We start from the raw sequence: 115,343 nt of genomic DNA on the forward strand, positions 1-115,343 counted from the left end.
TGTCCATGTCGTCGTCGTCAATCAAGAGCGCGCGATGGATGACGGCGCTGGATGGTTCAGACAACTGTTTCATGATAGCAACCGCCAATCTCTGTCCTTTGAAAGGTTCGCTAACAATGATGACACGCAAATAGACGTCGATACGATTCCAATTCTTGGCAACCGAGCCGCATGACTCAAATCCGTCACCGTTGCCGTTAGCTTTGTCTAATATACAGATCGTAGCGCCTCAGTGGAGATTGTTGCTGAATCGCACGCCTGAGCCGATCGGGGCTGGCAAAGTCGGTTCGCGAATCAGCGTGAGACAGCTTTTTGCGTCCTCCTACCGCCGACAGTTAAACGGAAACGATCACACTCGTGATTCAACCAACATCTCGTTTTTCACAGTTCCCGCGCACTGACTGTGCAATCGCCTAACCGCCCCTGTTGCCAGTTCCCTTCGCCAACGCCAAATCGAATTTACACGCGGCAGTCGTGTGCCTTCGTGAGAGTGTGTATCGGCGGCGCGTATTACACGCAGGCCCGTGCCATGAACCGGGGCAAGCCACTTTTGCAAACTGGGTCAACTGTAAGCGGAACGGCGCAAACCGTGCGGTGCGTCAAAGTCCTGATGGCTTGTGCGATTTGAAAAACTGGTTCGCCAGGGCGCACCCGCGTCCCTCATTGTCAAATCGAGCGGGAATCGCGTAATATCAAGGACGATAAACAGTGGCATCGCCATTCACTTCAGCGATTTGCTTTCACCGGCGAGAATTGGATTTCACAGCATGACTCAGACCGACACAAAGAATCTTCGACGGCTCGTTCGCGACATTCCGGACTACCCCAAGCCGGGCATTTTGTTTCGCGACATCACTCCTATGTTGGTCGACCCCGAGGCGCTTCACCAAGCCACCGATGCGCTGGCGGCTCCGTTTCTGGGCCAAAAAATTGACATCATCGCGGCGGCGGAAGCTCGCGGATTCATCTTCGCCGCTCCACTTGCGATGAAGTTGGGTGCTGGGTTTGTGCCGATCCGAAAACCCGGCAAATTGCCGTTTGATTTCCACTCGTTCGCTTACGAATTGGAGTACGGTACCGACGAATTGCAAATGCACGTCGATGGCGTCAAACCGGGACAACGAGTCGTTATCGTCGACGATTTGCTGGCGACGGGCGGAACCATGGAAGCGTGCTGTCGCTTGTTAGAAAAATGCGACGCAGAGATTGTCGGATGTTCGTTCTTGATCCACTTGGTTCCGCTGGGAGGAGAAGAACGATTGAGTCCGCACAAGGTTCATTCCGTCTTGCAATACGAACAAGACGACGATGAAACAGAATTGAGCATTCAGAACTGATCGCGAAACTAGCGGCTGAGCGATGTTACTTCGGCATCGGCCGTGTTGATTGCCCAGCGAAAGGCGTCTTGGATGCGATCCGATGTGCCTAGTCTGTCACCGAGTCCCGGCATCGCCATGGCGCAAAAGAGGAGCAGGACGAATCCGGCAAACGCAATTTGCGCGGTGCCTTCGCTTGTCTTTTGACTAGGACGAAGTGACGGCCACCAAGACGATTTGAGCTGCGGAGGCTTGGTCAAGTCTTTTGTCAAAGCCAGTCCGATATTGCGGTAGCCTTTCTCTGCGTCCGAGATTCGTCGCACCTGAACTTGCATGGACGTGCCGTCGTAATTCATGCGAAATTGGCTGCCCAAACGAAGGCGTTTGGCGTAGCGTTTTTTGATCAGCAACGAATATCCGTCAATGGACTTTTCCAGTACGGATGCACGCACGGTGCTTCGCCCGATCTTCAGCTTGGCAGCGCTCTGATCGGCGTCGATTGGACAGCGATAGTATTTGCGCGGCTCGCTGTCGGCGTGTTCTTTGACTGTGTACATCTTCGTACCCTCAGGTTTCTGATCAATTCGTCAATGTGCCCCCGCCTCAGGAAAGGCAGCTTCTTGCAGCCTGCCCGACACAGGTAGTGCTGAACTCTACCCGCTAATAAGGGTGAGGGATTAACGACAACCTAATTCGGCAAAGACTATTTAATCCACACGGTTTAACGCAGCATGCTGTGCTCGTTGTAGGGATTGGCAGGGGGGAGATCCAACGACGCACACGGGTGAGCCACGGGAGGGCCAAATGACAGACGAGGGCACGGGCAAGACCAAGTTGCAGGCAACCGCGACTGCGGATAAGGAAAGATAGGTGAACTGTGCGGGTTGATCGCGTTTGTCGGTGTATGAGGCTTGTAAGATGTCGATGTTCGGGAGTGTGTTTCTCCACTTTCGCCATCGAAGCAAATGACCGCGCCGAACCGAACCCCTTCCACACGCTGGCTGCCAACAAAGCGTTGGCCCGGAACGCACTGGCTTGCATTGCCCCTGGCGATTCTTACTGGCGGCATCGTGTCTGCGCAGCCGCCGGCGAAATCCAACCGCGCGATATCGCCTTACGATTCGCCCGCGTTGTTTTACGAGCAGTTTCATGGAGGCGTTCCGCGTTTTCATGTTGCCAAAGCCAATCCGGATTCGGAAAACGATCTGCTTGGCGGCGATGACCTGCTTAGCGGCGGCGACGATTTACTTGGCGGGGAAATGTCTGGCGGGGATGACCTGCTTGGCGATGATCTGCTTGGCGGTGGAGACGATTTACTCGGTGGTGGTAGCGCCGCGGATCCGCTAGCCAACATCGGTCCCGCTAAAAAGGATCCGGCCAAAGACAAAGACCAGAAAGATCCGCACGAAGCACTCTGGACAGAGAACTGCTACCCGTCAGCCGAAGCGTGTCGTAAATGTCACCCCAGCCAGTACGAAGAATGGCGCGGCAGTGCGCACGCTTATTCCCTGGTGTCGCCGATGTTCAGTCGCTTTGAACAAGCGATGCAGGAATACACGCAGGGCACCGTCGGGCATTTTTGCCAACGCTGCCACTCGCCCGTGGGAACTCAGCTAAAAATCCCCCGTGCGGCTAGTCTGCTGGAAGCGCCTCCTGTGGTGCGTGAAGGCGTCACCTGCATTGCTTGCCACCGAGTCAACGAACACTATTGGCGTGGTAGCAATGGTGACCGTCGCATCGAACCGGGCGACATCCATCAACCGGTCCGAGGAAGCAGTGATGGGCAGGGAGTCGCTGAAGCGATTGCCAATGCGGAACGGCTGAAATTGAAGCTTTCGCCCCACGACAAAGGTCTGGGCCAACCGATGCACAACGGGGCTCATTTCTTTGAGCCGCTGACCAACAGCGACGTTTGCGTGTCGTGTCACCAAGTCGCCGTCCACCCGGGTATCGATCTGGAAGTCGTCCACGCTCAGTATCGCAGCGGGCCAGCCGCCAAACGTGGCATCACCTGCCAGCAGTGTCACATGGGTGCCGTCCCAGGCAAACCAAACGGTTACGAAGAGGCCCACATCGCTGAGATCAGCGGCAAGCCGTACGGGGTTCCCAAACGCAAATCCAATCATAATTTTTGGGGACCGAACTACTCGATTGCGCACCCCGGCATTTTCCCGCACAACCCGGACGCCAAACGATACACGCCGCGGCAGTGGTTGGACTTTGACTACCGCGCTGGCTGGGGCAAACCGGAATTCGAACGCAATGTCCCCAAAAGCATGTCGTTTCCCAAACCGTGGGACACCGTGGATGACCGGATCGACGGTCGCAAAATCGTCGACGCGAACCTTGCCAAAGCTCAAGAAAAACGCGTCAGCGCAATCGAGACTTACAAAGCCGGCTTGGACGTTGGCGATCCGATTTTTTACCGCCGACCTTCGGTGGGCCGTGGCATGAAAGTCGGCTTCAAAGTCAGCAACATCAGCGACGGGCACAACATGCCGACCGGATCCTTGGGAGCACAGCCGCAACTGTGGCTAAACGTCGTGCTTATCAATCCGGATGGCAAACGCGTTTGGGAAAGCGGCTACCTGGATCAAAGTGGCGATTTGGCAGACATGAATTCCCGCGAAGTCGCGTTGGGACGAATCGCTCGCGACAAAGACTTGTTCAATTTGCAAACCAAATTCTTGATCAACAATGGTCTCCGCGGCACCGATCGCGAAGTCGCGTTGCCGGTGAACTTCAGTGTTGACCAGCTGGCGTTTTTGCGGCCCGGTGCGGTGCCCGTCAGCGTACTGAATCATCCGCCGCTGATCCGCATGGAGGCTCACTCGATCGCTCCATTGGATCACCGAATTGCCAAGTACAACATTCCTGCAACGGCATTTACCAAAGCAGGGCCGTACCGTTTGAGTGTGCGAATGCGAAACCGGATCGAACCGATCTACTTTATGAGACAAATCAAATCGACCCCGGACATGATTCGTCGGATGAATGAAGGCATCCTGACACTTAGCCCCAGCAGCCACACGTTCTGGGTCAAATAGTCATGAATACAAACCACACTACCAATCGCAAACGCGCCGGGCTCTTTCGATTGATCGCCACCGCTGGCCAACGTCGCACGTTGCTGGCCTGCTTTGCGGTCGCGATCGCAGGAACTTCTGTGCTGGTCGCCGATCAACCGCTTTTGACGGGGCCTCTGGGAACGAACGCTGCGTCGATCAATCCGTTCACAGCGGAGCAAGTCGATCCCAATTTGCCAACCACGGTTGCGCCCAACATGGCGACGCCCAAGACGCCGTTCGAGCCCGCGGCGTTTGATAAATCGATCCGAACGTCGCTAATGCAAATCGGCGACACATCACGTTCGGCTCCGCAAACGCATACGCCGTCGGTTCCCGAAACACAATACGATCGCCAACGATTCGATCAATCCATCAACGTCTCGCTGCAAAGACTGAATGACTTAAGCCAATCGGCCGCAACTCAGTCAGCCGCAACTCTTTCGGCTCCCGAAAACGCGTCTGCAGACACACCGTCCAATCCCGCAGCCGCCACGCCTGGCGTTCAACTTGGTCCCGATGTCTCCCTCGGCGGGACAATGGCGTCGACGTCCTTGCCATCGCAAGATTCGGCCGCCCCAATCGCCGGACTCATTCAGCGTCCCACCGGGTCCGTTAATGCCAGCGCGATGCGGGAAATGCCCATCGACGCAATGCAATCGACTCGATCGTATCTATCCGGAGCACAGCCGTCGGCCAGCGGCGTCCCCAATCTGCTGAACGATGACATTTTGGGTCGTGGCCTTGAAAACGATGGCCCGATCAGCAGTGCTTTTGCAAACACACACGCGCCGTCAGTGCTCGCCGGCGGCTCCCTTGCGACGCAGAGCACTAGCGGAAAACCGAATTCAGCAAACTGCCAACCGGGGCAATACCACCGCGAAGATTTTTCGCCCACGCCTATCGACGCGGCATCGACGTATCACGATGGGCAACGCGAAGCCTGGGTGTACGACGCCAAACGCGACGTGCCGACGCAGCGTCCGTTGATCGAATGGCCGCGCGAATGGTACGGCAGCGGCATTACACCCAAAGGACTGAACTTCTTTGGCGCAAAAAACCTGGTTCGCCCCAAACTGTATCTGTATGGCGACTACCGGACCGGGATCATTTCGGGCCGCAATGCCAAAGGCCGCACGGACAACTGGGCTCACCGCTTGAATCTGGACTTGGACTACCAACTCACCGACACCGAACGCTTTCACACGTTCGTCGGACCGCTTGATAACAACAACCAGTTCACGCGTTTTCAGCTCGTCGATGGCGACGTCCAATTCCGCGAAGAAATCAATTTCACGCCGGTGACAGGTTTCTTCGAAGGCGACCTGGGCGTGATGATGGGCGCGACGCATGGTCGAACGTCGCCGTTCGAGCTGCCCATCACGATGGGATTGATTCCGCTGCTTTTCCAAAATGGAATCTGGATGGAAGACGCTCTGACGGGAGCGGCCTTCGCTTTGCCGGCGCGCCACAGTCAGCTGCTGAACATCTCCAACATGGACTGGACGTTCTTTGCCGGCGTGGACCAACTCAACAGCCCTGCGTTTGACAGCGACAGTGCCGCTCAAGTTTTCGGCACCGCCTTGTTCATCGAAGCGTATGGCGGGTACATCGAAACCGGCTACGCCTACCTGAATGATCGCAACAACGACGCCCGCGACTATCACAACGCCACGGTCAGCTTTACCAAACGCTACTTCGATCGCATCAGCAACAGTGTCCGCGTCATTGTTAACGCTGGCCAAGACGGTGCCAAAGACAACCGCACGGCCGACGGAGCTTTGCTGTTAGTCGAAAACAGTTGGATCACCTCCACCCCGCTCACCGTGGTGCCGTACGCCAACTTCTTTGTCGGTTGGGATCGCCCACAATCGGTGGCCCGCGCTGCGGCGTCAGGCGGCATTCTGCGCAACTCCGGCATCAACTTCGATACCGACGGCGTCAACGGGTTTGCATCGTTGGACGCGACCGGTAGCGACAGTGCTGGCGGTGCCATCGGCGTGGACCTGATCGGCGACGATCTGGACAAGCAACTGGTGATCGAAGCCGCCTACCAAACGCCTCACGGAAGCGGTAACCCGAACCTTCCCGATGATCAGTTTGCGATCGGATCTCGTTTCCAAGTCAACTTGTCCCACGCGACGCTTCTGCGTTTCGATGTGATGCACGGCTGGCGTCGCGGCCTGGTAGACGTCTATGGAACCCGGATGGAGTACCGCTGGAAATTCTAGTTTCAGCGGCACCCACAGCGTCGTCGCGGACAAAGCGACTTCGGTTCGCTATCAATGCATTCGCGGTCTCTAGCCAGTCTCCCAAAAGTCTACCCGCAGGCAAAATCTCGGCCGCCTAATCTTGGCCGCTCAATCTCGAATGCCCAATTGCGATCGCCCCATTTCGACCGCATTGGGGCGGATGCTATCAAGCCGAGGCGGCTTCTCTTTGCTCTGGCTGACGCGGGCAAAGGCCAAATACTGGTTCCAGGCGAGCGCCGGAGAATATCACGCGTGAAAAATCGGCCTTCTTCGGCTGTGAAACCCCGATAGGTGTGGTGCAAAACGCGAGATTTTCGTATTTCTCGCCCATCTATTCTGCCGCGACCACGTTTGCTCGGGTGCTTTGCCACCGCGATTCGAACGTGGCACAGGTTCATTTTTCAGGGAAGCGGTCAATGATGACCCAACGTCTCCAGCCGTGTTTCGTGTTGTTGATAACGCTCGCGATCGGCGTGCTGATTCAGTCTGGCAATCACAGTTCTGCGCAGGGGTATTCGCAGGGACACCCGCAAGGTGTGATCGTTCACGGCGCCACTCAACCGATGACCTATCCGTCTCAGAGCATCCCGACCAACGCAATTTCGACCAACGGCATTCCGATCACGGGGTATCCGACCGGATCGACCGTGATCTATCCACCGGTCAATCATCTAAACGCCAACAACTTGAGTGGTAGTAACTTAACTACCACTCAAACCCTGCCGTCCAACTCCAGCGCCATCCCCGTCCAACCGGGTTACTCGCCGACACGCGTCGCGACGCTTCCCACGCCTACCTTGCAGCAAAGCCCATCCCGTCAAGGCAGCCGATGGAATAACGACTCGCCTAACCGTTCATCCAGCACCGCCACGCCCCAGCGACTCCCCCAGGGCGACCGCTCAGGTGCACGGTCCAATGACAACGCATGGGCCAATACGGTTTCGTCGATCACCGGGACCAACACCTCATCCTCCAACGGCCTCGCAAACGGATCAAGTCCATCACGCGACACACGTGGCAACTCCACGCGACTTGCCAGTTCGCGCACCAGCTATGCCAGCGGCGCCTACCAGGCCACCGCCACCAACAGTGCTCGACTTGGGTCGGGCCGCCAGCAAGAAACGATGTGGCGCACCGACACGGCCGACACCGTGTATCGACGCGAAAACATCCAGTCGACGCGACTAGCCGCCCAGCAGCATCGACGGATGGCCGAAACGGCTGTGCCTGTCGAAGCCGATCGTATGATCGAAAACGCGAACTTGGCTCAGCAGTGGGCTGATCTTGCCGAACGATACCTGACGTTGTCCGACCGCGTGGCGGATGCGCGAGCCAAATTTTCCAGCACGTCGCGTGATTACGAAGACGTTCACGCCAAACTGGAACACTACGGGCTGACGTCCACCGTCGGCATGCTCCTGCGAAACAAGAAGGAACAACTCAATTCTTGGCAAGTCAGCGATTCGCAATCCTTGTTCATCGCCCAGGAACTTGCTCATTCGCGTCAGAGCCAGCTTGAATTGGAACTGAATCGCTACGAAGTATCGGATATCGCCGCCGAACGAAATCGGTTAGTCGACGCGGCGGGATACGACGTTGGTGACACCAAACATCACCTGCTCGTCTCACGCGTCGGAAGTCTCCTGACCGAACGAAGCCAATGGATCGGCGACTTGGAACGCGGCTACGAAGACTACCAGAACAAACTGGGGGAATTGGATTCGGTCACCACCGCATCGACAACCTTGGCGACCGACTACCGCACGCTGATCAACCGACACATCACTTGGATACGCAGCGACGACGCGATCGGTGTCCAAGACATTCGTGATCTCAGGGGCGGTACCGCGGCATTATTCGATTCGGGTCGCAGCGCCGATTTTGGTCCCACGCTTTCCAGCAAACTAAACGCCAACACCGCCGGTGGCATGCTGCTGGTCGCCGGCATCGTCGCGTTGCTGCTGGTGCGATGGCGTGCCAAGGCCTGGTTGCTGGGCATCGGCAAACGAACTCGGATGCGAGAATCTTCGTCCGGAGCATGCAAAGCCGTCGCCAGCATCCTGACGATCGTCGTCGCACTCGCTTTTCCGGCAGTCCTGTACTGCATCGCAAGGTGGTTGGGCACCGGCATCGTGTCGGAATCAACTTTGTTCGCATCCAAAGCATTTTACGCTGCCAGTTTGGTCCTGCTGTTGGTTGAACTCGGCCGTCAAACCCTTCGCAGTCACGGTATCTTGGACAAACATGTCGACGTCCAAATCCCGGGCAACAATCGCGCCGTCAATTTCCTGACGATCCTTGGCTTTGGTTTGGCCGTTGCGGCTTACACCATCACGCTGATGAGCCAAGTCGATCACGGCATGTGGCGTGCATCGGTCGCACGATTCGGATTTATCTTCGCGATGTTGGTCGTCGCCACTTTGGCACACTACGCGCTTCGTCCGACCGGCGGATTGTTGGAACCGTTGATCAAAAAGTTCGGCGGCAGCGTGATCTACCAAGTTCGCTGGGTGCTGTACTTGGCCGGCATCGCGTTTCCGCTGGCAATGATCGGACTGTCCATCGCCGGCTATGGTTTTACAGCCAATGAACTGACTCGCCGTGCCATCATCACCCTAATCGCCGTTTTGATGGCCGCCACACTCTGGTCGGGACTGAAGATTCTGGCCGCGGGCGCCTGGAATCGCTTGACCGGCGTCGTCACACCCAAGGTCGAACGTGACGAATACGGCGTCATCGAAACATCCGGCGGACACGTCAGCGGCACGCTGGCCGAACACTCGTTGGAACTCAAACACCATCTCGCTTTCCTTTGCCAATGCGGATTGGTTCTCGGCGCAGTCGTCTGCCTCGGTTGGCTTTGGGTCGACGTGTTCCCCAACGTCCAAATGGGCAACCCGGTTGTCTGGACGGTCGAAGATTCCGTGACACGAGCATCGGTCGACGCCAACGGACAGTCCTTTACCGAAACCGTTCAAGAAACCAAATCGGTCACCGCGCTACACGTACTGCTGTCCGCCGCGACTTTCTGGGTCGCATTCCAGTTGGCAAAACTACTGCCCGCTCTCTTTGACGCATTGGTTCTCCAGCGGGTTTCGTTTGACGAAGGCATGGAACATTTTTCGCTGGTGCTGGGACGCGGGCTGCTGTTTGGAATCGGCTGTCTGATCGCCTGCAAATTGCTGGGTGTGCGCTGGCAAGTGATTCAGTGGTTGGCGGTGGGCTTAACGATCGGTCTGGGCTTCGGTTTACAAGACATGGTGCGGAATCTCTTTGGTGGCCTGATCGTGTTGTTTGAAAAACCCGCGCGTCTGGGCGATTTGATTTCGGTGGGCAACGTGACCGGACGCGTGTCGGCACAGAAGCTGCGAACAACCGTGCTGTCGGACGATGAAGGACGCGAAGTCATTGTACCGAACAAGAATTTTGTCAGCGAAGACGTCACCAACTGGATGGGTGCAGGCCGTTTGCAAGTCATCCCGATTGAGGTTGCGGTGACACGCGATGAGCGGCCGGCGGACCTATGTCGGTCACTGCAAGAATTGGCGATCGAACAGGAACACGTGTTGATCTCGCCCGCGCCCCAAGCCACCCTAGTTTGCGTTGGAAAACGATCACAGCGGATCGAAGTCCGAGCGTGGGTCGAAGAAGATCGCGACGCCGATCGACTTCGCGAACACCTACTTCAAGTCACCACGACGTTCTTGAAAGACAAAAACTGGTGGGTAAAGAATCAGCCCACTCAACGACGCACTCCTGATCCAAGGGGCACGCGTTCAAGTGACCTAACGGGCGATCTAACCGGTGACATGTCCGACGAAGCTTTCGATGCTTTGTCCGACGACGTCTTTGGCGAATCACGTCCACGACGCCGCCGCAAGCGATCGGCTTAGTTCACAACCGCGACCATCCCCGCAGTGCTGGATCGTCATTTTATCCAGCGAGTGCCTTGGCGTTTGTCCTGAGGCCGCCAACGCTGCATTTAGGTACTTGGCGAACGCTTGCTTTACGCTATCTTTCTGCAGATTGTGTCTCTGCGCCTTGTTCTCTCAGGCTTGCCCTGCCGTGGCTGCCACCAAAACTCTTGCTCCCCTCCGCGTTCGCTCTCGGCTTGGCAAATATCGCCTGGATCGCCGGATTGGCGAAGGAGGTTTTGCGACCGTTTTCGCTGCGACCGATACACTGCTGGGAATCAAAGTCGCACTGAAGATCCCGCACGCCGACGCAGTGACGCCTGCGTTGATCGCGGAATTTCGACGTGAAGCTCGGCTGACGATGCAGCTGGATCACCCCAACATCCTGCCGATTCGTGACGCCAGCATTATCGACGGCTACTTTGCGATCGTCAGTCCGCTGGCCAAAGAAACGCTGGACGATCGAATCAAGAGACGGATCAAATTCGAAACGGCGTTTGATATTTTGACGCAGCTCTTTGCGGCCGCCGCTTATGCACACGATTCGAACGTGATCCACTGCGACATCAAACCCGAAAACGTCTTGTTGTTTGACGACAACCGTGTTCGGCTAGGTGACTTCGGGATCGCCAAAGCCGCGATGGCGACGGTCAGTGGCGCGGGCACAGGCACCGTCGGGTTCATGTCGCCCGATCAAGCGATGGGGCGTCCGTCTAAACGTTCGGATGTGTTTTCGATGGGGTTGATTGCCTACCGAATGTTTGCAGGCGTTTGGCCCGAGTATCCGTTCGAGTGGCCGATGGCTGGCGTGGCCCCGCTGCGACGACGCGCCCATCCCGACCTAATCGCTCTGATCCGCAAATCCATCGCATTCGCACCGCGTCACAGGTATCGCGATGCGCCCCAGATGCTGAAAGATTGGGAAAAGACGCGTCTGAAAGCCATTCGATTTTCCAGACGCCGGTAAGGACAGGCCTATAATCGATTGGTTATTGCCATTTTTGCTTTCTCGCTCTCGCTCGGGCTCAGTCACATGGCTGTCGCATCCTCCACTTCATCGCAGCGTCTTTACCACGAATCCGACATGGCTTCGCCCGAGCTCTTGTCGTTGACCGATGCCAAAGTCGCGGTGCTATGCCGGCGCTGTCCTGGCAAGGAAGAACCCAATGATGATAGCGCCGCGGTCGTGCAGACGGTTTCCGGAGCCATCGTGTTGGTGGTGGCGGATGGCGTCGGAGGCAGCCCGCTGGGTTACAAAGCTTCCGCGATCGCGACCGAGTGTGTGATCGAGAACGTTGCCAAATCCGCCGCAGGCGATGACCTGCGACCTGCCATCCTGGACGGCATCGAACGCGCAAACGTAGAAATCCTGGACTTGGGTGTCGGTGCAGCAACGACATTGTCCGTGGTCGAAATCAACGGCGACTCCGCGCGAGCCTATCAAGTCGGCGATTCGATGGCGATGTTCCTGGGTGGACGTGGCGCGGTCAAATGGAGATCGACGCCGCATTCTCCTGTAGGCTACGCGGTCGAATCGGGCATGATGGACGAAACCGAAGCGATGTACCACGAAGAGCGCCACTACGTTTCCAACTTGGTCGGAACGCGTTCCATGCACATCGAAATCGGGCCGCCCAAATCGCTCGCCCCACGCGACACAGTGATCGTCGGCAGCGACGGATTGTTTGACAATTTGCACTTGGACGAAATCGTTGCGATGGGCCGCAGCGGATCTCTGCTGGATCGAATGAACCAACTGTCCGACAAAGCGGCCGTCCGAATGAACAACGTCGAAGCCGACCAGCCGGGCAAACCCGATGACCTGACCGTCATCATGCTGACTCGCTAAGCTGCCATGCTGAGCTAAGCTGCCGTGCTAAATTGCCGTCATTTGAATGACCACAAATTGACGCATCCATGACCTCAGCGCCCTGGCTGAAATGCCATTCCCCGCACCGCGACCCCCACCCAGCATGACGCTTCCCACCGACGCCCCCTCCATCGTCTCGCAGGTCCAGGCGATCGTTCGCAAACGAATGGCCGGGCAACAAGCAGGTCACGGGTTCGATCATGTGGCTCGCGTTCTCCAGTCCGCTCGCGAGATCTGTCAGTCCACCGAAGCCAACATCTTTGTCGTCGAACTGGCCGCCCTGCTGCACGACGTAGGGGACGCAAAATTTCACGACGGCGTCGAACGCAGTGCGCAGTTTTCCCGCGAGATCCTTGCTGAATTCGATATCGATGCGGCGACGGTCGAACAAATTGCGTTCATCGTCGACAACATCTCGTTTCGCAAAGGTGTCGACGCCAGCGAACTTTGTCTGGAAGGAAAAATCGTGCAAGATGCCGATCGTTTGGACGCCTTGGGCGCGATCGGGATCGTGCGAACGATCGAGTACGGAGCTGCCGTCGGGCAACCGTTTTATCTTCGCGATCCCGGCGACGCCAAAACTGGCATCGGTCACTTCGACGACAAACTGTTCAAACTAAAAGGCCTCCTGAACACGGACGCTGCGATCGCAATGGCCGATCAACGCGAAACATTTATGCGGCAGTTCGTTGCCCAATTCCTTGAAGAACAGGGCGTTCCTAAAACCAGCTCCCCGAATTAGCTCGTCCCGCCGCTGCAGATCAACGATTCCGTCGGTCAGCTGGCAGTGACAACAGATCGCAGTGGGGAACGGTCAAAACAAGTTCGTCTGCATCAATCTGATCCATGCGATTGCTAATCCAACGATCAATCCCAATCGCCGGGGACATGCCGCGGACTCTGCGTCCAATCGACTTCACCAGGAAACGCTGCAAGTCGGCATCGGCGGCTGTCAATCGCCAGCTGCTATCCGCAATTGTGATTTCGTTACCTTGCCCTCGAAGTCGATCGGCCAAATACGGGGCCGCTCCGACACCAATCGACGGACCAAATCCGTGGTCGCTTGTCTGATGAATAGCCAATTGATCGCCAATCGTCGCATCAAGCGGATCCGTGGGCAAAAACTGAAGCGGACCACTCGCGGTCATCGCCGCCAGAAACGGCTTTGACGCCAATCGCGTCGCCAGGCGATCCAACCAAGAAACCGACGTCATGTCCAAGAATGCCGACGTGGTCACGGCGATCGCCGAGTCAATCGGCACCGCACGGAGCTGATCGGCCAAATTGAGTTCGATGAATTCGCAGTTTGCGTGCGCCGATTGTTCTCGGGCCAGATCAATGACTCTGGAATCGTTGTCAAATCCAACCCAACTGGTGTCAACTTTTTGCAGCGGCTGCAGGAACCGCAAATTGGTTCCCGTACCGCAAGCTAAATCAATGACGGCGCCATCGCTGCGCAGCTGCTCTTGCCAATACGTAACCCACTGCTCCGCCAATGCGACGCTTCGTGACCGAGCGTCGTATTGTGCACGAAGCGACAGCCAATCGCTTGGCTCGCGGCCGCTAGGTTGGGATTCCGTCGACACTAATAGCCTGAATCGTTCGACGCGGTGATTTCGATCGCGGGCAGGCCCAATCGCTTACGAGCTTCGCCCATCATTTCCGATGTGCGGCTGGCACCGCAGCGCGTCACGCCCAACGCTTTGACCGCCAGCAGTGCATCCAGATCGCGCACTCCGCCTGCCGCTTTGACTTGCACCTGATCGCCCGCGTGCTTGCGCATCAGCTTCAAATCTTCGTGCGTGGCTCCGCCGGTCCCGTACCCCGTCGACGTCTTGACCCAGTCCGCGTTGACTTCCGTGCAGATCTCGCACAGCCGGATTTTTTGCTCGTCGTTTAGATAGCAGTTTTCAAAAATCACTTTCACCTTCTGGCCCGCCGCATGAGCGACTTCGACCACCGCTGCGAGGTCTTGTTTGACGTAGTCCCAATCGCCCGAAAGCACTTGCGAAATATTGACCACCATGTCCAATTCTTCGCAGCCATCAGCGATCGCCCGTTCGGCTTCGGCACGTTTGATTTCGGTCGTGTGACCGCCATGCGGAAACCCGATCGTGGTCGAAGCACGGACGTCGGTGCCCTTTAGCATTTCGGCACAGCGTTTCAGGTGATAGGGCAGAATGCAAACGCTGGCGACGTCAAACGCTTTGGCAAGTTCGACGCCCGCTTCCAAATCCGACACGTTCAGCGTCGGGTTCAAGAGCGAATGGTCGATCATTTTAGAAACATCGCGATAAGTAAAATCAGACACGGATAGCCTTCGGTTGGAGCTTGATTGAGTTATTTATATGGTCGCCGATTCAGATTACTCCGACACGTCGATCCATTTTCGCTGACGATGACTTTCTAAGATCGCTTCACACAGCAAAACTTCGCGGTGCCCGTCTTGGAACGTCGGAAATGGTCGCGGAGCACCAAAATCGCCCGCCGCGATGTAGCCGTAAAACGATCGGAACAGTTGCTTGAACGTGTCGGGAAACCCTTCAGCATGCCCGCCCGGATAGCTGGCAATCGACGCTGCCGAACCCGTCATCAGTGCGGGATCGCGGATCAACGTTTCGTTGGCACGATCACGATGCCCGATCCAAAGCGAATTGGGTTGTTCAGTGTTCATCGCGATCGTTTGCTTTGATCCGGCGATTTCAAACCGCAAGCAGTTCTTTCGGCCCGCGGTTGTCTGGGAAACATGAAGCGATCCGCGAGCGCCATCGGAAAACTGCAACAAGATGCTGCCGGCGTCTTCTGTCGCGATCGCAACGTCTTGCGTGTCACCTTGATCGCCACCTGAAAACGTCGTGGTCTCACCGACCGGTTTCTTGCGAACCGGATACACGGTCTGCAGATCCGCGCAAACGGAGACCACTTTTTGCCCGGTGATGAACTGCACCAGATCCAGCCAGTGAGTCCCGATGTCGGCGACCGCGCGAAGCTCTCCGCCGTCTTTGGCCATCACTCGCCAATTGAAATCCGTCTCCTTGAGCAACCAGTCTTGCACGTACGATCCTGTAACGTGCAACGTCGTGCCAAAGTCTTTGCTCGCGACGCGATCGGCGGCTTCGTGACAAAGCGGGTAAAACCGAATGTTGTATGCAACTCCGGCAACACAGCTGGACGCTTCGCTTAGTTGGACCAATTCGCTGGTTTCGCGCGAATTCATCGCCAGCGGTTTTTCGCACAAAACATGTTTGCCGGATCGCAGGACCGCTGCAGCTTGTTCAAAGTGATAGCGGTTGGGCGATGTCAGATGCACCGCATCGACGGCGCCGTCGGCCAGCACGTCGTCAAGCGATCCATATCCGGTCGCAACCCCAAGTGCGTCAGCCGAACGCTGGGACTTTTCTTTCGACGACCCCAGAATCCCGGCCACATGGATTCCCGCGCGACGCAGGGCTTCGACGTGCACCGGCCCGATGAAACCGGTACCGACGACGACGGCGGTAAGTGTTCTATGCTGTGTCATCGTGTTGATTCTGTCATCGTGTGGGTGTTCTTGCGATCCAAAGTCTTTCCGCTTGCGTCTAGCGGTTGTCCACGATGATGTCCGCCAGCGCATCGGCCAATGGGTCATCGTTTTCACCGCAAAACCCCCAGTGCTCACGACGCCGCCAGCCTTCGGCATACTCAAACTTGCCACTCATACGGCCCATCTCCAAGCTGATGTTCCGCAACGTTTGCAGATAGCTATCCTGCCCCTGGCTCTCATCCAGCCACTGTTTTTGGCTCGCGTGACACGCCAGGGCTTCGACTTTTTGTTCGACGACGTCCGTATCATCGACAAAGAAGTGCGGCACGACAGTTTCGCCCAGCGGCGTTTTGTTGCCGACCGGTTGGCAGTGGTACACGGTGACCGGATCGGCATACGTTTCCACCGGCGGATCGCTGGGCAAATTTGGCATGCCATGAGCAAACGCAGCACTGACCGCCAACCGGCAGCAGATTTCGTGGTCTTCCATGTAATCGATCGGCGGATGAGTCAGCAGAATCGTCGGCTTGGCCATTCGCACGATCGCAGCGACTTTCTTCAGGTTCTGCGTCGTGTAGGAAGCTTCCATGTCGGGATAAATCGGCGGATAGTGCGTCGCCCCCAAAACCTTGCAAGCCTCGCGGGCCTCTTCTAATCGGGTCGCAGCACACTCGGCCGGGTCCATCGTGGTCGACCCACGCGACCCGTCGCACAAACAGACATAGTGCAAATCCCAGCCGCGCTTGCCTAACTGCAGCAGCGCTCCGGCCATAAAAAATTCGATGTCATCCGGGTGAGCACAGATCGCGAGAACCGACGGCATGGAAAGACGTTCTTCAAAAGAGGAATCGAGCGTGGGAGTTGGGCCCGAAGTTTACCAAATCAGCCGTCTACCGGGAGTCGAAGCCCGCGTGATATTCTGACGTGACCAAACCGTCTTTGATTCTGCCGACCTTCTTCTGCCAATTCGCTGATCGCCACCATGCACCTTCCCGCTATTTTGCAAGAACGCCTTTCCGACGCCCTGTCCGGATTGACCGATTCGCCTGAACAATATGCGTCGATGATTCGCGGCACCACTGATCCCGCCTTTGGTGATTATCAAGTCAACTGCGCGATGCCGCTGGCCAAACAGATCGATGGCAAAAACCCCCGTGAAATCGCCGGCGAGATTGTCGACAACCTCAAGGTCGACGATCTGTGCCAATCCAGTGACATCGCGGGCCCCGGGTTTATCAACTTAAAAATTGACGATCAGTTCCTTGCTGACTCGTTGGCCAAGTTGCTCGGCGATGAACGTTGCCTGGTCCAACCGGTCAACGCCCCCAAAAACATCGTGGTTGATTTTTCGTCGCCCAATGTTGCCAAACCAATGCACGTCGGCCACATCCGCAGCACGGTGATCGGCGACTCACTGGCTCGGATTCTTGGCTTCCTGGGCCACAACGTCACGACCGACAATCACCTAGGCGACTGGGGCACTCAGTTTGGCATGATCATCTACGGGTACAAGCATTTTGGCGATCCGGACGTGGTCAAGAAGAACCCGGTGCCCGAATTGGCGTTGCTGTATCGCAAAGTGAATCAGCTGATCGACTACCGCAAAGCCGTCGCGTCGGTCGAACCAAGCAAGCAGGCGATCGCCGAAACGGAAATCCTGGTCAAGCAAACCGAGGCCGAATTGGCAGCGACGGAAAAACCGAACAAGAAAAAACGCAAAGCCCTGGCGAATCTGAAACGCCGATTGTCATCCAGCCAAGACAACTTGGCGGCAGCGCAAGCGAAAATCGCAGCGGTGCTGGCGGATCCCGAAACCGCCAAAACGGCCGACCAGCATGCCACGATCGACAAAGATGTCTTGGCCGAAACGGTCAAACTGCACGAAGGCGACGAAGAGAACCTGACGCTGTGGAAAGAATTCCTGCCGTTCTGCAAAGACGAAATCAATCGCATCTACGATCGATTGCACGTGTCGTTTGATCACACGTTGGGCGAGAGTTTTTATCATTCGATGTTGGCCGACGTGGTCGACGAATTGGTCGACAAAGGATTGGCAAAGAAAAGCGACGGAGCCGTTTGCGTGTTCTTGGATGGCTACGACGCTCCGATGATCATTCGCAAACAAGACGGTGCGTTTTTGTACGCGACCACGGACTTGGCCACGCTGAAGTACCGCGAGGACACATTTAATCCTGACGAAGTCCTGTATGTCGTCGATTCACGCCAGGGCGAACATTTCCAAAAACTGTTTCAAGTCGCCAAACTGATCGGCCACGACAAAGTCCATTTGGAACACGTCAATTTCGGAACCGTCCTGGACGAAAACGGTCGCCCGATGAAAACACGAAGCGGCACGCTAATCGGGCTGGAAGGCTTGTTGGACGATGCCGTCGCAGGGGCTCGCAGCGTCGTTTGCGATCCCGAACGATTGGCCAAGATGGATCCGCCGATGGATCAAGACGAACAGAACGCCATCGCCGAAGCCGTCGGGATCGGAGCGATCAAGTACGCTGATTTGGCACACCACCGGACCAGCGACTACCGCTTTAGTTTGACCAAAATGGTTTCGCTTGATGGCAACACGTCGGCGTACATTCAGTATTCCGTCGCACGCACGCAGAGCATTCTTCAAAAAGTCGGCACGGATCAGTCGGCCATCATCGATCGCGTGGCCCAGCATTCGATCCAGTTCACCGATCCCGCCGAACGGACTTTGGCGTTGATGTTGCTCAAGTTTGAAGAAGCCTTGGTCAACGTCCACAACGACTACGCCCCCAATCAATTGGTCGACTATTTGTTTGACACGGCCAAGGCCTACGCAAGTTTCAACGAACAGTGCCATGTGATGAACGCCGAAACTGACGCGATCCAGACGACTCGGTTGGCACTGGTCGCGTCGACTGGCAACGTGCTGAAAAAAGGCCTTTCGCTGCTGGGCATCGCTTCGGTCCCACGCATGTAGTTTTCACGTAGGCGGGTCCCACGCGTCGGGCAGGTTGGTTCCGCGTGTGACGTAGGTAAATTTTTGTCGCCACGCTGGGTTATCACTGCTACGCGGGGTTATCACTGCCACGCTAGTTTTTGACTGCCACACTGGAGTTTTCATAACCACGCTGGGATCGACTGCACGTCTGGCAGAGACGGTTTGCCTTGGCCATCGACTCAGCCCCGGTCCGGTCAGGTGCGATCCGGTCCGGTCCGGTCGCAGGGATTGTTCGGATCGCATCGATCGACGCCGACCGGCAACCGCCTACCGACGGAAAACCGAGGCAGGTTCTGATATTCCGAGGGGCTCCCCAACCGCCGTTGAGTGTAGAATGGCGGTTGGAAGTCGCAATGGGAAAATTGCCCACGGCCCTTTCTCTCCTCATCCCACCACTACGCAATCAGGCCTCCCCTGGGCCGCTTATTGAATCAATGGACGGTCCAACAACACCTGAAGAATTCGTTGCGCGCATCTCGGAATTGGGATTAGCCACGCGCCGCGAAGTGGCTCGAGCATCCAAAGATTTGGGTGTCGGCGAACGAACGCTCAAAGACGCCGTCGCAGTCATGCAGCGTCACGGTTTGGTCACGACGCTGCAGTCGGACAAAATTCTCAAGGGCGACAAAACCGGTTACTTTTACGGTGACTACAAAGTCCTGTATCTGATCGGGCAAGGTACGTTTGCCCGCGTGTATCGCGCCCAGCTTGGCGACGAAGTCTTCGCGGTCAAAGTCCTGCGCAAACGTTTTCGCGACGAAGCCAAAGAACTGGAGCAGTTTCTGCGCGAAGGCCGCATGGGACTGAAACTTCGACACCCCAACATCGTCAGTATCATCGACGTCGTGCCTGATGTCCGCACACCGTTCTTGGTGATGGAATTTGTCGAAGGCCAGACGCTTCGTTCGCTCGTAAAAGTTCGCGGCAAACTGCCTGCGCTGCTGGCGTTGCAACTGATGTCGGATATTGCCTCGGGCTTGGCTCATGCGCAAAGTCTGGGGATCTCGCACCGTGACTTGAAACTGTCCAACGTTCTGATTTCGTCCGACGGTCGCTGCAAACTTGTTGACTTTGGACTGGCCGCTTTGGCGGACCGCAAAGACCCCGAACAGATGGCCGATTGCCCCAACGCTCGCGCAATCGACTATGCCGCTTTGGAACGCGGCACCGGTGTTCGCAAAGACGATCCGCGAAGCGACGTGTACTTTGCCGGCAACATGCTTTACCACATGATCGCAGGAGTCCCGGCGCTGACCGAAACTCGCGACCGCTTGCAGCGATTAGGCGTCAATCGTTTTCACGAAGTCCGTCCGTTGCACGAATTGGTGCCCGATGTCCCCGGCGTTGCCAACGGTGTCGTGCAACGAGCAATGGAAGTGAATCCCGACAAGCGATTGCAAAGCGCAGCCGCATTGAACGCGGAATGCAAAAAAGCCATCGAACACCTACAACGCTATGGGCCCGAGGGAAAACCCAAGGGCGATGACGAACAGGGCCAAACTGAAGAAGACGAGCTCCCAACCATCGAAGGCGAAGGCTATGTCGTGATGTTGGTTGAATCAAAAGCCAAGTTGCAAAACGCGATTCGCGAACGCCTGAAATCGCGTGGCTATCGCGTTCTAGTGATCCAAGATCCCAACCGTGCGTTGAATCGTTTTGCCGAAGGAGAAGATCGTCCCGCTGACTGCGTGATCTTTGGCGCCTCGGAACTGGGATCGCTGGCGCTCGAAGCGTACAACAAGTTCGCGTCCGATGAACACACTTGCGAAATCCCCGCCATTTTGCTGGTCGATCGCAAGCAAAGCAAAATCATCGCCGAAGCACGCCGTGGCGGAAAACGGCTGATGCTAGGTCTACCGCTGAAAGTCCGCGAACTGCGCGGAGCGTTGATGAAATTGCTAGCCGACGTCGAACGACGCGAAATCGGCACTTACTAACACGCCGAAACGATCGTCGGGCCGGCGTCCTTCGTCTGCCTGCACGCCATCGGCGCCGCAGCGTATTTCGCCCCGCGGTCGCCCATCGCGCCACCGCTCGCTGGCATTATCCAGTATCTTGCAGCGTTCATCTGGCAGCTTTGTCGGGCGACCGAATGCCCGCGACCGAATGCCCGCGTCAGAACCCCCGATGAAAAGCCCGTCGCTTCTGCGATGCTGCTGTTTCCAGATTCCTCCCCTTCAGATTCTTTCCCCTTCTAGATCAATGTCCAACAAAATCTCCATCAGCCTCGTCTGCTGCCAAGACACACCTGCACAACACTCGCAGATCGTGACCATCGAAGCCAACACTTCGGTGCTTTCGGATCAGCTGATTTCCGAAGCACAGCAAAACCTTGATGCCAACGAATCCAAAGGCCTGCACTTGGCTGCCGAACACGAAACCCACGGACCGGTTTCTTATGTGCAACAAGTCAACGAAGGCGGATTCTTTGTCTACGTCGGCGATCCCGCCGCGCTGACGGAACACTGGTTTGGGCCGGGTTCTTACGTCGCATTCGTCGATTCCCAAGGCACAGGCCATGCTTCCAAAGTCGGTCCCGAGGGGTGCAAACGAACATTTCGCATGTTGAAAGGACATCTGAAACCAACCGCTTAATCGAATGGACTGGAACTGGCACATGAATACGATCCGCTACGCAGCTGTCTCCATCGCCCTTTCGTGGTTGTGCGGGTCGCCATTGTCCACGGCCAACGAGAACGCAACGGACGAATTATGGAACCATCTGCGGTCCGCGGATCAATTGGTCGACGTTCGCGACGCGTCGGTCAAGTTTGCGGATGCGGCAGAAACGCGAACCCTGCGTTTCCAAGTGACTCAAGCACCTACGTTACAAAAGACCGCCTGGGTGGCCGTCCCCGCGCCCGCAGCAGGCTGGCAACTTGGCCAAACGAAATCCGTTTGCGTGACGGCCAAAAACACCGGCCAGTCCAAAACGAGTGTCACCCTGTGGGTTGTCGGCACCAGCGGTTGGTCGGCGGTGGGAGACGCGGCTGAACTTGCGGCCGGACAAAGTCAGACTCTCTGCTGCGACTTGCGAGACTCCTTCAAAGACGGCACACCCCGAATCGACCCGAACCAGATTCGGCAAATTCGGTTCATGGTGCAAAACGTCAATACAACATCGCTGGAATTCCGCAAACTGATTACCCAAGGATCTGCCGATGCTTTCAAGCCATCTGCAGGCCGACTGAGCGTCCCCAAACTGACGAACGGTAACCCCGCCCCCGGCCGACGCGTTCGCTATCCGCTGGCCGGTGCTGAATCGGACGATCTGTACTGCGTCGTCTACCTGCCGACAGACTGGACCCCCGGTGCGTCTTTCCCCGTGATCGCGGAATTTCCCGGCAACTTTTATTGCCACGCCGGCAGGTGTTGGTCGCCCGGACGCCCAGAGCAGTGCGTGATTGGATACGGGGCAACCAAGGGTCAAGGCGCGATCTGGATCAGCCTGCCCTTCGTGGATCGCGAAACCAACAGCGTCGCCGAATCAGGATTTGGATCTGACGCTGGCGACGACACGGTCGATTATGCCAACCGAGCCTTGGACGAAATCTGCAGTCGATGGGGCGGCGATCCAGACAACGTCGTGTTAAGCGGGTTTTCGCGAGGAGCAATTGCCTGCGGCTACATCGGACTGCGAAACAAAACCATGGCGCAACGCTGGAAAGGCTTCATTACCTGCCAACACTACGACGGATCCAACTGGCGACAATCCAACCTTCCCGACGCGGTAGTTCGCGCACCCCGGTTTGCCGGCCAAGCGATCTTTCAGTTGGACAACTCCCAGGCCAAGTACCAGGCGGTCGTCGATGCAACCGATCCCGCCGTCGTTTGGACATGGGCTCAGTCCGGTTTGGGAGACCACGACACGGCCATGTTTTTGGATGACCGACCGTGCATGAAACAGCTGCGAAAGTGGTTCGACGATCTGGTGGGCAGCTAATTTCTGCCAATCCAATTTTGTACCCGTTCCTCGATTGGCCAGATCAGCCCCGCGCAGTCGCTCAGTCTGCGATCCGGTCTCCGTCGCTGTCTGTGATCCGAGCAAGTGGATCCGACAGGACGGCTTCCCAGGCGATCTTACGAAACGCTTTGTCCAGTTCGACACTGGGATAGCTATCGTCGGTCAAGCCAAAAATGTTCTTGTCGATCAACTCGGGCGAACGCCGATAGAGCGCCGCATAAAAAACGTAACCCTCCAACGCCTCGATACCGCGGCCCAGATGCCCTAGTTGATCGCGCCAAAGCGAGCGTTCTTTGCCCCCGACTGCTTTGTGGATTCCTTGAACACCCGGCAGTTTGCCTTGGTGATAATACTCCACGGCCAGTACCATGGCTTGCGAAGTCGGCAGGACGTAGACGCGATCTTCGTAGCTGCGGTTCAGCTGGGTGAAGCTTTCCAAAAACATCGCTCGTTTTTCTTTTGCCAACCGCTGGACAAGTTCAACGGTAAGCTCCGATTCCGACGTGGGCCGCCTGGGAAGCTGCCCCAACTGGGGCCAAGCGTCAGACAAGTAGAACACCATATCGGGATTGTATTTCAAACAGAAATCGGTCCAGCACGAATAGTATTCCGCGCGATCATTGTAGTACGGCCCCCACATCATAGCGTCCCACTGCGCGTTGGCGATTGTCGCTAGCAGCAGTGGTTTGGGTTTGCGATTGAACTGAAAGATTCCGTTTTCCTGTTCCCATTTGTATCGCGCGCTGCCGGTCATGCCGCCACCAACGTGCGTGACCGGCCGCGGCTGATCGTAACCGGCAGCGGCCACGATTTTTGGCAATGTGCCGTACCCTGGCGACATAAAACTGTGCCCTGTGCCGACAATGCGCAAGGAACCGTCCGTCGGCTTGTCATACGACTTTAGCGGTTTGGCGCCCTTGGTTTTCGCATAGATCGCCGCGATTGCTTGGGGACTCTGGTAACAGACGGCGTGCTCCGGAAAACGACTCTCATCCCAGCCCGGATCAACCGCAAAAGTCCGCGGAGCACCTTGCTGTGCCTTGGCCCGGCCCGCCTTGTTACGCAACTGGGCTGACACAGAACGGGGAACCGACACGATCGCAGCGCCAACGACCAGAATTAGCAAGCTTATAAAAGAGCGATAAGTCAACACAGAACACCAGTTTGTTTTGCGGCAGTAGATAAAGATTCGCCCAACAGCAACCAGCCGCGAACCATTTGCGACGTCACCATCATAGATGAATATTAGCTGTCACGATTGCCGCGAGGCGTCACCCCGAACGATCTTGGACGGATTCGTCACTGACGCCCCAAAAGCACCAACCCGATTGGCCGCTACCAAACGTGGCAATACCAAAGATGACCCGCTATAAAGTGGCGGCAATCGTCCCACCTCAACGCCTCGACACAACACAAGGTCCCTCCGTGGCCATCGGCATACTCTTACTGGTACTCATCTATTTTGCCGCCGTCATTCCGATCGGTGCTGTTTTCCTGCGCGGTGGGATTGCGTTGGCCAATCGCATCATCGGCCCCGTGCATACACATGGCGATGCCGCGACGGGAGAACCGGTGAAGGGGGCACAGGAATCTGCTGTAGATAATGCCCCCGTGCGAGACCTCGCCAATCCGTTTAGTCCGCCCGCAACAGTAAGCCAACACAATTTCGGCATGGAGGCTTCGAGTTCGGCGATCCCCAAACTTGATTTTGGGCGAGCATGCTTGGTGATGTTGATCCTAGTAGTCGCCATGTTTGTGATCAGCGTTTTGTTTGGCTTGGCGCTCCGAATGACTGGAATGTTTGGAATGGTAGATCTCGCGTTCGTCAACGTCGCGGTCTGGGGATTGATGTTCTTTGCCGGATCGGCCGTGCTGATGGTGATGGCTCCGACGACGTATTCGCGATCCATGCTGGCCGTGCTGATGACCTACCTAATGGCGCTGGCCGTAGCAGCGTGCCTCGGCGGCGTCGTGTTTTTGATTTCGTCGCTCTCGCGATGACGCTCAGAGCGCCAAGCGAAGAAGCCGAAGTTAAGCTCAGTTCAGTCCAGCCCAGCTCGCTGGACCACCAAGAATCGGCCCCGAAAAGCCATTTGTTGGCGGCGCCTGCACAAGCAGTCAATCACTAATTTTGCAATTGAGGTGGTGGCAGTCGCGCTATGTTTAAGGTCCAGCGTCTACGACGGTACAAAAGACGCGTCTGACGGTTTCCAGTCGACATTGAAGAGATCGTGACTTCTAGCGCAGTTGAGAAATGCCTGCGTATTGCTCGATGGTTTTAGCGATCCGTTTCATGTAATCGGCAAACGAAATGCACGCGTTGGTGCCACCCTGTCAAAAAAACGCTGAGTCGACGAAGGCGAATCGGAATCAAGTGAACCAGGCGAGTTTGCCTCGTCAAGGTGCCGAATCTGTACCGCGTGACGAATCAAAGTGCATTTACTCATGAACCTGCCGCGGGAATCCATCAGGATTCTCAAAGAGCCTGTTGGTGGTTTAGCTTCGCGACTTTAGTGCGGAGGGTTTCGTGAAGGGCGAGAGACTGTGGAAGGCAATTCGGAATTTGTGTCGCCTTGGAGAGGTGCTTTTCCGCCTGTTTTAGTTTTCCGTGCTCGATGTCCAAGACTGCCAAGTTGTGATGAGCGGCTGCTGGGCCGTAGAGTTCGATAAACTGTTTCATTGCCTCGTCTCGGTCGTCAAGTTTGTAGGCGACAACCGCTCTGCTGGCTCGCAGTCGCTCGTTATTGGGATACGTTTCGAGGCCGAGATCTACGTTCGCAGCCGCTTCGGTGCATCGGCCCGATTCAATAAGAGTCCATGCGAGGTTGTTATACGTCTCTGGTGTCGCGGTGCCTTGTCCGATGACGCGTTGATAGCGCGCGACCGCTTTGTCCGTTTGGCCGACTTGTGCGAAAAGCGGAGCGAGCACGGCATCCAGCGAGTCGGACGATCGGTCCAGGCTCTCGGCCTTTTCGTAAAGCAAAATCGCTTCTTTGGCGTGCCCCTCTTTCGCCACGGACTCGGCAGCTTTCATGCACAGCGTCCTTTCATCGGACTTTCCAACAGGACTCTTGCCTTCGGGTTCATGCCCCAGGGATTGGCTCAGAGATCCGTTCAGAGGTTTGACCAACGGCTCACTTGTCTTCGTCTCAAGGCTGCTGCATCCAGACTGATTGCATAACAACAGCAGTGCAAACAGTTGGAACATGATTCCAGAACGTGGCATCAAAAGTTCCCCCCACTCAAGCCAGTTCCCTGGGCTCCCGAACGCGAACCATTGCCTTGTGATTGGCCGCCTCCCACTAAACTGTTCTCAGCCAGCACCCCGGATAGACCCAGTGCGGGTGGTACGGCAATTTCTACCCGAGCGTCGGTGATTCCACTCTCGTATAGCTTGCTGGTGACGGCCGCCAAGCGGACTTGATCTAAGTCGGCGTTGTAGGACGGCTGAATTTTCAGTGTCTGCGAATTCAAACTTCCTGCTGCGTTGAGACGGTCAATTCGTTCGGCCGCTGCAGGTGATAGCTTGGTTGTCCGGCCAACAAAGTCTGATTGATAGAGAACATGTTGGTCGGTGTTTGCCGCCATCACTTGCGCACGTTGAATCTCGCAAGCCTTGGAACCGGGTGGGTCCGGTATTGCGCCAGCGGGAATGTTGGCACAACAGTCAACGCCGAAGACCCCGCCGCGTTTTGCGCATCCCAGTGTCGCCATACATGCGCACAGAGAACCGGCACACAGTAAAATTGTCGTGAATTTTTGAATGCTCATTGCTGATGCTGCATTGGAGGTAGGAAGCTGTCTGACTCAACGGGGGAATATGGCCGATGAGGTGTCGCTGTCGGTTTAAGGCAGCATCGATCCGTCGGTCCAATCTGGCCAACCATGAATTGATCGCAGCGACTTTCTTCCGCCCGCTTTTGTTTCGCGTGATCGGTGCGTACCGACGCGCGATAGTCTTTGCTTCTCCGGCTTTCCAGTCGGTTGGCGATGAAAAACTCGATATCCGTCGGTTCGTGAACTTGACTGCCTGGCAACGGCGGAGTTTCACAAGCGTCCAGTGGTGCGACCAAATGAGGCGTTACCAGAATGACCAACTCCTGTTCGCCACTACTACTTCGATTCACACCGCCAGTGGAACCGATGATTGGTAAATCACCCCAGAACGGAACGCGATCCGTGCTGGCTCCGTAGTTGGTTTGCAACAGCCCCGCGACCGCGATGGTTTGGCCGCTACGCAGCTGCACGGTTGTCGAAAAATTTCGGCTGTTCAACCCGGAGACCTGTGTGCCGCCACCACCACCGCCAATGCTGGTGCCCAGCGACTCGTCTCGCGTACTGACTTCAGCGTTCATTTGTAGCCGGATCACGTCGCGATCTTGTATGTGCGGAGTGAATTGCAGTTGCACGCCGAACGGGACAAAAGAAACACCTTGCAGGTTATTGCCACCGCCGCCAGCGCCGCTAATAACGGGAATCGGAAATTGACCGCCGGCTTGAAAATCGGCCGACTCACCGTTCATGGCGACAAGGTTCGGTTCGGCAAGCGTGCGTGACAGGTTCATTCGCCGGAGTGCTTCGATCGCCACACGGACTTGGCCCATGTCCAATGATGCCAGAATATTGGCTCCGCTTTGGGCTCCAGCCCCCGTTTGCGCCAAACCACCAGCAAGCGATTGAAACACCGTCAAGCCGTTGCTATTGTCGGCCCCGAAGTTCAATCCGATGCTGCGTGCAGCCGACCGGTTGACTTCCGCAACAGTGACTTTCAACATCACTTGCTGTTCGCCAACAATCGTCATCTGGTTGATGATACCGGCTTCGATAAGTTCGATCTGATTGATTTGCCTGCGCCGAGCTGCTGCTTGGTCTTGTTGATCGAATCCATTCTCTCCAACGAGGTTAATCGTTGTTGATGACGTAGATTGGTTTTGTATGTCGGTGGGATCAGTCAGCTTAGATCGATATCCACGAGCACCCGCAACGATGCTTAGAATCTGAGACATCTCGATTGGATCGGGTGCCTGGCCTTGAACGATAATTCTGTCTTCGATCGTCGACAGTTTGACGTAGCTTTCAGGAAACTTCGCGTTGATTTCACGCTCGACCACATCAATCGGCGTAGTCCGGAACATCTACTTTGTAGGCAACGTGCGTCTGACCATTGGGCGCCGTCTGGTCCTCGAACCAGAAGATCAAGGTTGTCGTTCCTGGGTTCAATCCCGTCACGGCGACTTCCTTGCCACTCTGCTCGTCGATGATTTCCGTGCGAATGATCGTATCGGCTGGCGTGTAGATGCGTACGGGCGGCTCGGTCAACTGTAAGATTTTTGGGCGTCCGGCGACCAGCTTGAGCACCAACTCCGGATCAATCGATGTGGGAATGAACCGCGTTTCATTCCGCCTAGCTATCCTGGCCTGCTCGCTTGTCGGCTGCACATACAGTTCCTGCGGAAACTTTTCTTGTAGATGCGAGCGATTGGAATCGGCTCCGGTGGGCTGCACTGGTGTCTGAACTGGCGGTAGCAGACTTGGCACCACAGTTTTTCGCTGCCCCTGAATTGTTGGCGGAACCTCGATTTTCTGCGCTTCAGCAGACGCGGGCACCCAGAGCACCAGACCGACGAGCAGCAACGCAGTTGATCGTGTTACACGATTTTGTTGCCAAAAGAATTGCATGAGTTTCCTGATAGTCAGACAGTTACAAATTTCTGTGCGTTTTCGTCGCTCACTGCCAGTGCAACACGACGACTAGAGTCCGACCAAAGGACATACCAGCGTATTCGGCAAAACCGGCACATCCACTTGAGGCAAAACGATCCGCGTGACCGCTGCGACGATTAGTGCCTACGCATATTGCCCGGCTTAAGATCACGATCGGTCCGGCCACCGCTTCCTCAGTCAGCCGCTGGCGCGAGCCACGGGCCTTTGCAAAGACAGAATATCTACGTCACTTGCTGGAACACGATTGTTCCGCAGAGTTCACTTCCGCGCGATCTCCGCGTTTGCGATGCAGCGATAGTTCCGTGGCAAACACCAACGGCTAACAGGCCAACTCGCAAACATATGAAAGCGACGCTTGTGCTAGCAAGGCATGGTGCCGATCAGCGGCAGTCGTTGCAATGCCCGCGAAGTAGAATCTCGGTGATCTCGCCAACTTTCTCGCTGGCCCGCTTGCTGCCGACGGTCAGCTTGACATCGTCCAGACATGACACGGACCCGCAATCGACACACAAAAAATGCGGATGTCCATTGTCATGCTCAGCAGAGACCACCTCGAATCGCCAAACGTGATCGCCGACTTCTGTGCGGCGAAGTAAACCGGCCTCGACCAAGTCGTTCAGATTGCGAAATGCAGTCGCCTTATCGACGCCGCTTGCAGACAGATGCTCAGCCACCGCAGCATGCGCGAGCGGAGCGTTGGAATCCCGGAGCAATTGCAAAGTTGCCATTCGCGCCGGCGTGGCTCGCAGCCCCGCCTCGCGAATCGCCTGCTTGACCAGGTCAAGCGATTCGTCATTGGTCATATCTGCCTCACGCGATTTGATGTGTCGGTAAAGATAGAATCTTACCTATTTGCAAGCTCTATGCAAATGCAGTGCGGTCGCTCGATCGCTGTTGGACCTCGCAGACAGCACAAAAGCCAACACCAATCACGTTCTGGGCTGTCGTGAGCATCCATGCATCAGTGCGTTGGCAACCCGGGATCACGGCTCCAGAACCAAGCCACCGAAGCCATCGCCACCGCCGGCTGTGGTCGCACCAAAGACGTTGTTATCCAATCGACCGGTGTCGCTGTTGGCAACGATCGTGGCTGCGTCCAGCGCGATCGCGCCACTACCTCCGCTGGTCGTCTCGATCAGTTTGCCGGCAACGATCGGACCGTTATCGTCAGCGTGAGCGCCCGGCAGTACCGTCGCGACCGCGGCAATCAAGTCACTGGTCTTGTGCCCGAACACGGAAACGGCGGCCGCACAAATCAACGCGACACCGGCAATGATCAATCCGTACTCGACCAATCCTTGGCCCTTCTTGTTAAGAAACATCTTACGCATGGTTGTTTTCCTTTTAGGAAACGTGGAACAGAAAAATATCCTGCCGCCTTACTGAGGTATTGCATGACCAGTGCAGGCGTGTGCCGCGGCGAACAAACGGCAAACGTTCGTCGGTAACCCGTTGGCGTCCAGCGTCCTATTGAGGCAGAAGACCAGCGGACCAGTGAGGTTTAACGCCGGTGGACCGGCGATAGCCACAAGCGGTGTCATCGACCTCATCACAATACAACACCATCGACTGCACATGCAACCCATTTGCATGTGCGTTCCGGGTGTATATGTTTTCGTGAGTTGTATTTGACCAATCAGCGACGCGTTGCCTGTGAAATCGAAATGAAATCGACGTACAAGTAGCAAGACCCAGCCCGGAGAATTTTGAATGAACACAATGAACACGCTGACACGCATTTCCCCCGCCCGCGATTGGATCGGGATCGTTGCGTCGATCGGATGCGCGGTGCACTGCGCCGCGATGCCGTTTGTGATCGCATACTTGCCGATGTTGGGGTTGAGTTTTCTGGCCGACGAAGGATTTCATCGCTGGATGACGCTGGCGTGTTTCGCGATCGCACTCGCTGCCTTCGTACCCGGTTTTCGCCAGCATCGTCGCTGGGTGCCCGGTGCGATCGCGGTCATCGGCCTATCGCTGATTACGTTTGCCGCGTTCGGAATCGCCGGCGATTGCTGCGTGGCTTGTGAGATTCAAGTTGAATTTGAAAGTTAAGGATGGCTGACGTGATCACGCAGACCTGATCACGCAGCTCTAGCGCACACTGGAATTGAGTGGCTGACCTGTCGACCTCCAGTGCTCCCACTGCGGCAAACACCATCGGTCACAGCCTTCAGGTCTACAAATTCCGAGTCCCCTGCAGACCAAGTTCGTAGAGGTTTTTGATTTCGTCGCTCTCGCGGTGACGCCCCAAGCCAAAGTTCCGTTCAGACCGCTGGACAACCAAGAAGCTGGCGCGAAAAGCCATGCGTTGACTTTGGCTTGATCGGTTAGGTCCCGCGGCGATTACCGTACCAGCGGATTTGCATGCGATCACAGTATTTAAAACCTTGATCGATTGACCACGGCTTAAGCCAACTGATCGCGGCATCCATCGCTTCAATCGTGCTGCCTTGCGGCATGATGAACACTTTGTGATGCGGAGCCTCAAGTGCGACCACAATCTCGTTGACTTCCTCAAAATCGCTTGGCGAATCAACGACGAATTTCAATTGGTAATCGACGCCGCGTTTCATCACTTGCTGCATGACGTCGATCGGCAAGCGGCGCTGCGCGTGCAGTCGGCTCCACTTGGGATGTTCGTCGGCATTGGGCGTGCTCGATCGCAACTTGGGGCTGACCGACATCAGGTCACACTGAAGCTCTCGGTCGATCGTGCCCGCCGTTTCGATCGTAATGTACAGTCCGGCCTGACGCAGCAACTGGCAAAGTTCCACTGATTCTTTGGGCAGCATCGGTTCACCGCCCGTCAAGACAACGTGCTTGACGCCCGAAGCCACCGCTTTGTCGACAATCTGCGACATTGGGGTTTGATCGCCCGATGGATTCCAAGACGCGTAGGGCGTGTCACAGAACCAGCATCGCAGATTACATCCGCTGGTGCGGATAAAGTAGCTATCGGTGCCCGTCAGTTCGCCTTCGCCTTGACGACTAGTAAAAGTCTCGCTGATGCGTATCGTAGCAACCGCCGTATCGCCCCTAGTCGATGGAGGCGAAGCGTGCGAGAATTTGGAATCTGGAAGCGGAGAAATCAATTTTGAATCAAACTAACGACTTTCGTGACACGCTAGAAGTTTTCGATAACCCCAGCGCGTCACGCGAATTTACCATCGAACACCATTGCCCCGAATTTACGTCGGTCTGTCCCAAAACAGGACAACCAGACTACGGCGAAATCGTGTTCACTTATGTGCCCGACCAGCTTTGCGTAGAGCTGAAAAGCTTGAAAATGTACCTTCAGCGGTTTCGCAACGAGGGCATTTTCTACGAAGCGGTGACCAATCGGATCATGGACGACTTTTTGGCCGTCGTGAAACCAAAATCGGCTACCGTCGAAAGCAAATGGACTCCTCGAGGCGGTTTGCACAGCAATATCATTGTCCGATTCCCGGATAAATCCTAGCCCTAAGCGGCTACTCTTTCCTTGTTTCTGAACGTCCCTCCAACGCTGCGATCCAACATGTCGACGCCTATCCTTCTTAGCGGGTTTGCTGACGAAGCTGCCAACGAAAAGCAAGCTGTTCAGCAGTATTCTGCCTTTGCTGCCCTCGGCCTGAAGTACTATTCCATCCGATTCGTCGATGCCGGAGACGGGATCAAAAATGTGATGGCCCTCAGCGATGCCGAAATTCAGCATTTGGTCAAAATGCAGTCCGACTACGGCCTGAAGGTCAGCAGCATTGGTTCGCCAATCGGCAAAGTCAAACTGCTGGATGTTGACGACGGCACGTCCAACGCGTTCATTCCGTTTGATCAGTACCTCAAAGAAGACGTCGCGACGGCCTGTGATCGAGCCGAAGCGTTCGGTGCAAAACTGATCCGAGGCTTTGCGTTTTATCACCCCAAAGGCACCAACCCGGCCGACCACGTCGATCAAGTTGCTGATCAGCTCAGCCAGATCGCAGACGTTTGCGACCAGCGTGGCCTGACCTTTGGATTGGAAGTCGAAGCCAACTTGGTGGGCCAGACCGGTGACTTGTTGAAAGTGATCGCGGAAAAAGTCAACCATCCCGCGATGCTGACCATCTTTGACGGTGCCAACATTGTCACGCAAGGTTTCACCGCCGACGAAACTTACGCTCAGTACTTAGCCATGAAACCAAGCTTGGGCTGGGTCCACATCAAGGACTACCACGATCCGTCACCTACGGCTCGAATCGACCACGTCGACGAAGCCAGCTTGGCAAACTTTGTCCCCGCCGACATTGGTGATTGCGGCCACGAAGCGATCTTGCGAGACATGGGCGAATTCTTGCCCGAACTGCACTCGCGAATGACCGCTCGCGGAGCAGACGGAGTGTTCATGGATCTGGAACCCCACGTCAAAGGTGGCGGCCAATTCGGTGGTTTCAGCGGACCCGATGGTTTCGGTGTCGCACTACGTGGACTTTGCCGTGTGCTCGATTACGTCGGCATCCCCTACGACTTGCGCGGGTTCGCGGATATCAAAGCTTCGTAGCCGACGCTAATTCGGTATCGGGATCCGGCACTTCTGCAATCCAGAGATCCTTACGATTCAATCCAGGCCTGCGTTGATGTCTGACAACACCGACAAACGAGTCACCGAGCTGGAAATGCAGCTCGCTCATCTCCAGCGGATGTTCGACCAGCTAAACGACGTCGTCACGGACCAATCGATGCGGCTGGACAAGATTGCGCTGGAACAGAAAAAGCTCCGCGAGAAAGTTCAGAACTCGCAAACCGGTAGCGACGGGCCTGTCGATCCACTGGACGAAAAACCGCCGCACTATTGATTGGCGGATTGGATTTGCGCGGTGCCGGCGTTTTGCCGCTTAGCCTTTGCGAACCAGCTTCATGCCCTCGCGGCCTTGGTACGTCAGCAGCATCGCGCCGTCGGACGCACACGCATCAAACACGGCTTCAAAAAAGATGTGTTCGCCGGGCCATGGAAACGCAAAGAAAAGATCGTAGTCGCTCATCTCGTAACCGATCTCGTCAAACACGTCGTCTTCGGTTGTATCGACGTGCTTGATGTCCGAACCGAGTTCCAACAGGCCGGTCACTCCGCGAGGAACAAAGCTGCCGCAGTAGAATTTGGCGGACGATCCCAAGTGTTCGGCCAGATCGTTGGATTGATCAGTTAAAACCGGTTCGATTTCGATCCCAACCGATTCCATGCCGTTGTCCGCAGCCAAGAGAGCTCCGACGCCAAAACCGCTGCCGAGTTCACAGAACCGCCGGCCAGTCAAAAGGTGGTTTTCTTCGATCCAGTGAATCGCCTGCGCAAGCAGGTAAAAATCGCAGGTGACAAAATTTTCGATCACTCGCGTATCGGCCAACAGAAATGCTTCGATGGCTTCGTTGGCGGTGTCAATCAAAGCCTCCGTTTCGGCCGACAACGGTATTTTGTTGATCGAATCGGGGACCGCGATACTTTGGATACTCAACTTGCTTCCTGCAGAGCTCGGATTCGCTTGCCGTCGTCGCTCAGTTCAAACCGCTTGCGTTCACTCTGCGCGATCACATCCATGACGTTCTGAACTGTCATCGTTTTGCCGGATTCCACCGCAGCGACAACGAGCTCTTCGACATCGATCCAGCCTTCGCTGTCCAACGTCAGCCCGACTGCTTCGGGGTGGTGGCTCAGCACAAAGCTCAGGTACTTGCTAATTTTAGTCAATCGTTTGTTCATGGCCGCAGTTTAACCCAATGCTACCAAGCTGTTTAGCCGCCTACGAAAGCAGGGCAAGTCACTTTTTGGAAACCAGGTCAACCGCTACCGAAACGCTACAATCGGACGCCCGGGCGTCGCCATCTGATTCCCCCTCGCACCCCGCCCCTTCACCAAGGCCTCGCTACTATGTCCACTTGGTTCCGCACGGCGTCCTGCTGCCTGATCGTTGTCGCCGCAGGCAAATTCCTGGGGCCCGAAGCCGTGGCCGAAGAGCGGCCCAACATTCTGTTCATCTACGCAGACGACCAGAACTACAAAACACTTTCGTGTGTTCCCGAATCACCGGACTGGGTCAGCACGCCCAACATTGACGCGTTGGCCAAGGGCGGTATTCGATTTGACCGCTGCTACTTTGGTGCATGGTGCATGCCGTCACGAGCCAGTTTCTTGACGGGCCAATTGCAACACGGCGTTCAAACGATGCGGATGGCCGGCCAGTATCCAGCCAGTTCATACGACCCGGCCAAGTGCCGATTCTGGCCGTCGCAGCTGCGCAAGTCCGGTTATCACACCGCCCAGATTGGCAAATGGCACACGGGCGTCGACACCGGCAACGGGCGCGACTGGGACCATCAGATCGTTTGGAATCGGCCCGGGCATCCCGAAAACGCCGGCAACTATTTCAAAAACCAAATTGTCACTTTCAATGGTGTCGATCGACAAGTCGGCGGCTATTCGACCGACAATTACACCGACTGGGCCGTCGACTACATCGGTGGCAAGGATCGCGACCCAACCAAACCGTGGTACCTGTGGTTGTGCTACGGCGCGGTTCACGGACCGACCACTCCGGCGGATCGCCACGAAGGAAAATTGGCGGGCAAAGTGGCCGAACTGCCCGCTGACATTTTCGGTCCCTGGCCGGACAAACCCAAGTACCTGCAGTCAACCGCATCCTGGATCCGCGGCGACGACGGCAAAGCATATCGAGTCAAAAAGAAACTCAAGGCCAGCAATTTCAACACCAACACCGCGGGCCAATCGTATGACGACTGGGTCCAACAGACCAACGAATGCGCGATGGCGATCGACGAAGGAGTCGGCCGGCTGGTCAAAGCTTTGCAGGATTCAGGACAACAAACTAACACCATGATCGTGTACACCGCTGACCAAGGTTTTGCGTTGGGACAACACGGATTCAACCAGAAAGTCGCGCCTTACGACGCAACCGTTGCATCGCCCTTGGTCATTCGACACGCTGGAAAGATTCCCGAAGGAAAAGTTTGTCGGCATCCGATCAATGCCCCCGACGTCGTGCAACTGTTTTGCAACACCGCCCAAACCGAGATCCCTTGGAAAATGCATGGCCGAGACATTCGCCCGCTGCTAGAAAATCCCGAAACCGCCGCCTGGAATTCCGCCACGCTGATGACTCATACGGGACGTACCTACGGAGACGACACCGCAGTGATTCCGACCGGTCAAGCACTTACCGTGACAGGTGGCATTCCCTGGTACGCACTGCTGCGTGACGGCAAATACAAATACATCCGCACGTTTGTCGAAGGCGAGATGGAAGAGATCTATGACCTGGACGCAGACCCCGAAGAGCTAACGAACCTAGCCCTGCAACCAGAATACAACGACCTGCTGAATGCTTTGCGGGCAAAAGCCATCGACGAATTGAAACGCACCGACGCAAAATTTTCTGACGCGATGCCCAGCACGGCCGCGATGCCCCGAACAGCGGCGATGACCGGCCCCACCGCGTACCAAGCCCAGTAGGCGCAAACGCGGCGAACTTCAGCGAAATGGCGCTGCGCTGATTCGCGACTTGCAAGTGCGCAGGCCGTCCAGAGCCTGATGGTGGATTGGTAAACGCGTTTTCTGAAAGTACTGCGATTGATCACTGGCCGCCGTTAGCACCTGAACACTGCGCAAATTTCGACCTATGCATCCTATTTAGATTTGGCTAGTGTACCGCCATCTTCTTGAAAGGAAATTGCGGCATGATTCTGCAAAAGATTCCCGTATCTAAACTACGGTCAAACCAGATTTTTCTTTGTCGCGACGGGTTGCTCTACCGTTACTTCGGTGAGCGACTGGCCATCCTGCTCCGGCTAACCGATGGGTCCGAACCGGAGTCGGAGACCATTCGACAATTCATGGATGAAGATTTAATCGAACTGGTGCCAAGTGTTATCAACCGCAACGTTCGCCGCGACAGAAGACCGCCGTCGCAAGGTTCCGATTCCAATCACTTCGACATGAGCGGCGTCGCCATTTAGAGAGAGAGAGGCGAGCAAGAGAAGGCCCAGTCAGCAAACAACTTGCTTGCACAGTCGCGGCCCGGTGAAGCTAGGCCGCCACCAACTGGCGACCGAACAATGCACAAACGCGTCACCTGGCGATTCGGCCCACATCGTCAACCTGGTTCGCATCATCAAACGGCACCGCTGCCGTGCAAGACCGCTGCCGTGCAAGCACGACAATGATTTGCGCACGCTCGCACGAGTTGGTAGAACGCGCGGCCGTTAACCTGCGTGACGTGCCATCGTTTCGACCATCATCTGTCGATAGCTTCCTAGGCTCATCTTCAATCGAGCGGCCGCTCTGGCATCCAACTCATTGAAATCTTGGCAACCGACTCCGCAAGTTTTGTCGTGATCGCTCATCGCTACAACGCGATCGCTGTTGGCATGCCCGTGATCAGTTTTATCGCTAATCATCATCCGTGTTCCTAAAAATGTGTTTGTGTGAAGCGTCGTCCCTCGCTGAAATTGCAGCGAGTGCTTGTTGGCGAGGCCGACAAAGGTGGTTCTGACAGGCACGGTTCGACAACGTGCCTCGAACACTGGCTTGCGAATGCGCTGACTTATCAGTCGCTGTATCATGCAAGCATGACGGCTTAGGAGATGGATTCGATCCGTGTCCAAGCAGTCAGTAAGAATGTGCAGTTCGTCTGAATGTGCGGTCGGCTAGACAATGTTTCGATCTCTGTGCGAACAACCGTTCGCACAGCTTTGCCGCCCAATTGAGCCAGCACTGTTATTGACCGGCGCGAATCGCTTCGCCTAATCGTCGTAGCCAAAGACAGGTTTACTGGTTTGGCCAGCGCAAGTCACTGCCAATTCCCCCACCATTCCGTCCGTTTTGAGGAAGGTGTCTCAGCGTCCCATTCAGCGATCGCAACGCAATCGCTTCATCCACAAACCAATCCAGCAATATCAAATCAGCCTGCTCGCTGACCAACCGATCGTCGCCCGGAATGCGGATGCGATCCGTGCCAGCGCAGCGTAAACGACCGTCATTCACTGCAAACGACTCACGTCAGGACAATTCCCAGAGCGTCGTGATTTCGCGGATTCGCAACGTTTGCTCGGTCCGGCCGACAACAAGAGGCCCGTGCTCTGCCCGGTAAACGATCGGCAGCAAAGATTGAAACCACCGTCACTCTTCCGCGCTCACGCTTCGAGTTACGATAGACGTCCCCAAACGAAACACGGAATTGCGGTGGTGACCAAATGCACTAGCGTCGGCAGTGCACTGTATCGGTGCTGACGGCGAATTGTCGGCGGGAACCAAGCGGCCATCCAACCTGAGCCCTGGGCGATGAACCCTTACGAACCTCCCACAATCGAAAACGGTAACCGACCAAGACAGCCCAGTCCGGCGACGGCGCCCCAGCAGCGTGCATCCAAAGTGGATTCGATCGCTGCAATCGTTGGTGTCATCACCGTTGCCTGTCTCGCAGTGGTGTATGCCCTGGACTGGTGGATCCACCACTAGCAGTTCCTTCAAACACTGATCGATTTGGCCAGCGTGAAAGCTGGATTGCTCCAGAGCATTTCGCCACGCTCACCTCGCGGAATTTTCACTGTGCCCGCGGCGAAACCAGTTGCCCGCGGCGAAACCAGTTGCGTGCGGCGAGCCTCGAACACTTGCCTTACCGCCGGCGACTAAACCTGGTGCTGCACGCTAGCGGTCGAACTCTTGCGTAGCCGTGGCACTAGTTCGACGACTTCACGCGCCGAAAATCGCGTTGCTGTTTCGTGGACTGGTTCGGCACCGTCAGCCAGCCGAATCAACGACGCGACTCGTCCTCCCAAGTAACGGTAAAGCAGACCATGTCGACAGAGAAAGACTTGGTCGGGCTGCAAACTGGAAACGGGCATTTGCTCGAGTATCATTTTTCCACTCCTGATTTCCGGCCCCAAGAGGCAACGGTAGCAGGATTCCCCAATAAGTAATCAAGTCGATTTCTGGCCAGTATTCAAACGTCGCCTCCTTTGCTTAGGGCAAGGCAGGCAGCCTAGGAAAGACATTCCGCATTCCGCCTTCTTGCGTTCCGAAACTTACGGGATGCTCGCTCCTGTACTTACACAAACGTACACCCACCGGATAGAGTCGTCGCAAATATCGTTCTTTACTCGATTCACTATTTAGGTACACAAATGAGTTTCATCAAAGATTTCAAAGAGTTCGCGTTCAAAGGCAATCTGATCGACATGGCGGTCGGCATCGTCATGGGTGGTGCGGTCGCCGCCATCGTCAAGTCGTTTCTTGACAACATCATCACACCGCTGATCGCAATGGTTGGTGGCGTGCCCGACATGTCTCAGCTGAAAATGCCGATCGGCAGCGAAACACCTAAGTTGAATGAAGCTGGCGAAGCGATCTTGAACAGTCAAGGCGAACCGGTGATGACGCAAGCCGCCATCAACTACGGCACCTTTCTCCAAAACACCTTGGACTTTGTCATCTTGGCGTTTGTCGTATTCATCGCACTGAAAGTTGCCAGCAAGTGGATGAAAAAAGCCGAGGAAGATGCACCACCACCAGAAGACACTGTCTTGCTGACAGAAATCCGGGACCTGCTGAAAAAGTAATCCCAGTTCGTTTTGCCTCTGGCGCAAAACCGCTCTCAACAATGGCCCATTCGCTGCGTACGCAAACTAACGTCGTCCCAGCGAGGGGCCTATTCGTGAGCAGCCTGTGACGCGTCTCCGAATCGGAGTGTTATCGCGCCGTTTCAAGCACGCCAGTTTGGATTTCCAAAGTCGGGGCAGGCAACACCAATGAGTGATCATCGGTCAATTGCTGGGACGACGGATCGATGACGACGGGTCTCGAAACCGATCCTTCACCGTGTTGCATGATGGCCGGACGATCACAGTCGCCAGAGCCGATCATGCCTTGAGTGGTTTCACGAATCATGCCTTGGTCGATGCCGGAACTGGTTCGACCGGCAGTGCAGGCGGAACAGCGACAGGCCCCGACATTGGCTCGGCACGCCGGACCGATACGGTTGGGATGATTGATCATTTCCGTATGGGCGCGGGCTTCTGCCAACACGGCGTCGATCCCGAACGGCACCGGGTCTGTGGGAGTGCGATCGACTTCGACCTGCAGCTCTCGACTCAAGCAGTCTTCGCGACGTGTACCCAGGTAGTCGGGCAACACGATCTGAGGCGTGATGAAGACCAGCAGTTCGCTCTCGCGAGCCGTTGACGAGCGGTGCCGAAACAGGCTGCCGACATAAGGCACTTTCCCAAGCAGTGGGATGGCACTGCGGTTGGTGATCCGCGTTCGCTGGCGAAGTCCCCCCAACACGATTGTCTGATTGTTGGTAACTCGCACCGTTGTTTTGGTTTCGCGTCGATCAATGATGGGCGCGTTGTCGGGTTCGCTGAAACCGGTCAACAAACTGAATTGAGGGTTCACCAACAACGCGATCGTGTCGTCTTGTGCGATGTGAGGAGTGACATTGAGCGTCACGCCTGCTTCGCGAAATTCGGTGGTACCAATTGTTCCGCCTTCCAGCCCTTGCGTCAGCTGCTGATACGGGACTTCGGTCACAATCGCGATTTCGGCGGGTTCATGATTCATGACGACGACGTTCGGGTCGGCCAAAAGCCGCGAATCGTCGGCAGTGTTGAGCGCCTGGATCACCGAGCGAAGATTGATATTGTTGTTCAAACTAGAAAGCGTCAGGACTCCGTTTGAACCCGTCGCGACCGCAGAGGTAACCGAATCAAGGACGATGGATTGTGCAGGATTTCCCGATGCGGAATCAATCGATGAACCGTTTGCACCACCTCGCCAGTTGACCCCCAGGCGTTCCAGATCCTCGATCCCACAGTCGTAGATCATCGCCCAAATGCGAACCTGAGGACGCGGTTGATCCAGTTGCGACAGAGCCAACTCAATGCGCTGCATGTGCGCGGCCGTGTCGGTCACGACGAGTTTGTCTTCCAGATCAATCGCGGCAGCTTTTCCTGCGACACTGAGCAACGGCGCAATGGCGTCGGCCAATACGGTCGCGTTGACGTACTGTGGCTTTAGCACACGAACAATCAATTCGTCGGCGCCGACAAGCCCGACAAGCCCGACGCGGTCGTCGGTTCGCGAAGTCGCGTCGGGCGTTTTCGCTGCCAACTGGTAGGTAACAGCGGCTTCCTCTAGCAGTGTGACATGACTGCGAATTTTCTCGATCCGCTCGGGGTAGTCCACCAGCACAAGCGAATTGCTGGACCGAACCGCATGCACACGCCCTTCGGGTGAAAGCATGGATTCGATCGACGGCAAAAGATCATCGGCGACCGAACTCTTCAGTCCCACCACCTGCGTTTCGAATAGCGGCAGTTGATCACCAAGGCTGGACAACGGAACAATCGCGAGACTCTCCCCGACAACTCGATAGCCGTATCCACGCGTGATCAGTAACGAATCCAGGATGTCAAAAACGGTGCTGTTTTCGTACGAAGCGTTGACAGTGCCGGTGACTTCATTTCCCACGACAATGTTCAGTCCACTTTCGTCGCGAACGGTAAACAGTGCTTCCAGCAACGTGGCGTCACGAAGTTCCAGGCTGACGCGTTGGGAAAGTTTTGCGCGGATAGCAGGCGTGATTTTTCCCGCACCGGAGAGATTGGTCTGCGCCAAAGCAGGCGTCGCAAAGGCGACGGCAATGCCGAATGCTAGAACACTGAATGCATTGCTAGCGTAACCGTGGCGGTGTGTAATCCGAGAATGAACGCTAAAAGCATTCATGAAGTTGCCCCTTCATGTTTTCCCACTCTGATCAAACTGTAATCAAGCCGTGATCAAGCTGAAAATGCGTTTGATTAAGCCAACGGCGCGACTTCTAAAGCTTTCGCTGCCCACCCTCGAAGGTGGCGCCGTCTGCTCGCATTGTCTGCTTTTTGGGGAAGATTCAGTTTGTGACAGTAAACGTCCTTGTTCAACTGTTCCAACAACGTCAATCGTTATTATCGACGAGATTGAAAAGCGAAAGATTTACGTCCAATCGCAGTTGTCCGTTTTCGCGTTCTCGTTGAAGGGTCATTTCTGTTGGGACAACAAACCGGTTTATGCGGGTTAGCGCGATTGTAAGCTTACTGAGTTTCGCCAGCGTGCCATCGACCGAGAGGTTCAGATGGCGTGTTTCCAGGTCATAGCCCGATGATTCGTGCGTTCCGCGCGGCGAAGACGAAAACGGATTGTCATCTTTTTGCCACGGCCGAGTCACCGGATCGCCCAGCGTCAACCGTCGCATCTGACAGTCGGTCTCGCGGACCAAAGAAGTCACGGTTTCGCGGACTTGCGCGGCAGTTTCACGGCCAACCATTTCATGAGTGACGCTCGATTGTGCCTTGAGTTCTACGACTTTGATTTGCATCAGATCACGATTGGCAACCGCATGCTTCATTTCCAGCAGTTGTGACTGGAGCTCTGTCGCGGTGGCATGAGCCCTGCGAGATTCGTCCCAGGACGGCACGACCAGCACCAAGCACAGTGCGACGGCTGCTGCCCAAGCGATCCAAGTGCGATGAGGATGATCTAGGAATCTCTGTACCAATTCGTTAACCACGGTGAATGCTCCTGGAGTGAGTTCGCGCAAACGTCTGAGCCCGTCCTTGGTCAATCGCGTGATTGATCTGAGCTGAAATCTCGAATCGATACGCGGGACCGTTTCCGACACGCGATAGGCTAGTCGCGTCCAGCACAACGCTGTCGTAGACACCTGTCGCTTTTAACTGATCGATGTAGTCGTAGATGGCTTCGCTGGTAAAACTGGCGCCGACAATGTGCGTTTCGCCTGAGTGGTTGATGTGGACCGAATCCAGCCAAGCACCATGCGGGAGAAGGGCACCGGTTTCCCACAGAACATGTGCCCAGCGCGGATCGTGAATGTTTCGTTCAATCGATTCGACCTGTGCGTTACGGTGACGATGCTGGTCGATCAAAAACCGCATCCGCCGTACTTCGGTGTCCGTGCTACTGAGGTGATCAATCTGATGCTCAATTTGCGTCGCGACTTTTCGGTGATGATTTGCCGACAACGCCAGCACCAAAGCAAGCACGATCGATGCTGCGATGGGCCAAGTACTGCGAAAGACCGACTTCCACGGAATCCGGTAGTTGGCGACCAGCGTTGATACCAAATTGTTTCTTGTGCCCGCGATCGATTCGGCACTCGAGCGAGCCAACCCGATCGCGGCCATCACGCCGGGGTCTTCGGAAACTTCGCCTTCGATTTCAAATCCCGCGCAAAGTTCTTGCAGGGGAAAGTGATGCCTGTGAAGCTCCTGTTGGTCATCCAGGCTTTTGTACAACGCCGCGCGTTCGGATTCCGTCCCGGTCACAAAAATGTTGGACAAACTGGCATCGATGTCGGGCATCTGCGACCAGATGTAACGACGCAAACATTTGATGTGCCGCTGCACAATCGCCCCCTCTGCCACGGACCGATCTGGCATGGCGGGCCGATAATCCAGCAGCAATTGCCCCGCATAGGAAATGCCAAGGTCCATTCGTCCTAATTCATCGACGATCAGCAGGACCGGCTCCGTGGTGTCTTTTTCGTAGTCATGGAGAATCTGGCAAAGCACCAACATGGTGTGCTCCATGTGTGCCAGTCGCATACCTGCCGATCGAATCGCTTCGGCAATCGCGTCCACGACGACTCGGACCGCAACGGTCACCCAGACACGTTTGCGTTTGGCGTCGATTCGTGCTGAAGTTTCGCAACTGACTTTTTCTCCTCGCCCCATCCCGATGTAACGATCGGTGCGTTCTTTCAGATCGGCGACTTCGCTGTCCACGTCATCATTGGCCCCTACGACGACGCGTGTGACACAAGGTGCTCCGCCCAAACATATTTTGACTGCTTGCCCGGATAGCTGGTGCTTGGCGGCAATCTCGCACAGTGTTTCACTAAGTGTGCGGTCGGTCCAATTTCCCAACGAAGGTCCGCAATCGCGAGGAAACCGCACCCGGTCGATGATCATCTTGCTGGTTTGCTGCTCCGCATTCGTCTCGACGATCACCAGGGCAATTCCCGAGGGCGAAATCTCCATGGCCACGGAGCGTTCGACACCTTTGCGACGGTCGCGTCGAACTTTTTGTCTCGGCGAACGACGTCGCTCAATTGTCGCCCCTTCAAGATTGGCGGCATCCAGCAAATCGCGTGCAGTTTCAGTTGTATTCATCTGGATTCCGTTACCCACCATGCTTGATTGTTGCTTGCAGTCGGCGTGTGAAATTGCCAACCGTTCCCAGCGATGCGATGTTTACCGTGCCGTCGGCGCCATCGGATACGACGACCGAGTAGGTCGCGCCGCTTCCTACAGGGAACTCCGTGGTCGGAATCCCGTCGCGCCAGTCAATGTTCTGTTCCAGACGCGCAAACGCGTCGTTCAACCCTGCTTCGGCAAGGTATCTCGCTTCGTCCCATTCCTTGGTGTTGCGCAGCGCGGCATATCGCATGACGTGCGAATCCAAGGTCGCGATCACCAACGTACTGGCCAGCGTCATCACAAAGAGCGCGTACAAGAGGGCGGCGCCATGACGCGGGAGGCGACGGCGCGGCATTTGACGGCGTGACCGATGACGACCTGATTTCTCAAAACGCGACATCCCACGGCAAGGTTGCTCAGAACTGCAGCGTGGTGTGCGTGTCGACCAATTTTGATTGCTGGCTACCATGATCGAATCCAGACACTTGAGCGTAGTTGACGTTGGGGATCCGCCGCACCAGGCAAGTCGATGGCCACCGCGATGGTCAACATGCGAATTTCGTCGGGATCGCTGACGACGGTCACTCCGTCGGCGTCGTAACCGACAAACTGCAGCGATCGAATATTCTGAGCCAGGACAGATTCAGTCCCGTCTGCCGACGAACCGACGATCACCACGTCCGACATTCCACTGCCAGCGTTTCGCCAAGCCCATTGAGTTTCGATACCGTCACGCATCACAAGCGTCACGGACGTGGCGTCGGCCGAGATGTTTGACACGGCGCGACATTCTCTGGCCGAACGCACAAAATGCCGTCCGACAGCTTGCATCTGATGCAAGGCAGCCGATTCAGCATCGTTAATTTCCCAAGACTGACGGGCAGTTCGCATGACGACCGAAAGGCTGGTCATCACGCCCGCCAACATGCTACCGGCGATGATGAGCTCGAGCATGCTGATCCCGCGACGACCGCTAATGCGTCGCCAAACGCCACGTCGTCTAGTGGATCGTTGCCTCGTACTCATAGGAGATCAGCTTTGCCAGTTTGGTAGTTAATCGTGTTTGACGTTCGTTTGAATCCAAGTCGTTGCCGGCGTCTTCATCATGCCAGACCACCACGTCAATCGTTGCCAAGGAATCGGGAATTCCACCGTCCGCGATCGCATCTGATTTGGCGACCATGAACCGCAACTGCCCCCACCCCCGATCGCCGAAGTCGCCGACCTGAGTCGTCAGGTTCCAACTCGCTGCGGTTCGGGCCATCTCTTCTTCTAACTTGCTGGTGCACAACGCGAGCCGCATTTCCGCATTCTCAAGTTCCTCACTGCGAGCGACTCCATCCCGCGTCAGCCTGAGTGCAGGTACCAGTGCGATCGTGATGATCGTTGTCGCCGCAATCAGCTCCAACATGGTCTGACCACACCGCGATGTTTTGCGACGGCGCTGGATCTGTTTTGTCCGACTCACGGTGACACCTCAAACGTGCGAATCATACGTGTCAGTGCCTCAACGCGTAGCTGAAACTTTCGATGGGGTCCGCTGAGTTTGACGTCAAACATTTGCGAACCATTCCCCTCGAAATCGAACCACATCTCGTTGTGACTAACTGACACCGACAGCTCATCTGGGATCACATGCGGCCCGTCAATCACAACCGTGGAATTGTCTTGCCGACGTTGCACAACAGTCCAGCTGGTAATTTTCGATGCCGGACCATCGGTCAGTAACCCATGGTCATCACCGCTACGAATCGCTGCCCGCTGTGCCTGCAATAGTGCCAATGACATGGTTCGTGATTCAGAACGAGCACCGGTATCGCCGAAAACATCGCGTCCGAAACGCATGAATGCCGCCGATGCAAAAATGCTCATCAGCGTCACAACGACAAGCAGTTCCAGCAGACTGAGTCCGCGACGACACCGCTGAAGTTGTTTCTTATTCACGTCATTGACCGCAAAGCAAACACATTGATGACGAACTACTTCGCAACACGGTGCGTGGTCGCGTCCAGCTTGTAGACGCTATTGCTGACCGGATTGTTTGGAATGCCTTCCGGAAAATAGTTGACGTCTTTGGCGATGTCGCTCAAATCGTCCGCAGGCCATTTTCCTTTCTCGAAGTACCAGCGTTCAACTGCGGAGTTGACTTCCGCAATGTTCTGCTTGTTGACTTCGGCCTGTGCCCCAGCTTTGGAAGACGAGATACGTGGAATCACGACTGTTGCGATGACACCCAAAATGGTAACGACTGCAAGCAGTTCTAAAAGAGAGAAGCCGCGACGTCGATACGCACGAACAGATTGACTGTTCATAATTGCCCCATTGAACTTTGTTGGTTAGCTAAATTGAATCGGTGGCGTACCACCAAAGGATTCTTCCTTCTCTAATCTCTACAACGCAGGTAGGAGCAAGGCGTCCGTTTTCTTAAATTCAAAAGTATTTTGAAGCGGCATTTGGCTGTTGTTTCGTCACGCTTGGCGTTCAACCGCAGGCCCGTCGCAAAGCACTTATTTCAGCTGTTTTTCAGTGCGAATGACCAACCACATGGCCCGTCGACAGGTCGATCTGATAGGCCGAATCATCAACCGGGCATGTCGGCAAACCCTCAGGGAAGAAGTCTGTGTCAGCACCGATGTCGACCAAAGTTGACGCGGGCCAATCTCCCTTTTTGTGTCTCCAGAGCGACACCTGAACTTCGATCACTCCCGCGTTCACATCGCAACTGGCAGCTTGCGACACCTTGGCCCCTGTTCCTATCCGCGGCGCAACGATCACTGCCAACACGCCGACGATCGTCAGCGCAGCTAACAGCTCCAGCAAGGAGAACGCTAGTCGAGGTTGGCTTGCCATTAGTGCGTGTGCCCAATCATGTCGAACATTGGCAAGTAGATCGCCAACAGCACTCCGCCGACGGCAAACGCCAGCCCTACGGTGAGAATGGGTTCAATCGCACCGACCATGGTGCTGGTGGCCGTTTCGACATCGCGGCGAAGGTGCGTTCGGATTTGACGCGTGACTTCGGCCAGTCGTCCGGTTTGTTCCCCAACAATCACCAGCTGATTGACCACTGGCGGAAACAGTTCGCCCTCGTTGTCCAATGCCCGACTAAATCGCTCGCCCCGACGAATGGCCGAACTGAGCCCCAGAATCTTTTTGCGGACGTAACGATTGGAAATCGAGTGTCCGGCCTGCGGCAATGCCTCTGCCAATTTGAAACCACTCTCCATCAGGTTTCCCAGTGTTTCCATAAACTGCAGGATCGCCAAGTTGCGAAACCAGTCACCGACAATGGGGATTCGCAGTAAATAACGATCAATCCACATCCTCGACTCTGGATTTCGCAACGCCATCACGACGCTCAAAGTGACAACAGCGATGCCTGCGACAATCCCCAATCCGTTGAAACGAACGAAATCACCGACTTCGATCAAAGCGCGCGTGATCGCGGGCAATGTCGCACCGGAGTCTTCGTACATTTTTTGGAAAGTCGGGATCACGAACAGCAGCATGAATGTCACCGACGCAATTCCTGCGAAAACCAAGATCGTCGGATACGTCAATTTTTTGACGATGGTGCTCTTCAGGTTCGCCGCTTGTTCGATTTGTTCGGTCAAGCGAACGAGCGTTTGATCCAAAGCACCGGATTTTTCGCCGACGCGGATTTGATTGACCAGCATGGGCGCGAATGCTTGCGGGAACTTTTTCATCGCCGCTGACAGTGATTCCCCACTTTTGACTCGTTGGGAAATCGAGTTCAAAATATCGCGATTCCGTTTCAACGATTTGTCCGCCCCGACTGTTTCCAGTGCGTGCGGTAGCGAAACACCGTTTTCGACCAGCGTTGTCAAATTTCGCAGGAGCAGAATCAGATCTTTGCGTTTGAACTTTCGCCCCGGATCACCGCCGATCTGAATGCTCTGCAGAATCGCCAAAATCTGCTTGAAACTGAGTCCTGGAGCGGAATTCGCTTGGGAGTGCTCGGTTGTGGTTGCATTGCTCACGTCATCACCCCGTTAGCTTAAAGTAGACTTCTTCGACCGACGTGATGCCTAATCGAGCTTGTTCCAATCCAGCGACAGCAAGTTCCGTCATCCCTTCGTCGCATGCAATTTCTCGCAGTTTGCTGGACGGCAGTCCGCTTTCGATCGCTTTCTCCAGCGCCGGTGTCACGGTCATGATTTCGTAGATCGGCACGCGACCGACGTATCCCGTGTGTCCGCAGTGATCGCAACCGACCGCTTCGTAGTAGGGCCCCACCAAGTCGACTGCGGAGGGAGTATCGCGTCCTTCAAAGATTGTTTCGATCAAAGTCTGATTGGGACGACACTCGCGTTTGCAATCGCTGCATAAACGACGCAACAATCGCTGAGCGATCGAAGCGACCAATGCGCCACCGATCTTGAAGTTGTCGAGCCCCAGGTCATTTAGTCGTGTGACCGTTCCAACGGCATCGTTGGTGTGCAGCGTACTGATCAACAAGTGCCCGGTCAGGGCCGCCTGTACGGACGTGGCCGCCGTTTCGTGGTCACGAATTTCGCCAACCAGGATGACGTCGGGATCTTGTCGCATCAAGTACTTCAGCCCGTTGGCGAATCCCATTCCAAAATCATTGTTCGCTTGGACTTGATTGATCCCCGGTAGCCGAAATTCGACGGGATCTTCGATCGTCGATACGTTTCGCTCCGCCGAATCGATACTGCACAGCATGGAATACATAGTGGTTGTTTTTCCCGACCCTGTCGGCCCGGTCATCACGATCATTCCGTGCGGACGATCCAGAAGTGTCTTGACGGTATCGATCTGGTGTTGCGGCATACCGAGCGAATCAAATTCATACGATTTGCTGGTTTCGTCCAACACTCGCATCACCACTTTTTCGCCCCGCACACAAGGGATGCAGCTGACACGAAAACTCGCTCGCGTCTCGCCGTCTTCGATACTTAGATTCCCGTCTTGCGGTCGGCGTTTTTCCGCCGTGTCCATGTCTGCCAGCACTTTGATGCGGCCCACCAGGGCCTCTTCGGAATCACCTGGGATCGTCATGATCTGATGCAATTGACCATCGATGCGGTAGCGAACACGCATCTGCGGCGCATGAGGTTCCAGGTGGATATCGCTGGCTTCGGATCGCACGGCCCCCATCAAGATCGCGTTGGCCAGTCGGATAACCGGCGCGTCACTGTCTTCGAAGTCCAGGTCGGCTTCATCAACCCGGTCAACATTCTCCAGCAACTCGGAGAACCGAATGTCGACGGCTGTCTGTCGGGCTTTGATCCTGTCGTCGAAAGCGATATCCAATAGGCGTTCGATTTCGTCTTCCAAACAGATCGCCGGGTCGACTTGATAGCCGGTCATCAATTCGACTTCGCTGATGGCTTCCATGTCGCTGGGAAGCTCCATGCCAAGTCGCAGCACCTTGTCGCGCAAGTCCAGGGGCGCAATCTTTCGCCGACGAGCAAACGATTCCGGAATCAGCCGGACCAGCTGGCTATGTGTATTGTCTAGATCCAATTCGTAGCAGGGAATTTCGTACTGCTCAGCCAACGCCTCGCCAAGCTGCTTGCGATTGATAAACCCACGTTGCAGCAGGAGCCTCCCCAGATGCATACGCGTCTGTCGCTGTTCAGCCAGCCCCTGTTCGATCTGTTCTTCGGTGATCGCGCCCTGTTCGACAAGAATGTCGCCCAAACGTCTTAGTTTTGTAGTTTGCATGGTTCTGCCCCTGATCAACTCCTGGCCCCAACGATGGGGCTTGCTGCTTGTTGCAGCATGCCTAGCAATTTCTCTTCCAACAGAATGGGGTCGTACGGGGCCACCAAGAAACCGCGAGCCCCCGCTTTGAAAGCCTGTTCGGCTTGTTCCAAATCGCCTTTGGTCGACACGCAAATGATCGGAATGTGGCTGGAGCATTCTTCCGATGCGATTTTTTCGACCCAGTACAATCCGCGGCCATCGGCCAAATCCAGATCGATCAAAACGGCATCGGGTAGCGCGCTAGAGAATTCGGCGGCCATCTGATCGTCCGATCCAGCGGCAATCGCTGTCATCCCAATCAGTTCCAACCGAAACGTCGTGACGTCCAAAATCGTCGGATTAGCGACGTAGACGATAACTCTCTTGCTCTCGTGATTCACGACCGTGTTGCCCCGCTCTGATACATCGTGATGATATTTGCCCAGCAAAACGTAGGCCAGCAATAGCGAACGTCAAATGATTCGCTCCCGGTAATCCAGCGATGATTGGGTCGACAGCGATCAACCGTGCGATCTGCAAAATCCAACCAATCGAAACATTGCAAATCCCTTCCCAACAAAATGGGAATCGAATCAGCAAAGAATCAATCGTGCCGCTTGGGTGTGTCACACCTTGAAGATAGGCACGTCGACAACCATTTCTGGGGCAAAGGTGAGTTTCGACGAAACGGACGTGTCACGATATTTCGTCACGAACTCATCACGATGGACGGTAGGGCAGAACTGTGATGATCAATATCTTGACGCCCCAAACACGGCATGGTGTTTTCGGTACGCTCGCAACGCTGGGATTACTTTTCCCAGGATGCTCGAACAACCAACTCGCCGGGTCTTCGTCCCAAGAGCGAGACCTAATCACGCAAACCGCGTTCACGGGCGACGCAAGCAATAAGGTGTCCGCGACAGATCGGGCGATCGCAAAAGCGACTTCCGACGAGGACGCAACTTCGGAATCAAATGCGACACCACCCCCGCACGCGGCGACGCCACAAGAGTTTCCTGACGACGTCAACTTCTTTATGCCGCCTCGCACCTCCGAACCCACTTTGGAAACGGTTGTCTCGACGGCCGATCACCGGCACTCCGTCCGCTTGATTGGTTTTGCCAACGCCACGCCTGGCGATCCCACGCGTAAAGCTGCGATCTTGAAGATCAATGACAAACTGATTCGGCTTGGCGTCAACGAATCCCACGACGGCGTCACCCTGCTCGCGATCCAAGATCGCGCGGTGACACTCCAAAGCGGTCGCGAACGCATCACAATGACATTGATGGGCCAAGAAATCGTCAACCAGCCTTCTCGTCATGCCTCACGCCATCTCACGCGCCGCGCTACGACGCAACGCAACCGCCGCCGGACTCCGACGCGTTCCGAACTGCGTCCTGCCCAAAGTGAATCCCCCTTGGCCAGAGACATCCCGGTTGATCCAGCGCGGATTCCTGAGCCGCCGACCTTGCCGGAAGATCCGCCGGAACTGCGAATGCCCGAAATGCCCGACTTACCTGATCTTGAGGGAGTCCCCGGCGTATGATTCGAAAGCTTCGGCCAGGGCGAATCGCCCCCATCCATCGTTGCGTCGCGAACGCGATTTTTGCGTTTTTGTTTGCCGTGCAGACAACAGGCAATCAATGCAGCGCGACCGAATATTTCGTTCGCAAATCAGGAAGCGACCAGAGCATTGGCACCAGCGCCAAGAGTGCTTTCCAGTCGATTACCAAAGCCGCGGCGATGGCCGACAGTGGCGACACGATCTACATCGGCGCCGGCGTCTACGATGAAAGGGCCGTTTTAACCGGCGGCAGCACCGGATCATCGACGTCGAAAACGGTGATCTACGGCGACAACGCTGGCACGTTCACCGGCGACAAGGGAGACGTGATCGTCCGGTCGCTCGCCAGCAGCTGGGCGCTCTATGCCAATGGTGTTTCCAATTTAGGCATCACCGGAATCACGTTCGCTGCGCACCCCGATCACCCCACCACCAGCTACGGTTGCTACCTGAGGGATTCGACTGGATCTGTTCACGTTGCCCAATGTCGATTCGCGGATTTGATTTATGGCATTCGCAACCAGGGGGACAATTCTCTGGTCGTCGAAGAGTCAGAATTCCAAGGAGGCCGCTACGCAATCTACACGCCGCAGTGCAGCAAGATTGCGGTGTCGAATTGTCGTTTCCTAGCACCGGCCTATGGTGTCACGGCCTACGACGCTTCCCAGACTCACGTGGATGATTGCAGTTTTACCGGGACGCATCCCACCACGGAAGCGAAAATCTCATCGCGTTCGATTCACACAGCCAGAACCGCGTTGATCACCACCGACTGTAGTTTTGACGGTAGCTACACCGGGATCTACGGAAAAGAACTTACGTCGGCAAAGATCGATGGCTGCAAACTGATCAATAGCACTTCGCACGCGGTCTACTGCACCGGCGAATCGCTCAGAATGAGTCGTTCCAAAGTCATCGATGGCAACTACGGAATCACCCTGAGCGACACGACCGGTAAATCGGCGTCACTGAGCGATATCGAAGTCCAAGGGATGAACATTGGTGTTCATGCCGTGCAAGGTGACTACGATTTCGATTCGGTCACGCTGTCCAGCAACAAGTACGGCGTCTACCAGCGCACCGGTAGTCCGGGCTTCAGCATCGCCAAGTCTGATTCGGTCAAGTTCATTGACAATGACAATGCGATCATGACCCGGCATGCGGACGGCGAAGATGCCACGCTGAGTATCGAGGGACAAGATTTCAGCGGCAACAAAACGGGACTGCTTTCGTACTACACTCGCGTCAAACTACGGGACTGTGTTTTTGCCGGAGAGAAATACGGTGCCTATCTGTCGAACAGCAAATCCGTGGACATTCGCGACTGCAAGTTCAATGGAAATGCGGCCGATCCAGCAGCCTGTTCGTATGGACTTCTGATCCGTTCGGGAGATGTCAATCTGCACAACACGACGTCACGAAATGCAAACAACGGCATCTACTTGGATAACCTGAGCGATAAGCCACCCGTGCTGCAGGGAGTCACTTCCGAGGACCACGCCTATTCCGCACTGCGAATCCTTAATGGCACTTGGACGTACTCGGGCACCGATCGCAATACCTTTCGCAGCGCTCCACGCGGTGTGATGGCCACCAACATGACTTGGAAAGTGGTTGACGTGTCCGCGGATGGATCCTGCCAGTATCCAATCATGGACTACGGCGGTGATTGCACCATCATCGGGGCGGACGTCCAAGCAGAAAAGACCGGCATCTACGCATCGCGTTCCAAATCGCTAAGCATTTCCAAGCTCAATGCAAGTCAATGTGGAGCGTACGGAATTTACTGCTACGACTGCGACAGCACCATCATCGACAATGCCACCACCACCCAGAACGGATCCGGCATCTATATCAACGATCCCGATGGCAAGTACACGCAGATCACCAATACGACTTCATCGAGCAATACTTCGTATGGAATTCTGCTGGCCAGCACGACGCTGGATCCCACCATTGCGGCCAACTTGGTACTGACCAACAACGGCTATGGATTGAGTGTTCGAGATCGACCGCTGACCCTGACCGCCAAAATGGGCGTCACGATTTCTGACAATCGTTACGGAATCATGGCCTACCGCGACGCGTTGTCGATGACCGGCATGAAAATGGAACGCAATCAGATCGGTGTGTATGCGTACCAGAGCCAGATCGAAATCAATGATTGCAAGATCGAAGGAACTTCCTACGCACTGCTGGGATACCCGCGTGGCCAGTGCACAATCAGCGACTCGTATTTTAGCAATGCTGGCTATGGAATTCGCTTGGAGATACGTGAAGCGTTGGCGAACCCGATCGAAATCAGTGGATGCACGGTCGATCACTCCACGACCTACGGCATCTACGTTCGCAAAACCACCGGCACCGTCCCTTCGCTAAAAATCAGCGATACGCAAGTGACCAATAGTCGCTACGGAATGGTGACCAGCGACTTGGACGTCATCGCCAACCGGGTTTCCATGGACACTCTCAGTGGCGTGGGTTTCTATCAATCCAGTGGTTCAAGCACTTTGACACAGTGCTCAGTCAACAATGCGACCAGCAATTGGTCCGTGTTAGCGTATGGCGAACGCTGTGACGTCATCCAATCCAGAATGACAAACGTTCGCTACGGTATCGCGCTGGGCACCAAGAGCGGCAGAGTCGTCAATTCGCTGGTCAGCGGCGAAAGATACGGGATCTACTTCAACGGCGAAGGCGGTAGTTACAAGGTTTATCAAGCAACCGTCTCCACCACATCATCCTACGGGGTGCTTCATCGCTACGGCGATGCGACGATCCAGAACTCGGTCGTCGATGCCAATAGTTATGCCGTGTACAAAACCGGGACGAGCGGCACCCTTGCCGGTGATCACAATCTGATAAACGCCAACGTCCGAGCCTACGTAAATGTCGCTCCAGGTGAAGGTGATATCGAAAAGGCGCCCCTCTTTGTCAACGCCGTCGCGGGCGATTATCGGTTGGCGGCAGGTTCACCGGCGATCAATGCCGGTCGAGACTTGTCGTCCTGGTTGACCACCGACATCGACGGCAACCAGCGTCCAAGCTTCCGAGCGTTCGAGATGGGTGCCTTCGAGTATTTGGAGCCAAGCGGTTCCTTGCGTGTCTTGGACTGGGACGAAGTCGCCCGGTAAAACACATGCAGAAAACAGTGCCAAGTCTCTCCCGCCTTTGGCCAGTTCCTTTGTCTTGGCCCGCTGAATCACAACACAAGAAACTCTCGCGTAGAAAACTTGAAGTCGTCCTGCACTCTCAGACGAAGATGTGATATCACGTCCAACTCTCAAACCGGACGCCGTCCCAGCCAAGACGCTTGTCTTGGCTGTTGTCGTATTGCGAGCCACAAAATGCAAATCACCTTGATCCTAGTGCTGCTGATCGCACAACCTGTGCTGGCCGGCGAACACTGGGTGCGAACAGACGTCGACGGCAAAATCCAGTCAGTGGGCCGGAGAATAATCAACCAGCAAGTAGCGAACGTGTTCGTCCAGCGTTCGCAAAGCACCTACGATCTTTCCAACATGCGATTTAGGAACCATCCCAAGCACGACGGGGTATCCGAAGATGATGAACGCAAATGGGCCGTCGCAGCGAGACGTGAAGTGCTCGCCAACATCGATTCACATCCACCGGATGACCAGAAATTCATTCCTTGGGCAATGAACCCAAAATTCTCCGCACGACAAAGTGACGGCGTCCTGTAATTGGAATCTGAATTCATCGACTTCGAGGTATCGGGAAAGGTGCCCGGCGACTTCCAGGCCTACCTGAGATTCTCGCGACTGAACGCCTACCAAGCCTGCATGCTGATGCAGCGGCCACCGCCCTACCCCGAACTGTTGATGTTACAGCACCTAAGCGAATTCGGTGCGATCCCTGCCACGGTCAAGACAACGATCAAATCCGACAGCGCCCCCATTGTGACTGTCATCACGATCTCGCCAAGAACCCGTGGCGTGCTCCCAATTTTCTGATCCAGGTGCTATGAAAGTCTAGTACCTTTGAGGAGACTTTCGATGACGAAGAAGCGAAAACGACGTAAGCCCGAGCAGATAGTGCGGGCGAACCAAGAAGGTGAAGCGATGCTGACCGCTGGCGAGACTTTGGCAGAGGTTTACCAGGTACTTGAGATCACCGAGTCCACTTGGCTTCGGTGGAAGAAGCAGTTCGGTGGCATGAAGTCAGATGAGGCGAAGCGACTTCGTGAACTTGAGGTTGAAAATCAGCGGTTGAAAGTGCTTCTTGCCGAGGCCGAGCTGGACAAGAAGATTTTGAAAGTTGCCGCTAAGGGAAACTTCTGAGCCCGACTCGTCGACGCGAAGCAGTGTTGCAAGTTCAACTCACCTGCAACGTGTCGCAACGTCGGGCCTGCAAGACGCTCGGCCAGCCGCGAAGTACGCAACGGTAACAAGCAACACAAAGAGAAGACGACCAGCGACTGGTTGATCGGATTCTTGAGTTGGTCCGTGAGTTTCCTCGCTACGGCTATCGAATGATCACTCGGTTGCTACGCCAAGAAGGCTGGCAGGTGAACTTCAAACGCATTTATCGAATCTGGAAACGTGAAGGACTCAAAGTGCCTGTAAAGAAGGTGAAAAAGCGACGCTTGGGCGATCGCAGCGGCGCCATTGGGCGTCGTCGCGCAGAACGTCCCAACCACGTTTGGTCGGTCGACTTCATTTTCGATCGAACGGTCAACGGCCGCTCACTGAAGGTCCTTTCGTTGATCGACGAGTTTACACGCGAGTGCATTGCCCTGGAGGTGAATCGAAAGTTCACCGGTGACGACCTGGTCACCTTGTTGGTCGACCTGTTCGCGATCCGTGGTAGGCCACAGTTCATTCGCAGTGACAACGGCCCTGAATTCATCAGCAAGCAAGTGCGTGACTTTTTGGATCTGATCGATGTGGGGACGTCCTACATCGAACCAGGGAGCCCTTGAGAGAATGCCTACGTGGAAAGCTTTCACAGTCGCTTCCGAGACGAATGCCTTGCCTGTGAAGAGTTCGGTTCGCTTGCCGAAGCTCAGGTTGTGATCGAGAATGCAGAAGGGATGGATTTAGCGCGAACACCTATTGATACCAGCGGCACAGATGTCGGAGCTTTCGAATTTCAGAAAGCAGCATCGAGTATCGGGGAAGGGCAATAGCATGAAAGCGACAATTGGATTGGTCGGAGAGATGCTTGTTCGCCTTCAAGCCTCGCCTCGAATGGCCGCCGGGCAAAAGCTGGCGATTTAGTTGGTCAGTAGGGTTTCAGTAAATAGGACGTAACAACTAAAGGTACGAAGATGGTTTATTCACGATTGTTTCAATGTTTGCTATTAGGTGCATTTTTGTGCGGGACACCGACTCATGCTGCCACAAGAACGCCCAACTTTATTTTGATCTTAACGGATGACCAGAGCTGGGTTGGGTCGTCCCTGTGCATTGATCCTGACGACAAGCGCACAGGCAGCGATTATTATCAGACGCCAAATATCGAGCGAATGGCATCACTCGGCATGCGTTTTACGCAGGGGTATGCTCCGGCTCCGTATTGCTGCCCGACACGCCGCAGTATTCAGATCGGGCAATCTCCCGCTCGCCATCTCTACCAGAAGGATCAACCCGGTTGGACAGAATACTACAAACAGCAGCCGAATATTCCGCAATCGCTGAAAGCGATTGATCCAAGCTACCGCACCGCACACTTCGGAAAATGGGATCATCGTTTCGATAATATTTCACCGGACGCTACGGGCTATGATGTCAGCGATGGACCAACAGATAACGGTGAAGGTGGAGGTCCTGGTAGTGACTGGCCTGCTGCAAACGAAGATCCTAAGCTGATTGATCACCTGACAGACCGAACCTGTGGTTTCATCGCTGAATGCTCCAATGAGAAGAAACCGTTTTACGTGCAGCTTTCACATTATGCGGTGCACCTTGGTGTCTACTATAAACAGGCGACTCTGGACCGTATCGCAAAAAGACAAAAAGGAAACTTCCACAACATTGCTGAATTTGCGGCCATAACTGAGGATATGGATACGGGCATCGGCCGTGTTTTTGACAAAGTAAAGGAGTTGGGGCTGGATGATTCCACCTACATCATTTTCATGTCGGACAATGGAGGCAGAAAAGATATTCCCGGCTTTGAATCCGACAATCTCAATCTGCCGCTTCGAGGCAATAAAGGAAACATGTACGAAGGAGGGATCCGGGTTCCATTTATTGTCAGTGGCCCAGGCATTCAAGCCGGCTCGATTTCGCATGTTCCGGTTTCAGGTGTAGACCTATTGCCTACCATCACAGACTTAGCTGGCCAACAATTGCAACACGATCAATTGGATGGCGGCAGCCTTAAGTCTCTTTTGAATGGGCAATCTGAGATCGTCAAACGCAATAATGACTTTCTGATTTTTCATCAGGCCGTTACCCGTAAGCCTCAAAGTGCCATCCTCCAGGGTGACTACAAGCTCGTTAAGACGTGGAACGAAAACAAGCTCGAGTTATTTGATTTGAGCACGGACCTGGAAGAGGCTCAGAATCTTTCGGACAAGATGCCTGAAAAAACGGAAGAGTTGCACAATCAGATGGTTACCTATCTGGATGAGGTTAACGCCGCAACCGAGAACATGGGTAGCAAAGCCGAAATCTATAGGCTCTGGAAAAAAACGCCTAACTAGGGCACGAAAAACTAGTTCGGACTTGCCCTTTCTTAGTACGCCGGTTTTACCAGAGGTAATGCGGCAGAATTCCCTGGCAAAGAGCGGCCAGATTGACCGGCTTTTGAAATTAAATATAGAGCACAATAGTTTCCATTGGCCATTCAGGAAATGAACATCAACCAAAAAGAAAAATTATGAGAGTGTTGCTACACCCAGTCGCGATCACGTCCGTCTTGATTCTTATTGTTCTTTCTCAGCCTAGTTTTGCACAGCATGCCAGTGTTGAACGCGTTCCCATGGTTCACCCAGGGATTGTAATGACTGCAGAACAACTGGATTTGATGCGGGACCGAATCAATAGGGGAATCGAACCGCAAAAGTCTGCGTTTGATGTGCTTAAAAAGGACCGCAGGGCTTCGAAAAATTACACACCCAATACAGAACACTTTGAATGGGGGGCAGGCGAAAGAGATGCCCAGGCCTGCTGGGTTCAAGCGTTGATGTGGTCTGTCACTCGAGAAGAAGTGTACGCTGAAAATGTCTTGAACATCTTGGACGCATACTCAACTTTAGAAGAGGTAACTGGGAAAACGAAAGACCTAAGGATCGGCTTGATGGGCACCATGTTTATGCGGGGTGCGGAAACTGTAAAGCACACCTATCCGAAGTGGAGGCCAGAAACAGAAAAGGCATTTATGGACATGTACGACAAAGCGTTCATGCCTACGTTGATGACACGTGTGGAGCACGAAAACAATTGGATGTCTTCAATTACCGAATCACTGATGGCCACTGCAATTTTCAAGGATGATCCAGAACTCTTTGATTTAGCAGTGTACCGTCTGGGAATTTACCTGCCGACGAATATCCCCCTTGAAAATGGACAGCCAGCAGAATTATGGAGGGATATCGCTCACGCCGAGGAGGGAATCGGAGCTTTAATACAAACTGCAGAGATGGCCCGAAACCAGGGGGTGGATGCCTACGGATGGCTAGATAACCGTATGGCGAAAGGCATGGAGTATCTTGGAGAAGTTATCGACACAAAAGATGATCGATTTGAAAAGAACTATCCCTTAGATGTGGGCTGGGAAATCGTATACAACCATTACCACTACCGAATGGGAATGGAAATGCCTTGGACGAAAAACTTAGTGCAAACTGTAAGGCCGGAGGGTTTGTTTAGACACACGTCTCTGGGCACATTGATAAAAGGCGAAATGGATAAAAACAGACCGGTGACCATTTCACACTGGCGTTTGCCTATCGCTTACACGGGTGCATCGTATTCGCATACCTTAAGAAGATACGGCTGCACCTCACCGGTAGAGTGGGTCCAAGAAGTTGAAGCTTCGCTTCCTTCAGGCCTGAATCTAAGTTCCAACGGACAGGTGACTGGCAATATCGAAGCAGCCCCGGGGGTCTATAAGTTTGTCTTAAAAAGTTCCGGTACGTCCTGCGATCCTGTTTCAACCACCTATTATTTGCCTGTAAAAAACCTGCTTCCTGCAGCACAAGTAAAAGCTAGTGAGCCAGGTCTATGGTATGAATACAGAACCCCTCATTTTGGCACTGACCCAGGGCTGGATTCTTTTCAAAGCCTTGCAACAGGAAGCACGCCCACCTTCAGCTTTTCAGTTGCCGAAGACGAACAGTATGCCATTCGATTTTCCGGTTACTTGGACGTTCTCGCTGACGGTAGTTACAGTTTTCAGCTGGGCACGGAAAACCAGTCCCGTCTCTATATTGATGACCAGCTTGTGGTGGATCATTGGATGCGTGACAACCGGGCCAGGATAGCCTGGAATCAATTTGACTCAAAACTGGGGCTAAAGGCCGGCAAACACAAGATCGTTCTTACGGTCAACAACGGCAATTACGACAGGCATATGCTCTACGGAGAATGGCCTTCGATGCGCAATCTGCTCGAAGTCCAATGGAAGATCCCCGGTACCACCAGCCATGTTCCCATACCTCAGTCAGCGTTGTTTAATCCGGGAAAGTTTTGATCCTTCAAGGCGTAAGACGAAGCAACTACTGTGACAGTCGCTAGAAAAGAAGAAACATGAGAAGGTTTTTACACCCAATCGCGATCGCGACCGGTTTTAGTTTATTGACTCTTTTTCAGACAAGTTTTGCGCAGCATTCTAATATTGAACGCGTTCCCATGGTGCACCCCGGAATCCTAATGGGGAATGTCCCATTCGTTGTTGAAACTCTTGATGGTCTCTCTGGTGAAAACGTAGATGGTTAGGATTGAGCTTGCAACAAGCTCGCCCCTCCTGACTTCGCCGTAGGCGAAGTCAGGAGGGGCGATGATGATTACGCGGAGCTGGGTTCTGACCGTGCCAGGGACGTGATCAGTGATGGCAGTGCAGTGTGACCAGAAATGCGACAGAAGCCTTTCTCAGCCTCCAGCAACGCATAGGAAAGCCATCGACTTTCTTGGTCGGTTTCAACGCGAAACCGCGTCACCCGGCCCGGCTTCCGGCGTGTGTTCAAGAATGAGTTCTCAATCGCGTTGGTGCTCAGCAGAGAACGGTGTAGCGTGCTGGGGACATTCGGGCGATGCAACGCCAGCAAGTCATCACCCGCCTCATGTAAGCTCCGATACGCTTCGGCGTTGATCGGTTTGAGAAAAGCTTTAAGCTCGCCAAAGACTTCCTCGGCAGCTTCGATTCCTTGAATACTGCGAAGCCTTGTGAACAGACGCGATAACTCGCCCCAATGACGCTTCGAAAGTTTGCCTTTGATGTTTCGTTCTTTGTGAATCAAGCATCGCTGGACGACCGCATCAGCAAAGAAATCAACGACCGCGCCGCGAAGGGCATCGCTGCCGTCGAGAACTACGTATAAGCGGTGGTCGCAAGTGAATCCACGTTTTACGATTCGACTCATCAGTTCACGCGAAACTTCCAGGTTCTCGCTGCTGCCGAGTGCAAAGTCCATCACATGCTTGCGCCCCTGGCTGTCGATTCCCAATGCCACCACAGCGGTCTGGTTCTTGCTCAAACGAATGCCATCGAGCATCAAGGCGCACCAAGTGATCGAACCGAGATCTTTGCCTCGTAACTGCTCGATGAACTTGCTGCCAGCCTCTTGCCAAAGACGCGAAACATTGGACTTTCTAACACCAGGGGAATTTGGCTTGATCTCTTGGACGCCCCTAGAACTAACACCCGAGACGATCGCTTGAACAATCTGTGCCTGCAGTTGGCCGGGATCTTTGGCAACGCGATAGGTGCTCAACTCGACTTCGTGACTGGAGCCGTCACAGGACTGCTGACGCACTCGAGGCCGAACGACTTCTTCACGTTCGCCTTCGTACAAAACGCGGCCTGAACTGGTGCCCGCCCGATAGTGATCGCTTGGTGATGGATTGTGCTTGGGCCCACAAAGCTCGGTAACTTCTGCGGCCATGACTTCACAAATCATTTCCCGCACATGACCGCGCAGAAAGTCGCGAAAGACCTAACCGGTTTCAGAGGCCGAAACTTGCCCCAGTGATTCTAAAAGACTAACTTCATTCATGATGGTCTCCCCGTCGGTTGCCGCCGACGCGAATTGAAAAGTTGCGAAGGGCAGATTCTGCCCTCCGGGAGACCATCTTTCAACAATTAGTGGGACGCTTCCGACTCAAGACCAATCTTGCGTTCCTGCAACGTCTCGAAAAGAGCAGCAAGACCGGCAACCGTTCGACCAAGCCGATCTAGACGCCAGACGACAACCTTGGACACGTTGCCCGATGACATCGCCGACTCCAGTCGGTTCCAGACAGGACGATCCATCGTTTTTCCCGTGTACTTGTCCCTATAGAACTTCACGGGCGTATCAACTGCATACGCTTCTATCCAGCGTTTCAAGTCAGCCTCTTGGCTGCGTGTGTCTTGCTTCTTGGTGCTGACGCGGCAATAGATGGCAATGTGTTGCATCGGACTCCTGAAGTGTCAAGTGTGGGTTACAGTCAGCCCCACTCACATACGTTTTCACCTGAGAGACCGTCGTGAGTTTCGACAACGAATGGGACATCCCCCAAACGATCCCGCGCATTGGTCACATGCAATTTTCGATTGACGCTGTATGCATTTTATTGCGGTGTTTTTTTGGAAAACACCTACGGAGCTACTCCTAATCACGGTTTATGGCTATTCAGCTTTCATCATCGATGAAATCAACTAGTGCCTGATCAATTTGCTCCGGTTGCGGTTGGCCTTGTTCTGCCAATGCATTGATGACTTGTAGTACGTCGCCAGGCGTGGCCCTGCCGTCACCGTTCACATCAAAAAATGGTGGTGGTCCAACCGAATCGGTGATCGCAAAGAATAGATCGGAAACAGGGTCGTGGACCGTGGGCTCGGCTAATTCATTGATCACCTGCAGGATGTCAGCCGGTGTAACTTGGTTGTTATTGTCAACATCGGGAGGGCTAACCACATTTTGCCATGATCGAATTTGCTCGCCACTTACGGCGGCCAATTCATTGATCACCAAAAGGGCATCCAGTGGCGACAGTCGGTTGTCGCCGCTGACATCGTAGTACGAAGGAGGTCCAACCGTGTCGGTGATGGTAAAGAGTTGGGAAGTAGATCGACTATGGACTGTAGGCTCAGCAAGCTCGTTGAGCACTTGGAGAATGTCCCCGGGGGTAACTACGCCCGAATCATCTACATCAAACGGATTGACTGGATTCTGCCAACCAAGTGCCCGCGAATCAAATTCGATATTGCTCACTTGAACGCTACTTGTATCCGCACCGAAGCCGACCAAGTCAAAGAACAGCGTCGCCGTCGCGTCTGCAGCCGAGGCAGGAATCACAACTGTTACGTCAATCGAGCTATTGGGCAAATCAATCACATCGCCGCTTGAGTCCACTCCGTTTGCAGTGACCAAATCGGAAAAGAAGACCTGTCCATCGGCCTGCACATTCAACAACGCGTCACCACCGCCAAGACCATCCATTTCGCCTAGCAGCGAAGTCGCACTCGTAGCATCCAACAACGAAACCTCAAACGCCTCCACCGGATGCTCACCCTGCCCGACATCCAAATTTAATCCACCCAGCGTAAACGTCAGCGTGCTGACACCCTGGGGAATTACAAACGTCTGCGACAGATCCGATATCATGCCAACGTCTTCACTGATCGTGGTGACACCACCGGCGATGGAGATGTCACCAATGGTTTTCCAAATGAAGTCGTCGGCCGATGGGTCGCTGACGGCGAAGTCTGCATTCTGAAAGTCGTGGCCGGCATCTTGGCTTACATTTGCGGCCATCAGTACAAAACCGAGCGGGGAACCCACGGTTTGGTGAAGCACCCCAAGGTCCAGATCGTCAGCATCCGTCAGCAGGAAGCCTGTCCGGCGTGCGAACTGTACTGCATCAATGTCATCTTCTGTCAGGATCCTGGATTCACCAATGAATAGTTCGCCGGTCATCACTGGATTAATGTCACCGTCGACCGCAAACTCCGCTCCGTTATCTGTCAGAGGCAATTCATCAGATGAAAGGGAGATAGTCAGTCCAGCGTCGGAAGAGCGGATACGGTCACGGAAAGCCGGAACGCTCGGATCGAAACCGAGTGCATGTCCGACTTCGTGCAGCAGTACGGTCGAGAGATCGAAACCGTTGGTCGTCCAGCCATAACCTGCGCCATCGTCATCGATCCGTATCGTCGCTTCAGTCGCCAAGCCCTGTTCGTCGCGTTCGTCAATTACGACTCCGCCAAGCATGCCGGCTGACAGGTCTTCCACGATGTAGTTCAGAGTAACGTCGATGGACTGCCCAAGTGCGCTGGACCAGGATGCGACTGCGGAATCTCCCAGCTGTTCGACTTCACTAATGATGGTCATGCCGTCGGGTAAGTTCAATTCGATTGGCGTCGTGTCTTCGAATGACGCCGTTTGGTTCAGAGTCGTGGGCAGCGAAGTGCTCCCCGACGTTGCTGCGGTGGTCGAAGAGCTGCTGCCGACTGCCGACTGACCCTGTCCGCGGGCCTCGGCCCCACTGTTGCCACGGATCAACCCAGTCACTGTTTCCTTCGCCTTCGCTTGTAGCGCGTTAGTCGCACGTTTCTTTAGATTTTCGATCGTGTCGCCTAAGAAGTTTTTCTGCAAAAACTCATTCGCGCTCTTTTGGAAACTTACTGACGCCTTAGCAGCCTCCTGCTCGTACTTGGTGCGCTCTTCTTCTGTGTCAAACAAGCCGTCCAGTCGACCGCGATTATTGCGACGACGATCCTCTTCGTTTAACGTCCGCAGCAAAGTGTCAAAATTATGGACAAGATCGGAGTCGTTAAGCTTATCAATCAACTGTTTGAAACCGGCATTACCAGCTTCGCCAATTTTTACACCGATGAATTTGTTGGCTTGTGTCCCAACAAATCTGGCCGTCCCAGCAGCGACGCCAAATTTATTAACAGAGCCGAACAGTTCGCTACCGTATTGCTGTACCGTGGTGATCGCTGCTCCCGGATCGTTTGCTATTTTGCTCAAGATCTTCTTCCCGTTGGCAACTGAAAAGAAGTCTTTCGCGTTGGCTAGATAGTGCTTAGCTTTGCCGACAACTTCTTCGCGTGTAATGACGCGATTCCATCCCTGTGCTCCGGAGGCATTGTTCAGCTGACTGGCTTGCACCCTTCGCGATGGCGTAAATCCGGCCTGACTTGCACTAGCGTCCCAGGAAAGATTGTGCCGATTTGATTTTGATGCAACGACGAAGGAACCAGGTGTGTCGGGAGCGAGTCGCGAAACCGGCGAACTGGGTGTAGATCGTAGGGCAGGGCTAGTCGCGTTGCTGAATGCATTTGCGACTGGCGACTTAGCCGTTTTTGCAACGGTCGAAGCGAGATTCTGACTCTTGCTGTATACGTAAGCGCGATACTGTAGGACTTCACTGTAAGATTTCCGCACGTTACTGGTAAGCGTTCCATCAGGATTGCGCATTTTTCGGTTCGATGCGAAGCTGGCAATCTCATCTCGAGTCCTCATCGCGTCTTTAACGGTGTCGGCTGAGAATTTGCCCGGATTCTTTATCACGTTCTCGCGAAACTCGAAGTTACGAGATGCTTGTTGGATACTTCCGCCTTCAAACTCCGTAAGCAACCTTTGCTGACTCAAGCTCTGACTGTCGAAGGCTCCTGAAGAGTCTGCGCGGAAAGCATAGGGATTCGGTGCGCTGTCAACCTTATTTGAAAGGGCAGGAGCCGTGTTCGGATCAATCCGTCGACCAGTGCTGGACGATCCATCCAGGCCGATCTTGCGGAATTCACCAGTATTGGTCGCTATTCGTTGATTGCCGAACGATTCTGGTATTGGTTGACGTGGGGGATGCGTCAGCTGATCTGCCAAATATGGCGGTGCCGTCGTTGCTGGAGGTTTAGGCCCAGTCGACACTTTCTTTACGCTGGTGACAGACGGGCTGTCGGTTTTTGCGGTCAGCTTTTTGAGCAACCGAGCACCTAGTACAGCGTCCTTGCTTCCACGAATTGCCAGACCAGCTTTTTCGATTCCCTCTTTGGCTAGATTGGTGACGCGCTTTGCTCCGCCACCTTTGCCGCTTACCAAGAGTTCGGCGATGGCGGCAACGGCCTGGCCTGCTTTTGCCGGATCAGGCGAGGCCAAGTCGCCCGGGATTCTGGCCAAGCCTTCGACCACGCCACCGATTGCCGTCGACACGCCTTGCTCTGCAACCAACTGGGAAGCTTGGCTGTAGTAACCATTCTTTTCGCGATCGGAAGTGATGCCGGCTCCACGAAGCGTGAATTCCAATAAGTCAGCACCCATTGCGAAGGTGTCGTTAGCGCCTTGCATTGCCGAAACAACAGCAGCCTCGACTGTGTACAGATGATGCAAAAAGAACGCCGAAGCCAAATTGTTTCCACCAGGATTACCAGAATTGACGATGTTATCGAGTCCTTTCTTGCTGATGGCGTCCAGTCGTGACTGGAACTCTTTGATTTCGTCTTTAATTCCGTCGCCAAAGCCCTTGACGAAAGACAGTCCCATCTCAAATGCGAGTTCTTCGGAGGGCGCTATCGCGCCATGGATGCTGTAGTAAGCCACGTCGGAGAACGCTAGAAACGCAGTTCTGGTTGCAAAAGCTATTGGGGCCGACTCGGTGAACGACTTTGCACCGTAGGCAATACCCTCATCAAATGCATTGATGCCGTCATTGACCATCTTTGCATAAGCTCCGGCGCCGAAGGAAAGCCCTGTGGTAAACGAAAACGTCTGCAGTCTTCCTTTGAATCCGCTGGGCGTGCCCTGCGAATAGCTTGCTGCACGCTGCGTCGCTTCGGACAGACCGCTGACGCTGATTCGTGAGAGTCCGCTTGGGTCTCGATAGTTGATTGGATCTCCGCCAGCGAATCGATACAAGTTGTAGTCGCCGCCATCAAATCCACTCGGATCGATCGACAAGAAACGCCCCAGTTCGGGCGAATAGAATCGAGCGTTCATGTAGTAAAGACCGCTCACCGCATCAAACTCGGCACCTTGATACAGAATTCGACTGCCCGGAACTTCACCTGCCGCCGCGTCCTCGATGTAATGTGCTCCGATCGCATCGTAGTGCAGTTTCGAAGACGTCAGATCAGATGCATCCGTGATCAATCGCGTTGAAGACGTGCGATCGGCCAACAAGAAATCCGTCTGGCCCACTCCGCCTGATTGTGCATAAGTCCCACGTCCGCCAGGATCGCTCAGGTAGACCAGATCCAACACCGGATCGCCAGCAACATCGACGACATACTCCGCAAGCAATTCACCTGACTCGTAGATGAAGTAACGATCGTCGATCACCTCCAGGTTGTTGCCCGTTGCGTCCAACGCAGAAATCGTCTGTCGAATGCGTCGGTCGAAAGCGTCGAACTCGTTTTCGATTGTTGACGTCACATTGCCGTCAGTATCATTGAACGTGATCGTGACAAGCCGATTTCGATAGTCCCAATCGTACACTTGACTTTCACCAGTCGCGACACTGGTGACCGAAATCAGGTTGCCTTCGTCGTCGTAGTCAAAGGTCGCTACGTCGTCGGAATCAATCTGGTTGTTGATGCCTACAACTGCCGCGTCATCAGTTCGGTTCCCGGTGGCGTCTAGAGTGTAGACTTCATCGTCAACGCCAGCAGGACGATCGATGCCGATCAGTCGGTTCGCTTCGTCGTACGAATAAGTTGAAAGACCTCTTGAATCCGTGTCGGTTGCCGCCATTCCGTTCGCATCGTACGTCGTTACGAACTGTGCCAAAGTAGAACCGCCGCTGCCATGATTGATCGATGTCACTAAGCCTCGATCGTCATACTGGAACAGTGTGCTAACCGACGGGCTGCCGGCAACAGCACGTGTCATTGTCGATACCTTGTCCGGCAAGTCTGCTGAGTACGCCATCGTTACATCGACGCTATCGATAGTCGGACCAGAAAGCGATATACCGCTCAAACGCTCTGCAGCATCTCGGGTGTAGGTCCAATCTGCCAAATCGGACTGCGTGCCAATGGATAACGTTCTGGACACGGCGCGACCAAGTTCGTCAGCTGGACGTTCCAACGTGATGGACTGCCCGCCAATTGTCAAAGTTCGCCCCAGCAAATGGTTCGATGCGTCACCGTAGAGATCGAATGCGATCGACGCGTCGCCTTCGGTAGCCGACGTCAATCGCCCGGCAGCGTCCGTGTCAAACGTGATTGTGTTGAAAATCGTTCCGGCGTCATCAAGCCAATTTTCCGCGCGTGTCGTGCCGTCGTGACCGACGATAAACGTTCGACGACGACCAGCGCGGTCGACGCTTTCAATCAGGTCGCCCGCCGCGTTGTACACCATCGTCACGGTACCCGTCGGACTAGTTTGCGTCAGGTCCAATCCGGTGCCGTCATAGGTGTAAGACGTTTCATTGCCCAGTGCGTCGGTCAACTTGGTTAGTTGTCCGATCGCGTCGTAGTCAAACTGCGTGACGGCATTGACGCCATCGGTTTCAGTCTTGACCCGATTCAACGCGTCGTAAGTGTAGGTCGTCGACTGCGAATTCGCTGGACGCTTCTCGGTCAGCAGATTGCCAACGGCGTCGTAAGTTGTCGTTGTTGTGAAACCTTCGGCGTCTGTCACTCCGGTGCGTAGGTTCCTTGGATCGTAAGTGTACGTCTCGCTCCAAAGACCACGGGTTTCGGACGCCAGGTTCCCGACGCCGTCAAACGTGCGCACGATTTCGGGATTGCCGCGTTCTTCGATTCGGTCAACCCGTCCAAGACCATCGTAGTGCAGCGTTTCTGCCACGGTGCCTGAAGGATCCGTGACAACGACACGCGGATCGTCGTTGTCGACGGGGTATTCATACGAAGTGACCAGGTCACCGCGTGTCGCCGACACAATCGTTTCTGTTTTCAAGCGATCTGCCAGGTCATAGGCACGACTTGTCTCGTGCCCCAGCGGATCAATGATCGAAATGACGTTGTCGGAAGTGTCATAGTCGTACGTAAACGTGCTATCTCGCTCGCTACCTTCAAAACCCGTGGGCTGTGTTCGCGAGAACAGACGGTCAGCATCGTCGTAAATGAATGTCTGGGCATACGCTTCGCCACCCTGCGGAACAACTTTAGTGACGTTGCCGGCCGTGTCGTAGAAGATCTGTTCGACCACTTCGCCGGAAGCTTGCCCTGGCGTCGTACGCATCCCAGCGGTATCGGGAGTTGCTGATGATCGAGTGGTTTGTATTGGCCGCGAAGATGCGTCGTACTGAGTCGTAACGAAATAGAAGTCGCCAGTTGGATCTCGCGGATCAATTTGTCTGACTTCGCGTCCCAATAAGTCGTATTCGTACGAAGTTGTGATCTCGTCAACGGTTCCGACTGCGCTGGTAACAGACTGCAATAGATTCCGCGCAGTGAATGTCGAGTTGTACTGAATGCCGCGCGCGTCAACTACCGTGTCCACGTTCCCGGCGCCGTCGTACTGCATTTCTGTACGTCCGCCAATCGCATCGATCTCTACAACTGTCCTTCCAAGTTGGTCGATGATCGTCGTAGTCGTATTGCCACGCGGATCAGTTTCAATGATGGCCGGCGAACCTTGAACGTCGACATAAGAGTATTCAGTCTGGAAGGTCAGCGGATCCACGATGCTTAATGGGCGATTCGCACCATCGTACGTAACCACAGTCGTGCCGTACTTGTCGGTTGTGGCCAATCGATTGCCGTATCGATCGACGCTGTACTGCAACACATCACCAACGGGATCTGTCATTGACGTTTGATTTCCGGTCGCGTCATACGTGTACCGCGTGATATCGGTAGCGCCGTCAAACCCGACAATCTGAACCGGTTGCCCTAATTCGTTGTACTGCAAGGTCTGTGTTCGACGTGGCCCAGTTCCACCAGGCACCTCCATGGTTGCGATATTGCCTGCTGCATCACGAGTGTAGACCGTGTTGTACGCTGCACCGCGATGGTCCTGTTCTGCGATGACGAAACCGGCAGCATCGAAAAGGAAGCTGTTCGTGATTCTCTGTAAGTCGTCTGGACGCCCTTCAGCGGATTCGATCAGAACAGTCTGTCCGCTACGATCAAACTTGGAAATTGTTTGGTAATCTTCACCGCGGGGATCAATCTCCGTTACCGTGCTGCCGCTACTTTCGTAAACGTAGGTGGTGACAGCGTCTGGGCCTGGGGCATCTTCGGTGCCTGTCGGTTGAATTTGCTCTAGCAACCGCCCGGCGCCGTCGTATCGCATTGTTGTGGTGTAGAAATCACCACGAGGATCCGTCATAGCGATCAGGTTTCCTGCGCCATCGTATTCGTACGTTTTAATTTGTCCGATCGCGTCAGTCTCTGACCGCAAGCGACCCGCGGCATCGAACACATGGATAGTCTCTGCTCCTTCGCCCAGCGGAAGCGTGACATTCACCACTTGTCCGACCGAGTCGTACTCGTACGTTGTCTCACGTCCCAGTGCATCGGTCGTCATTCTTGGGCGATTGTTGCCGTCGTATGTGTAGGTGATTTCTCTTTCTGCCACGTCGTATCCATCAACGACTTGGGCGACAAAAGTCTCTCTAATAATATTACCCGCCAAGTCGTAGTCAAAGATCGTCTCGGCGCCGTTTGCCTCCGTCGATTTGATCACCCGATCTGCTAAGTCATATTCAAAACTTGTTTCAACCAATTCGCCCGAGGAATCACGAAGCGGACCATCTTGCGATTTCAACCGGCTGACGGCGTCGTAGTTGTAGCGAGTGATAGCAATATCATCCGAATTTTCTGCACCAAATGGGGTCGTCGACAGAAAGATCCGGCCGAGAGCATCGTATGTGAACGAGGAATTTAGGTTGGCACCACGTGGGTCCGTTGAGAGAATCAAATTGCCTGCGGAATCATAGGTGTGCAGCACAGTCGACGATGGACCTGGTAGATCTGGGTGCCCGCGCTGAACTGTTTCCGAAGCGACTAGATTCGCGGCATCGTATGTGAATGTGGTGTTAAAGAAATCACCACGTGGATCGTCAATCTCTAGGACGTTGCCGGCCAAATCATAACTGTAGGACGTCGTTTCCTTGGCACCATCTTGAACACCGACTTCGACGTCTTGTGCAACAGAAAGCGTTCGACGTAGCGCATCGTAATCGGTTTCAGATGCAACACCACGCGGGTCGACGATCCGAGTCATCAAGTCACGGTCATCGTATTCATAAGTGTACGTGAGCGTTTCGTTGTTGCCGGCGATGCCGCCTGGACGAGTCTCCGTCAAGATGTTGCCGCGAGCATCGTGAGTGTAAGTTGTCTGGAAAAGGCCGTCCCCTGCAAACGTGCGCGGATCGGTTACGCTGACCAGTCGGTCGGCGGAATCGTATTCATATGACGTACGATTCTGCTCGGGATCAACCGTCGTCAGCACCCGGCCAAGATTGTCGTACGTCATTCGTGTTGTGACGTCACCGATCACCTCTGACCCGGTACACGAAGTCAGGCCCGAATTCGGATGGATCGACGCAATCGGATTTCCTGCCGCGTCGTAAATAGTGCACGTCGTATGTCCCATCGCATTTGACGAACCAATGATTCGGTTCAAGCCATCGACATAGGTCGTTTCGGTTTGGCCTTCAGGCGTCGACACGGAAGTGTTGTTACTGGCCGCGTCATATCCGTAGGACCATTCACCATTTGCAGCATCGATTCGACGCTCCATACGCCCACCCGCATCGTAGTCGTACTGCGTGACGAAGTTCGGATTCCTTGGGTCGGTCTCTGTCAATACGTTCCCGACGCCGTCGTAGGTATAATTGGTCAACGCAAACAGCGGGCCGTCAAACGGACCATAGGGCAATGACATCTGCTCGACTCGTCCCAATCCATCGTAGACTCGCGTCGTCAGCAACGTTGCGTCACGTGGATCGCTGACGGTCAGTTGGTTACCGACATCGTCGTAGGTCATTTCAATCGAATAGCTAACCGGTGTTCCCACCGCGTAGTTTGTCTTGACTAGATCGCGTTTTGCGTCGTACTCATACTGCGTTACAATGCCACCGGTGTCGACCGACCTGACGATTTGATCCAGTCGGTTGTAATCCGTCGACATCGTGACAGCATCTTCAGTTCCCGGAGAGATCGTTGATTTAAAGAGCCGATCGAGCGCGTCATATTTGTGCGATTCACCGACGTCCGTACCGACGACGAACTGAGATAAGAGGTTGCCCATCGTATCGAAGGTTATTACTTTTTCGATATTCGTCCCGTCGCCGACCGGTGTAGTCGTACGAATCATTCGACGATTGGTCGAATAATCGTGCATCGTTTCCACAAAGCCTGATTCCCCGTTGGGGCGCGGCGTACGGATGGCGATGACGTCATCCCACACCGGGTCGTAGTCGTATTCTGTGCGATTGCCCTCTCCGTCAATTGCCGCTGTCATTCGTCCTATTGCGTCGTACTCACTACGAATGGCGTAGCGGTCTTCGCCATCTAAGTGGCGTGGATCCAATACCGCCGTTCGACGGTTTGCTGCATCGTATTCATAACGTTCGGTGTTGCCCAACGCATCCGTTTGGGCGATCAAGCGATTCATTCCATCATAATCGTAGGTTGAAAACGCCAACGTGTCGGTGATGCCGATCGGCTGGCCCAGTCGCTTCAATTGACCCTCGCCGTCGTATTCCATCACCACTTCATTGCCTTCGGCATCAATGATTTTGCTTTGCCGATTTCGCGCATCCAGCTCGTACTGAGTCTCATAACCCAGCGGGTCGGTTTCCTTGCTTATCTGACCTTCGGGATAGTAGTCGTAGGTCGTGGGCGCGGCGGGGCCGAACTGAGTTGTTTTCAACCGATCACGGTCGTCGAACGTGTAAGTGGTAACATACTCCTCAGGCTCTCCCAGCGCGGCGATCTGCTTGGTTAGATTGCCGACCGCATCAAAGTGGTACTGGGTGACTGTTCCCAGTTCGTCGGTTTGCTCGGCAATCTGATCAAAGAGGTTGTAATCGTACGTGCGCGTCCGATCGCCTGTTGTGTTCGCCGTGGTCGTCGAGATCACTCGATCGACGTCGTCGTAGACCTTGGTTGTAACTTGGTCGGGCAATGGGCCGGCTACCTCTTTGACTCGGCCACGAGCGTCAAGTGTCTGGGTGATTTTCTGACCATGTGGCGGAATGACTTCTTTGACACGTCCGACGTCATCAAGCACGTATTCGGTAAAGCGGCCGAGCGCATCGTAACGCCCCACGACTTCGTTGTATTCGTTATAAGTTGACACCGTGAAGTCACCGGTCGGATGTTGGATGACATAGACGTCGCCACCAGCGGCTGAGACCGGGTAACTCGGCACCAAGTCGCCAGCTTCATAGCCATAGCGTGTCACGAAATTCAGATCGGTGACATCCTGAGCGAGCAGTGAAGGTCGATCCAATTCGTCGTACTGCCGCTCTATAACGGAATCGACGGTGTTCACGCTACGGATTTCGTTGCCGTGAGCGTCAAATTCATGTGTGTAGGACTGTGTCCCAGCGCCGACATAGAACGTCGACACAATTCGGTTCATGATGTCACGCGTAAACTCCGTGCGAACACCATTCGCATCGGTAAACGCGGAGACAAATCCTGTTAGGTCGTCGTACTCCCAGCTCCGTGTGCCGTCGGAGAACGCTTCGCTTGTTCGGCGTCCGTACGCGTCGTAGTCGTTGTCGGTCAAATTGCCACGGGCATCCGTGGTGATATTGACCAGCCCAGTCGCTAAGTACGTGTAGGTCTGTGTGATCTGCTCCGGGCTACCGGTCGGCGGGTCGCTATCAAGGACAACCGACGTCAGAATGTTACCGTTGTCATCCAGCGTATGCGTTGTGGTTCGCCCGACCGGGTCGGCCGTGATCACAGGAATGTTGTACGATTCCTGACCGTCCAAAATCACTTCGTAGTCCCACGTCGTCGTGGTCACTACCGGAGTTCCATTCGGATAATCCACGCGTTCGATGATGTTATTAAAGGCGTCACGCTCGTATTCGATGATCGCGCCGACCGCATCCTTCTCTGTCAGTATGCTGCCGCCGCCTTCAGTTCGCGTGAAATCGGTTTCGCGACTATCATCGACTTGGTGTTTGTCCAGCTGACCAGACGGTGTCAGTCTGTATTCATGTTGCTTGCCCTTGAAATCTCGGTAGGTCGCGGCGGCGGTGAAACTCGTATCCGCAGTTGGGTCTGTTGCTTTTCCAGCCTTTGCCAGGTTGGACTTGGTATCGGGCGTTGACAGTACTTCCAGGACTGGAGCCCTTGAAACGCTAGTCGTATCGCCGATCGACTTAAGAAACGCAACTTGGGCTGGTTCGATCGTAAAGGTGGCGTCGTCGATACGCCGCCCACTTCGTAGTCGACCGTCGACTGGGTCATAGACATACGTCTCGGAGAAATCTTCATCCAGTTGTTCGTTCGGATCCGTTCCTCGTTTCAGGGTTTGACCCGTCAGCAAGTGAATGCCCAGATTCGCGTCCGTGTTATGCCGATATTCGTATCGGAATTCTCGCGGGATGCCATCCGGATCGGTGATCGACAGAAGGTTCCCATCGCCGTCGCTGCCAAATGCAGTCACGCGACTAGCGGGATCGGTAATCTTTTGTATCACGTCTCCTACGTAGTCAAACGTTGTTTGCAATCCGACCGGATCGATGATCGCTGTCAGTAGTTCGCCACTATGAACGTATTGCGTCTGATTGTCGTTGCGATCGGTGGACGATTGCATTAAGCCTTCAAGGTCAAACAACTGAACCGTCCCGTCTCGCAGTCGCCGGCGAAAGCCGGTCGGTGTGGCTGTCAGTTCTGAAAAATCATTGACAACGGGCGTGTAAATATCTGAACCGTCTTGCGGGGCCAAGAATACTAGTTCGTTACCGTCACCATCAACCAGCATGACGCCCGAATCACCTGGATAGGCACGCATGTAGCCGGCAATGCCCCAGCCTGCACCGAAGATAGACTCGGTGCTGTTGACGTGGGGATGCACAAACGATTGCGTAAGCAAACGTCCGTCGAACTGTGAACCAGTTGGCCGCACGATACCGAACTCTATTTCCAGCGTGTACAGACCGGTCGGTGTGTCAGACATGTCGATCTGCAGCGCGGCCCCATAGGTTGATCCTTCTAAAGCCGTAGGCAACTTAAACAGATTTGTACCGACATCCAGTCCCAGGGCGTCAGCGTCTTCCTGGGAAAGTCCACCGGCGGGGTATCTCGTTCCGTCGGCAGCGACCGCCGTCAGCTTGTAAGCAAAACGATCGGTTGCGGTGTCGTATTGCAACGCATCCAAGTTGCCAACATTGACGTGGAAAACTGGTCGCGGGTCGGCGCGGAACGAGTCGTAGACAAACTGCAGCGAACGCTCTTGTTCCAGCGAACGATAGGACACTAATGAATGCCGCTCTTGTAGTGCACCGGAATGAAGTTCTGCAATGCTGCTGCGCCCAGTCTCCAAAATGACCGGCTGTTTTTCCAACGTGGGAAGCTGCGACACGGGGTTGTAAGGCGTCGGCTGCAATACCAGCAGTTCATCCGGCAACTTAGGTTGTACTGATAGACCACGCGGCAGGTTGTTGCCCGCCAGTGGCGCAAATTGATTGGGGGTTCCCGAATTGGCAGGTCCCTGCGGGTTGACGCCGTACAAGAGAGAGTCGCCGTCGAAGTAAAATCGATAGTCAGCCGCTACTGCATCTTTGGGAAAGACCTTGTCGATTGGGATCGTCGATGTTGGGCCAGCCAACAGAGCCGAAAGCGGCAGGAGTTCATTTGGAAAGCCATTTTGGTGCCAGGGAACGATCGGGTCACCACCAGCAAGATCCTCCAAGTGGAAAATCATGGACGCTAGGTCGTATCCGGTCACCAAGTCCGCGCCTTGTTGCGCCGCCAAGATAAGTCCGGACTGCTCCGCTACGATAACGCTATCGGTGAATCCCTGGACAATCGGATCGGTTGCCGCGACAACGTGCGGTCGGTCAAGCGGAACGTCGAAGTCTCCAAGTGGATTGCGAATGATACCGACGGTTCCGCCAGCACTCACATTATAAGTCGTGACACGCCCGTTTTCCGAAAGCGTTGGATTGTAAACCAAGAACGGTCCAAGATTCGGATCGGTCTTCGGATCACCTTCCTTGAACTGCCGGAATCCTGCGATAATCGCATAGGACGGATGCGGACGACCAATGACGTCTTCAAATTCATTGGCTGAAACAAATACGACACTTTGCGCGTTGCCGATTCCGTGAACCTGAGTCGCGCGACCTTCACTACGTAGTGGGATTGCGCCGTAGTCAGCTAGTGAAACACTGTCGTAATCAAAGGCTCCTGACTGGTCCTTGCGCAGAACACTGAAACCTTCACTATCGTTGATGCGGTCGACAATTAAGATGACATCCGGATCGTCAGTGACCGTGATGTCGTAGACTCCGTTGCTTACTGGTGTTAAAGCCAAAGGATCATTGGCAACATCGAAGATCGGAAACTCCAGCGGCGCGTCATCGTCGTCACGCAACAAAATCGAGGCGACGTATCCTGTCGCGTTGGAGGACGTATCGCCAGTATTGAAAAGATCGGAGCTAGGAGCCGCTACAAACAACCGTTGACCAGATTGATCGATCGCGATTCCGCGTAAGCCGATCGGTGCAATCTTCGGGCCGCCTGAAATTTGAGACGGCAAAGTGATCGTTTGGATCAACTGATGAAATTTGTCTGAGAAAGGATCGGTATCGATAACATAGATCGAACCCGATCTCAGATCAGAAACATACAGTCGCCGACCATTGGCATCACTGACCATGTCGTAGGGGCTAGCACCTTCGGGCAAGACGATGTTGTTGACGCCCACTGTAGCGGGCAAAGTCGCGTTGTCTTCGATAGTGTCGATCTGATGCAACGCCAAGGCGTCGACGACTGCAATCTTTCCAATCGACGACAAGCCAACATAGAACACGCTACCGTCTGCCGACGCGTACGTTCGGTTCGCGCCAAATGCGCTGCGGTTATTGCCATCCACCAAACCAATGACCGCCGCTACCTGCGGCTGCAACTTGATCGTCCCATCGACTGTCGGATCAACGTACTGACACTGAGGACTGTAGCTCAAATTGCTTGTATCCAACGCACCACAAACGTTGTAGATGATTATTTGATCGTTTGAGTCTCCGGGACCCGGCGTCGGATTGCGAGCACTCGCTGCGGCGTATCGCGACGAGCCGATGATCTGAACAGGATTACTTGTGAACTCTTGTGTCTTGAACGTGTTCCCGGCAGGCAGATCCATCAGTCGTGTGACTGTGATCGCGTGACCTGCTAATGGCACTCCGTCCGGAATCGTTGCCGTCAGCACGTTTTGGTCTAGCGAAAGATTCGCAGGCAGTATTTGCACATCCTTGCCCCCGACGATCAACGGAGATCCATCGTTGTCGAATGAATCGCGTCCGCCAACCTCGATCGTGACGTAAACATCCTGGATATTCAGTCCCATCGACCCGCCCAGGAACGGATTTGCAATCAGAAGGTTTGCGGTAGTCAATTCCAGCTCGGTTCCATTGACCGTGTAGTTGATTTCTCCACTCGTTAAAATCGGGGACTGCGGCGTGAAGCTGGAACGCGTCACAGAAGGCAACACGACGGGAGCCGGTGTCCCCGCGGAGATCGATACGTCACGTGAATCTGTTTCACGTAACCCCGTCGGCGTGGATGTGAACGTTCGCATCTGATAGGAAATGCCGTACGGTAACGGCATTTCCCAGAATCCGTACGCGTCGTGTGATGCGTAGAAAGCAGCAGATCCGCCGCTGGCTCCGTTGCGGTCGCTGACTAGCGAACTAGCAACTTCGCCTAACTGTGGATCGCCACGCTGCGTCAATCGGGTGTCCAGATCTTGAATAGCTGTCATGGAAGTGCCAAGCGTCGGATTGACAGCAAACATGATTCCCGCGGCTGTGCCTCGGAATGTATTGCCCAAGATCGGACGGCGCGCGGCAACACCAATATTTGGCGGACTGGTTGTCCTAGCACGTCCGTCCTGACCAACGACCATCGAATCGACCAGCATCCAAGTTAACTCAGGCGTCGTTGCACCCTCTTCGAGTACTTCCAGTTGCGTCATTAAGTACAGCACGTCACCCGGTTGATTACCTGGCGCCGGCAACGAAACTCGCCACGCAAGTTCGTTGTCCTCTGGGATACCAGTAATCTCGATTCCACCTGCGAAATCAAATCCCGGCGGCAATTCGTATGGCAACGCCGTTTCGGGTAGCGATGCTACAGTCAGATCGGTAGCGGATGACAAAGCTCCTTCAGGAATGCCAACTTGAATGCCATCGGCCGATCCAAAGATCCCGCCGCCTTCGTCCAGCGTGACAGCGGTCTTGTCGACCAAAGCATTGACGGTGAAAGTTGAAACAAAGCTGCGTCCATCGCGAATCACGACGACTTCGGTCATTCCCTCGGCCACTGCTTGCAACAATCCAGCGTTGCCGACGGACACGATCGCAGGGTTCTCCACGAAGTAGAAGGTTGCTGCGTCATCCGCTACATCTGTAAATGACGTCGCTTCACGTCGGCGTACCAGAATCTGTCTCTCTTCGCCCGGCAACAGGGCGTAATCCGACGGATAGACATCCAGCACCTCAAAATCATTCTGCGAAACACGCACGCCAATGGCAGTCTGCAGCCCGAATGCCGATACAAAGACCGCCCCTTGTCCCTGGTTGTCGGCAATCAATGTTCCATCGTCGAAAACGGTGGCAAGCAATGGATCGGTCAGCTGATACGTGACATCGCTGGAGTCAAGCGGGATGATTGACCCGTCAGCCAACTCACCGAGAACCGAAACGAATGCTCGCCGCCCGGGACGCAGTTCGATGTCTTCGCCTTCGACAAGCAACCCAACCAAATCTGCTGCAATCGGACTGACCGTGATTGATTGCGATTCTCCGTCGATCACTCCATCGGACACCGACAGTGTCAGCGATGCAGCCTGTGAAAGAGTTTCAAAACCTACTTCGTACAAACCACCGCCAACCACTCGCAGCATCCCTCCAGTAATCTCTGGTTGAATGATGGTTAGCTGATCACCTTCTGCATCGCGAGCAAGGTCTTCGATGCTGAACGTTGTTTGGGATCCATAGCGAGCCTGATCCAGTGAAGTGGTCAAGAGAGTCGGAGCCATGTTTGCCACAAAACCAAAACTAGCGTTAAGTGCAGATTCGTCGTTAACGTCAACGACTCCATCTCGATTCGAGTCAGCCAGTGCGTTGTAGTCTGCGTCGCCTATTCTACTTCCTAGTGCGTTCGCCATAACGCTGCTGTCCAAATTGTCGATTTGGTGATCACCGTTGACATCGCCCGGAAGAAAAATGCTAGCCGTGTAGTCGCCGGTGGCATCTCCGCTGATCTGCGTCGTATAGGTTCCTGGCTGGATGATCGTGAACAACGTAGTACTTTGCTGCGCGAGCAACACGGGTGTTCCCGCCTGGAGTCCAGGAATTATTGCAGACGAGGGACGGAAGTCATCGCTGAAGACGTCAATGCCTATTGTAAGACCACCTGGGCTGCTCCGTAATTCTCCCTCCGTGACGGTAAACGAGTACTGGTCCGTTTCGCCCGCAACAATTGATCCTGCAATCGCTGCCTCGAACGCGTGACGCGTCCCGCCAACGTGTGTTTCAATCACGTAGGTTTCAGCAAGCGTCCCGTCGATGGCGTAGTTGAACAGTGTTCCAACCGTTTCACTATTGGCGATTGTGGACAGTCGATCGGCATCATCGTAGGAATAATGGCTTTTGTCACCGAACTGAGCATTGACCACAATCGTCAAATTTCCGTTATCGTCGAACCGGTATACAAAATGCTGGCCTGCTGGGCCGACCAATTCGCGGATGCGGCCATCACCGTCACGCACGATCGTCAATCGTTCTCCAGATGATGCAACGATGCCGCTGTCCGTCACTCGCAACGAAGCGCTATCGTCAGCGAGGGTGATACGCGTCAGGGTAAAGCTACCTGGCGATTTTTCGGTCAGTTCGTAACGCTGTCCGGCAGGAGACACAAGGGTGAATGCTGCTTCGCCATTCTTTGCGAACGCAGCGTTGTAAGGCAACCCACTGCCCACAATGAAATATCCTTCGCCAGCCTTGCGGAGGCTGGCGTCAAAGCTCTCCAAAGTCCAAGGAACTCCGGTGTCCGCGGTCCAAGTTGGATTGAATATTTCGATCCCGCTGGTCAGTCCAGCCGTTGGCGTGAAAGTAAACCGAACGCGATTACCGTCTGGCAACGTTACGTAAATGCCCGTACCGTCGGTCAGGGCGTCAAACACATCTACCGATCCACTTTCGGAGCCCAAAGAAAGCTGTGGATCAAGCAGTGGCCAGGACCAGGCAGTGCCGAAGTTGGAATCGGCTTCACTCGAACTAATCGATGAGTGGCGACGGGTGACGTCTAGGTCGATGCCGGCCAGCGTGAAGGTCATGTCGGTGGCAGACTCTTGGACGGATCCGGTTTTGTCGGTGGAGTTGATTTCTAAATCGAACGACTCCGTTGACGTGAGGCCACCGAAGTCGCTGGCGGTGACGACGGCTGTGTAGAATCCGTTTTCGTACTTGGATGGATCGATGACGACCACCTGTACGATGCTGGTCGTGCCTTCGCCGATCACGGTTGGCATTCCGCCGCCACGTGGGACGAGTTCGACTTTGTACTCGGCCAAGCCGTCGTCGAAGATGTCGAACATCAGCTCTTTAGTTTCCGCGACGATCGGCGGCGTGAATTCGGTGATTTCGATGCGCGGTGCAGTTCGGTCGGCTGGGTCGCGGACGAACAGTGGCTGCGTGATGGTGGTGGTGCGGCCTTCGACGTCGGTGACAATCGCGGTGACCTCGAATCGTCCGGGGGCGTCTGCGACGAAGCTACCGCGTCCAAGTTCGTCCAGCGTGATGGTTTGACCGCCGATGGACAGTGTTGCTTCGCCGATCGCTACATCGCTGTCGGCGATGGGCTCGATCATGACCGTTTGGCCGGGGGTGGCGGGGAAGCTTGGGGTTAGAACCAAACGCAGGTCTGGCGAGGCCGGATCCAGCGACGCGATCAAGGTCAGCGTGTGATTGGATTGCAGGTCGCCGTCGTCCGCAGTCAATCGCACGGTGTAGGAGCCTGCTTGGAAACTCTGGGGTGTCCATTCCAATACGTCTTCGCCTGCGACGACGTTTAGGGTTGCACCTTCGGGTAAGTCGATTGCCGAAAGCGTGACGGTATCGCCGTCCAGGTCAGCAGTAGGGATGACTAACGAGAAGGTTTCGCCGATTTGAGCATTGCGCAATTGGGGGGCATCGATCGATGGCGCTCGATTGGTGGCAATGACTTGGACTTCGACGTTGATCGAATCGGAACCACCGCTGGGGTCGGTCACGCTGAAGGGCAGTGTGTAATCGCCTGCGGAATCAAAGTCGACGTCCCAGATGACCGTTCGAGTGACGGGATCGAAATTGAATCCGTCGATGGCGGGGCCGTCGTAGCTGAAGATCAACGGTTCACCATCGGCGTCGCCGGCGTTGATTGCGAAGATCATCTGATCGCCTTCACGCGTGAACAAGCCCGGCAGTGTGTTCATCACGGGTGCTTGGTTGGTGTTGTTGACCGTAACCAACACGTCTTCACTACGTGACCCCGCGCCGTCGGACGCAGTGATTCGGATTCGATAGTCGCCAGCTTGCGTTGATGACGGAAGCCAAGTGAGCTGGCCGCTGTCGCCATCAAAGTCGGCTCCGCTTGGCAGATTGCCGATTGCAGCACCCTGGACCAGTGCAGCAGCAAAGAACACCGCGTCATTGTCGGCGTCGGTTGCCGCTGCTGTGATGGTCAGCAGTTGACCTTCGGCGACGGATTGCTGTCCAATAGGATCCAGTTCCGGTCGTGTGTTGGTTTCGCGAACCGTTAGCGTGATCGATGTCGTATCAGACAACACATCGCCGGCTCCTTCGTTGCCACTGTCGGAAACGTTGAAGGTGATTTCTGTTGACCCGATGTCGCTGGCTGTTGGCGTCCAGGTGAACGTCGATCGGCCGTAGAATGCGTCTTCGGTATAGGTCGCACCATCGGGGAGCGTGCCAGATGTGAACGTGAGCGGGTCTTGGTCGGCGTCGTCTACGTCCAACACCAGAATGAACGGTTGTCCCACCAGGGCAACGGAATCAAAGGCCGGTGCAAAGATCGGCGGCTCATTGTCACTGGTGGCTTGCAGGATGAACTGGACGGATTCGCTGAGCGGTGCTTCGCCGGTCGTTTCGTTTGCCGTCACTGTGATCAGGTAATCGTCGCGGTCGCCGGGCTGGGGTGCGACTGATAACAATCCTGTCCCATCGCCATTGTCTGTGAAGGTTGCCCACTCTGGCAACGCGGCGGCTTGGCCAAACTGAACGCCTAAATCAATCGGTGTTCCATCAGGGTCCACCGCGACGATGGGAATGTCCAGCGTCGTGCTGACGGGCACGACCTTGTTCGTGATCGCTGTGATTTCTGGACGGAAGTTTGAATCGCGGACGTTGATGACCAGCGTTACCGTGTCACTGGTCGGCGTACCGGTTCCGTCACTGTCATCCGTTGCAGTGAAATCGATCTCGTATCGCTGTGTCTCGGCCCCACCGGTTGCGTCGAACGAGGGCGACCAGCTGAAAATCTGTCGCTCAGCATCGAAGGTCGCACCATCGGGGAGTGAGTCGTGCGTGTAGACCAAGTCGGGAAGGAAGGCCTCAAAGTCAACGAAGAAATCCTCGCTGGTCGCCAGCGGGTTGGTGGGTGCGACAGGGAATTCCGGATCGTAGGCCGCCACACGGACTTGCAGAGGTTGTCCTTCAAAGATCGTGAATTCGTTGAGTGATGGGAACGCAACTGGGCCGTTGATGTTGTTGACGGTCAATGTCGTGATGGTCGGCGTAAGCGTGGTCCCATCATCGACGAAGAACTCCATATCGAAGACGCCGTGCTGATCAAATCCCGGCGTCCATTCAAACAGACCCGTATTGGGATCTAGGAAAGCACCCGGTGGTAGGTTGGGCGACAGGTAACGGAGCGTATCGCCATCTTCGTCTTCACCGAACAGTCGGAAACTGATCGCGTCACCTTCGTTGATCGTTCGATCGGCAATCGGTGCGATCGTGGGGGCAACGTTGTTGTTTGCAATCACGATCTCGAAAGAGACGCTGGTTTCAACGAAGCCATCGCTTGTAATCAGGGTGACGTTCTCGTAGACACCCGCATCGTCGCCACCGGGACGCCACCTGAGGGCTTGGCCGACGGAGTCAAATACTGCACCCGGCGGTAGGTTGTCGGCGAAGTAAAACAGATCGTCGCCGTCTGGATCAAACGCACTGACGGGGATTTCGATGAGGGTTCCTTCGACAGCGAACTGATCGCCAATGGGGGCGATGATGGGCGCTTGGTTCGCACCCGAAACGTCTACATTCCAAACTTGACGCTCGAATGCACCGCGCGCATCGTAGGCTCGCAGTTCAAACCGCGTGATCGGTGGTGAGCCTCTGCCGGGCATCCAATCGACCTCGCCCGTGTTGGGATCGACGGTCGCACCGTCGGGTGCGTCGGTCAGGACATAGGTGATTCGGTTCCCGTCGGGATCCGAGGCGGTGGCTTGGTAGGAGTACTCGGCCTGCGCGCTGGCGGCCAAAAGAGGTGCCGTTGCGAACTCGGGCAACTGGTTCGGTGGCAGGGTCGCGAGCACTCGTGGATCGAAGTTTAAGTCCAACAGATTTGGATTCGCTATGACGACGGTTTGAGGAACGGAGGAAGTTCCGGCTGCTAATACCGTTCCATCGTCCAAAACTTGGAATCCGTTGGCGTCCGCGGGTGCGCCGTCGTTACCGAAGAAGATGACCGATTCGTCCCCGAACTGGTCGAACACGATGTTGATCGGGCCGGCGATGTCAAATTCGGCGGTGTTGTTGACAGTGATATCAAACAGCAACGTTCCGTCGGCCCGGTTCACTCGAGTGGCCGCGTAGCTGACGCTAGTGCTGATCGAAACATCTTCAAAGACTCGGAACGTCGTCGCAAATCCACTGCCGCCGATCGGAATTCCTTGTTCGCTTTCGACTGAGGGCGACACGGTCAGTTCATATTCAGCGGGAGCCAACGATTCAAACAACAACTCACTCGTTCGCGATTCAGCGTCGTATCGAACAGCGCCGATCGAAACATCCTGGCCCGTGTCCTTGTTGACGATCGTGTAGTTGGCACCACGCGTCGCGCTGGCCGCGGCCAATGGATCGGTTGCTGCCAGAGCAACATCAAACACGAGCGCTGCTCGATTGTTTTCACGAATGATCGTATCGACCACTCGCGGCGCAGCGACAGTGAAGAACAGATCGACTTGGTCGCCCCCGGTGACCAAGAAACGTCCACCCGAAAGTGATTCAATTCCCTCGACCCGCCCGACACCGCCCGACGCGATGACCGTTTGGCGAAGCGAGAGAGGATCGACCACTGAAATACTGGCTTCGTTTTGATGACCAACCAGCAGCGCTCCTTCTAGCAACGAATCATCTGAACCGAATGCCAAGGATTCAGCGCCGCCGTCGATTTCGGCGATCACTTCGGCTCGGCCGCGGAAATCAAACCGTAGGACTTCGCCACCTGACGGCCATGCGGTTCCGTACAGCGTCCCGTCGTCTGCGACGGCCATCGCGTCGACTCGGATTTTGCTAAACGCAGTGAGTTTACGCGTCGCGGTGTCCAGTCGGCTGATACCGCCGGTGGTGGAAACATAGATCGCGTTTTCACCGGGAATGGCAGCCAACCCGAGTGCAATGCCGGCACCAATCACGTCCAGGACGGCGCCGGTGGCTGGATCGATCTGCAGCAGTCCTTCGCCACCGGTCGATGCCCATAGCTGACCGGCGGCATCGAAAACGAGTTCGTAGATTGGGGCAGTGCCGGCGGCTAGCGCTGTCGGCTCAGTGGTGTTTTCGGCGATGCGATAGAGTTCGTTGCGTCCAGCGCCGCCTGAGACATAGACACGTCCATCGGGGCCGACGGCCATCGCAAGCGCACCGATGTCTGCACCGGAGAGTCCGGGAATGGTCGCAAAGCGTTCGGCTGCGTAGGGTCGGATGACGCGTGCGAACTGGCTGGGCTGAGTCGCGCTGGTGCTTGATGGAATGCCCAATGCCGATTCGTCGAAGAGTCGATCCGCGACGGTCGTTGGTTGTGATTCTGCTGCGGCAAGCTCAGGTTCGACGACTACCGTGACCGCCGGAGTACCACCGAGATTGATTTCGGGAACCAAGCGAGGAACGCGAATTCCTTCGGCGACCGGTTCAACGTTACCGGCTGCGTCAATCGATCGGACCAGGAACGTGGGGTCCTCGCCTGCGGATGCGGAGTAGATGTAGGACGTATCGCCGGTTCGGTACAAGACGCTGCGAAATCGGCTTCCTCCGTCCCGGGATACCAACAATGAATGAGTCACAACACCGCTCCCGTCGGCGTCATCGGTCGCCGACCAATCGATCTCGAAGCGATCGCCGCCGATCGGCGTCACTGTGAACGTGCTGGTGGGTGCCGTCGCGTCTAACGTCGCTGTGATGGTTTCGGAATCGACTGGAGCAGAACCGTCGATGATCACTCGCGCCGTTAGAGTGATCTCGTCGCCGGTTTGCGGATCGTCGGTTTGACCGGCGGCATTGGTGTCGTTGACGCTGATGAAGAAGCCGACGTCGACTGATTCGCCAGGTTGCAGCAGCCCGATTGCCGAATCGACTGGTGGCAAGCCGTCGCGAGGATCGATGGCTCGAAGCAGATACGAAGCAACACGAGTGTTCGCATCGACACCTGCGGTGATTTGTAGCTGGTATCCTTCTTCTTCGTTGAGATCGAATTCGCCAACGAAGTTGGGGCGACCCGGGGGCAGCGAAATGCTTCGCCCACCTAGCGTGATGTTTGAAAGTTGGAAACTGCGTTCGTCCAGCGTGTCATCAAGCGGCACGACTATGCGGATTTCACGGGCGGCTTCGGACGACTCGTTGTCGTAGGTTGCTGAAACTCGATAGGGAAGCGGAGTTTCAAACGGAACGAAGTTTTCATCGCCAACACCGGTCGGCCCCGTGATGTCAACGGTATCGCCTGCATTGGCACCCAAGTTGTCCAAGTTAAAGACGATCTCATCCGCGATCTCGCCAAACTCTTCTTCCTCCACACCCGCTCGCAACTCGAACGCGACGAATGAGGTTGGATTGGGGAGGCCGAGATCATAATCGGCAAACTCAGGTACTTCTCCACCGCTGGTGACGTCTTCGGTGTGGCCAAAGTAACCGCGGAAGCGCTCGATTAGATCCGTCAGTGCCGTCTCCGCGGTCGCCAGATTTACGCCGGCGTCGGCGACGATTCCTGATCCCGCATCGCCGCCTAGCAATCCACCCAACGCACTAAAGAACAAATTGACGTTATCGGAGGTTGGCGTCGCCGTTGGTGGCACGTCTTCGGCTCGCAACAGGCCGACATCCGCCAGCGCTTGCAAGAACAGGTCTGCAAACGCTTCGTTATCGCCTGCGATCGAAACCAATGACGAAGGTGCATCGTCATCGTCGAGGATTGCATCACGTAACCGAGCGGCTTCGCCGCGTTGATAGTCGAGATACTGGCTACTTGTTAACGGGGTCGCGGACGCAGTGACGTAGAAATCAAACGATAGAGCTGCCTTATCCTCATCTGAAAGTTCCTTCAAGAAATTCGGGTTCGTTTCCAGTAGTTCACGTATACCGGGATAGATCGTCACCAAACTGCCAGTCTCGGTCACTCCGGACGCTGGCAAGTCAAATGCCACCGCTCGGGCAGTGAGAACGCCATCCAAGTTCAACTCAGGAACGATGCTGGATGTATCAAACGTTGAAACTGAATCAAACAGCGGAGAGATGGTTCCTTCGTCACCGCGCAGGCCTGAAATGAACTCAATCGCCGGGCCGGGAATCAAGCTAGGAAGTTTGTTCTTGATGTTGGGAAACGCGTATTCGATGATCGAATATGGCGTGTCGACATTAGCTAGGTTTTGAGTAGCAAAGCCGTAGGCACCAGATTCACCAAGTCCGATCACGCTTGGACCGCCGACACCGACGTTGATTTCCAACGGATCAGCGGATTCGATTTGGAACCGGTACGGATCAATGGCGACTCGGCCATCGGGATGCAGCACCTGAACGTCATAGAGCCCGTGCGGGGCATCGCGCAAATCGAAGACCGCGATGATCTTGGTTGCATCGACGCGATTGACCGAGACGGGCGCGAACTCGGCAAAGGTTGGACGGACTAGCCGTACGGCTGCTTGCTCGGGGAATTCAGCACCGCTGATCGTCACGGTCACATAGCGATCATCTCCGCCCGAATCGGGTGTGACGCCTGTAATGCCAAAGGAAATTCGTGTCGCATTGAGCTCGACGGGATACTCGACTCGGGTATTTGGATCGTAGACTCCATCTTCTAAGTCAATTCGTACGCCGGCGCGAGCCAAGATGAAGTAGCGACCGCCCAGCGTTTCAGGAATGACAAGCGACTGATCGGGTTTGAGATATCCCTGGTAGGCTGCATCAAAATCGAACGGACGCGGCAGCGCTTCGTGTTTTGCGTACAGTTCGTGTGAGCCAACATCGGCGACACTATCCAGATCAACGCGAATCGTTTGGCCGGGCGATGTGTCGAGTTGGAACAGTCGCGAAACCCCAGAAGCGAGTTGATCCGCCAGTGGGATGTCCAACCGCAACAGCGGCACCGTGACATTGATCGCATCGGCCGAGGGCAGATCGTTGTTGCGATTGTTTTCGCCCTCGAACACGTCATCAAAGATATCAGTGCGAACGATCAGTCGGTAATCGCCGGGCAGCGTTGCGGGAATCTCAAAATCGAGTGATGCGGTATACGTATCGCCGGGATTCAGCGTGCGAATGTCTAACGGATCAACACGACCAACCAGCAAATCGCCAACATCCCAGACGTTGTCTGCCGACAAATACACTGCGTCTGCGATTCGGGCTCGGGCTCGTTCGTCACCCGTGTTCTGAACCGTCCATCCCACCGAGACGACGTCGCCGACTTGGCCCGATGATGGTGCCGCGACGTCGATGACTTGCAGGTCCGACGGTGGCGGCACAACGATCAGCATCGGAGTTTCGCTGACGATGATGTTGTTGGTTTCGTCGGCTTCCAGCACTTCACCATCGGGACGTGACGCCCTGGGAACGTCAGTCGCGACGATCACGTAATAGTCACCGACCAAGCCGCGCGGCACACGGATAGTGTTCGTGATCGAGCCCGTTTCGCTGGGTGCTAACGGGTCGACGCGACTAATTTGCTGGACATAGTGATCGCTGGACACATCCAGGAATCGGTCGCGAGATAGGTAGACTCGGTCGAAATACGGAGTCTGCCGGTCGGGAACCTGCCCACCATCGTTGCTGTAGACATAGGTGTAAGTGAAATCGCTGCCAACTTCCACGGTCGCGTCGTGCGAAAGCGTGTCGATGACCAAATCTGGCGATGGGACACGCGTGACGGCCAGCGGAAACAATGCTTGGTTGTTTCCTTCGCCATCAAACTCCAACACCTCGTCCTTGGTCTGTCGCGATCGCGTGGGGCCTTCGGCTTCAGGATAGGGGAGAGGTCGACCGTATCCTCCCTTAGCGAATGTTGAATCGGTGAAGGCAATCAGATTGAAATCGCCGCCGATGTTGTCTGGGATGCGGACCTGAAATTCGACGTCGTAACTTTCGCCGATTCCGAGCACTTCATTGTGCTTGAGAAAACCTAATTGGATGTCGTAGGCGTCCGTTGACGTATCCGTGGACAAGAACACTCGATCTGTCCAGCTATCAACACGAGTCTGCCTGGTACCTGAGTTCGCAACTGTGAAGGTAACGTCCAACACGCTACCGCTATCGGGATCGACCGGGACGGCGGCAAGATTGCTGATCGTCAGATCAGGTTCGGCGTACTCGATTTCGATAGGGTTGCTGACTCTGAAATTGTTGTCCTTGTTCCCGTCTTCCCACGGTTTGTCCTCCAGAGCCTCGATCCAGTCCGGCCACGCGCTGGGGTTCCATCGGTTCAACACTGGGTTACCGCGACTGATCCCGATGTTGGTGAAGACATGTGCGTACCAAGTGCCGCTGCTACCCGGTGGCGAGGACACGACGAGGCTATCGGTGTAGGTTTCGTCGGGGCCAAGCGGTTCGTCAAAGACGTGGACTTTGGATCCAACATAGACGTCGCGGCTGGCGTCATAGACTTCGTCTTTGGACAGAAAGACGTATTGGCGGACTGAATCAGTATCAGCGGCGGTCGCGTAGTCGCCTTCATTGCGAACGGTCCAGCGAACGGTGATGGGTTCGCCGGATTTGCTGGTCGGCGTCGCGGTAACTTCTTCCATTACCAGATCGGTCAGCGCGTCTACGACGGGCAGATCCGCTGAGCCGACGTTGTTGTCGGTGAAGGGGCCTTCGTAGACCAACTCCAGAGTATTCGTCGGGCCGGCAAGGATCGCACGAAGTTCCGATTGTGAGAACTTTTGCAGGTCACTGATTTTGATTTCGCCGAGCGGTTTGCCCGTCGCTGCTTCGACGCGTTGCAAGACTGCTTTGACTTCATCTAAGAACTTGTCTTCTTCGGTGAGCGCGATTCTTGGATCAACGTTGGTGCGAACCAGAACGTGTTGGCCTTGGGCCGTCGGTGGCAGAGTGAACTCGGCGTCTTGAGTGTACGACTGACCGGGTTGCAGACGACCGGAATGCGGTAGGGCAAAGACGAGTTGATCGCCGGTGTCCCAGACGTCGTCTTCGGAAACGTAAATTGCGTCGGCCCAATTCTCACGATCCGTTGCGGCCGTTCCAATGTTGTCAACTGTCCAAGTCAGCGACAGTTTTTCGCCGCCAACGATTTGCAGAGCGTTCCCATCGTCGTCGGTCGGCACCGTGACCGTTGAAACTCGAAGGTCGGCCGGTGGCGTCAATAGAATATTGATTGGCGTGCTGCCGTAGTTGCTGCCGTCGATGTCGTTAGGTGCGTCGGGATTCACATTCGATGCGAACGCGTTTTCGTAAACGCCTCCGTAACCGTCAGCGTAGACAGTCAAGAAGTACTGACCGGTCAAACCCGTCGGGACATTCACGGTCGTCTCAGCTTCATAGCTATCACCGATCTCAAGCACTCCGCTGTGCCGGAATGTTCCAACTAGTCGGTCACCACGACCAGGTTTAGGACCGTCTTTGCCGAGCGTCAACCAAATCTGATCGGTCCAAGACCCCGGGTCGGTTGGGCCAGCACCCAAGTTTGACACGGCGTACCTGACCGTGAACGAGGAATCATCAAACGCATCGCCGGGGCCTTGGATGGATGTGACGACCAAGTCGGGCGGTGGCACGGGGTTAGCATCAATCGCCACGGCTTTCGCATCACGATTGTTGTTTTCACTTGGGAACTCATCGACTTGGCTGCGTGCGTCGGTCTCCACCAGAACGAACCAGTTTCCTGATATCGCACGCGGGATTAGGAAACTTGCCGTGGTCGAGTATTCCGTGGAAAGTCCATTGGGCGATCCGGGGAACCCGAGCGCCGAACCGTTGTCCAATTCACCTAGCAAAAGTGCGCCGGACGTACTGCTGGACGAAGACGAAAGCCAAACACGATCTTTCCATCGGCTACCGGCCGACGGAGTGTCGGCGGTGCCAAGGTTTCGGACTCGGAATTCAACATCCAAAATCGTGCCCGCCGTGATCGCGGCTGGATAATCGCTTTGGACCGTGACCTGCAAGTCGGGTCGCGGCTTCAGATTGATTTGAAACGGCTCTGAAAAACCGGTATTGAGTAGATTGTCGGTTTCAAAGATCACGTCGTCGGTGTCGGTTTCGACAAAGAATCGAAACTGACCGGTCGTTCGCGGAAGCAGCACGATTTCGGTGCGCGTGATCGAGATGCCCGATTCCAACGGATCGTCAACCGTGTAATTGCCAAACTGGTAGGTTTCGTCACCGCCGGTCGATTGCAAGAACAGCTTGTCTCGCCATCCGGTTTCGGTCGTTTCGCCCTGGTTCTCGATCGTCCAGGTGACTTCGACCTGCGAACCGTCAGCAAACTCAACCGCATCGCCGATCGAAACATCTGTCACGACCAGATCTGCGTTGGGAGGCGGGACCAAGAACACGTCAATCGCTTCGCTGCGAGCTTGATTACCACCGCCACCGACGGGGTCGTCTTCAAGGGAAACGTTCGAGTCGAAAACGAACTCGTTCGGTCCACCGGTGCGGACGAATACGTAGTGCTCGCCATCGGTGGTTCGAGGCAGCACGAAGTTTTCGGTTCGAGTGTACGAATCACCCAAGGCCAACGCGCCGCCACGCGTGCTGCTGCCGATCAGCCTCAATCCCGTCGCGCCGGTCGGATCTGGCGATATGTAAACGAAATCGGTCCAAGAATCGCGGTCTGTCGTTGCGATCCCACGATCCGCGTTGTTTCGCACAGTCCAGGTCACTTCCAACGACTGGCCTGAAACCGGATCGCCAGCCGTGCTGACTGAGTCAAGGATCAAGTCGCTGAAGGGCGTGCGAGAAACATCGACAAAGTGGTCCGGCGAACCGACGTTCGACGCGCCATCAGCCAATTCAAACACTTCATCGGTCGCATCGGTTTGCACGAACAGCGTAAATCGACCTTCGGTCCGATTGGCAAGCTGGATGATCTCAGTTCGCGAATATTCAGCGTCGACCGGGACCAATCCAGAATGCGTGTACTCGCCTAAAACAATGTCGTCGGCATCGCCCAGAATGTCGTCGGTGGACAGAACAACGCGATCTGTCCAAGTACTGACGCGGCCTGGTCCAGCGCCGGCGTTCCTGACCGACCAGGACACCGTCAAGTCAACCGGGTCGCCGACGATCAGTTCCGGTGCGACAACTTGCGTGACCGTTAGGTCGGCATAGGGGAACAGTGAGATCTCGACGGCTTCGCTTGCCGCCATCGCTGTTTCCTCGCCGTCACCTTCATTCACGTTGTTGTTGGAGTCAGTGGCAACGATGAAGTGGTAGGGTCCAGAGACAGCATCAGGAAGTTGGACCGAAAGAGACCTCGCCAGCGCGCCGTCGACGGCCAAGTCCGCCGTGTTTGGAAGTTCGCCCAACAAAACGTCGTCATCGGACAGTTCCGTATCGGTGGAAAGGTAAACGGCGTCGGTCCAGTCATTGATTGCTACCTCGTCGCCATCGTTGGCAATGTCCCAAGTCACCGTCACGGATTCACCGCTAACCGGGCTTTCGCCAGCGCCGATCGTAACATTGCTGGCGATCAGGTCGGGCAGCGGAGCGACGCTCACGTTCATCGTGCCATTTGATGAAGTCGTATTGTTGTCCTCTGCCGATGGCTCATCGACCACATTGGTCGCATCGGTGCGCACGATGATGTAGTAGTTACCTGCAGCGACTGATGCGGGAATCACCAACGACTCCGTCATTGTGTAAGAAGCATTCGACGCCAGCGAACCATTGTGCATGACGCTGCCCAAAAGCACGTCGCTGCCAAAGTCGGGGTCGCTGGACAGGTAAACTCGATCCACCCACGTGGTCGCAATCGTGGTCGCGGTCCCGTCATTGCGAACTCGCCACGTCACGTCAATCGAATCGCCAATGAATCCATTCTCGGGAAGCGAGATCGCATCGACGATCAGGTCGGCTGGCGGATCGGCGACCGCGATTTCGATGGGCTGGCTAAAGGTATTGTTGGCATCGCTGACTTCAAAGACTTGGTTTGATGAATCAGTGCGAACCAAGATGAAGTAGTCGCCCTGAATGCCAAACGGGATCTCAACATCGACGGTGCCCGTGTAGGTATCCCCGTCGACCAAATCAGCGTCGCGCACCAGCGTCTGCAATTGAATGTCACCGGCGTTCCCGTACACATCGTCCTCAGACAAAACGATTCGATCAGTCCACGGATTCACGGCCGCCGTGTCACCGATGTTCTGCACATCCCAAGTTAAAGAGATGACATCGCCATTCTGTGCAGCATTTGGGACGGAAAACAATTCTAAGGACAAGTCCGGCGCATCGAAGACGACTGTCGCAGTGAAGGTGTCTTCATCGGCTTCGCCAAACACTTCGTCGCCATCTTGGTTCATCGCGTTACCCGACGGATCAAAAATATCGGGACCGATGATCAGCGAGTAATCACCGAGGGTGGATTGTGTCGCAAAGGAAATACGAACCTTGTTCATGTCCATGCCAACGACTTGGCTGACCGGAACAACGCCATTGGGTCCGACCATCGATACGTCTTGCGGCGTGAAAGTCGCCAGGTCGATGTCCTCGTTGAAGACGACGTCTATAAACGTGTAAGGCCGCGAAACAAAGTCGGGCGTGTACGACAGCATTCTTGGTCCACCGGAATCGATGGCAAAAGAAGTGTTGAACACGTCTTCGCTTGCTTCGCCCCCAACACCATCTTGGTCCTGGTCCATCGCGGTTCCCGACGTGTCCGTCAAATCGGGGCCAATTGCGATTTGATATTCACCAGCAACGTTGATTGGATCAAACGAAATCGTATACGTCAGGTTTTCATCAAAAATGATGCCCGTGATCGGGACACTGCCATCGGGGCCAGTCAGCACCACTTCGGCGGCGGTAAACGTCGACAGATCGATCAGTTCGCTGAAGGTGATATCAACCGAGGACAAGGGCGCGGGCTGAGTTCCCGTTGGCGAGAAATCAGTGACTGATGGGCCAGCTTCGGAGATGCTAATCGACGACAAGTATCGATCGTCGAGCTCGCCAGGGATCGCATCGCCGTCGCTGTCCATCAGCGTTCCGCCGACGTCACTGATACCAGGTCCAACAATGATGTCGTAGCGCCCATCGGCGGTGCTCCGCGTCAAATTAATACGATAGGTCGTGTCGTTGATTTTTTCGATGCCCGTCGCTTCCACCGGTCCGGTTGGTCCGCTAACGCGAACATCGCCCGTGGAGAAACTTCCTTGGTCAATCGGGACGTTGAACGTGACTTCAAACGATTCCAATGCGCCGACTTGAGTATCAACAGGTGACTGAGAAACGATTCGCAGCGGTTGCCGGTCGACGGTGATCGTGCTGACGTACGCATCGGCCGGCTCACCGCCAGTACCATTGTTACTCTGGTCATGCAAGTTTCCAGAAACGTCGCGCGCGGTGGGTTGGACTACCAGTTCGTATTCGCCGTCAATTGGCTGCGGCGGAAAGAACAGTCGAAAGGTCGTGTTGGTGTCATCGACTGCTTCCACACCCAGGGTGCGAATAGGGTTAGTAGGCAGCACCGGATTGGTTTGTAATTGCAAGCCATCGCTGGCACCAACTAACTTGAACGCGTCGACATCAAAGTCGGTGAACTCACCTTCGGCCGCCGAGAGTTCAAAACCGGACGCGCCCGTCAATTCAAACATCACGAATCGCAGCGGATAGTCGCCCGCAGCAGCGAAATCAAACGTCACCAAATCGGTCGCGAATCGTCGGCCCGTGGTTTGATCGGTTTGGAAATCGCCAATGGTTAGTCCGTAGCCGTCATCGGACCCGATCGCAAACGTCCACAGGCCTGCGGTCGGGATCGTCACCGTTGCGGTTGCTTCCATCGCCAAGTAGTGGTCGTTGGCAGCAGTCTCTAGCGGGTTCAACCGATCGTCCGCGAAATGCTGTCCTTCGGGACCGTAATTGATCACGGCAACATTTTCAGTCGCAACTCTTCCTGGAAGATTCGGGTTGGCCAATAACGCTTCGGCACCTGCCAGTCCCGAGAACGTTCCTAATGAATCAATGCCGCGAACACTGAAACCGCTGATCACGGCATCCGGATCGTAGGCGTCGCGGGCGGCGACACCTGCTTCATCAAACAAATCAACGTCGCTTGCGGTCAACGTGGACGGATCAATCGGTTCATCGAACGTGACCGTGACGCTACTGAGCACCGATGATGTCGTGCCGCTGGGTGTCTGAGAGATAATTCGCGGCCCGGTCTTGTCCACAACGATCGAACCTTCAAAGACATCATCAACCGGTTCGCCGGAGGTCCCGTCTAGGTCTTGATCCATCGCGAGTCCCGAAGAACCAAGGATCTGAGGTCCGACTGATAGCGTGTAGTTTCCGGGATTCGTCAGTTCGGCGGTGAGAGTGACTTCGATTGTTCGGTCGCTGGTAACAACGACTGATTCAATGCCCACGGTTGCCGGTCCGCTGAATGAAAAGTCGGAGATGTTGACCGAGTCAGCAACGATGGGCGAATCAAACGTCACCAGCAAACGATCGATCGGTGAAATGAGATCGATCGAACCGCTGTCGCGAAGCGATACGATTTCGGCGTCACTGACACTACGTTCGACAATCGAAATTTCATCGATCAAACCGGTGATTGGACTCGCACCGATGAAAGAGTTGCCGCCAATGCTGGTGCCCAATGGAGTGGGCGCGTATGGATTTGCGAAGTCTTCGGTGGCCTGTTGAACGCCATTGATGAACAGAAAAATCTCTGAACCGCGTACGGTGGCGGCGACGTGAGTCCAAGTGTCAACCGTGGCCGCGACGCCGCTGTCCAGAATGCCACCGAACGATGCGGCAGCGTAGTTGCCATCGTTAATCAAAATCCCCCAATCGGTGCCGGCGTTCGTGATCCCGGCGATGCTAATACGTCCGGTATCGGGCACTTCCGCGGGATTGACCCAAGCCGCAACCGTCCAATCGCTCTCGGGTGCCCATGCACCCAGGTTGACCCGTTTACTTCCGTCAAATTGGAAAGCGTTTCCACCCAGCCGACCGGCGCCGTAGGTGGGTGTTGCGGTAAAGAAACCGTTGCGAGTCCCCGACTGGTCCAACGCATCTCCATCAGCCTCGTAGCGATGATGCAGCGGCGTCGGAATCGGCGTCAATCGTTCGACAGCGGTGACGCGCGGGCCAAGCGGACGTGGTGGAATCGACAAGAACGAACCGTAATCGACATAGTCGCTGACGGAAACGCCCAGCGGATTGTCGTTGACGACTCCATCGGCGCCCGATGGATCATGTGGGCCGCCAGGATGTCCCCAGAAATTTCCGGTGAAGTCTGCGCCGGCAAATTCAGTGTCGTTGTGCTGAACCGCGACATCACTCTGGCCAACGAAACTGCTTCCTGACACAGTCGCTGATCCATTGCCAAGAACAAAGACGCCACGGTTTCCGCCGAGGAAATCCGAATCAGTGATGGTGACGCTGCTATTGCTGACGCTAACAGCATCGGTACCGTTGCCACTGAAAACGACTCGGCTGAGCGTGGGATTGCCACTGTTAAGCTCGATGCCTTCGGCCCTACCCGACGCAATTCGAACATCGGAGAACGTCGTGCTTCGCTCTTCGATCCCTCCGGAAGCCTCATTGATGATGAATTGCCCTTCGTTACCTGAACCGGCGTATCGAACATCGACATGCTGGAAATTCGAATTGCCGTCGTACACATAGATCGTCCGCCAATCGCCAGGGCTGGGGGCCGTGGCGTTGCCGTCAGCGTTGGAATCGCCACCGGCGGTATCGTCCCGATCTGATGTGATGACGATCGGATCCTCAGCGGTCCCCTCGGCAAGTATCGGCCCTGTGTTGGCCCACAAGTTGTCGCCGCCTAATAGTTTGACCACGCTGCCCGGTGTGATTGTTAGCGTTCCTGGTTCGTTGACGACTGTGGTCCCGATGTGGATCGGCAGGCCATCAAAATCCCAAACTCGATCGGACGTGATCGTACCGCCCGCCAGATCAACTCGGTCGCCGCCAGCGTTGCCGCGTGCGGTCACCCCATCGTAGATAGGCTGCGATGCAAACCGTTGCTCAATAGCAACACCACCGTTATCAGTGATGACCACGTTCTGAAAAATTGGATTGCCGCTAATCGCATCGATGCCGTCTGACCGTCCATCAGTGATTTGGACATTGGTGAACGTTGCACTTTGCTCTTCCAGCCCGCCGGACGCCTCATTGATGACGAACTGTCCCTCACTGCTCCTACCAGCGTATCGAACATCAACGTGCTCAAATTTTGACTCGCCGTCGTAAACATAGATCGTACGCCAATCGCCGGGACTGGACGACGTGGCATCCGCATCGGCATTGGAGTCTCCACCGACGGTATCGTCCAAATCTGACGTAATCACGATTGGATTCTCAGCGGTGCCTTCGGCCGAAATTGCGCCCGTGTTGGCCCACAAGTATTCACCGCCAAACAGCTTGACCACGCTGCCCGGCGTGATGGTCAGCTTTGCTGGGTCGTTCACGACCGTCGTTCCGATGTGAATCGGTAGACCGCCAAAGTCCCAGACACGATCGGACGTAATTGTACCGCCGGCCAGGTCAACTCGGTCACCGCCTGAGTTGCCGCGCGCGGTCACACCGTCGTAGATAGGCTGGGATGCAAAGCGTTGTTCAATTGCAACACCTACGTTGTCGGTGATGACAACGTTCTGGAAAACTGGATTGCCGGAAATCGCATCGATACCGTCTGACCCGCCTTCGGAAATACGAACATTGGTAAACGTTGCACTTCGCTCTTCAAGTCCGCCGTTTGCTTCATTGATGAAAAGCTGTCCCTCGCTGCTTCTACCAGCGTATCGAATATCGACATTCTCAAAATTTGTCTCGCCATCGTAAACATAGATCGTCCGCCAATCGCCTGGGCTCGGTGTCGTGGCGTCGCCATCGGCGTTGGAGTCTCCACCGACGGTGTCGTCCAACTCCGACGTAATCACGATTGGGTTGTCAGCGGTACCTTCCGCCAGGATCTCGCCTGTATTGGCCCACAGGTAATCGCCACCGAGCAGTTTGACCACACTGCCCGCCGTGATCGTTAGACTTCCAGGATCATTGACGGTGGTTGTTCCGATGTGAATCGGCAGGCCGTCAAAATCCCAGACGCGGTCAGTCGTAATCGTGCCACCAGCAAGCGCAACATGATCGCCACCGGCATTGCCACGAGCCGTGACCGAATCATAAGTTGGCGTGGAAGCAAAACGGTGATCAATCGCGCGGCCCGAGTTGTCAATGATGTTGATGCGGGTCAGTTCGGGACTCCCGTCAAGCAAATCGATTCCATCACTATCGTTCTGGGAAACCACAACGTCGCGAAAGATCGAATTGACTCCTTCGGTTGGATTCTGATTTTGACTGACATATAGGGCAGCTTCGCCACTACTCCCACCAAATCGCACCTCGGCGTGTTGGACATTCCAGTCCCCGCTGTAAACAAACAAAGCACGCCAATCGCCTTGCGAACCCTCCGTTGCCTCGGCGGTCAAGTCCTCGCCGACCGAATCATCGTTGACGCTTGTAAAGATGATTGGGTCGCTTGCAGTACCGATGGCGTCGATGCTGCCCAGACCGGTGAGAAATGTGCTGCCGCGAAACTTAATAGCCGTGCCCGGATCGATCGTCAGGTTCACACCATCGGGAACCGTCACACTGCTGGTCACTTCAATCGTGCCAGACCAAACATCGTCGTCAGAGATCGTGCCAGCGACCTCACGTGCAAGAAGTTGTCTCGCTTCCAGGCGTTCAGCAAAGACGCGGCGACTCTGCTGCCGCTTCTTCTTTTTCTGGCTCTTGGTTGTCGACTGACTACGAAACCAATTCCAATTCTTTCTGCGTACCATCACAAGCTCGTGGGCAATATCTAGGGCTATCTTTTTCAGTCCCCCTGGCAGCCACGTATTTCATGCGTCAACGCGTCGAGGATTCCGATCAAAATTCAAACGCCAGACTAATGTAATCCACTAGTGGGGTGCACTTGATTGCATAAGAGACTGTCGTTAAACGGAATAAACTGCAGTGCCCGGATGTACACCGCCTTCGGGTCACGCGGAGAACAGGTCGTCAATCCAGCAGAAGCGGGGTGATGTTCTCTTTCCGTGCGGTCGGGTCGGGTTTGAATGAGCGATTAGTTTTCGGCGGGCGGATTCCGACTTCTTAACGCTTCCCGCCGGAGGTTTGCGACGTTCCGGCGGAATACTCCAGGAACTGCTTTTTCGTCATCCCTTTGGTGTTGTTCAAGTCGGCAAGGATGTCGTCCAAAACAGACTGGAAGTATGGATTTTCAATATCTCTGTGTAGCGAGATAATTGATGATGCAACGGAGCATGTGTCATCAGTGATAACGATTGAATCTCCATTGCCTTTAGCCAACACCGACGTAGCAACGCGATTCAACTCAGGCCCCGCTTTGAAGTACGCGACCAGACTTGTCCCGTCCCACTTCGCGTATCAACCAACTAAGGCGTTGTATCCAATATATTTTTTAGCACCGGCATTACGTTTCAAGAACTGATCACGAAACTCGTGCAGCACTGAAACACTTGGCGAGACGCTGGCTTCGGCGGCTACCGCAATTGCACTTACCTGGGCAACGCTACAAATTGGACCTTCAGACGGCCGACAGGTCCATACTTTTCCACTCAAGTCACCCTGGCAAGTTGACAAAGCCATGTTTGTGGTACAGCGATGTCCACATTTTTCGCTTTCAGAAGGGTGGTCATCGGTGAACGCTACGCTGTGGTTCATATCCGGATCACTCAAGATAACATCTAGCAAGTCGGTGTAACGAGCAGGATCTTCCCAGTGTTTTGAAGCTTCGATCTGTTTATCTGACAAAATCTTTCGGAACGAAAAAATGCCGCTGTCCTTGGGCACCGAGTCAAAACTAGCGAAATGAATCAGAGCGGTATCTCTTGAGTTGTGAGGTAAAAGCTGGAGATCAAACATCTTCTTGATTTCCTCAAAACCGGACTTCGCTTGCCACTTAAAATAGCGGTGTTCGACACCACGTTCGGAAAGTAAATAGACGCTACAGGCAGACACTTCGCCTTCCCGCAAAGGGGTTTCATTTTTGATCCCACCCAACGAGTAACAATGCAAGAGAAACACCTTGACCTGATTTCTTGTTTCGCAGTTGGTTTTACCGACTACCGCTCTCAAAATTGGACCGAATTCGTCAGCGGAGGGTCAAGTATGAATGGCACACTGTCTAGTGAAGTGCCTCGGTCTTCTGCACGATAGCGGCCATCAACTTTGCGTTCCTGCGACAATAGAATCGCAAACTCGCATCGGAGTGTTGCCCAAGGCTATTCTTGCTCCGGTGTCTGCCGCCGGTGCGCGCTGAGGTGTTCACGACCTACGCGAGTTAACGAAGCACAAAACCCGCCTGGGGCGATGCGTCGCGTTCACAACGCCGGCTGGGCTTCCGTGCGTCGGTGTTTCACTCCGACGAAGGTTCTCGGATGCCTCAAGAGCTGGACCACCTCCACCGTATTTGTCCCGCGACGGCATGTCCAAGTGTTCTTCAGGCTCTCCACCGCGACGCCTTCGGCAAGCTGCAATGGACTCGTGCCATTTTCTACGATGGGGCCACCGTCGGCGCCACGTGAATGTAGTAGCCGATTCACTTCCTCGCGGCCCTTTCCTGTCACAAGTGTGGTTTTACATCACTGCTTCGGCTCGATGACAGGATCCACTCGAATGGATTCGAGTTTGCTGTGGCGAAAGTTGATTTCCAGGCCCAGGCGGTCGTAATACAGGTGCTCGTACGTCGTTCCGCTTGAAGTCGGACCTTGGTCTTGACGGTCCGGAACGCCATAGGTGTCGAGAACCTGCTGCAAACTACTGTGTTCGCCGATGCCTTCGCGGGTCTTACCGTTGAAGCTCTTATACCCTTCGTACCGGAAGAAGAACACGATCAAAACGACCTCTTTCTTTCTGTTCCATGCGACATCCACACCCATTCCCGGGAATTCAAAGTATTTCCCGTTCACGTTCTTTGGTTTGCCAAATACTTCGAGTGCGGACTCTTTCGGAGAGCCAATCTCGCACCGAGTGACACCTCGCCCCGGAATAATTTCCATCGCGGCAGACCGTTTTGAACCGCTGCGAAACAACTGGCTGACAGCGCTAACAAGTTTGCTGATGCCCGAGTCTTTCCGGCGACCCGACTCTGCATTGGCCGGAGCAGTCTCATCAGACGCAGCGGTAGGAAGAGTCAGCACTAAATCTTCTGCGATCCGGGCCGCCGCGTCGGGGGAGTTCAAGCGGGTAATGGCGTCTACCTCAAGATCTCCAACCCCGTCCGTGTTTCCGCAAATCAGCAATGTGTCCGATTCAAAGAGCCCCTCGTTCCTGCAATCCTCAAGGGCGAGCGTAAGACTCTCAAAACGCTGCTCCTCGTTTGAGCTCTCAGTATCGGCCAGGGCCTGTATGATTTTCGAGACCGTTTCAAAATGTTGATCACCCGCACTCTGATTCCACTCGACGTAGATGGAACCAATGCCTTTGTAACCCGGTTCCCGTTCAGCAACCCACGACTTTGTGCAGACGGCGGCAAACAGGGTCATCACATTATCGTCGGTACACAAAGCGAATCCATGGATTGAATCGGATCCGAATTCCGCGGCCATGTCGCCGCGAGCTTTACGGATTGCCTCGACGATGGCAGTTCTAAGTTCACCGTGGAAGTCTTTCATAGCAAATCATCGGGATAATTTCTGACGGAGAGTAAGAGACGTACCATCTCCAGATGGAGTTTGCAGCATAAACGATAAATCGCAGACGGAGAAACCGGACGAGGACAGGAAAAAGAAATAGTCCAACAACATACATTCGAACCAGCAGAGAATCCTACTCGTCCAACTGCACAAGCGGCCCCAAAACTGCGTCGCTTCATCGTCCGACGCTTCTGCGGGAGTCGCCGCAGCGCCTCCATGGTGGACAAACCCAAAGCAAATTCAGCCTTCTGATAACTCGCGTGGGCGACGCACTTCTCTGCGCCAAGTAACGGCGTCGCCAGTTCCGTGAGGTGTTCACGACCTACGCGAGTTAGCGGAGTCACTGCGGAACGAAAAGATCACGACTGGACGCAAGCTCAAGGCGGCTTGGCGAAGTCGCAAAAGTCCTGAGTCGATCGCGGAGAATTTTGGCAGTCACGAAACGAAGCTGGAAGAAACTTGCGTGACCCTATTCGCCAGTGGATCCGAAGCGGCCCCCAGACCAACCAACTTGCAAGCACGACGCTCGCTGATTCGATAGCACGGCTTCGCTCGTTCAATGCATTCACGAAGGCCAACAGGCCCGAAGAGGTTTTTTGACAGGACCAACCCAGACATCTGTATGTCACTGAATTAATTTTGTCGCTGCGGACCCCGATCAACGCTGGTGGCGACAGTGTGGCGAAAACGGGCACGCCGAAGGCTTCGCCGTAGAGCACGCCTGTAAAGATCCACTGCACACTTCCTGGCGTGAGGATCAACAATGAACGCGATCGGAAACTCTGCGAGACGCTCGACGCGATGTCGATACAATACAACACTCAGCGATTCCGCGGCGTTTGCCAGCATGAATGAGTCCGGTCTAGCGGCATCGTGTGTCGATCGCCAACGCGAAACCGAAACGTCTTCCGCATCGAAGATACCAATAGGGCCCTACGAGTCTTTGGCGGCGCTGGTCAGGATGGCAACTTAGAAAGCAGGATCTAAACCTGGTTCCAGCAAAACCCCTAGCGATTCGCCCCAGCCTACCGGTTCACTCTGCGTCGCCGCAACAGAACCGGAATGGCGGCGAAAGCAAACAGCGCGATCGACGATGGCTCTGGTACCGCTGTGACCTGAATGGATCCGCCCTGAAATGTCGGAGTAACGCTAGATAGATCGTCATCCAGGAAACCGTCTGATGCCCCAGACAAATTAGCAACCAAGTCGATCGCGAAATCAGATTCCGATACTGCAGCTAGGGTGAATGTAGCTGCAACAAAACTGGTTACCCCGAACAGTGAATCAGTCGGTTGAAAGCCAGCGTCAGACGGCGACTCTCCTCCAATGGTTACGATCTCACCGTATTGACCAACCGTTGGATCAGCAAGCAGCGTGTCTTCCGTGGTCGACACCGGGGAGGGTATGAATCCCAAAAGCGGTTGCCAGCCAGTGGGACGCGTAGTGGCAATACCACCGAGGAGATCAAACTCGTTGGTGTCGTATCTGACGGAAAATCCATAGGTGGATAACGAGTCCGTCAAGTTGTCGAGAGTGATCACGACATCGACGTCAAAAGTATCCCCAACAAAACCAGAGGATGTTGACTGGATGCCGGGAGTTCCGGGATCAAGATCGAAGCTGACCACTATTGCCGCCTCGGCAACATTGGGTGCACAGGCGACCAATCCAAAGGCGAAAACAGCCAAATTTAATATGCGTGACATCGTTATTGGCACCTCATTGCCTATTCAAAAGAAACACTTTTGCCGAATCGAATCCGGAACTGCCCGTAGTCTGGAATACCAATCGCACCATCATTATTGTAATCCAGTGACGGATCAAATCCCGCATCGCCTAAGGATTTTCCGAATGCAAGCCGAAATTTCCCATAGTCTGGGATGCCAACCGAGCGATCTCCGTTTGTGTCGCCATAGTGCCGGAAGAAATTGTCGTTGGCGGTGTCGCCAAAGGTGAAGTTGTCGCCGGTGGAGCTGTCTTGGATGCCATCTTGGTTGGTGTCGAGAAAGAAACCATCAATTGAGACGACTTTGGAGGCGTCAACACGGATTTCGTAGTTGCCATCGGCCAGTGATCCGAACTGCGTGAAGGCACCATTGAACGTCAGAGTGAAGGTGCCGGCGGCAGTCCCGTCAATGGGCGAAATAACCGTTCCAACTTCGCCCCCGCTAGACCCACGCTGGTAAACGGTGATCGCACCGGGTTGCAGAATCACATCGGTGTCGAATTGGATCGTTACCGAATCGATTCTAGATCGCTGGCTGCTTCCGTCGCCGATCGTGATATCGGACTTGCTGATTTCCACCAAATTGTTGACGTTCAACGAAATCTCTTGCTCCACTTCCAATCCCACCGAATCGGTCGCTCGGATGCGCACCAAGTACGTCGATTGGTTTTCGTAATCGATGACTTCGCCCTGTCGTAGTTTCAGTTCGTTGCCGACGATCACGAAACGCGAGTTATCAGTGTCGCCTGTTCCTGCAACGAGCTGGAACGAGTGTGAATCACCAGGGTCTTGATCGACGGCCGACAATTGTGCGAACAGCAGATCGGCCGCGCTAGTGTCAGTGTTTTCGTTGATGGAGGAACTGGAAAGATCGATCGACGATGGGGCTACCGGGGCTGCGATTACGAATGAATAGTCTTCGACCTCGCCATCCACCGCCGGTCCGGTTGGCGATTGCACAGATGCCGAATCGGTACTGAATCGGAACCGCGCCCATTGGTTGCCTGATATTGCAGACGTGGGAATCGCGATCGTGATCGAATCAGTGGTCACTTGATCGACCGTACCGATACTAAACTGCGACCGCTCCTCGGGATCAAAGTCGCCGTCTCCGTTAAAATCGATCCAGGCGGCCAGCGTGCCCGCGGTAGACGAGGTGACGTCGAACGTTGCATCGAATCCGGCGACGATTCCCGACGTCGTGACGACCCCGTCGTTGTCAGACGATGGTTGGCCGGCGATCAGGTCAAACGAGGCTTCGCTGCCCAATCGCACGTCCGAACCGAGTGCGTGGGTCGGTGTGCCAAATGTCAGCGGTGCATCGCTACGGTCGACCATCACCTGGCTGCCCAAGTTTTGACCGACCAGCGTTTGCTCGATTCCAAGATCAATTTCTAGGCTTCCCGGTACGCTGCTTGGAGTGCTGTAGGCGTAAAGCCCCCCAGAGCTCGGCGGTTGGTCGACCAGATCGCTCGCCGCGGAGTTGAAGGTGATCGTCGAACCGTCACGTGACATTCGCGGCCAGTCGCTAGGCCCGTCCGATGCAACACCACCAACGTTTTCGCTCAGCATTGTCGTTGTGCCATTGATCGTGTCGTAAAGAAACACATCGTCCGCACCGTTCGTATCGCCGGGGACGATGTTGGTGGCCGACGATTGATAACTGATCCAACGACCGTCACTGCTGATCGACGGATACAGCGAGACGCCGTTGGGTAACGTCCCGTCGCCTCGCGAAACCAGCGTGACGGATCCAGTCAAGCGGTCTTTCAGATAGATCTGTCTGTTGCCGGACAGGCCTGCGTCGGAAGTCAGGTTCGTCGCGCTGGACATGAGGGCAAAGTAACGGCCATCGTCGGACATCGAGAATAGATTGGTTGCTCCGTTGGCTTGTTCGCCAGTCTCCGAAACACTGACTCGTTCAGTCACGCCCTTTTGGCGATCACGCAAGAAGACATCACGGACATTGTTGGTGTCACCGGGGACTAAGTTGGACGCGCCGCTCCAGAAACCAACCAGTTGCCCGTCGTTGCTGGGAAGACTTGCGTGACTGTCGCCACCTGTCGCTTGGTTGCCGCTGGAATCAACACTAATGATCTCGACTGTCCCCGTTTGCAGATCCTTCAGGAAAACATCGAACTGACCGTTGACGTCGCCGGCAATCAAATTGTTTGAGTTGGACCAGAACGTGACCACGCTGCCATCCTGGCTAATTTGAGGGTTATAGCTGTAGCTGTTGCCGACTTGCAGGCTCTGGCCTTGACCAGAGTCATGAGCACTCACTAGCGTCGTTGTGCCGAGCAGTCGGTCACGAACATAGATATCCCACGTTCCGTTGTTGTCGGCCGCGGACAAATTACTGGCGAAGGATCGGAACGCAACGTACCGACCGTCACCGCTGATCGAAACATTGCGGTTAACGCCGTTGGCCAATACGCCCGAGGAGGACTGTGACACCAAATCCAGCAAGCCGGTATCGCGGTCCAGGACGTACAAATCGGATCCAGAGTTCGTATCGATCGGCAACATCGATTTGTTGGTCGAGAACGCGATGAATCGACCGTAATCACTGGAGGCCGAATCGTAGATTGGCTGCGTCGTATTGTTGACGCCATGGATGTACTCCGTATCAGCCAGCAATTCCAGGCCTGCGGATTGCAACGGTGACGTCTGTGTCCAATTAGCGGGAAGAACCTGCAGCACGGTGTACTGACCATCGGCAAGCCCCGCAAATTCGTACGTGCCGGCCTCGTTGATCGTTGGCGTGGCGGGATCATCGGCAAGCGTGACTTGGCTGGGTTCGCCCGCGGTGAAGACACCGTCTTCGTTGGTGTCAATGAAGATGGTGCGACCGGGCAGACGAGTTTCGCCCGCGTCGATGACGCCGTCGCCGTTATCGTCTTGCCAAAGCGTTCCGGCAAAGGAACTGGTCACAGCGATTTGTCCAAAATCGTTACCGATCGACGGCGTGATGTTGGAAAGTTGAACTGTATGGGCCCCCAGCAAACGGTCAACGTCAACGGTCACGATACCGCCAACATTGTTGGTGCCAAGAATGTTGGACGAAATCGTGGTGAAGGCGATAGTGGAACCATCGGCGCTAATGACCGCGTTGTTGCTGGCGTTTCGACTGAGCACCCCGTTGTCGCCCTGACTAACCAAGGTCAGCTTGTCCGTGATGCGGTCGTACAGGTAAATGTCTACGCTTGAATTCGTGTCCGCCGCGACGAGCTGCCCGTCCGATTCAAAGACGACAAACCGGCCATCACCGCTGATCTCGGGACGCCGACTGTTGCCTTCGTACGAACCTGTGACGGCGGTGTTGCTGATTCGTTTGATATCACCAGTCTGCATGTCTTTTAGATAGACATAGAATGCCGCCCCAGGCCCAGCGTGTGGGTCTAACGTAAGGTTCGATGCAGATGATTCAAATGCCACCCACCGCCCATCGTCACTGATGGATCGTTTACTACTGACGCTATTCCCAAGCGTTCCGGTAGCCGAGGCTGAGACAACTTCTACCTGACCCGTGGTCATGTTTTTGACGAACAGGTCGCTTACGCCATTGGTGTCATTGGCTGTCGTGAAGCCGCCGGCAAGCTGTGAAGATACCGTCTCGAAAACCACGTACTGGCCGTCCGGAGTAATGTCGGCTCCCCAGCTGCTGGCGTCGGTAAGCTGCATACCTGAGTCCGTCGTGCTGACTCGGGTGACAGAATTGGATTGCAGATCAAAAAGGAACGTGTCAGCCCAGCCATTGGTATCACCGGGAACCAGTTGATCGCCCCACGATGTCAGCACAACGAAACGTCCGTCGGGTGTGATGATGGCATCGCGAGAATTCCCGTTGCCCGGTCCACCGTTGCCGCCCTTGGTCAACAGCGTGGTCGTGCCGAGCACACGGTCGCGTACGTAAACGTCCAGGAAATTGTCCGTATCCCCTGCGTCCAGGTTGGTGGCCCAGGTTCGGAAGACAACGTACCGGCCATTGCTCGAGACATCAGGTTCAAGACTATTGTTGTTGGCCGCCACACCCGCCGTGTTGACTGAGATCAGCTCGTGTTGGTCCGTCACACGGTCAAGCAGATAGACGTCGCGAGTCGTGTTTGTATCGGACGGAACCATTTGACGCGTCGTGGAATAGGCCACATACCGGCCCGTCGCACTGACTCGCAGATCGTCCAGTGGATGCGGTTCGAATTGCGTTGGAATCGAAGCGTCAGTGTCGTACCTGGCATCGTATGTAAGCACTGGGTTATACGGTGACGTGCCGATCGAGGATGGCAACAAGACTTGGCGCACATCGTAATAGCCCGGTGTCAAGCCAGTAAATGCGTAGTTGCCTGCCTCGTCGATGCCTGCCGTCGCCAGATCATCGGCAACAGTGATCTCCGTCAGATCGCCCGCATCTAGAAATCCGTTTTGGTTAAGGTCGACATAGACCGTTGCACCGGCAATTCCGGCTTCGGACGCGTCTCGTTGTCCGTCGCGATTATCATCGCTCCAGACCGTGCCGCTGATCGTGGTGGTTGGGAATTGGTCGGCCGGTGCAAGCTGGAAATCGCGTCCCGGAAAATGGATCTTATCAGCAGCGCGAAGGTCGTAGCCGGCCGCAGGAATTACCGCCGCCGCGATTGCTCGCGGTTCATAGCCAACCGGTACCAATCGAATCTGTTGCTCGGATTCTGATTCGACGCGAATCGTAGTGCCGCCATTGGACCGATACAATTCGCCATCGGCACCGGCGATCGCCCAGGATCCGTAGTTGTAGGCGTACCAATTCTCGATCACGCCAGTATCTGGATTGATCACCAGCCCGCCACCCGACGGCAATCGCGCGATTAGGTTTTCTCCATCTGTCGATTCGCCCAAGTTGCCGGCAAGGTTGTACGACGTGTTGTTGATCGCGTTGATGTCGAACGTGTCCAGAAGCGTGCCGGTTCGCGGATCGATGCTAAGGATCAAATCGGTGTCGGATTGAAGGACAAACAAGCGTCCAGCAACTACGGCCAGACCATCGGAGGACGCACTGGGCAGGTCGAAGAAGTCTTTGACATCGCCTGTGTCGTAATTCAGAACCCAAACGCCTTCGAACGTCGAGTAGTACAAGCCGTAGTCATCGACGGCCAAACCGGCGGAGTCGGTTGACGTTCCCGGCGGAGAAAACTGGCGAAGCGTTTGACCCGTGATTGGGTCATGTTTGCGAATCATCGACACGCCGCCTGAAACCTCCAGTGCGTACAGTGCGGTCTCGGACTCGCTGGTGACGACTCGATCAGTCGTGGATCGGACGACGGCAACGGAGTAATCGCCGGGTGCCAACTGGGTAAAGGAATAGCTGCCGTCGGCAAGCGTCGTGGTAGTGAGTTCGCCCGTGTCCAAAACCCCGTTGCGGTTGGCATCAAGGTAAACCGTCGCCCCGACGGTTTCTTCACCGGGATCGACTAGCCCGTTCACGTTCGTGTCATAGGAAACGATTCCGCTGACGTTGGTGTGGATCGCCTGCTGGCCCATATCTATGGCGGACACGGAGCTACTCGCATCAACGACAACGCCGACCATATTTTCGGTGACGCCAGCCATTCCGCCGGTGGCCGGATTGCCGGCTGTTCGCACCAACGAGTAGCTGGCGTCGTAGACTCTGAGGTTTGAGCTTGAACCACTACCACGAATGTAAAGCTCGCCACCCAACGTTGCCGCTGACCAGACACCGCCGAAGGAGTCGACCAAGTTGACGACTTCCGTCACGCGAGCCGTTAAGGGATCGACAATGAAAGCTCGATCATCGACGTGTGAAAAGAGAACGATCGACTTGCCGTCGGGCGATTCCGCAACTGACTCGGATATCTGTGGCATCGTTTCCACGGACGGGCTTTGCGAGACGTCCGCTGAGATTGGCATCGATCCATAAAACTGATTTGTCTCCAGATCAAACCTTTCAAGCCGCAGCGAACTGCCACCTCCCGTCATTACGACGTACACCGTTCCATCAATCACCGCAGGTCCCTGGGCATACGCGAAGCTCGTCCCCGAACTCGGCAGTGGAGCCTCGCCGATCAACGTTCCGTCCAATGCCACCTGGAAAATTTTGTCCTGCAAGTTATCCACCACGATGATGCGGTCATTCACCACAGCGCTGGAATACGCCGACAAAACAGGAACGCTGGTGTTGGTGTACCTGATTGGAAATCCAGATACCGGATCAAGTTCGCGAATCTGCAAAACATACTGAGTCGGACTCGAAGCATCGGAGACTCGTGTTGTTCCCAACAATCGATCGGTTGTGCCCAATGTGGCCGACGACTCGTACCCGCTGGCAACAGTTCGAATCCACTGTGAACCACGCGGTACGTTCGCTAGCGAATACGTTCCGTCGGCGGCGCTGGTGGTGTTGGGTTCGCCCGCGTCAACCCAACCGTTTCCGTTGAGGTCCACGTAAACCGTGACGCCCTGCAATCCGGATTCCCCCGCATCCTGGACATCGTTTCCATTGGCGTCAACGAACTGCGTTCCGGTTACGGTTGCGTTTTCGGGAACCAAACCGAAGTCAGTTCCGGCAAGCGACTTTTCAGCAAAGACCGTCACGATGTGATCGCTGGCAGGAACCGACGTTGCTCCGAGTCCAAAAACGTAACCCTGGTATGAGAGCGGTATTTGACGCCGAATCAGCCCTAGAGAGTCGCGTGCCGTGATCGTGGTCTGTACGCCGCTGGAAACCCAGCCGCGCTCAAAGTACTCGCCGCCCGCACTCGTGCTGCCATAACCAGCATAGATGTCAAACAGCGTTTCTACGATCACTCCCGTATTCGGTTCAACAATGAAAACATCGCCACCGCTCTGGGGAACCAAGGCCAAGTTGACTCCATCGGGAGCCTCCGCCAACGAATAACTAATCGGGAAGGAGTTGGGACCTGTTCCATTAGCATCTCCGATATCCAAAGTGCCGACGATCTGACGTGTCACTAAGTCGACGACTTCGATGGTGTTGGAGTTGTAATCCTGGACATAAGCACGGTCGCCGATGATCGCCATACCATCTTTGGTGCCGTTGGAAATCACGATCGAATCCAGCAAAGTTCCATCGGCTGCGTCCAGGACGTCGATTCCTCCGCTGCGTGAGTAATAAATACGATTACCCTTGGCCGCCAAACCAATGCTAGTCGCGGTGGGCAACGGGGCATCAAACTGGTTCAATTGATCGCCGGTAATCGGATCAATTTCCTGAATCACGACGATGTCGTCCGTACCGCGAATCGCTTGGAACAAACGAACTCGGTCCTCCGTCAAAGCTCGCGCGGTCACTCCCGAGCTCGTCAGTACCCGCAGGGAATACTCGCCAGCCGCAACGTGTTCGAACGAGTAGTCGCCGTTTACATCAGTCGTTGTCGATGGTTCACCACCGTCGAGGATTCCGTTTCGATCCAGGTCCAAGAACACGGTCGCACCAACCACCACAGGATCACCGGGATCAACGACGCCATTTTCTTCAACGTCTGTAATGACGGTTCCCGAGATCGTCGCAAGCGTCTCGATGACGCCATGATTGACCGTGATCGTTTGGCCGGCCAGAACCGTGACCGACTGCCCGTTGTCACGCTGAGTTCCCGCGGCGAGTCCCAGGTAAGTAGGGATGCCAGTCATGTTGCGAAGTGTCGTTCCGCTACTGTCAACGACTTCGATCCGGCCACCGTAGGAGATGAATGTCTCGCCGCCGAGAGAATCAATTGCGTAATCGGTTCCATTGGAGGAACTGGGTGCAGGGTCGAAAGTGGCGACACCTGTTACTGGATCAATTTCGAGAACGCGATCGTCATCTGTCGCAACCAGAATACGTTGCTCATCAGCACTGACGCCAACGCCAAAATTCGCTGACGGAGTGGTCGGCGTGTACGCCGACGGCATCGAAGACAAACCCCAGTCGAACGTTATGGGGCGGGCCTTGGCAAATTGGTCCGACAGCGGATCATAGGTATAGAGCGTCAGTCCACCAAACTCTTGGCGAACGGTGTAGATCGTTCCGCCCACCACAGCTGCGCCATAGTCTTGCACGCTAGTGTAAGCCGTCTGCCCGGATGACGAGTCGATGTAGGGTTCGCCGAGATGCCGGCTGCTGATGATCGATCCGTCCAGGCCAACCTGGTACAGCATGTCGATGCTGCCGTCGATAAGAACCAGACGTTCGCCATCAAACGCCATGGAGATTGCACCGTTGTTATACGGCACAGTTGTGAACAGGCTATTCGTGATCGAGCCGTTGGCAGGGTCCAGCCGGTCAATTCGGATTGAACCACTTTGATTTCGTAGCCCGAAAAGAAAGTCCTGCGGGGTGTAGGCGTCGCTCGGTCGATGGCCGGTTGACGTTGAACGCACGACAACACTGCCCAGGGGGACCCCGGCGATCGAGTAGGTTCCGTCGGCGGCGCTGATGTCGAACGGTTCACTACCGTCTCGGCTGCCGTTGTCGTTTATGTCCGCAAACACCGTGACACCGACCGCAGGCAATTCGCCCGCATCCTGCACGCCGCTATTGTTCGTGTCGATGAACTCAACGCCCGAAATCGTCCCGGCAAACTGAGCTGCACCAAATTGAACTCCCGTAATCTGTTGGTCCAAACCGACCGTCAGACGGGCGGCCAAATCTTGATAGAGACCACCGGCTACTGCGACGGCCTGGCATCCAATCGAAAGCGCTCCCGTGAGAGTACCCGTGGAGTCATGCACCTGCAACAGCGAGCTGTTGAACCGCGAGACATAGGTTGAACCGCCGACCGAACCGACTCCGGCCAGTTGAGAGTTTGCGATCGTCGGATCCGAATCGCTGATCAACAGTGTGGATGGATCAAACGTCAACAAAGAATCATTATCAGTTGCGACTATCAATGACTGGCCATCAGCGGATGCGCCTAACCCTGTTGTTTCATTGACGCCGGATAGAAAAGGAGATCCGCTGTTCGTCGTGAACAACGAACTTGTCCCTATCAACGATCCCGTGGTCGCGTCGACCATGCCGATCTCACCACCGGCACCCGATAGATAGATTGTCGAACCAACCGTTGCCAAACCATTCCAAGCAACACTGTACGTTGATGGACCCAGCGACGAGACATCGATTTGCGATTCGATGGTGATCGCATCGGGATCGATCTGGAAAATCTTTTTCTGACCATTGTCAATCGCCCACAGCGACGTGCCATCAAAGGCCAACCCGTCAGCCGTGATCGACGTGGTGGGATAAGACGATTGCCAGTAATCGGCGATCGTCGAACCATCCGTTGGATTGATCTCGCGAAGCTTGTTGCTTCCGTGCCACACGAACAACCGGTCTGTGGGCGTTGAAGGAGACGACTGTTCAAATCCAACGGGCGGCAGGATACGAACCACCGCTTCGCCGGGTTGCACGTCCGTGAACGTGTACAGGCCTGCTGCGTCGGTTGTCGTCGTGACTTCACCGGTGTCCAAGCGACCGTTGTCGTTGGCGTCTAAGTAAACCGTCGCACCGACCAACGGGCCTTCGCCAGTATCAGCGATTCCGTTGGCATTGGAATCGTCAAACATAGAGCCAGAAATCGTTGTCGCGTTGACGTGCGTGGCGAAATCAACCGTCGCAGTATCGGCGTTTGTCGCGATCGTCACCAAAGTCGATTCAGGCGACGTGGAAACAAAGTCGGCCTGAGGAACGATTCGAACGTAGTGAGTGACGAGCGAAAGTTGATCGAACGAGTACGCGCCGGTGGCATCCGTGGTGTGAGAAGTTTCACCAGTATCAAGGACTCCATCGTTGTCGGCGTCCAAGAACACTGTCCAACCGCTAACTGGATTCTCACCCGTACTCTGCACGCCATCAGCGTCGACGTCGTCAAACACGACTCCACTGATCGAGGTCAAGTTGGCTTGCAAGCCGAAGTCGGCTGGGACTGTTTGTGTGTGATGCGCAATCGTCGCGCTAGCCGACTCGGCCGAAGTCGCCAACCACTCGGAGCCTCGGTCAACACGGATTACATACTGCCGATACCACAGAGGCGACAGCGAATACGTGCCCGCTTCGTCTTCGGGGGTCCCCGAATCGTCCGCCGCCGTTACCACGAACGTATCACCGGTTTCAAACAGCCCGTTATTGTTGTCGTCCCAATACATCGTCTCGCCAGGGATGCCCGGTTCGCCCGCATCACGAACGCCGTTTGCATTGAGGTCTTCGAAAACAACGCCTACAAACGCAGATTGATTTTCGGTCGCCGGAACATCAACGACCAGCGGATTGTCATTGAAGCCCAGTTCAACCGTGGTCGTCGAAAACGCAGACTCGACAAAATACAGCCGATCGGTCACTCGCAGCGTGTAAGTTCCTGGAGTCAAATTGTCGAACGTGAAAGTGCCGCCACTGACATACCAGTCGTAGGGTTCCGAAATGGTGTCAAGTTCTCCGTTGCCGTTCAGATCAATGTAGATCTGCGATCCATCTGCCCCGTCTTCGCCCGTGTCGCGGACGCCGTCGTTATCGAGGTCATTGAACACCGTGCCAGAGATCGTGCGGTTCACGATTCGCTCGACGGGCAAGACCGCAGAAACGGCATCGCCATTGCCTGTCCCCGTTCCCGCCAACGGATTGCTGCCGGCATCGATGATCGAGTCATCGTCGACCAACAGCAACTGCAACGTTCCATCACCGGTGCCGCTGTCAACGGTTACGCCATAAACCGCGCCGCTTCCAAGATCCGTCACGCTGGTGATACTTGCTCCGGTCACACCTGAAAGTGCGAGCGAGAAATCGGTGACGTCGACGCCGGTGACGGGTTCTGAAAACTGGAGGACAAAATTCGCTGTGTCGGTTCCCGAAATGTATGTTTGCGAAGTCGTGATCGACGTAACGGTGGGCGGCGCCGCATCGACGGGAACACCCAAGTTTGTCGTCTGATCTTCGTTGACCGTGACGTCCAGCCAATCGGTGTTTCCAAGCACACCGAGCTGCAACGACGTGTCGCGGCTGTTGACTCGCAGCACCGACGTTGGCCCGACGATGATAATCATCGACGACGAGGACTCGTTGATGCCCAGCCCGGCCGGATCAGGCGTGCCGATTGTCGCGCCAGGCGTCAAGGTGCCCGTGACCAAATCACGCTCCAGCACCATGATCGCTCCGGAAAGACTCATCGCCGCATAGACTCGCGTTCCATCCTCGCTGATCGTCATGTCTAACGGGTACGTTCGATTGATCGTGTCGCCAATCGTCACATGGTCGGCAAACTGCAGGGTTCCATCGGCCTGCGTGCGGTAATGAAAGATTGTGTGCTGAGCCCAACTGACGATGTAGAAGTCGTTGCCGTTATCGGACAGTTCGGCCGAGAAGTTCCCCGAGAACGAAAGACCCGCTGGAGCCCCGATTTCCTCGATTTGAGAGAGTGATCCCGTGGTCGTGTTCCGCGAGAAAACTCGAATTCGGACGTTACCAGAATCGACCGCGTAAAGTCGCGTTCCATCGTCGTTGAACACAAGATCCGAGAATCTGGCCCCGATGCTGGTCGTGCTGGCCGAAGACAACGTGCCATTGGAATTGATACTTAATCGCGAGATGCCGTTGATCCCACCGACATACAAGTGGCTGCCATCGGGCGACACCTGAAGCGAATAGTTGTACCCCAAAGGAACCGTCGCTGAGCTAACAAGGGTCAGCAATCCCGTCGTGGGATCCTGCGAGTAACCCTTTACTTGGCGAGTTTGATGCTCAAGCACAAACAGGAATGCACCGTCGGGCGTGAAACCGAGGTCCCCCGATTTGTTGGTCGTGTCGGAGAACTGGTTGGTCAGGACTTGCACCTGCGTGATCGGGCCGACGCCGCTGACGGGCAGTTCGTACACGATCACGTTGTTTCTAAGATGATCAAAGACAACAGCAAACTTGCCATTGGGGCTTTTCGTGATCGACTTGTTGTCCGCGGCCAAGTTGACTGAATCCGAGATCGCAATCGACTGGTTCGCGTTCCAACTGCTGCTGGCTGCCGAGAGAGAATACTGAGGTTCGACGATTCGGATTTCGTAGTCGCCGGGGGCAAGTCCCGTGAACAAGTAGTCTCCGGTTTCGTCGACGCCCCCGGTGGCCCCATCATCCGTTTGGGAAACCACTGATGGTTCGGTCGCGCTGTCGAACGCCCCGTTCAAATTCAAGTCGACGTACAGGGTCACACCTGGCAAACCTGATTCACCCGCGTCGAGTTCGCCGTTGTTGTTGACGTCGTTCCAAACGTTGCCAGCGATGTTGCCCGGCAGGACTTCGTGAGTGCCGAAGTTGGCCAGAGCAATTCCATTAGCGACCGCGACGGTGACCAACTGAGGCCCGTCGGCAATGGGAAGTGTCTGCACGTAGGGCGACTGGCCTTGCAGACGCAGCGCGTAGTTGCCGTCGACTAGTCCCGTGAATTCATAGAATCCCGTCCCGGTGGCCGTCACAGCGGTCAACTCGCCAGTATCGAAGGTGCCGTTGTTGTTGGAGTCGATGTAGACCGTCATCGCACCAGCGCCAGGTTCACCGGCATCGAGTACTCCGTCAGAATCCAAATCGCTGAAGACTGTTCCTTGGATCGAGCCCAATTGCACGTTGTAGGCTGCCAGCGGGTTGGTCGCCGTTCCCACGCCATCAAGCGGGAAGCCGGCGTCATCGACTACTGAATCGTTGTCGGCAAACACCAACCCGATCGTTCCTTCGCCGCCAGTGTGCGAGACCGCGACGACGTAGGTGTCGTCGCTACCTGTGACCGAAGCGACCGCTGCACCAGTCACGCCGGAAGCGGCAACGGCAAAATCTGTCACGTCCAACC

The 115,343-nt window shown here is 55.1% G+C and carries 66 protein-coding genes and 1 pseudogene (2 of these 67 cut by a window edge); 29 read left to right on the forward strand and 38 right to left on the reverse strand.

Going from position 1 to position 115,343, the window contains the following annotated elements:
* Nucleotides 1–73, reverse strand: partial view of a response regulator gene (locus K239x_RS15885; protein WP_145419225.1) — the start only. 371 nt of this gene lie to the left of the window's left edge; the window shows 73 of its 444 coding nt (coding positions 1–73); the start codon lies at nt 71–73; its stop codon lies beyond the left edge, outside the window.
* Nucleotides 74–767: 694 nt separating this feature from the next.
* Here K239x_RS15885 and K239x_RS15890 point away from each other — a divergent pair.
* Nucleotides 768–1,337 (forward strand): adenine phosphoribosyltransferase, encoded by a 570-nt coding sequence (locus tag K239x_RS15890; protein WP_145419226.1) that lies wholly within the window; start codon nt 768–770, stop codon nt 1,335–1,337.
* Between the two features lie 8 nt (nt 1,338–1,345).
* Here K239x_RS15890 and K239x_RS15895 read toward each other — a convergent pair whose 3' ends face one another.
* Nucleotides 1,346–1,873, reverse strand: a complete 528-nt coding sequence (locus K239x_RS15895; RefSeq protein ID WP_145419227.1) for a hypothetical protein — start codon at nt 1,871–1,873, stop codon at nt 1,346–1,348.
* Nucleotides 1,874–2,281: 408 nt separating this feature from the next.
* On the opposite strand from K239x_RS15895, the gene K239x_RS15900 reads away from it, so the two are divergent.
* From K239x_RS15900 to K239x_RS15925, 6 genes are all read left to right on the forward strand, one after another.
* Nucleotides 2,282–4,363, forward strand: coding sequence for a multiheme c-type cytochrome (locus tag K239x_RS15900; RefSeq protein ID WP_419189021.1), 2,082 nt, complete (start codon nt 2,282–2,284; stop codon nt 4,361–4,363).
* Nucleotides 4,364–4,365: 2 nt separating this feature from the next.
* Complete coding sequence (locus tag K239x_RS15905; RefSeq protein ID WP_145419228.1) at nt 4,366–6,612, forward strand: hypothetical protein; 2,247 nt, start codon at nt 4,366–4,368, stop codon at nt 6,610–6,612.
* 437 nt (nt 6,613–7,049) lie between these two features.
* Nucleotides 7,050–10,526 (forward strand): mechanosensitive ion channel domain-containing protein, encoded by a 3,477-nt coding sequence (locus K239x_RS15910; protein ID WP_419189022.1) that lies wholly within the window; start codon nt 7,050–7,052, stop codon nt 10,524–10,526.
* 172 nt (nt 10,527–10,698) lie between these two features.
* Nucleotides 10,699–11,514: a serine/threonine-protein kinase gene (locus K239x_RS15915; protein WP_419189023.1), complete on the forward strand. Its 816-nt coding sequence runs from the start codon at nt 10,699–10,701 to the stop codon at nt 11,512–11,514.
* Nucleotides 11,515–11,580: 66 nt separating this feature from the next.
* Nucleotides 11,581–12,396, forward strand: a complete 816-nt coding sequence (locus K239x_RS15920) for a PP2C family protein-serine/threonine phosphatase (protein ID WP_145419230.1) — start codon at nt 11,581–11,583, stop codon at nt 12,394–12,396.
* A 124-nt stretch (nt 12,397–12,520) separates the two neighbouring features.
* Nucleotides 12,521–13,159 (forward strand): HD domain-containing protein, encoded by a 639-nt coding sequence (locus K239x_RS15925; protein ID WP_145419231.1) that lies wholly within the window; start codon nt 12,521–12,523, stop codon nt 13,157–13,159.
* A 19-nt stretch (nt 13,160–13,178) separates the two neighbouring features.
* Here the strand turns inward: K239x_RS15925 and K239x_RS15930 are convergent, their stop codons facing one another.
* From K239x_RS15930 to K239x_RS15945, 4 genes are all read right to left on the reverse strand, one after another.
* Complete coding sequence (locus tag K239x_RS15930; protein WP_419189024.1) at nt 13,179–14,003, reverse strand: class I SAM-dependent methyltransferase; 825 nt, start codon at nt 14,001–14,003, stop codon at nt 13,179–13,181.
* The gene (deoC, locus tag K239x_RS15935; protein WP_419190093.1) at nt 14,003–14,695 is read right to left on the reverse strand and encodes a deoxyribose-phosphate aldolase; all 693 of its coding nucleotides are present in this window, start codon (nt 14,693–14,695) and stop codon (nt 14,003–14,005) included. The genes K239x_RS15930 and deoC overlap by 1 nt, the downstream gene beginning before the upstream one ends.
* An 87-nt stretch (nt 14,696–14,782) precedes the next feature.
* Nucleotides 14,783–15,937, reverse strand: a complete 1,155-nt coding sequence (locus K239x_RS15940) for a Gfo/Idh/MocA family protein (protein WP_145419234.1) — start codon at nt 15,935–15,937, stop codon at nt 14,783–14,785.
* Nucleotides 15,938–15,995: 58 nt separating this feature from the next.
* Nucleotides 15,996–16,763 (reverse strand): PIG-L deacetylase family protein, encoded by a 768-nt coding sequence (locus K239x_RS15945; protein WP_145419235.1) that lies wholly within the window; start codon nt 16,761–16,763, stop codon nt 15,996–15,998.
* A 159-nt stretch (nt 16,764–16,922) separates the two neighbouring features.
* On the opposite strand from K239x_RS15945, the gene argS reads away from it, so the two are divergent.
* The 4 genes from argS (at nt 16,923) to K239x_RS15965 (ending at nt 22,866) form a co-directional block, all read left to right on the forward strand.
* A complete protein-coding gene (gene argS / locus K239x_RS15950; protein WP_145419236.1) occupies nt 16,923–18,902 on the forward strand; it encodes an arginine--tRNA ligase in 1,980 nt (659 codons plus the stop codon).
* 455 nt (nt 18,903–19,357) lie between these two features.
* Nucleotides 19,358–20,860, forward strand: a complete 1,503-nt coding sequence (locus tag K239x_RS15955; RefSeq protein ID WP_145419237.1) for a serine/threonine-protein kinase — start codon at nt 19,358–19,360, stop codon at nt 20,858–20,860.
* 265 nt (nt 20,861–21,125) lie between these two features.
* Complete coding sequence (locus K239x_RS15960; RefSeq protein ID WP_145419238.1) at nt 21,126–21,518, forward strand: hypothetical protein; 393 nt, start codon at nt 21,126–21,128, stop codon at nt 21,516–21,518.
* Nucleotides 21,519–21,540: 22 nt separating this feature from the next.
* Nucleotides 21,541–22,866 carry an alpha/beta hydrolase family protein gene (locus tag K239x_RS15965; protein ID WP_145419239.1) on the forward strand — a complete coding sequence of 442 codons (1,326 nt, stop codon included), beginning with the start codon at nt 21,541–21,543 and terminating at the stop codon, nt 22,864–22,866.
* Nucleotides 22,867–22,927: 61 nt separating this feature from the next.
* Here the strand turns inward: K239x_RS15965 and K239x_RS15970 are convergent, their stop codons facing one another.
* Nucleotides 22,928–24,037: a hypothetical protein gene (locus K239x_RS15970; protein WP_145419240.1), complete on the reverse strand. Its 1,110-nt coding sequence runs from the start codon at nt 24,035–24,037 to the stop codon at nt 22,928–22,930.
* Between the two features lie 275 nt (nt 24,038–24,312).
* On the opposite strand from K239x_RS15970, the gene K239x_RS15975 reads away from it, so the two are divergent.
* Entirely contained in the window at nt 24,313–24,888 is a 576-nt protein-coding gene (locus tag K239x_RS15975; RefSeq protein WP_145419241.1) for a hypothetical protein, read from the forward strand.
* 475 nt (nt 24,889–25,363) lie between these two features.
* On the opposite strand, the gene K239x_RS15980 is transcribed toward K239x_RS15975, so the two are convergent.
* From K239x_RS15980 to K239x_RS16000, 6 genes are all read right to left on the reverse strand, one after another.
* Nucleotides 25,364–26,113 carry a tetratricopeptide repeat protein gene (locus K239x_RS15980; RefSeq protein WP_145419242.1) on the reverse strand — a complete coding sequence of 250 codons (750 nt, stop codon included), beginning with the start codon at nt 26,111–26,113 and terminating at the stop codon, nt 25,364–25,366.
* Entirely contained in the window at nt 26,113–26,475 is a 363-nt protein-coding gene (locus tag K239x_RS15985; RefSeq protein WP_145419243.1) for a hypothetical protein, read from the reverse strand. Before K239x_RS15985 ends, K239x_RS15980 begins: the two co-directional genes overlap by 1 nt.
* A gap of 179 nt (nt 26,476–26,654) precedes the next feature.
* Nucleotides 26,655–28,022: a type II and III secretion system protein family protein gene (locus K239x_RS15990; RefSeq protein ID WP_419189025.1), complete on the reverse strand. Its 1,368-nt coding sequence runs from the start codon at nt 28,020–28,022 to the stop codon at nt 26,655–26,657.
* Nucleotides 28,000–28,425, reverse strand: coding sequence for a pilus assembly protein N-terminal domain-containing protein (locus K239x_RS28725; protein ID WP_419189026.1), 426 nt, complete (start codon nt 28,423–28,425; stop codon nt 28,000–28,002). Before K239x_RS28725 ends, K239x_RS15990 begins: the two co-directional genes overlap by 23 nt.
* 566 nt (nt 28,426–28,991) lie before the next feature.
* Nucleotides 28,992–29,414: a Fur family transcriptional regulator gene (locus K239x_RS15995; protein WP_145419244.1), complete on the reverse strand. Its 423-nt coding sequence runs from the start codon at nt 29,412–29,414 to the stop codon at nt 28,992–28,994.
* 180 nt (nt 29,415–29,594) lie between these two features.
* A complete protein-coding gene (locus K239x_RS16000) occupies nt 29,595–29,942 on the reverse strand; it encodes a Flp family type IVb pilin (protein WP_145419245.1) in 348 nt (115 codons plus the stop codon).
* Between the two features lie 379 nt (nt 29,943–30,321).
* Here K239x_RS16000 and K239x_RS16005 point away from each other — a divergent pair, with 379 nt between their 5' ends.
* Nucleotides 30,322–30,666 carry a MerC domain-containing protein gene (locus K239x_RS16005; protein WP_145419246.1) on the forward strand — a complete coding sequence of 115 codons (345 nt, stop codon included), beginning with the start codon at nt 30,322–30,324 and terminating at the stop codon, nt 30,664–30,666.
* 275 nt (nt 30,667–30,941) lie between these two features.
* Here the strand turns inward: K239x_RS16005 and K239x_RS16010 are convergent, their stop codons facing one another.
* Nucleotides 30,942–31,706 carry a 7-carboxy-7-deazaguanine synthase QueE gene (locus K239x_RS16010; protein ID WP_419189027.1) on the reverse strand — a complete coding sequence of 255 codons (765 nt, stop codon included), beginning with the start codon at nt 31,704–31,706 and terminating at the stop codon, nt 30,942–30,944.
* On the opposite strand from K239x_RS16010, the gene queF reads away from it, so the two are divergent.
* The 3 genes from queF to K239x_RS16025 all read left to right on the forward strand — a co-directional run bounded on the left by queF (nt 31,658) and on the right by K239x_RS16025 (nt 33,425).
* On the forward strand, nt 31,658–32,074 hold the full coding sequence (queF, locus tag K239x_RS16015; RefSeq protein ID WP_419189028.1) for a preQ(1) synthase: 417 nt from the start codon (nt 31,658–31,660) through the stop codon (nt 32,072–32,074). The two genes, K239x_RS16010 and queF, sit on opposite strands and share 49 nt — an antisense overlap.
* A gap of 57 nt (nt 32,075–32,131) precedes the next feature.
* Nucleotides 32,132–33,130 carry a TIM barrel protein gene (locus tag K239x_RS16020; protein WP_145419248.1) on the forward strand — a complete coding sequence of 333 codons (999 nt, stop codon included), beginning with the start codon at nt 32,132–32,134 and terminating at the stop codon, nt 33,128–33,130.
* A 76-nt stretch (nt 33,131–33,206) separates the two neighbouring features.
* Nucleotides 33,207–33,425, forward strand: coding sequence for a SlyX family protein (locus K239x_RS16025; RefSeq protein ID WP_145419249.1), 219 nt, complete (start codon nt 33,207–33,209; stop codon nt 33,423–33,425).
* Nucleotides 33,426–33,464: 39 nt separating this feature from the next.
* Here K239x_RS16025 and K239x_RS16030 read toward each other — a convergent pair whose 3' ends face one another.
* Nucleotides 33,465–34,079 carry a class I SAM-dependent methyltransferase gene (locus K239x_RS16030; RefSeq protein ID WP_145419250.1) on the reverse strand — a complete coding sequence of 205 codons (615 nt, stop codon included), beginning with the start codon at nt 34,077–34,079 and terminating at the stop codon, nt 33,465–33,467.
* Complete coding sequence (locus K239x_RS16035) at nt 34,076–34,324, reverse strand: RNA 2'-phosphotransferase (RefSeq protein ID WP_145419251.1); 249 nt, start codon at nt 34,322–34,324, stop codon at nt 34,076–34,078. Before K239x_RS16035 ends, K239x_RS16030 begins: the two co-directional genes overlap by 4 nt.
* A gap of 168 nt (nt 34,325–34,492) precedes the next feature.
* Between K239x_RS16035 and K239x_RS16040 the strand changes: the two genes are divergently transcribed.
* A complete protein-coding gene (locus K239x_RS16040; protein ID WP_145419252.1) occupies nt 34,493–36,091 on the forward strand; it encodes a sulfatase-like hydrolase/transferase in 1,599 nt (532 codons plus the stop codon).
* A 224-nt stretch (nt 36,092–36,315) separates the two neighbouring features.
* A complete protein-coding gene (locus tag K239x_RS16045; protein WP_145419253.1) occupies nt 36,316–36,594 on the forward strand; it encodes an MYG1 family protein in 279 nt (92 codons plus the stop codon).
* Nucleotides 36,595–36,840: 246 nt separating this feature from the next.
* Here K239x_RS16045 and K239x_RS16050 read toward each other — a convergent pair whose 3' ends face one another.
* Nucleotides 36,841–37,038: a hypothetical protein gene (locus tag K239x_RS16050; protein ID WP_145419254.1), complete on the reverse strand. Its 198-nt coding sequence runs from the start codon at nt 37,036–37,038 to the stop codon at nt 36,841–36,843.
* Nucleotides 37,039–37,405: 367 nt separating this feature from the next.
* Nucleotides 37,406–37,621 carry a hypothetical protein gene (locus tag K239x_RS28730; RefSeq protein WP_419189029.1) on the reverse strand — a complete coding sequence of 72 codons (216 nt, stop codon included), beginning with the start codon at nt 37,619–37,621 and terminating at the stop codon, nt 37,406–37,408.
* Between the two features lie 297 nt (nt 37,622–37,918).
* On the opposite strand from K239x_RS28730, the gene K239x_RS28735 reads away from it, so the two are divergent.
* Nucleotides 37,919–38,095 (forward strand): hypothetical protein, encoded by a 177-nt coding sequence (locus tag K239x_RS28735; protein WP_419189030.1) that lies wholly within the window; start codon nt 37,919–37,921, stop codon nt 38,093–38,095.
* 170 nt (nt 38,096–38,265) lie between these two features.
* Here K239x_RS28735 and K239x_RS16055 read toward each other — a convergent pair whose 3' ends face one another.
* Nucleotides 38,266–38,496 (reverse strand): hypothetical protein, encoded by a 231-nt coding sequence (locus K239x_RS16055; protein WP_145419255.1) that lies wholly within the window; start codon nt 38,494–38,496, stop codon nt 38,266–38,268.
* A 264-nt stretch (nt 38,497–38,760) separates the two neighbouring features.
* Between K239x_RS16055 and mscL the strand changes: the two genes are divergently transcribed.
* Nucleotides 38,761–39,195, forward strand: a complete 435-nt coding sequence (gene mscL, locus K239x_RS16060; RefSeq protein WP_145419256.1) for a large conductance mechanosensitive channel protein MscL — start codon at nt 38,761–38,763, stop codon at nt 39,193–39,195.
* Between the two features lie 130 nt (nt 39,196–39,325).
* Here mscL and K239x_RS16065 read toward each other — a convergent pair whose 3' ends face one another.
* The 12 genes from K239x_RS16065 to K239x_RS16120 all read right to left on the reverse strand — a co-directional run bounded on the left by K239x_RS16065 (nt 39,326) and on the right by K239x_RS16120 (nt 50,024).
* Complete coding sequence (locus tag K239x_RS16065) at nt 39,326–41,359, reverse strand: secretin N-terminal domain-containing protein (RefSeq protein WP_145419257.1); 2,034 nt, start codon at nt 41,357–41,359, stop codon at nt 39,326–39,328.
* A gap of 208 nt (nt 41,360–41,567) precedes the next feature.
* Nucleotides 41,568–42,179 carry a hypothetical protein gene (locus tag K239x_RS16070; RefSeq protein WP_145419258.1) on the reverse strand — a complete coding sequence of 204 codons (612 nt, stop codon included), beginning with the start codon at nt 42,177–42,179 and terminating at the stop codon, nt 41,568–41,570.
* Nucleotides 42,172–43,800 (reverse strand): PilN domain-containing protein, encoded by a 1,629-nt coding sequence (locus K239x_RS16075; protein WP_145419259.1) that lies wholly within the window; start codon nt 43,798–43,800, stop codon nt 42,172–42,174. The genes K239x_RS16070 and K239x_RS16075 overlap by 8 nt, the downstream gene beginning before the upstream one ends.
* A 10-nt stretch (nt 43,801–43,810) precedes the next feature.
* Complete coding sequence (locus K239x_RS16080; RefSeq protein ID WP_145419260.1) at nt 43,811–44,182, reverse strand: hypothetical protein; 372 nt, start codon at nt 44,180–44,182, stop codon at nt 43,811–43,813.
* A 107-nt stretch (nt 44,183–44,289) separates the two neighbouring features.
* Nucleotides 44,290–44,781, reverse strand: coding sequence for a hypothetical protein (locus K239x_RS16085; protein WP_145419261.1), 492 nt, complete (start codon nt 44,779–44,781; stop codon nt 44,290–44,292).
* Between the two features lie 46 nt (nt 44,782–44,827).
* The gene (locus tag K239x_RS16090; protein ID WP_145419262.1) at nt 44,828–45,295 is read right to left on the reverse strand and encodes a hypothetical protein; all 468 of its coding nucleotides are present in this window, start codon (nt 45,293–45,295) and stop codon (nt 44,828–44,830) included.
* Nucleotides 45,292–45,771 carry a prepilin-type N-terminal cleavage/methylation domain-containing protein gene (locus K239x_RS16095; protein ID WP_145419263.1) on the reverse strand — a complete coding sequence of 160 codons (480 nt, stop codon included), beginning with the start codon at nt 45,769–45,771 and terminating at the stop codon, nt 45,292–45,294. The genes K239x_RS16090 and K239x_RS16095 overlap by 4 nt, the downstream gene beginning before the upstream one ends.
* Before the next feature lie 35 nt (nt 45,772–45,806).
* Nucleotides 45,807–46,139, reverse strand: coding sequence for a type II secretion system protein (locus tag K239x_RS16100; protein WP_145419264.1), 333 nt, complete (start codon nt 46,137–46,139; stop codon nt 45,807–45,809).
* A 211-nt stretch (nt 46,140–46,350) separates the two neighbouring features.
* On the reverse strand, nt 46,351–46,677 hold the full coding sequence (locus K239x_RS16105; protein WP_145419265.1) for a type II secretion system protein: 327 nt from the start codon (nt 46,675–46,677) through the stop codon (nt 46,351–46,353).
* Nucleotides 46,677–47,828 carry a type II secretion system F family protein gene (locus K239x_RS16110; protein WP_145419266.1) on the reverse strand — a complete coding sequence of 384 codons (1,152 nt, stop codon included), beginning with the start codon at nt 47,826–47,828 and terminating at the stop codon, nt 46,677–46,679. The genes K239x_RS16105 and K239x_RS16110 overlap by 1 nt, the downstream gene beginning before the upstream one ends.
* Nucleotides 47,829–47,832: 4 nt before the next feature.
* Entirely contained in the window at nt 47,833–49,539 is a 1,707-nt protein-coding gene (locus tag K239x_RS16115; protein WP_145419267.1) for a GspE/PulE family protein, read from the reverse strand.
* A gap of 14 nt (nt 49,540–49,553) precedes the next feature.
* Nucleotides 49,554–50,024 (reverse strand): response regulator transcription factor, encoded by a 471-nt coding sequence (locus K239x_RS16120; RefSeq protein WP_145419268.1) that lies wholly within the window; start codon nt 50,022–50,024, stop codon nt 49,554–49,556.
* A gap of 284 nt (nt 50,025–50,308) precedes the next feature.
* Here K239x_RS16120 and K239x_RS16125 point away from each other — a divergent pair, with 284 nt between their 5' ends.
* From K239x_RS16125 to K239x_RS16165, 9 genes are all read left to right on the forward strand, one after another.
* Nucleotides 50,309–51,112, forward strand: coding sequence for a bL33 family ribosomal protein (locus K239x_RS16125; RefSeq protein ID WP_145419269.1), 804 nt, complete (start codon nt 50,309–50,311; stop codon nt 51,110–51,112).
* Nucleotides 51,109–54,264 (forward strand): right-handed parallel beta-helix repeat-containing protein, encoded by a 3,156-nt coding sequence (locus K239x_RS16130; protein ID WP_145419270.1) that lies wholly within the window; start codon nt 51,109–51,111, stop codon nt 54,262–54,264. Before K239x_RS16125 ends, K239x_RS16130 begins: the two co-directional genes overlap by 4 nt.
* A 213-nt stretch (nt 54,265–54,477) precedes the next feature.
* A complete protein-coding gene (locus K239x_RS16135) occupies nt 54,478–54,834 on the forward strand; it encodes a hypothetical protein (RefSeq protein ID WP_145419271.1) in 357 nt (118 codons plus the stop codon).
* Nucleotides 54,835–55,104: a hypothetical protein gene (locus tag K239x_RS16140; RefSeq protein WP_145419272.1), complete on the forward strand. Its 270-nt coding sequence runs from the start codon at nt 54,835–54,837 to the stop codon at nt 55,102–55,104.
* A 42-nt stretch (nt 55,105–55,146) separates the two neighbouring features.
* Nucleotides 55,147–55,431: a transposase gene (locus K239x_RS16145; RefSeq protein ID WP_145419273.1), complete on the forward strand. Its 285-nt coding sequence runs from the start codon at nt 55,147–55,149 to the stop codon at nt 55,429–55,431.
* Nucleotides 55,432–55,589: 158 nt separating this feature from the next.
* Nucleotides 55,590–56,072: a DDE-type integrase/transposase/recombinase gene (locus tag K239x_RS16150; RefSeq protein WP_145419274.1), complete on the forward strand. Its 483-nt coding sequence runs from the start codon at nt 55,590–55,592 to the stop codon at nt 56,070–56,072.
* 12 nt (nt 56,073–56,084) lie between these two features.
* Nucleotides 56,085–56,279, forward strand: a complete 195-nt coding sequence (locus K239x_RS16155) for an integrase core domain-containing protein (RefSeq protein ID WP_145419275.1) — start codon at nt 56,085–56,087, stop codon at nt 56,277–56,279.
* 141 nt (nt 56,280–56,420) lie between these two features.
* The gene (locus tag K239x_RS16160; RefSeq protein WP_145419276.1) at nt 56,421–57,800 is read left to right on the forward strand and encodes a sulfatase; all 1,380 of its coding nucleotides are present in this window, start codon (nt 56,421–56,423) and stop codon (nt 57,798–57,800) included.
* Nucleotides 57,801–57,976: 176 nt separating this feature from the next.
* A complete protein-coding gene (locus tag K239x_RS16165) occupies nt 57,977–59,791 on the forward strand; it encodes an alginate lyase family protein (protein ID WP_145419277.1) in 1,815 nt (604 codons plus the stop codon).
* Between the two features lie 313 nt (nt 59,792–60,104).
* On the opposite strand, the pseudogene K239x_RS16170 reads toward K239x_RS16165, so the two are convergent.
* The 7 genes and pseudogenes from K239x_RS16170 to K239x_RS16210 form a co-directional block, all read right to left on the reverse strand.
* Nucleotides 60,105–61,400: pseudogene (locus K239x_RS16170) on the reverse strand (IS256 family transposase).
* Complete coding sequence (locus K239x_RS16175; RefSeq protein ID WP_145419278.1) at nt 61,400–61,714, reverse strand: recombinase family protein; 315 nt, start codon at nt 61,712–61,714, stop codon at nt 61,400–61,402. Before K239x_RS16175 ends, K239x_RS16170 begins: the two are co-directional and overlap by 1 nt.
* Before the next feature lie 217 nt (nt 61,715–61,931).
* Nucleotides 61,932–97,931: a CARDB domain-containing protein gene (locus tag K239x_RS16180; protein WP_145419279.1), complete on the reverse strand. Its 36,000-nt coding sequence runs from the start codon at nt 97,929–97,931 to the stop codon at nt 61,932–61,934.
* 607 nt (nt 97,932–98,538) lie between these two features.
* Nucleotides 98,539–99,174: a hypothetical protein gene (locus tag K239x_RS16190; protein WP_145419281.1), complete on the reverse strand. Its 636-nt coding sequence runs from the start codon at nt 99,172–99,174 to the stop codon at nt 98,539–98,541.
* A 581-nt stretch (nt 99,175–99,755) separates the two neighbouring features.
* A complete protein-coding gene (locus tag K239x_RS16195) occupies nt 99,756–100,787 on the reverse strand; it encodes a DUF4303 domain-containing protein (protein WP_145419282.1) in 1,032 nt (343 codons plus the stop codon).
* 1,046 nt (nt 100,788–101,833) lie between these two features.
* Nucleotides 101,834–102,514: a PEP-CTERM sorting domain-containing protein gene (locus K239x_RS16205; protein WP_145419284.1), complete on the reverse strand. Its 681-nt coding sequence runs from the start codon at nt 102,512–102,514 to the stop codon at nt 101,834–101,836.
* A gap of 20 nt (nt 102,515–102,534) precedes the next feature.
* A protein-coding gene (locus tag K239x_RS16210; RefSeq protein WP_419189032.1) for an SdrD B-like domain-containing protein crosses the window boundary here: on the reverse strand, nt 102,535–115,343 show its 3' portion. Its footprint extends 4,822 nt past the window's final position; only the last 12,809 of its 17,631 coding nucleotides appear in the window; its start codon lies beyond the right edge, outside the window — the gene reads right to left on this strand; its stop codon occupies nt 102,535–102,537.

The organism is Stieleria marina, from assembly GCA_007741555.1.
Classification (GTDB): Bacteria; Planctomycetota; Planctomycetia; order Pirellulales; family Pirellulaceae; genus K23-9.

Coding starts and splice junctions, on each gene's coding strand:
- K239x_RS16085 (WP_145419261.1), bottom strand. CDS start 44,781: ATGCTCGAGCTCATCATCGCCGGTAGCATGTTGGCGGGCGTGATGACC.
- K239x_RS16025 (WP_145419249.1), top strand. CDS start 33,207: ATGTCTGACAACACCGACAAACGAGTCACCGAGCTGGAAATGCAGCTC.
- K239x_RS16205 (WP_145419284.1), bottom strand. CDS start 102,514: ATGTCACGCATATTAAATTTGGCTGTTTTCGCCTTTGGATTGGTCGCC.
- K239x_RS15965 (WP_145419239.1), top strand. CDS start 21,541: ATGAATACGATCCGCTACGCAGCTGTCTCCATCGCCCTTTCGTGGTTG.
- K239x_RS15905 (WP_145419228.1), top strand. CDS start 4,366: ATGAATACAAACCACACTACCAATCGCAAACGCGCCGGGCTCTTTCGA.
- K239x_RS16065 (WP_145419257.1), bottom strand. CDS start 41,359: ATGAATGCTTTTAGCGTTCATTCTCGGATTACACACCGCCACGGTTAC.
- K239x_RS15945 (WP_145419235.1), bottom strand. CDS start 16,763: ATGCCGTCGGTTCTCGCGATCTGTGCTCACCCGGATGACATCGAATTT.
- K239x_RS15985 (WP_145419243.1), bottom strand. CDS start 26,475: ATGGCGGCAAACACCGACCAACATGTTCTCTATCAATCAGACTTTGTT.
- K239x_RS15900 (WP_419189021.1), top strand. CDS start 2,282: ATGACCGCGCCGAACCGAACCCCTTCCACACGCTGGCTGCCAACAAAG.
- K239x_RS16180 (WP_145419279.1), bottom strand. CDS start 97,931: ATGGTACGCAGAAAGAATTGGAATTGGTTTCGTAGTCAGTCGACAACC.
- K239x_RS16055 (WP_145419255.1), bottom strand. CDS start 38,496: ATGATACTCGAGCAAATGCCCGTTTCCAGTTTGCAGCCCGACCAAGTC.
- K239x_RS16115 (WP_145419267.1), bottom strand. CDS start 49,539: ATGCAAACTACAAAACTAAGACGTTTGGGCGACATTCTTGTCGAACAG.
- K239x_RS15980 (WP_145419242.1), bottom strand. CDS start 26,113: ATGCCACGTTCTGGAATCATGTTCCAACTGTTTGCACTGCTGTTGTTA.
- K239x_RS15920 (WP_145419230.1), top strand. CDS start 11,581: ATGGCTGTCGCATCCTCCACTTCATCGCAGCGTCTTTACCACGAATCC.
- K239x_RS15910 (WP_419189022.1), top strand. CDS start 7,050: ATGATGACCCAACGTCTCCAGCCGTGTTTCGTGTTGTTGATAACGCTC.
- K239x_RS16105 (WP_145419265.1), bottom strand. CDS start 46,677: ATGGCAAGCCAACCTCGACTAGCGTTCTCCTTGCTGGAGCTGTTAGCT.
- K239x_RS15925 (WP_145419231.1), top strand. CDS start 12,521: ATGACGCTTCCCACCGACGCCCCCTCCATCGTCTCGCAGGTCCAGGCG.
- argS (WP_145419236.1), top strand. CDS start 16,923: ATGCACCTTCCCGCTATTTTGCAAGAACGCCTTTCCGACGCCCTGTCC.
- K239x_RS16130 (WP_145419270.1), top strand. CDS start 51,109: ATGATTCGAAAGCTTCGGCCAGGGCGAATCGCCCCCATCCATCGTTGC.
- K239x_RS15995 (WP_145419244.1), bottom strand. CDS start 29,414: ATGACCAATGACGAATCGCTTGACCTGGTCAAGCAGGCGATTCGCGAG.
- K239x_RS16040 (WP_145419252.1), top strand. CDS start 34,493: ATGTCCACTTGGTTCCGCACGGCGTCCTGCTGCCTGATCGTTGTCGCC.
- K239x_RS16080 (WP_145419260.1), bottom strand. CDS start 44,182: ATGCCGCGCCGTCGCCTCCCGCGTCATGGCGCCGCCCTCTTGTACGCG.
- mscL (WP_145419256.1), top strand. CDS start 38,761: ATGAGTTTCATCAAAGATTTCAAAGAGTTCGCGTTCAAAGGCAATCTG.
- K239x_RS16100 (WP_145419264.1), bottom strand. CDS start 46,139: ATGAACAGTCAATCTGTTCGTGCGTATCGACGTCGCGGCTTCTCTCTT.
- K239x_RS16045 (WP_145419253.1), top strand. CDS start 36,316: ATGATTCTGCAAAAGATTCCCGTATCTAAACTACGGTCAAACCAGATT.
- deoC (WP_419190093.1), bottom strand. CDS start 14,695: ATGATCGACCATTCGCTCTTGAACCCGACGCTGAACGTGTCGGATTTG.
- K239x_RS16160 (WP_145419276.1), top strand. CDS start 56,421: ATGGTTTATTCACGATTGTTTCAATGTTTGCTATTAGGTGCATTTTTG.
- K239x_RS16195 (WP_145419282.1), bottom strand. CDS start 100,787: ATGAAAGACTTCCACGGTGAACTTAGAACTGCCATCGTCGAGGCAATC.
- K239x_RS16135 (WP_145419271.1), top strand. CDS start 54,478: ATGCAAATCACCTTGATCCTAGTGCTGCTGATCGCACAACCTGTGCTG.
- K239x_RS16075 (WP_145419259.1), bottom strand. CDS start 43,800: ATGAATACAACTGAAACTGCACGCGATTTGCTGGATGCCGCCAATCTT.
- K239x_RS15890 (WP_145419226.1), top strand. CDS start 768: ATGACTCAGACCGACACAAAGAATCTTCGACGGCTCGTTCGCGACATT.
- K239x_RS15940 (WP_145419234.1), bottom strand. CDS start 15,937: ATGACACAGCATAGAACACTTACCGCCGTCGTCGTCGGTACCGGTTTC.
- K239x_RS16165 (WP_145419277.1), top strand. CDS start 57,977: ATGAGAGTGTTGCTACACCCAGTCGCGATCACGTCCGTCTTGATTCTT.
- K239x_RS15960 (WP_145419238.1), top strand. CDS start 21,126: ATGTCCAACAAAATCTCCATCAGCCTCGTCTGCTGCCAAGACACACCT.
- K239x_RS28735 (WP_419189030.1), top strand. CDS start 37,919: ATGAACCCTTACGAACCTCCCACAATCGAAAACGGTAACCGACCAAGA.
- K239x_RS16125 (WP_145419269.1), top strand. CDS start 50,309: ATGATCAATATCTTGACGCCCCAAACACGGCATGGTGTTTTCGGTACG.
- K239x_RS16035 (WP_145419251.1), bottom strand. CDS start 34,324: ATGAACAAACGATTGACTAAAATTAGCAAGTACCTGAGCTTTGTGCTG.
- K239x_RS15895 (WP_145419227.1), bottom strand. CDS start 1,873: ATGTACACAGTCAAAGAACACGCCGACAGCGAGCCGCGCAAATACTAT.
- K239x_RS15955 (WP_145419237.1), top strand. CDS start 19,358: ATGGACGGTCCAACAACACCTGAAGAATTCGTTGCGCGCATCTCGGAA.
- K239x_RS16175 (WP_145419278.1), bottom strand. CDS start 61,714: ATGCAACACATTGCCATCTATTGCCGCGTCAGCACCAAGAAGCAAGAC.
- K239x_RS16050 (WP_145419254.1), bottom strand. CDS start 37,038: ATGATGATTAGCGATAAAACTGATCACGGGCATGCCAACAGCGATCGC.
- K239x_RS16000 (WP_145419245.1), bottom strand. CDS start 29,942: ATGCGTAAGATGTTTCTTAACAAGAAGGGCCAAGGATTGGTCGAGTAC.
- K239x_RS16020 (WP_145419248.1), top strand. CDS start 32,132: ATGTCGACGCCTATCCTTCTTAGCGGGTTTGCTGACGAAGCTGCCAAC.
- queF (WP_419189028.1), top strand. CDS start 31,658: ATGGAGGCGAAGCGTGCGAGAATTTGGAATCTGGAAGCGGAGAAATCA.
- K239x_RS16005 (WP_145419246.1), top strand. CDS start 30,322: ATGAACACAATGAACACGCTGACACGCATTTCCCCCGCCCGCGATTGG.
- K239x_RS15990 (WP_419189025.1), bottom strand. CDS start 28,022: ATGTTCCGGACTACGCCGATTGATGTGGTCGAGCGTGAAATCAACGCG.
- K239x_RS16145 (WP_145419273.1), top strand. CDS start 55,147: ATGACGAAGAAGCGAAAACGACGTAAGCCCGAGCAGATAGTGCGGGCG.